Here is a 112,538-nt window from a genome sequence, read left to right on the forward strand (position 1 = left end):
CCCGTAGCTGCTCGCCGTCGAGCCGAAATAGATCGCCGCGAAGAGGGCGAGCCGCCGGTCGCGCAGGATCTCCCAGAGCGGCGGCTTCGCGGGCGCGCCGCGGCGGGTGTTGCGCGCCGCCTCGGACCGGAGCTGCCGCTCCAGCCAGTCCCGCTCGGCCGCCGGCAGCCACGCCGCCTCCCGCGGCCCGTCCGGCAGGAACCACAGGACCGCGACGGCCAGGACCACCGCCGGCAGGCCCTCGAGGATGAACAGCCACTGCCAGCCGGCGAGGCCGAACCCCGTCACGTTGAGCAGCGCGCCGGAGATCGGCGAGCCGAGGAAGGACGAGATCGGGATCGAGATCATGAAGATCCCGATGATCCGCGCCCGGTAGGCGGAGGGGAACCAGTAGGTGAGGTAGAGGATCACGCCGGGGAAGAAGCCGGCCTCGGCGAGCCCCAGCAGGAAGCGCAGGGCGATGAACGACCACGGCCCCTGCACCAGCGCCATGGCGGCGGAGATCAGGCCCCAGGTGGCCATGATCCGGGCGATCCACAGCCGCGCCCCGAAGCGCTCCAGCATCAGGTTGCTGGGGATCTCCATCAGGAAATAGCCGAGGAAGAAGATCCCGGCGCCCCAGCCGAACACGGTCGCCGACAGGCCGACATCGTGGTTCATCTGGATCGCCGCGAAGCCGACATTCACGCGGTCCAGGAAGGACACGAAGTAGGCGAGGATCAGGAACGGCACGAGCCGCCAGCCGATCCTGCGCATCGCCGAGCGTTCCAGGGCGGCGTCGTCCATGGCCTATCCTCGCGCGTGTCGTGGGCTCGGGCCGGGCCCCCGGGGTCCGGATCGATCCAGGTCACGGCTCCAGGTCACGGCTCCAGATCACGGCCGGGCCCGCACGGGGCTCGACGTCGCCGCGGGGGCCCCCGTGAGCGGCGGGCCGGGCGTCTCGTCTCGGGCTTCCTCGCGGGCCGGTCATCTCTGGTTGTGACCTGTGCCAACCTCAGCTTAACCCGCGGCCGCCGCGGCTGGGAAGCGCCATCGGGCTTCAACGGATCGGATCTGTCGAAGCCCGACGGCGTATGCGTCCGCCAGGCTGCCGGCCGCGATCGCCTGCAGGCGCGCGCGCCGGGCTGCCGCACCTGCGGGGCGCGAAGCGCCATCCGGCGGCCATCCAGGCCGCGCGACGCTCGGTGACGTCCCGCGATTCCGGGTTGCCGGCGCCGCTCGCCGGGACGGAGACACGGCGGGCGGCTCCCGACGCCGGGGCCTCGGTCTGGTTCGGAGCGACCGCCGTGCCGCAGGTCCGGGTCGGGACGGCGGTCCGCCGCCCGTCACCCCTTCTTCACGTTCCAGAACATCGGCACGCCGTCGAGCACGCCGGTCAGGGACGGCTTGTACGAGGTCTGGTTGAAATATTGCCCGAGGGGCAGGTAGGGCAGGTCGGTGAAGGCCTGGCGCTGAAGGGCGCCCGCGAGCTGCTTGCGCGCGGCGGTGTCCGGAGCATCCAGCCACTGGTCCCGCAACGCCTCGATCTTCTCGCTGGTGGGCCAGCCGATCGCGGCGCTCTGCCCGGTCCCGCGCAGGAAGGCGCTGACCGCCGGGTTGGCCTGGTCGAGCCCCGCCCAGAAAGTGCAGAAGGCGCTCCAGCCGCCCTGGGCGATCGGGTCCTTCTTGGCGCGCCGCTGCACCACCGAGCCCCAGTCCATGACCTGATAGTCGACGTTGAAGCCGGCGCGCGTGAGCATGTCGGCCGCCACGTCGGCGAGCGCCTTGAGGCTGGGGAAGTCCGAGGCGCCCATCAGCACCACCTTCTCGCCCTTGTAGCCCGCCGCCGCCAGCGCCGTCTTGGCCGCCTCGTAGTCGCGCTTGCTCGTGAGGACATCGAGGCCGACATCGCTCGCCATCGGCAGGCCGGGGCAGAAGAACCCGGTGGGCACGTGGATCAGCTTGGGATCGGTGCCGGTCACCGCCTGCATGAAGTCGGTCTGGTCGACGACCTTCAGCAGCACCTGCCGGATGGCCGGGTTGTCGAAGGGCGGCTGAAGCTGGTTCATCCGCAGGCAGCCGATCAGGCCGGTCGGGTCGGTGATCCGCGTCGTGAGCCCGCCCAGGGTCGGAACGAGATCGGCCGGCGGCTGCTCCCACCAATCCATCTCGCCGGTCTGCATGGCCGAGGCGGCGGTGGCTTGGTCGGGAATGACGTGCCACTCGACCCGGTCGACGAAGACGCGCTTCGGACCCGAGGTCCATTGCGGCTCGCCGCCCTCGCGGGGGACGTAGCCGGCAAAGCGCTCGTAGACCACCCGGGCGCCGACGACGCGCTCGTCCGCCTTGAAGCGGAAGGGGCCGCTGCCGACCATCTCGGTCACCTGCGTGAACGGGTCGGTCTTGGCGAGCCGCTCCGGCATGATGGCGCAGATCGAGGATCCGACCTTACCGAGGGCCTCCGGCAGGAGTGCGAAGGGCTTCTTCAGCCGGAACTGGATCGTCCGGTCGTCGGGGGCCGAGAGTTCGTCCGTGTAGGCCATGAGCGTCTGGCCCATGGCGTCGCGCTTGCCCCAGCGGGCGATGCTCGCCACGCAGTCGCGGGCGAGCACGGGGCTGCCGTCGTGGAAGGTGAGCCCGGGCCGCAGGGTCAGGCGCCAGAGCTTGTCGTCGTTCTCCACCGTGTGGCCCGCCACCATCTGCGGCTGGGCGGCATAGCGCGCATCGGTGCCGTAGAGCGTGTCGAACACGGCGAGCCCGTGATTGCGGGTCACGTAGGCGGTCGTCCAGATCGGATCGAGCACCGTCAGGTCGGCCTGCGGGATGAATTTGAGCGTCCGCGCGGCACTGCCCTGCGCCAAGGCCGGGGCCGCGAGAGCGGCGCCCGACAGGGCCATGAAGGATCGTCTGTTCAGCATGCCGACTCGCCCGAGCGTTGCAACCCGGCAAAGGTTAGCACGTGGCGGGCCAAGCGCGTGACGGGCGAAGCGGATCAGGGGCGAAGCGCGTCACGGGTGAAACGAAGCGCGTCGCTCCGCGAGATTCCGCACGAGGTCCAGGAGACGATGGCGAAGCTCGGGATCCTCGATCCGCCGGAAGGCGGACAGGAGAGCCTCCGCCTCGTCGGCGCGCCGTTCGGCACCGCCATCGTCCCGTTCGGCGGCGCGCGTGCCGTACAGGGTGGCTGCCGGAATCGCCAGGGCTTCGGCGATCCGCTGCAGGAGCCGCCCCGTCGCCGATTCGGGCGGACGGGCCCGGTGATCGAACGGGTTGTCCTCCGGCGCCGCATCCCCGAAGGATCCGCCCGGATCAGGTGCTTTGGGTCCCATCGGCGGTCAAGCTTCGGCACGCAGGCTGGCGGAAGCATTCATAATACAGAAGAATGCCGACACGCGAGTGCCCAGCAAGCAACAGTTGCATAATTGCGCTAAGAATCCCTTGAGGTTGTGACAGACATCCTAATAAGAGGTGATCGGGGACGAATACGAACACCGCCATGCCCAAGACTAAGCCGCACGCCGGTCGGAACCGTTCCAGGGCGTTCCCGATCGCGGGCGAGACCGCGGACATGATCGGACACTGGGACTGGGATGCCGCCACGGACCGCGTACGGGTCGATGCCTTCGCGGCTCGCCTCTTCACGGTCGATCCGGCCGAGGCCGAAGCGGGTCTCCCGCTGGCGTTCTACGACGGGATCACCCATCCCGACGACCGCGAACGGGTCATCGGCCTGATCCGCCGCAGCGCTGCGGAGGGGAGCCCGTACATCGCCGAGTACCGGGTGATCTCCATCGACGGCCGGACTCACTGGGTTCTGGCCCGCGGCCGCATCTTCGGCGACCATACGGGCCGGCCGGCCGGCGGTCGCGGAATCCTGGTGGACGTCACGCGGCTGCGCGCGAGCGAGGGCCTCTCCGATGAGGTCACGCCCGGTGCCGGGGAGACGCTGCTGGACCGGGCGGTCGAGCATGCCATCGCCGCGCAGGACGCGATCGTCGCCGCCGGGGATCCGGTGCTGAAGGCCCAGGCGGACGCGCTGCTGATGGCGCTGGGACGGCGGCTGGCACAGCGGCACATGGTGGAGCAGCGACGGCGCCTGAACTGACGTCGGCGATCGATCGCCGATCATCACGCGCGACGATCGGCCATGAGCAAGTTCTCGCCGAGGTGATGACTTTGTCGGCGACGATCCAGGGCGCCCTGCAGCGCTGCAAGGCGTCGCGTCCGGCACCGCCGCGGTGACGATCACGGACGGCAGCGTCCGGGTGCGGGCGCCGGCCGAACTCCGCGCCGGCGCAGGCCGCCCGATCCGGAAGGACCCTGGTCCTCGCCGCCGCAGCTCCCGCACGCGGGCCGGCCGGGTGGCGCCCCTCCTGCAGCAGCACGCAACACCTTCCTGAATGGCCCCGGTGAACACGACTTCCATTTCTCGGCTCACCGCTTGGATATGACGGCAGCCGATTTCAACTACAAAGAAATTTGATCAGTACGCGCCCGTCTTTCTGGACAACGGCCGAGATCAGGCTTAACCTGGATATGTTCGTGCCGCCGATGTGCGGGCTCGAATGCTTCCAAGGATCGTCTTACATGAAGCGCCGCAGCGCGCGACCGTTCATGGTCGAAGTCAAGCAGACCCGTCCGGCCCGCACATCGCTGACTGCCACTGAAGCGCGCTCCCGCCCGGACAAGACTCTATGGCCGGAACTGGCGCAGGCCGCGATGGAGCCGCCGGCATCCGTGCCTCAGGCGGCACCGGCCCAACGCCCGGAACGGAAGGCGCCGGAGACACCGGCTCGCCGGGTTCTGCCGAGCCTCGTCCCCATGTTCGAGATTCCGGACGAGCCGGTGGCCGAACCGGCGGACGAGGCCGTGCCGGCACCTCGGGTGCGGCGGCCGCGCCGTACCCGGGCTCCCGCGTCCGAGCAGGACATCGCCCCCCAGGTGCAGGCGGCACCGCCGCGTCCGGCCGCAGAGCCGCCCCTGCCCGTCGCGGAGGCGCCCCTCCTGGCGGCCGCGTCCGGTCAAGGTCCGTCGCCGCGATCGACGGCCGGGCGGCGAACGAAGGACCTGCGGCTCGGGGAACGCTGGAAGCGGCGCCTTCCGCCGGCCCTGCGCTGACCCAGGCTGCGCTGACCGGTCCTGGCGCCTTCGCCCGGATCCGTCAGGGACTGCACGGTCCGAAGGTCTCGAGCCATCCGCGCAGACAGGCTTCGCAAGCCGGTCCGGCGCCCTCGGCCGGCGGGCTCCATCCGGTCCAAAACCGGCTCGATCCGTCAGCCCCGGGAGCGGCACGCCGGGCGGCTCGTCCCGCGTCCCGGCAATCCGGCGCTTGGCGGCGTCCCATTGGAACGCCGCCTGTCCAACCCGATGGATCCGGCGGGGGCGCAGACGGTCAAGCCGCCTGCCGCTCCGGCACCAGTCCCGCGGCCAGGCGCGAGTTGCGGTAGCGCGCGTCGCCGGTGACCTCGCCCTCGACCCAGGGGGGCAGCACCACCGGCTGGTCCTCGCGCTCCAGCTCGATCTCGGCCAGGATCAGGCCCGAGAGCCCCCCGCCGAACACGTCGACGTCCCACGTCGCTCCGGCATGGACGACCCGGTAGCGGGTCTTCTCCAGCCGCCGGTCGGGCGGCACCGTGGCGAGGAGCGCCGCGCCGTCCTCGGGCGGGATGGCGAATTCGATCTCGTCCCGGCAGGCGCCCCGGCGCGGGCTCTTCCACGTGATGAGCGTGCGCGCCCCGGCGCGGCGGATCCGGATCGTGTTGGCGGCGTCGGTGAAGAGATAGCCCTGAACGAAGTGCGTCCCCTCCCGGCACAGTGCCAGAACCGACGGGTTCGCGATGAACTTGCGCTCGATCTCGACCGGCATACCGTGCCTCGTGGACATTTGACGCAGGAGCTTTCGCGGAGGAGCCGGCCCGAGACAAGCGGGCTGCCGGGGATGAGCACAGCGCTGCGGGCATGGCTCGGTGCCGATTCGCACGGGCTGAATTGGGATCGTATTAAACTTATGTAAAAGCGCGAGGAGTCTTGGCCTTGCAAAAGCAACATCAGAAACCCCGCCCCCCAACTTCCCCGAGGTCGGCGCTGAAGACGTCATCCAAGCGGCCGAACGTGAAGAAGCTGCTCCGGAAGGCGCATGTCAAACCGCTGAAGCCGCTCAAGCAGGTGGCGGCCCTGCCGTTCCGCGTCGACGCGGAGGGCCGGATCGAGATCCTGCTGATCACCTCGCGGGATACGGGCCGCTGGATCATTCCGAAGGGCTGGCCGATGTCCGGCCGGAAGGCCCATCAGGCGGCCGAACGGGAGGCCTTCGAGGAGGCGGGTCTCAAAGGGCAGATCGCGGCGAGCCCGGTCGGTCGGTACCACTATCAGAAGCGCTTCGATCACGGCCGGGCGTTCCCCTGCATGGTCCGCGTCTACCCGCTGCGGGTCGAAGCCCAGCATGCGCGCTGGCCGGAGCAGGATCAGCGCACGCTGCGATGGTTCCCCCCCGAAGAGGCGGCGCGCCTCGTCCACGAGGACGAACTCCAGGAGCTGCTGGCGGACTTCGCGGTGCGGCCGGTTGAAAGCCACGGTTGAAGGCCGCTGCGGCCCATCCGTCGCCGCGACCCGGGCGAGGCTATAGGGCAAAGAGGCTGCGCTGAAGGGGTGGGACAATCGCGCCGGAAACGCCCGCCCGCGGGTGCCGGGCCGTCCGCGACCGCAGCTTATGCAACTTCTGATTAGTATCCGCAGGTTACGGTTCCGGCCATCGCAGATGGGCGGGGCACCTCGATGTATCGCGCTTTCGCTTGCCTGACCGAGGAACACACCGCCTGGGTGGTGGCGCTGGCGGCCTGCATCTGCTGGATCTCCTGCGCGGTCGCCCTCAAGCTCGAGCAACGCGTCCAGGCCCACAGGCACGGGCCGATATGGCTCCTGGCCTCGGGCTTCTCGATCGGAGCCGGGATCTGGAGCACGCACTTCATCGGCATGCTCGGCTACGATCCCGGGGTGGTGCTCGGCTACGAGCCACGCACGACCCTGCTCTCCCTGCTGGTCGCCATCGCGGCCGCCACCGCGGCCTTCCTGCTCGCCCGGGCCACGCCGTCGCGCTGGGCGGGGGCCGGGGCCGGCCTGGTGCTGGGGATCGGCATCGCCGGCATGCATTTCCTCGGCATCGCCGGCGTGCGGCTGCCCGGGCATTTCACCTGGGACCCGGCCCTGGCCGTCACGGCGATCGCGGCGGGCTGCCTGCTCTCGGCGGTGGGGATGGCCATCCATGTCGGGCCCGCCGGCCCGCGGGCCCGGTTCGCGGCCGCGACCGTCCTGACCCTCGCTATCGCGGTCCTGCACTTCCTGGCCATGGCGGCCGCCCGGGTGGTGCCGGATCCCGCCCTGGCGATCCCGCAGCTCGGTCTCGCCCGCGGCGTGCTGGCCGGGGGCATCGCCGCCATGATGGCCGTGATCCTGGCCTTCGCGGCGCTGACGCTGATGCTGGACCACCTGCGCCGGATCAACGTCGCCCTGGCCCGACAGAGCCACATGCTGCGGGAGAAGACCCTGCTGCTCGACGCCACCCTCGACAGCATGGACCAGGGTCTGATCATGGTCGACGCGGGCGGTGCGGTGCGCGTGTGCAACGAGCGGGCGCTGGCGCTCCTCGATCTGCCCCGGGCGATGATGCAGGCGCAGCCGAGCTACCGGGCGGTGCTGCGCCATGAGGCAAGCCGCCGCGAGCGCCGACTCACGGACCGCTCCTCCCGGGCCTGGATCGAGCGCGGCGAGGCCGGGCAGACGCAGGTCCACGAGCGGGCGCGGCCGAACGGCCTCGTGCTGGAGATCCGCACCGTGCCGCTGGCGGATGGCGGCTTCGTCCGGACCTTCACCGACATCACGGAGCGGAAGGCCGCCGAGGCCGAAGTGGCCCGCCTGGCGCGCCACGACGTGCTCACCGGCCTTCCGAACCGGGCGCTCTTCCACGAGACCCTCGCGCGCAGCCTCGCCGACATCGCCCTGCGCGGGGGCGCCTGCGCGGTCCTCTACCTCGACCTCGACGGCTTCAAGAGCGTGAACGACAGCCTCGGCCACCAAGCGGGGGACGAACTCCTGCGCCGCGTGGCGGCCGGCCTGCGGCGCGCCGCGGGGGACGGGGCGGTGGCCCGGCTCGGAGGCGACGAGTTCGCCGTGCTCTCGGACGGGGGCGCGGCGGAGGCCGCCGCCCTGGCCGAGCGCCTCATCGCCCTGTTCGACAGCCCGTTCAGCGTGGCCGGGCACCGGGTCGGCGTCGGCCTGAGCATCGGCATCGCGCTGGCGCCCGAGCACGGAATGGATGCGGAGCCCCTCTACCGCCGCGCCGACCTCGCCCTCTACCGGGCGAAGGCCGAGGGCCGCGGCACGTACCGGATCTTCACCCCCGCCATGGACGAGGAGGCCGAGGAGCGGCGGATGCTCGAACGCGACCTGCGGCAGGCTCTCGACGACGATACCCTGAGCCTGCACTATCAGCCGCAGGTGGACGGCTACACGGGGGCGCTCGTCGGGTTCGAGGCGCTGCTGCGCTGGACGCACCCGGTCCGCGGCAGCGTGGCGCCGAGCGTCTTCGTGCCGCTCGCCGAGGAAACCGGCCTGATCGTGGTGCTCGGCGACTGGGTGCTGCGCGAGGCCTGCCGCGAGGCGGCGCAATGGGCGCAGCCCCTGAAGGTCGCCGTCAATCTCTCGCCGCGCCAGTTCCAGAAGCCCGATCTGCCCGAGTCCGTCCTGGCCATCCTGGCAGAGACCGGCCTGTCGCCGGACCGCCTGGAGCTGGAGGTCACCGAGAGCATCATCATCAACGACATGGCGCGGGCCGTGGGCATCCTCCGGCGCCTGAAGGGCTACGGCATCCGGATCAGCATGGACGATTTCGGAACCGGCTACGCGTCGCTCGCCACCCTCCAGGCCTTCCCGTTCGACAAGCTGAAGATCGACCGCTCCTTCGTGGCGCAGCTCGGGACCGGACCGCAGGCTGCCGTGATCGTGCGCGCCGTGCTCAGCCTCGGCCGCAGCCTCGGCATGGGCGTGGTCGCGGAGGGCGTCGAGACCCACGCGCAGATGAAGTTCCTCACGGAGGAGGCCTGCGGCGAGATGCAGGGCTACCTGTTCGGCAAGCCGCGCCCGATCGCCGACTACGCCGCGGCGGTCGGCGCACCCGCGGTGGCGGTCGGCGCACCCGCGGTGGCGGTCGGCGCACCCGCGGTGGCGGTCGCCGCCGGATCGGGCCTCGCCGCGGCCGGGTGAGGGCCGTCGCCGGCCTTACCCGATGGGGAACCCGCCGGATCCGTCCGACGTTGGGCCAGCAGATTGGATCACTTCTAAGGTCCACGCTCTCCGTTCCCCGCCAGGGCGGCCCCGGCCGCCGGCCTCACAGGAGCCTGACCATGAACGCCAAGTGCGAGACCTGCCGGTTCTTCGACGAGCACAAGGGCAACGGCGCCGTCGCCCAGAACGATGCCGGCCTGTGCCGCTTCAACCCGCCGGTCAGCCAGCCCGCGCCCGAGTCCAAGGGATTGTGGCCGATTGTCGGTGCCCAGGACTGGTGCGGCCACTACACCCCCGAGATGACGGCGGCCGAGTAGGAATTTTCGCAGGGCGCACGATGGGGCCGGCCTTCGGGTCGGCCCTTTCGTTTGGCGTCAACGTCCCCGGCCGCCGCCGGGCGCCACCCGCAGCGCCGCACCGCGGTCGGCGCGCATGCGTCTCGTGATCGATCGGGCCCGCGGCCCCCGACCGCGGGGCCCGCGATTTTCGGGTCGATGATCCCGTCGCCCCCTGACCATCGGGGACGTGGGCGCTACCTTGGAGCCAATCCAGGGTGTCGGTGTTTCCCCAGGTGTCCCGCCTTCGATGGGCCGACGCGCGTCGGCGGCGGCGCCGGCCCGGAGATCGAGACGCGCCGTCCCTGCCCTTGTGATCTGAACCGGAGAGAAACTTGATGGTGGGAGCTACCGCCGCCGCGCCCCAGGACCGGGGTGCCGGGACTTCACAAACCACCGCACGGACCGACGCGCCGGTCCTCGCCACCGTCACCTTCACGGTGAACGGCGAGCGGCGCACGCTGGACCTCGACACCCGCACCAGCCTGCTCGACGCGGCACGCGAGCACCTGCACCTGACCGGGTCCAAGAAGGGCTGCGACCATGGCCAGTGCGGCGCCTGCACGATGATCGTCGACGGGCGGCGCATCAATGCCTGCCTGACGCTCGCGATCATGCACCAGGGCGCCGAGATCACCACGATCGAGGGGCTCGGCCAGCCGGACCAGCTCCATCCGATGCAGGCGGCCTTCGTGAAGCACGACGGCTACCAGTGCGGCTACTGCACGCCGGGCCAGATCTGCTCGGGCGTGGCCGTCCTCGAGGAGATCAAGGCCGGCATCCCGAGCCACGTCACCGTCGACCTCGATGCCGCGCCCCGGGTCACCGAAGCCGAGATCCGCGAGCGCATGAGCGGCAACATCTGCCGCTGCGGCGCCTATTCCAACATCGTCGAGGCGATGACCGAAGTCGCCGGGGGGCAGGCATGAAGTCCTTCACCTACGAGCGCCCGAGCACGCCCGCTCAAGCCGCCGCCGCCGTCGCCGGGACGCCCGACGCCAAGTTCATCGCCGGCGGCACCAACCTCCTCGACCTGATGAAGCTGCAGATCGAGACCCCGCGCCACCTCGTGGACGTGAACGGCCTCGGCCTCGACACGGTGGAGCCGACCGCGGAGGGCGGCCTGCGCATCGGCGCCCTGGTACGCAACACCGACCTCGCGGCCCATCCGCGGGTGCGCAAGGATTACGGGGTCCTGAGCCGGGCGCTGCTGGCCGGCGCCTCGGGCCAGCTGCGCAACAAGGCGACCACCGCCGGCAACCTGCTCCAGCGGACCCGCTGCCCGTATTTCTACGACACGGCCCAGGACTGCAATAAGCGTCGGCCCGGCTCGGGCTGCTCGGCCCTCGACGGGGTCAACCGGCAGCTCGCGGTGATCGGCGGCAGCGACGCCTGCATCGCCACGCATCCGGGCGACATGGCGGTGGCCATGCGGGTGCTCGACGCCACCGTCGAGACGGTCGATGCCGCGGGCACGGAGCGCCGGATCCCGATCGCCGAGTTCCACCGCCTGCCCGGCGACGCCCCCGAACGGGATACGAACCTCGAGCCCCGCGAACTCATCACCGCGGTGACGCTGCCGAAGCCGGTGGCGGGCACGCATATCTACCGCAAGGTCCGCGACCGCGCCTCCTACGCCTACGCGCTGGTCTCGGTGGCCGCCATCCTCGGCAAGGACGGGACGGGTCACGTCGCCTTCGGCGGCGTCGCCGCCAAGCCCTGGCGGGACGCGGCGGCCGAGGCCGACCTGACGAAGGGCGCGAAGGCCGTGACCGACCGGGTCTTCGCCGACGCCAAGCCCACCCCCGAGAACGCCTACAAGCTGAAGCTCGCCGAGCGGACCCTCGGCGCCGCGCTCAACCAAGCGAGGGCCTGAGCCATGAAGTTCGACACCCCCGCCGGCCCGAACCCGATCGACCGGCTCAAGGTCGTGGGCCAGCCCACCGACCGGATCGACGGCAAGTACAAGACCACCGGCACCGCCCCCTACGCCTACGAGCGCCACGACGCGGCGCCCGAGGCCGCCTACGGCTACGTGCTCGGCTCGGCCATTGCCAAGGGCCGCGTCCGCAGCATCGACACCGCTTCGGCCCGGCAGGCCCCCGGCGTCATCGGTATCGTCACCACCCTCGACACGCCCCGGATCGAGCGCGGCGTGATGAACGTCGCCTACCTGTTCGGCGGCGACGTGATCCAGCACTACCACCAGGCGATCGCCGTGGTGGTGGCCGAAACCTTCGAGCAGGCCCGGGCGGCCTCCTTCCTGGTCGCGGTCGAGTACGCCCCGGAAGCCGGCGCCTTCGACCTCGCGGCGGCGGCGAAGACCGCCGAGCCGGTCCCGGCCGAGAGCGGCGAGGGCAGCGGCGGCGACGGCGAGGAGCGCGTCGGCGATTTCGAGGGGGCCTTCGCGCAGGCGCCCGTGACCCTCGACGCGGCCTACACGACCGCCGACGAGAGCCACGCCATGATGGAGCCGCACGCCACGACGGCGGCCTGGGACGGCGACCGGGTGACGCTCTGGACCGCCAACCAGATGATCGGTTGGGGCCACGGCAGCCTCGCCAAGATGCTCGGCCTGCCGAAGGACAAGGTCCGGCTCGACGCCCCCTATGTCGGCGGCGGCTTCGGCGGCAAGCTGTTCGTGCGCGCCGACGCGGTGCTGGCGGCGCTGGCCGCCAAGGCGACGGGGCGGCCCGTGAAGGTCGCGCTCACGCGCCCGCTCATCGCCAACAACACCACGCACCGGCCGGCCACGATCCAGCGGGTCCGGATCGGCGCCACGCAGGACGGCACCATCACGGCGATCGCGCATGAGAGCACTTCCGGCAACCTGCCGGACGGCGATCCCGAGACGGCGGTGAACCAGACCAAGTTCCTCTACGCGGGGAAGAACCGCCTCACCGCCATGAAGCTCGCCCACCTCGACCTGCCCGAGGGCAACGCCATGCGGGCGCCGGGCGAGGCCCCGGGCCTCGCCGTGCTCGAGGTCGCCATGGACGAGATGGCCGAGAAGCTCGGCCTCGACCCGGTGGAGTTCCGCATCCGCAACGACACGCAGGTCGTCCCGACCCAGCCGGACCTGCGCTTCTCCCACCGCGACCTCGTCGGCTGCCTCAAGCTCGGCGCCGAGAAGTTCGGATGGGCCAAGCGCAACCCGAAGCCCGGCCAGGTCCGGGACGGGCAATGGCTCGTCGGCCTCGGCATGGCGGCGGCGTTCCGCGACAACATGGTGATGAAGTCGGGCGCCCGGGTGCGGCTGGACGGCAACGGCACGGTCACGGTCGAGACCGACATGACCGATATCGGCACCGGCAGCTACACGATCATCGCCCAGACCGCCGCCGAGATGATGGGCGTGCCCCTCGACAAGGTGGCGGTGCGGCTCGGCGACTCGGACTTCCCGGTCTCCTCGGGCTCGGGCGGCCAGTTCGGCGCCAACTCGTCGACGGCGGGCGTCTATGCGGCCTGCGTGAAGCTGCGGGAGTCCGTGGCGCAGAAGCTCGGCTTCAACGCCACCGACGCGGTGTTCGAGGAGGGCGAGGTCCGCGCGGGCAACCGCGCGATCCCGCTCGCCCAGGCTGCCGCGGACGGGGAGCTGGTCGCGGAGGACACGATCGAGTTCGGCAAGGTCTCGAAAGAGCAGCAGGTCTCGACCTTCGGGGCGCATTTCGTCGAGGTCGCCGTGGACGTCTACACCGCCGAGGTCCGGGTCCGGCGGATGCTGGCGGTCTGCGCGGCCGGTCGCATCCTCAACCCGAAATCGGCCCGCAGCCAGGTGATCGGCGGGATGGTCATGGGCACCGGGGCGGCCCTGATGGAAGAGCTGGCCGTCGACACCAAGCGCGGCTTCTTCGCCAACCACGACCTCGCCGGATACGAGGTGCCGGTCCACGCCGACATCCCGCATCAGGAGGTGATCTTCCTCGACGAGGTCGACCCGCGGTCCTCGCCCATGAAGGCGAAGGGCGTGGGCGAGCTCGGGATCTCGGGGATCGCCGCCGCGGTGGCGAACGCGATCTACAACGCCACCGGCATCCGCGTGCGCGACTACCCGATCACCCTCGACAAGCTCCTCGACCGCATGCCGGACGCGGCCTGACCGGGGCCCGGGGACGTCCGGCGGACGTCCCCGGCTGGATCGACGCTGAGGAGGCCGGCCCGGCCCGCACCAGCACGGGCCGGCCGTCCGCGTCGCAGGCACGCGCGGTGAAGGCGTTCACCCCGTCCGCGTCGCGCTCGCGGGTGCCGTCAGGGTCCCGCGGGCGGGATCAGTACTTCCGGATGATCGGCTCCGGCGCCATCGGGACCGGATCTTCCCCGAACCGGTAGGTCAGGCCGGCATAGACCGAGAGCGGCTGCGCCAGCGTCGTGGTCCGGGGATCGTTGATCGACAGGTTGCCGGCGACCGCCCCCGTCTCGGCGAAGGTGCCGAAGGTGGCGTAGCGGTTGTTCGTCAGGTTGGTGATCAGCCCGAAGATCTCCAGGTTCTTGGTGACCTGATACTTCGTCGTCAGGTTCATCACGTAGTAGGCCGGCAACTTGCGGTTCAGGTTCGATTCGTCGCCGCGGAAATAGGACGACGAGAAAGCCGAGACGTTGAGGCCGAAGCGCCAGTTCGGGGTGATGTTGTACTCGAAGCCCGCCTTGATCTGGTGATCGGGGATGAGCGGGATCTTGTCGCCCGGCCGCACCCGGATGCCGCCGTTCGGGATCACGTCGCCGCCCACGGCACCGCCGGTCGCCCCCGTGCTGGCCAGGGGGTTGTTGGGCGACGAGAGGGTCGCGTTGAACTGGAAGGTCGCGTCGACCAGGGCGTAGTTGGCGTAGACCAGCAGGTCGGGGGTGACGGCGTATTCGGCGCCGACCTCGATGCCCTGGCGCCGGGTCGCCGGGACGTTGATGTAGTAGGCCCTGGCGGCATTGCCGGCGACGGCGACCTGATAGAGGTCGTTGCTCAGGTCGGTGCGGTAGACGCCGGCCTTGTAGGTCAGGGCGCCGCCCGACAGGAAGCTCGGGATCACCCCGCGGAAGCCGGCCTCGTAGGTCCGGCCGGTGACCTGCTTGAGCGGCGGATCGGCCACCAGCGAGTTGGGCAGCAGGCAGGGCTGGGTCGGGCTGGAGCAGGACAGCTCCAGCGGGGTCGGGGCACGGTTCGATTCCGAATAGCTGCCGTAGAGGTTGACCGCCGGGTCGAACTGGTAGGTCAGGCCCGCGAGCGGGTTGACCTTGGTGTATTCGTGCACGCCGGTCACGTCCGGCGAGAAGCCGGTCTGGTCGCGTGTCTGGATGCGGGCGTAGTTGAGGCGGAAGCCGCCGGTCAGCGACAGCCGGTCGGTGAGGTCCAGCGTGTCGGTGGCGTAGAGGCCGAGATACAGCGTCGAGCCGGTCACCGAGCTGGGCGCGAGGCCGATCGCCCCGAGGGTGCGGATGTCCGGCGTGCCGAGCCCCGGGATGGTGCCGTAATACGGGTTGTTCGGGTCGACGGTGATCGACAGGTTCGGATTGATCACGCCCAGCTGGCTGGACGACTTGAACGCGAAGGTTGAGGCGTCGACGCTGCCGCCGACCACGAAGGCGTTGTTCAGGCCGAAGATCCGGTCGCGGTTGGCCGCCTGCAGCGAGCCACCATACGACTCGGCCTCGGTCAGGGTCGTGTCGATCGTGCCGTAGGGGATGTTCCGCAGGAACGGGATCGTCCGGTTGTTCAGGCCCAGGATCGCGAACTGGTTGGCGTAGGCCCGGCGGGCCGCCACCTGGCTGGTAGGCGGCGCGTTCACGTTGAACGCGTCGTCCTGGTAGCAGAGCGAGCCCCGGAAGCTGCTGCGGCTGCTGCAATTCTCGAAGTTGCCCTGGTTGCCGTCGACGTAATTCTCGCTGAAGCGCCGGTAATAAGCGTTGCCGGCGAGATCCCAGGTCGGCGAGATGTCCACCCGGCCGGTCAGCTGGATCGTGCCGACCTGCGTCGTCTGGGTCTGCGGGTAGGTGAAGATCGCCCGCGGATCGCGGTGGGTGAAGTCCACCGGGGTCGCGGCGGCGGCGCCGTAGAAGCTGCGGGCGGCGAGCCCGATCAGGTGGAACTCCGAATCCTGGGAGCGGTAGCCGAGATCCGCGTAGAGGCGGCCGATCGTGCTCGGGCTCTGGTAGCGCCAGCCGCGGTCGTTCAAACCGTCGCCCGTGAAATAGAAGCTCCAGGGGCCGGAGACCTTGCCGTATTCGAGGTAGCCGGCGGTGCGCGCGTCCGAGCCGCCCCAGGCCGAGATCTCGGTGCCCTGCCAGGTGAAGCCGTTCTTCATCTGGATGTTGACCGCGCCGCCGATGGCGTTGAGGCCGAAGACCGGGTTGCCGGTGACGACGTCGATCCGCTGGATCGCCTGCGGGGGGATCAGGTCGAAATTGACGACGTCGCCGAAGGCTTCGTTGATGCGCACGCCGTTCTGATAGACGGCGAGCCCCTGCGGCACGCCCTGCACGGACGAGGCGGTGAAGCCGCGATAGCTGAGATCGACCCGGTTCGAATTGCCCTGCGAATCGTTGAGGTTCACGCCGGGCGTCTGCCGCGCCAGCGTGGCGATCACGTTGTCGGAGCCCCGGTCGATCTCGATCTGCCGCGCCGTGACGGTCTCGACGGTGCTGGGGATCTTGTTGAGCGGCTGCTCCGAGCCCCGCAGGCGCACCCCGCCGGCCGGAGCCGGCAGCGTCGGCGCGGTCTGGGCGAGGGTATCGAGGGTCTGGGCGCCGCTGGAATTGCCGCCGCCCGCACCCACCGGCGACGTCGAGACGACGCTGATCTCACCGAGGGTGACGGCTTGTTGAGCCTGCGCGACACCGGGCAACAGGGCCACGGACGCGATCAAGCTGCCACGTAGGGCGTGCATATCTTCCCCCAACCTGAATTCAAGGCTCGCGCCGCTTCCCGTCGGCTGCGTGAGCGTCACTGATCTCGGGTCGGGTTCGGGTCGCAATTCACGTTTTGTTTAATCCCTGCCCGTGCCGGGAAAGACCATCGAATGACGCACAGTGTTGCGCAGATATAACATCATCGAACGATCGTCCGGGATCTTCGGGCATATTTGGAAGTAACTTCCGGGAATATTACGCAATCGGGAAGTTCGGCGACGGGCCATCGGGATACCGGCCGGGACCGGCCCCCGTCGCCGCCTCCGGCTCACGGGGAGGCCAGCCGGACGGCCACCTCGTTCCTGCGCAGGAACGGGATCGCGAAGGGGGGATCGTATCCCATGATGAACGGCGCGCCCTCGGTTCTCCGTCCCGCCGCCGCCAGCACGTCGGCGAGGATGCGCGCCTGTGCGGCCCGCGCCTCCGGGGTGAGACGGCCGGAGAAGCGCAACGCCGCGATCCGTTCGGCCGGGATCTCGACCAGCCGGATCCCCGGCTCGGTCGGCGCGGGCGCCCCGGCCGCCGCCACCGCGCGCGGCAGGAAGAAGCGCATCGTGCCGGCCCCGTCCTGCTCCACCGGGACCGTCATGGCGATGCGCCGCCCGCCGGTCTCCACCGGCGCGGTCATGGCGATGCGGTCGCCCCCCCGGTTCGCACCGGTGATGTAGCGGAACAGCCGGCCGAAGGCCTCGCCGTCGCCCTGGCCGCGGGAATCGGTCTCGACCGCCAGGCGCGGCGCGTAGGACCGGATCTCGACCCCGCGGTCGAGACGCTCGACCACCGTGTAGGCGGGCTGCTCGTAGAGCGCCCGCACGCCGAAGATCCCGAGCACCGATTCCACGAGGGTGACGAGCACGTACAGGACCCTGTCCATGGCGGAAGCTCCGGATGCAGGCGCGGGCGTCGCCCCGCGTTCCCGGGAACATGGCGTCGGGGGCGCCTGCCGCCGACCATCTGCGGCGTCAGGCCTCCATCAGGCCGGGGATGGCGCTGCGCAGGCGGAAGAAGCCGCGGTTCGCGAGGGGCCAAGCCCGCGAATCCCAGGGGCGGCGGACCCGAAGGCAATCCCGCGGCAGCACCTCCGCCGAGGGGCCTGCCGGCGCCCAGGCCGTCACCACGGGCAGGTCGCCGGCCCAGCCGTCCTGCACGGGCATGGCCGGGCAGCCGAACTGCGCCTGCGCCCGGGTCAGGGCATCCGCCAGCGCCGCCGCGTCGGCCGCGCGGACCCGGTCGACCGCCCCCTCCGCGTGGGCGAGAAGGCCGCCGACGCGGACCACGCGGGCCGGTCCGAGGGGAAGGCTCTCGGGATGAAGGTCGTCGAGGTGCAGCAGCAGGGCGACCGCCCCGTCCGGCGGGGTGTCGGCCGGGGCGAGGGGCACCTCCCGCGGGGGCATGTCCTCCTCCAGCGGCGCGGCCCCCTCGTCGAGCCCGGCGGGATCGTGGCGGCCCTCCGTGTACTGCCGGATGTTGTCGCGCCGGGCGCGGTAGGGCTTGCCCCGGGTGTGGAGGCCCGCGACCCACCGCCACGACAGGGTGTTGCTGGCCGGATCGCCGTCGAGCAGGTGGCGCAGGAACAGATCGGCGCCCAGCTCCCAGGGCAGGCGCAGGGTGAAGATCCAGATCGAGGCGAACCACATGCGGGCATGGTTGTGCAGCCAGCCCTCCTCGGCGAGCTGGCCGGCCCAGGCGTCGAAGCCGTCGAGGCCCGTGCGCCCCGCGGCGGCCCGCTCGTAGGTCCGGCGCAGGCCGGGCTCGGCGGCAAGGCGCGTCCGTGCGGCCGCCAGACCCTCCCGATAGCCGGTCCAGGCGCCGGGATGGGTTTCGAGATGGCCCTTGAAGTAGGTCCGCCAGAACACCTCGGAGACGAAACGCTCCGCGCCCGGGATGCCGAAGGCGCTCTGCGCGGCCCGGGCGACCTCCTCCTCGGTGAGCAGCCGGCGGCGTAGGTAGGGCGACAGAACCGACGTCGTCGGCGTCGCACCGGGGCCGCGATCCGTGTTCCGGGACGCCGCGTAGGCGGCGCCGGGACCGGTCAGGAATGTCGCCAGGGCCTCGAGGCCGGCGGCGCGGGTCATGGGGCGCGAAGGGGGCATGACCCTGATCTAGGCCCCGTGCCGCGATTGGCAGCTGCGCGAAAGCGCGGATCCCCCATCTCGGCCCGGGCGTGGGTGTAGCCGGAGGCCGGCACCACCGGCAGGGCCAGACACCCCGCTCCGGTCGCAGCGCCGGCTGCCGGGGGCTGCCTTTCGCCGGCGCGGGCCGTCCGATGGCCACGGCCCGGGTCGAGGACGCCTCAGGCGCTCCTGTCGCGGCCCGAGATCAGGCGGAGCTGCGCCGGCGGGCGGGCCGCCAGGGCGGCGGCGACCTTGCCCTCGAGCTCGCCGACCCGGAACGGCTTCAGCACGATCGCGTCGCTGCCGACGGCCCCGGCCTTCGTCAGGGCGGTGGTGTCGGCAAAGCCGGTGACGAACAGCACCGGCAGCGTCGGCCAGCGCTTCCGGATCTCCAGAGCCGTCTCGGCTCCGTTCATGCCGGGCATGGCGAAATCCATCACGACGAGGTCGACGCCCGGATCCGCTTCGAGGGCCGCCAGGGCCTGGAGGCCGGAGGCCGCCTCGCGCACCGCGTAGCCGGCCTCGGTCAGGCGGGTCGTCGTCACCTCGCGCACCTCGGCGTCGTCGTCGACCACCAGGAGCCGGGGGCCGCTTCCGGGCGGATGCATCCGCGCGGCCTCGGCCGCGGCGGCATTGCGGGGTGCGTCCCCCTTCGCCTCCGCGGCCCGGGGCAGGTAGACCTTGATCGAGGTGCCCTCGCCGGCGACCGTGTCGATGCGGATGCCGCCGCCGGACTGCTTGACGAAGCCGTAGACCTGGGCGAGCCCGAGACCCGACCCCTTGCCGACCTCCTTGGTGGTGAAGAACGGCTCGAACACCCGGGCCAGCACGTCCGGCGTCATCCCGGTGCCGGTGTCGCTCACCGCCACCATGACGTAGGCGCCGGGCGCCGGCTGTTCGGGCCGCGTCGGCGCCCCGGTGACGCTGACATTGGCGGTCTCGATGGCGAGCCGGCCGCCCACCGCCATCGCGTCGCGGGCGTTGATGGCGAGGTTGAGGATCACGAGCTCGATCTGGGTGGCGTCGACCAGGGCCGGCCACAGATCGGGCTGGAGCGCGGTCTCGATGCGAACCGCGCCGCCGATCGAACTCTGCAGCAGGTCGCGCATCGAGGCGACCGTCTGGTTCAGGCTGACCGGGGTGGGTTCCAGGCGCTGGCGCCGGGAGAAGGCGAGGAGCTGTGCCGTGAGCCGGGCGGCGCGCTCGGCGGCCCCGCGCATCATGTCGAGGCGGCGCTTCGAGCGGGCGTCGGAGACGGCGCGCTCCAGGAACTCGATGTTGCCGGCGATCACCGTGAGCAGGTTGTTGAAGTCGTGCGCGACGCCGCTCGTGAGCTGCCCGACCGCGTCCAGGCGCTGGGCGAGCCGCAGGGCGTCCTCCGCCCGTTCGCGTTCGACGATCTGAGCCTGCAGAGCGTCGTTCGCCGCGGCGAGTTCCCGGGTGCGCTCGGCGATGCGCGCCTCCAGGGTCTCGTTGAGCGCCTGCAGGGCGGCCTCGGCTTCGCGCTTCTCGGCGCGCGCCCGCGCCTCGGCCAGCGCCCGGACGATGGTGCGCGGCATCCGGTCGAGGCGCTGCTTGACGACGTAGTCGGTGGCGCCGTTCTTCAGGGCCTCGACGGCCACGTCCTCGCCCAGCGTGCCCGAGCAGAAGATGAACGGGGTGTCCGGGCATTGCGCCCGGGCGATGCCGAGGGCGCTCACCCCGTCGAAGGTCGGCAGGACGTAGTCCGCCAGGATCAGATCGTACCGGCCGGGCACCGCCGCGCGGGCGAAGGCGTCGCGCGTCATCACCCGCTCGATCTCGACCGGATGCCCGAGCGTCTCCAGCTCGGCCTCGATCAGCTCGGCGTCGAGATCGCTGTCCTCCAGATGCAGGATGCGCAGCGGGCCCGCGGAACGTCCGATCACGCGTTCGATGGCCAGCCTCCCCGGTATGGCGGCGGCTCGTTGAGGAGGGCCCAGAACACCCCGATCTCCTTGATCGCGGCGAAGAACTCCTCGAAGCCCACGGGCTTCACCACGAAGGCGTTCACCCCGAGGTCGTAGGAGCGCACCAGGTCGGTCTCCTCGCGGGACGAGGTCAGCATGACCACGGGCGTCTTGCGGGTGACCGGGTCGCCCTTGATCTTGGCGAGCACCTCCAGGCCGTCGACCTTGGGAAGCTTCAGGTCGAGCAGGACCACGGCGGGATCCTGGGCCTGCCGCTTCTCGTGGGCGCCGCGGCAGTAGATGAAGTCGAGGGCCTCGGCGCCGTCGCGGCAGATGACGATCTCGTTGGCGAGCTGGCTCGATTCGAGGGCCGCGAGGGTCAGCTCGATGTCGTTCGGATTGTCCTCGACCAGGAGGATGGGTTTCAGTCCTGCCATCTCAGTGCGCCTCCTCCCGGATGGGCAGGGTGAAGTAGAATGTGGCGCCCCGGCCGAGCGTTCCCTCGGCCCAGGTCCGCCCGCCGTGGCGCTCGACGATGCGCCGGACGTTGGCGAGACCGATGCCGGTGCCCTCGAACTCCTCGACCCGGTGCAGGCGCTGGAAGACGCCGAACAGCTTGTCGACATAGGCCATGTCGAAGCCGGCGCCGTTGTCCCGGACGTAATAGACCGCCTCCCCGTCCCGGGGCGGCAGGCTGCCCACGGCGATCACCGCCTCCGCGGTGTCGCGGGTGTACTTCACGGCGTTCGACAGCAGGTTCTCGAGGACGAGCCGCAGCATCACCGGATCGGCATAGGCGCGGCCGAGCGGGGCGATCTCCCAGCGGATGGTCCGGTCGGGGGTGACGTCGCGCAGGACCTTGCGGCGGACTTCCTCGACCAGGGCGTTCATGTCGCCCCAGACCTTGTTCAGGGCGTGCCGGCCCATCTGCGAGAAGCTGAGGAGGCTGTCGACCAGGGTTCCGGCCGAGAAGGCCGCCTCGATGATCGTCTCCACGTAGTGCCGGCCCTTGTCGGACAGTTGGGCCCCCTCGCGGGTCTTGAGCAGGTTCGCGTAGCCGACGATGTGGCGGAAGGGCGCGCGCAGGTCGTGGCTGACCGAGTACGAGAAGGCCTCCAGCTCCTTGTTCGTGCGCTGCAGCTCCTCGCTCATGGCGGCGAGTTCCTCCGCCCGGCGCAGCACGATGCCGAGCACCGAGGCGCGCAGGTCCTTGGCGGCCTCCACCTCCGGGTCGGACCAGGGCAGGGAGCGGCCCTTCACGGTTTCCTTCCAGATCTCGAACGACTTGCGCGGGTGCAGCCGGTCCGGGCCGCCGTCCGGATCGGGCTCGACGGCCTTCACGGGATTGCCGCCCCACTTCACCGTCCGCACGACCTCGGGTCTGAACCAGAGGATGTAACTCGCGTATTTCTTCGAGACCGAGACCGCCAGGAGACCGCTCGCCCGCCCGGCGAAGGCCGCGGCCGCCGGAAACGCCTCCGACAGGGCTTCGGAGACGAAGACCTCCTCGGCCTCCTCGCGCGCGGACAGCCACCGGTACAGGCCACGGATCTCGCGCTCGGTCGGCGTGGCCCCGAGCAGCCGGCAGCGGTCCGCCGTCACCACCGCGGCGCCGGTCGCGTCCACCAGGGCCAGGACGTCGTCGGGATGGTTGAGCAGGCCGTCGACGAAGCTGTCCTCCTCGGCCATGAAGCCGAGGAGGCGCGCCTGCACGGCGCCCAGGGCCAGACGCCTCTCGGACTGGGCGCCGCGCTCGCGGGCCGAGAGCTGCAGCGCGAAGATCTGGGTGAGCACGTCGCAGGCGTTGCGCGCCTGGAGGGGCACGCGCTTGGGCGCGCGGTTGTGGCAGGAGATCAGGCCCCAGAGCGCGCCGTCGACGAGGATCGATACCGACATGGACGCCATCGTGCCCATGTTGCGCATGTACTCGACATGGACCGGCGAGACCGAGCGCAGCACCGACTGGCTGAGGTCCAGGGGCCGGCCGGACGGCGTGGTGGCCGGCCGGATCGGCACGGGGACGTAGCCGGCATCGGGGATGATGCGCAGGCGGTTCCGGCGGTAGAGTTCGCGCGCCTGGACGGGGATGTCGGAGGCCGGGAAGCGCAGGTCGAGGTAGGAGGGCAGGACGCCGTTCCCGGCCTCGGCCAGCACCGTCCCGTGCCAGTCGCGGTCGAACCGGTAGACCAGGGCGCGGTCGAGACCGGTGATCTGGCGGATATCCTCGGCGACGAACCGGCAGAGGTCCTCGACGGTTCTGGCGGTGTGCAGGCGTTCGACGAAGGCGCGCAGGCGCGGGGTGAGCAGGTCGACGCCGATGTCGGCGGCGGCCGCGTCGATCTCCTCCAGTTCCACCACCACAAGGTCATCGACCCGGTGGGCCGCCACCTCGTAGGCTTGGCGCCCGCTGCCGGTCTCCAGCGTGACGGTGCGAAGATAGAGGGCCCCGTCCTGGGTCTCCGCCGCCGCCAGATGGTGCCGGACGACGGCCGCAAGGTCGGGCAGAGCCGCGTCGAGGATGGTCCCGACCGCCGCCGCCGCTGGGGCGTTGGCGCTCGCCTGGACGATGGCGAGGGACCGGGCGTCGAGCCCGAGCAGGAATCCGTGCGGCTGGACGCTGCCGACGATATGGATGGGCTCGCGATCGCACGCAGTCACATCAAGACGCTGAGCCGCGCCGCTTCGTAGGTTCAAGCCGGGGTTCGCCTCCTCACCGGGTCGGCCGCAAAACTTAAAGCGTGTTAACAGCCGAACCGTGCCGCTCCTATAGGGCTAAAGGATTGGCACAGGCGGCTTAACCGTCCGCGCGGGAGGCCGGTGCCGGGTGGCCGAAGGGCACGGCGACCGGATCCGCCATGCGCGCGCGACGCCAGGTCGCACGACGGGGCCGGGCGGCGCGCCGGGAGCCTAGAGCGGAACCCAGGCGGCGAGGGCGATCAGGACCAGGGGCATCGCCACCAGGGCCAGCACGGTCTGCGCCGCCGTGATCCCCGCCATCAGGGGGGCGTCCCCGCCGAGCTGCCGGGCCAGGATGTAGGCGGAGGAGGCGGTGGGCAGGACCTGGAAGAGCAGGGCGGTGGTCAGCGCCGGGCCGTGCAGCCCGAGGCACAGGGCCGCCAGAACCGTCGCCGCCGGCATGGCGACGAACTTCATCGTCGAGGCGGCGAGCACGGGCCCCGCCCAGTGCCGGGCGGTGCCGAAGTCGAGCGCCGCGCCGACGCAGAGCAGGCCGAGGGGCAGCGACGCGGCCCCGAGGGCCCGCAGGGCCGGTTCCAGCCCCGGCGGAATACCGAGGCCGAGGCCCTGGACCAGGATTCCGCCGAGCGAGGACACCACCAGCGGGTTGGTGGCCAGTTGCCGGGCGATGCCGCGCGGCGTCAGCCGCACCGTGCCGTGCCGGGCGAAGACCAGCACGCAGAGGATGTTGACGGTGGGCACGATCGCCGCGTTGCAGATGGCCGCCAGCGCGATGCCCTGCGGCCCGAACAATCCGGCGGCCAGCGTCACCCCGACATAGTTGTTGAAGCGGACACTGCCCTGGAACACCGAGGTGAAGGCCGGTCCGTCGAGCCTCAGACACGGCCTCAGGACGATCACGAGGACCGCGACGGCGAGGGTCGACAGGATGAGCGTCAGCGCGAGGGCGCCGACCGGCACGGCCTCGATCCGCGCCGTCGCGAGGCCGTGGAAGAACAGGCTCGGCAGCAGCACGAAGTAGCCCAGCCGCTCGGCCTGCGGCCAGAAGCCCTCGGCCAGGAAACCACGCCGCCGCAGGGCCAGTCCCAGCGCGGTCAGGATCACGATCGGCAACAGGGCGAGCAGCACCGCGCCGGTCACGGGAGAGGGTCCAAGGCGGTGTCGCTTTCAGCTGCGCCGGTCAGGTGCGCCGCGGCGCTGGCGGGACGGCCATGCCGTCAGCCGCGCCCCAGCGTGTAGAATTCCGGGTTGGGCCGCAGGCCGGTCACGTTCGCCAGCCGGTTCGACAGGCCGAAGAAGGCCGCGATGGCGGCGATATCCCAGGCATCCGCGTCGTCGAAGCCGTGCGCCCCGAGCGTTTCGAACGCGGCCTCCCCCACGAGATGCGCGGACTGGCTGACCAGCATGGCGAAATCGAGCATCGCCTTCTGCCGATCGGTGAGGTCGGCCTTGCGGTAGTTGATCGCGACCTGATCGGCGATCAGCGGGTCCTTGGCGCGGATCCGGAGGATCGCACCGTGGGCGATCACGCAGTACTGGCACTGGTTCATGGCCGAGGTCGCCACGACGATCATCTCGCGCTCGGCCTTGGTCAGGTTGCCCGGCTTGTCCATGAGGGCGTCGTGATACGCGAAGAAGGCTCGGAATTCCTCCGGGCGATGGGCGAGCACCAGGAACACGTTCGGGACGAAGCCGGACTTTTCCTGCACCGCCTCGATCCGCGCGCGGATGTCGGCCGGCAGATCCTCCAGGCGGGGGATCGGGAAGCGGCCGATCGGGGCGTGTGCGGCTGACATGGGCGCGCTCCTCGCGGATCGAGCCGGCGCCCGAGGCCGCCGGCCGTCCTGCGCAGGCGATAGACCGAACGGTCTCCTCAGCGCAATCGATCGCGGCCGCGCGCACCGGACCGGCCGCTTCCGATCGAGACCGGGTGAAACGTGGGTCCCGGGATCGGTCTCGCAGGGATGCCGTCGTGCGACGATCGCGGGATGCTGTGCGGCGCTCCCGCTCGTCGGGGCTGCCGGCATGCGTCACCGCGAAGATCCGGCCGACGGCACGATCGCGCGACGCAGCCTTGACCGGGCGGCAGGAAGCGGCAGCCCGTGTCCCTCGATCATCGACAGCTCGTTGAGCGATGCCTTTCTGTTTTGGCAAATAGATTTGTGAACGAACCCGTCCGACAGATCATGGAGAACGATCTCCGGGAATCAATGTCCGGTGGTTTCGCCGCGTGCCCCTGTATCGCGCGCCCGGGTCGGGAGACGACATCCGCCAGGCCGGGCACACGGGTGCGCAGGCGACGCCGACGGCAGCGTTTTCACTCCGCCTCGACCCTGCGCGGGCCTTACGGTCGGCCTCAACTCTGCCCGAAAGCTTTCGTTCGGTCCGCCGACGATCCGGTGACCCGGGCTCCCGGCCCTGGCCCGTTCCGGGATATGGCGGCGCGCTGGAGGGAGGATGTTGTGCTGCGACGGAAGACGCCTCCGCCGAAGCGATCACGGCCGGCAGGCGGCGGATCGATGCCCGGTCCCGCCCGGGCTTCCGGTCAGGCCTCGCCGAGAGCGGCGTTCGCGGAGCGCCCCACCTTCCGGCCGCGGCGATGGCGGGCCGCGTGCCCCGTGCTGGCGCTCGGCTTCGGCCTGAGCGCGGGCGCGTCCGCCGCGCAGGCGGCTCCGGATTGCGCCGGGAGCCGGAGCCGGGTCGAGACGCTGATCTGTGCCGACCCCGCTCTGACGAGGCTGGACGACGAACTCAGGCGCCTGTTCGACAGGATCAGCGGGGAGACCCGGGGGATCGACGGAGAGACCGGCCGGGCGATCGACACATTCGGTGCGGACCACGCACGCTGGCGCACGCGGATCCGCGATGCCTGCCCGGATGCCGCCTGCCTGACGCGGGTCTATACCGCGCGGATCGCGCAGGTCCAGCGCGACTGGAGCGAAGCGCTGTCGGACACACCCGCGCTCCGGCACGTGGTCAATGCCCGTTTCGGCTTCTCCATCGACGTTCCCGCCGACCTCGTCGCGGAGCCGCCGCCCGACAACGGCGACGGGCAGGCCTTCCATTCGGCCGACGGCCATCTGCACCTGACGGTGTCGGGCCTGAACGACGGGCTCGACCAGGATCTCGACGCCGTCGTGGCCGCGGACCGGAAGACCTGCCTGCGGCAACCGCCCGAATACGGGGCGCGCAAGCCCGGCTGGATCGTGTTTTCCTGCACGACCGCCGACGGCATCCTGTACCGGAAGACCCTCCGGGCGGGCGGGCGCGGCGGCGCCTTCGTCACCCTGCGCATCCGCTATCCCGTGGCCGAGCGGGCGCGCCGGCAGGCGGCCGTCACCACGGCCGCGACCTCGCTGCGGCTGACGGAACCGGGCCGGGACAGCCGCTGACGGCGCCCCCGATCACCGCGAGAAGGTCGTGGCCGTCTGCGCGGTCGAGACCATCGTGTTGTAGTCGTTCACGATCCAGGTCACGTCGCGCCCGGCGCCGCGGCGGGCATCCCCCTTGGCCTTGGCGAGCTTGGCGTCGAATTCGCGCAGCTTGCCGAGCAATGCGCGCGGCCGGCTCTCGAACACGTGGAAGGCGTTCGGGTTGGCGGCGCTGTACCCGTCCAGGTCCTTCACGGCGACGGCGTAGCGCCCGAGCGCGGCCTCGAAGGCCGCCATGTCGACGACCGGCTTGGCGTCGGTGGGCAGCAGGTCCATGACCTTGCGCGCCTCGGTCATCACGTTCGCGACGTGCCAGCGCGCCTTGCGGCCCTCCCGCGCCTCGATGGCGGCGAGTTCCAGCGCGTCGCTCTTCTCCTTCTCGACCCGCAGCGCGGCGTCGACCTGGGCGCGCGCCGCCAGGAAGGCCGGCCCCGCGACGGCGAGCTTGGCGTGGAGCGCCTTGCCCTGCTCCATCTTGTCCGCGCGGTAATCCTGCCGCTCGTAATAGCCCTCCGCCTCGGTGATCGTCGGCGCGAGGGCCTGGTAGGCGGCGATGTAGCGCGTCATGGCGCCGTCGAGGTTCGGCATCGCGGGCGGCTGCGCCGTCGCGGCCTCCGCCTTCGCGATCTCGCCGCGGACATCGTAGAGCCCGTAGAGGCCGTAGATGATCCGCTCGCGGCCGGTCGGGCCGGTCTTCATGTTGACCCAGCTCTGATAGCGGCTGAGCGATTCCTGCGCCCGCAGGGTGCGGTTGAGGAGCCCGACATAGGCGTTGAGCTTGCGGATCGTCTCCTGCGCGGGATCGACATCGGGCTTGGACGCCTGACCCGCCGGGGCGGGGGCGGAGGTAGGGGCCTGTGCGCGAGCCGGGGCGGCGGCGAGCAGCGTCGTCAGAACCAGCCACGTGGTCGCTGTCAGGGTCCTCGTTCTCATGGGCGCGGGGGATCCTCCGGATTCGTTCAGCCCGTGTAGCCGGCGCCCGGCGTGAAGACCAGATGCGATAACCGGTGTCATCCGTCCAGTAGAGACCCTGTCACGGACAACGGCATTGCATTGCGCAAAATCGAAGATTGCATGATTGATCATGGATGTGGAGACGATGGTCTCGCCGGACGCGACCGATTCAGCCTTCGGACGCACAGCGCCGCTTGAACCGGGCGGCGCATGCGGATGTCAGGATTTGCGCCGGGGCGGGCCACGACAGGCCGGACGTTGCTCGATATACCGCGCGCGGACGGGCCATCGACGAACCCGGATCGGTGCGGTCCCGTCTCGTCCCGCGGAGGCGGATCGGATAGAGGATCGGACGATGCTCGACGGCCATCCCCGCATCCTGGCTGACCTGCGTGCCCGGCTGGCCGAGCCGCAGCGCGTCTATCACGGCCAGGCGCATATCGACGCGCTCCTGGAGGCGTTTCGCGCCCACCGCGCGACCGTCCGGAATCCCGACGCGGTGGAAGTGGCGATCTGGTTCCACGACGCCGTCTACCAGCCGGGCGCCCCGGACAACGAGCGCCGCAGCGCCGCGCTCCTGCGGGTGCTGCTGGAGGGCGCGGTCCCGGCACCCACGCTGGCGGCGGCCGAGACGATGATCCTGGCGACCGAGCGGCACGCCGTCCCGGACGGTCTCCCGGCCGCGCTCGCCGCGGACGTCGCGCTCTTCCTCGATCTGGACATGGCGATCCTCGGGGCGGCCCGAGCCGCCTATGACGGCTACGCCGCGGGCGTGGCGCGGGAATTCGTCCCGGTCGTGGGCGAGGCCGCCTACCGGCAGGGGCGCGCGGCCTTCCTGCGGGGGGCCCTCGCATCCGGCCGGCCGCTGTTCGTCACCGACCGGGCCCGGGCGGAGCTGGAGGGGCCGGCGCGGTCGAACATGCGGCGGGAACTCGCGGCGCTGGGCCGGTGACCGGCGACCCGGGCCGCGGTCACGGCGCGATGAGGTGCGGGACGAACCGGGCCCGGTCGGTGGTGATGAGGCCGTCCGACTCGCGCAGGCACAGGCCGGCGGGTCGATCGCCGACCATCCAGCTGCCGACCAGCGCGCGGCGGCCCTCGAAATCGGGCAACGCGGCCAGGGCCTGCCGCACGAAGCCTTCGCCGCCATAGGGACCCTCGTCGCGCGCCGCGACGGCGCCGTCGCGCACGATCAGCACGTTGGCGCCCTCGCGCCCGTAGAGGGGCTTCCTCACGAAGCTCCGGCCCAGCGCGGCCTTGGCCGGGTCCTCCTCGAAATAGGTCGGCAGCAGGTTGGGATGGCCCGGCGCCATCGCCCAGAGATGCGCCAGCATCCCCTTGTTGGAGAGCACCGCCTTCCAGGGCGGCTCCAGGAACCGGGTCGATGCCGTGCCGACCGCGCGGCCGAACGGGTCGGCGAACATCCATTCCCACGGGTAGAGCTTGAACAGGCAGCCGATCGGGGCACCGGCCGCGTCCACGAAGCGCCCGTCCTCGGCGAGCCCGATCGCCTCGACCGGCAGGAAGGGGGCGGCGCGGCCGGCCTGGAGCGCGCAATCCTGGAGATAGGCCAGCGTCCCGCGATCCTCCGGCGCGTCGGGGAAGCCCGCGAAAGCGACGCCCTCCGGGGGCGCCACGGCGGCGAAGCGCGCCACCAGCGCCTCGTGCAGGGTGTTGAACTGGTCGGCGCCGGCGGGAAGGCGTCCCCGGGCCAGCCCGTCCTCCAGCCACAGCCACTGGAAGACCGCGCTCTCGTAGAGGGCGGTGGGCGTGTCGGCGTTGTATTCGAGGAGCTTCGCCGGCCCGGTTCCCCCGTAGCTGAAGTCGAAGCGCCCATACAGGCTGGGGTCGCGCCGCTCCCAGCTCGCCCGGATCGCGTCCCAGGCATGCTCGGGGATCCGCAGCGCGGCGAGAATCGCTTCGTCGCGGACCGCCCGGTCCACGAAGGCGAGGCAGAGCTCGTGCAGCGCGGCGCTCGGCGCCTCGATGGCGTCCTCGATCTCGGCGAGGCTGAAGGCGTAGTAGGCGGTCTCATCCCAGTAGGGGGCGCCGTCGAACGTGTGGAAGGCGAAGCCGGCCCGCGCGGCGTGGAGCCGCCAGTCGGGCCGCTCCGGGATCGCCACCCGGCGCATCAGCCGCCTCCGAAACCGCCCGTGCGGCCGCCCGAGCCTCCGGAGAACGCCGTCGCCCGCCCGGTGCCGCCGAAGCCGCCGCGGCTGATCGTGCGCGGGGTCGTGCTCGTGGTGCGGGCGACCGAGGCGGGGACATGGACCCGCGAGACGCCGCCCGCATAGGCGACCCGGCCGCCCGTGCCGGTGCAGTAGCCGCCCCCATGTCCGGCCGTCCCCGCCTCCGCCGCGTCGCGCTCCTCTTCGGGGGCGTGCGGGTAGAGCGGCTGGACCGGCAGGTCCTGCGCGTCCGTCCGCCCCATCAGGAAGGCGGCCATCACCGGCAGGTAGCGGCCGCGCGCGGCCTCCGTGACCGGCCCGCCCGGCGTGCAGCCGCCGGTCCCGTGGTGGCGCTGGCAATCGGCCTCGGTCTCGTAGCGCGGCGCCGTCGCCGCGTAGGCCTCCTGCGCGGTCTTGTAGGCGGCGATGCAGGCCTCGGCGCTGCGCAGCTGCTGGGCGATGCAGGCGCCGAGCGTCCCGTAGACGAGCGCCTCCTCCTCCCGCTGGGACGGATCGAGGCCGCCGAGGGTCAGGGCGGCCGCGCCGGCGCCCGCGACCAGAACCAGCGACACGGCGGCCGAGCGCTTGGAGCGGCGGGCGGCGGCGAAACCGGTTTCGGGCGCGCCGACGGCTGCGGGGGCGGGGGCGGGGGCGGTCTCCGTCACCGGCCGCTCAATAGGTCATCGCGGCGGCGTTCACGACGCCGCCCGCCAGCGAGGCCGCGCCGAGGAGGAGCGCGGCGGCGGCGCGATCCTCCTCGATGCGCCGCGACAGGTCCGGCACCGCAAGGCGCACGAGCCAGTAGATCGCGATCTGGATCACGAGGGCGATCAGGCCCCAGATCAGGCAGTCGAGCAGGGACCGTGCGTTGTAGATCGCCACCGCCAGCGGCAGGGTGAAGCCGAGCAGGCTTCCGCCCAGCGCGATGGCCGCAGCCGTCACGTCCCGGCGGATCAGCGCGACCTCGTTATGCGCGGTGGCAAGGGTGTAGATCAGCAGGTAGAGGCCGATCAGTCCGGTCGCGGTGCCGAGATAGAGCAGGAAGTCCGGCAGTCCGGAGACCAGGGTCACGCAAGACCCGCCGTCTCACCGGCCCCGATCGTCGAAAGCACCGCAGCCGGACAGGTCTCCCGGTCGAATCGCATGACGAGCGAAGCGAATGTCGGGGCTGATTGTTGGACGCGGGATCGATTCACGCCCGCAAATCCACGCAATTTCCCGCGCGGTGTCAAGCTTGTCGCGGATTTCAGAAAGTTGGACTGACGGCAATACGCCGAGGTCCGGAAGGGCGCTACCAGACCAGCCGCTCGATCACCCCGTCCGGATGCACCGCCTGCCGGCCGAGCCACTCGGCCACGTCGCCCAGGCGGTGATGCGCGGCCGTGACGCCGAGTTCCTCCGCGTGGATGCCCCGGGCCACCAGCACGCTGGCGATGCCGAAGCCGCGGGCGCCCGCGATGTCGGTGCGGATCGCGTCGCCGATCGCCAGGACCCGCGCCGGATCCACCGGGGCCCCGGTGAGGGCCGCCCCCTTGGCGAGGGCCGCCTCGTAGACAGGGCGGTGCGGCTTGCCGGCATAGACCACGGGGCCGCCGATCTCCGCATAGGCCGCCGCGAGCAGGCCCGCGCAGGGGATCAGGCGGTTGCCGCTCTCCACGACGAGGTCGGGATTGGCGCAGATCATGGTCAGCCCGCGGGCGGCCAGACGCTCCAGCTCCGGCCGGTAATCGTCCGGGGTCTCGCTGCGGTCGTCGAACAGGCCGGTGCAGACGACGAGGTCGGCCTCCGATTCCGGGACGAGGCTGAGGTCGAGCCCCTGGAAGATGCCGAGGTCGCGCTCCGGTCCGAGATGCCGGATCCGGGCGCCCGGGCGCGCGGCGATCAGGTCGTGGGTGAGGTCGCCCGAGGTCAGGATCGCGTCGTAGGCCTCCCGCGGCACGCCGAACCGGTCGAGGATGCGGCCGACGCCGTCGCCGGGCCGGGGCGCGTTCGAGACGAGGACGACCCGGCGGGGCCGCGCCCCCGGAAGGCCACGGAAGCGGATCAGCGCCTCGCCGGCGGCCTCGTGGGCCTTCTGGCCGTCATGCAGCACGCCCCAGACGTCGCAGAGGATCAGGTCGTACCGGTCGGCGACCTCGGCGAGACCCTGGAGGGTCGGGATCGGCGCGGGGGTGGCGGTCGCGGTCATGGAAGGTCCTGGAAGGTCCTGGATTCAAAAGGTCCGGGACCTTTTGTGGGTGCAGGGCAAAGCCCTGCGATACAGCAGGGCCGCGCCCTGACAACCCGCCAGAGTGCGCGGACCTTGGGGAAACCCCTTACGGGCGCCGGGCCGGTCCCAGCCGGTGCTCGGCGAAGAAGTCGAGCATCGCCCGGGACGCGTCGGGCCCCTCGGGGTCCGTGTAGCTGCCGTCGGGGCGGCCCCCGGACCAGGCATGGCCGGCGCCGCGCACCCGCCAATCCTCGACCACGACCCGGCCCGCCTCGTCCCGGTAGCGGGTGCGGGTGAAGGGGTGGCCGCGGCCCTCGAAGGTCTCGGACCGGGCGATCAGACCGGCGACGTGCGCCTGGGCCAGAACCTGATCGGCGTTGCGCACGCTCACCGTGCCATCGTCCTCGCCGTGGAAGATGATCGTCGGCACGCGGGTGGCCGGGGCCGGGCTGCCGAAAGCCGTGGCGGTGCCGAGGCCCGGGGCGCCGACCTGCATGGCCATCAGCGCCGAGCCGAGATCCCGGGCGCAGCCGGCCGCGAGGCCGGAATGCACGCCGACGGCGGCGAAGAGGTCGGGATAGGCGCGGGCGATGTTCAGGGCAGCGGCGCCCCCCGCCGACAGGCCGGCGATGTAGACCCGGGCTCGGTCGATCGGGTGCTCCGCCATGATGGCGCGGGCGAGGCCCGCGATGATCGCCGGCTCGCCCGTGCCCCGGCCCTGGTCCCGGGGCTCGTACCAGTTCCAGCAGCGCTGGGCATGGGCCTGACGGCTCTGGGCCGGGTAGGCCACGAACACGCCGGCGCGCTCGGCGAGGGTGTTCATGCCGGTGCCGGCGGCGAAATCGTCCGGATTCTGCGTGCAGCCATGCAGCATCACGATCAGCGGCGCGGTCGCGTCCGGATGGCTCGGGATGAACAGCTTGTACTCGCGGGTGCCGGCGGGCTCGGCATGGGTCAGGGCGACGAAGCGGCCCCCGGTCCCGCCCCCCCGGTCGGCGGGCGGCGGAGCGGGGTGCCGCAGCGGGTTGCCCAGGCCCTTCAGCACCGGTGCAAGGCCGCGCACGAGCTGCCCCACCACCTCGCGCATCCGCGTCCCGGATTCCGCTGCGGGAATCTGCGGCACGGCCGACGGATCGGCGTGGTGCGGGGAAGCGTCTGTCGACGCGTGTTCAGCGGGTGCGGCCCTCTGGCCGGCAAGGCTGCGCTGGATCAGGGCGGTCGCCTCCTCGAGCCGGCCGAGGCCGGTCAGACGGGTGGCCTCGATCATGTCGGCGAAGGGCGACAGGCCGGTCTTGTCGTCGCGCTGTCCGTCGCGACTGCCGAAATTCTCGGTCATGCGTGCGCGCCTCACTGCCTCAATGTCTCTGTCACGGCCGGACCCGATGCGCCTGCGCCACCGCGCGGGCATCGCATGAGCCGACCCTCACCATCCTGCGAGATGATGTGTCGAGGATGTTTTGTGCATTGCAATAAACGCCCCTGTGCAATGCGACAACCGTCGGCGCCGCGCAGCAGGCTTAGGGATCAGACCGCCGGATCAGACGGGATCGTCCGCCCCGATATAGTCGGCCCAGATCGCGGCAGGACCGAGGCTCGCGCGGAAGCCGTCGTGGCGGGCGCGCTCCGCATCGGTAAGACGGCTCCGGTAGGGACGGGGCGCCACGGGGGCCACGGCCTGGGCGGAAGATCCGGCCACCGGGGCGGCTTGCTCCGCGTCCAAGAGCCCGAGGCTGGTCTGCTTGCCCCCGAGGAGCTCGACATAGACCTCGGCCAGGATCTGCGCGTCGAGGAGCGCCCCGTGCTTGGTGCGCCGGGTGTTGTCGATGCCGTAGCGGCTGCAGAGGGCGTCGAGGTTGTTGGCCGCGCCCGGATGCTTGCGCCGGGCCATCGGCAGGGTGTCGACCACGTCCTCCAGCCGGATCGGGGGCGGGGCGTTCGCGCCGAGCCGGGCGTATTCCATGTTGAGGAAGCCGACGTCGAAGGGCGCGTTGTGGATGACGAGGCGTCCGTCGGCCAGGAAGGCCAGCAGCTCGCCGACGATCTCCGCGAAGACCGGCTTGTCGGACAGGAACGCGTCGGACAGGCCGTGGACATTGAACGCCCCCTCGGAGACCGCCCGCTGCGGGTTGCAATAGCGGTGGAAGCTCCGGCCGGTGGGGATGTGGTTGAGGAGTTCCACCGCGCCGATCTCGATCAGCCGGTCGCCTCCCTTCGCCTCCGTGCCGGTGGTCTCGGTGTCGAGGACGATCTCGCGCAGCATGGGTCTCGCGACTCGCGGGGTGGGGGCGGACCCTAGCCGGATAAGGCGGAGGGGTTAAGCTCCCGTGCGCCTCAGCGGGACGTGTTGCGGTAGACGCAGACGGGTCCCCGGTCCTCGTAGCCGCCCGGACAGGCGGTGACGCAGGCGCCGGCCGCGAACTTCTTCGGCGGGGGGCAGCTGGCGGCGTACTGGGCCTGCGCGGGCATGGCCGCCAGCAGCACGAGAAGGGTCGCGGCCCCGAGGCCGCCGGACCGGACCGGATCCATCCCGCCGGAGTGCCGCGCCATCACGTCCATCCTGCCGTTCGTGTTCCCCCCGGAACGCAACCGCAGATATTCATCCGCGCGGGCGTGTCATCCGGTGCCGTGGTGCGGCTCCGCACGATGCGCCGTGAGGCGCTCGACGATCCGCGCCACCTCGGCCTCGGCGGCGGGAAAACCCCGGCTCGTGTCGATGACGAAATCCGCCCGGGCGCGCTTCTCGGCGTCGGGCATCTGCTTGGCCAGGATCGCCGCGAAGGCCGCCTCGGTCATGCCGGGGCGGGCGAGCACCCGGGCGCGCTGGATCTCGGGCGGGGCGCTCACCACCACGACCGCGTCGCAGCGGCCCGCGCCGCCGGTCTCGTAGAGGAGCGGGATGTCGAGGACGACCAGCGCCGCCGCCGCGTGCCGCGCCAGGAAGTCCGTGCTGGCCGCCCGGACCAGGGGATGGACGATGGCCTCCAGCGCCGCCATCCGGTCGGGCGCGTCGAGCACCGCGGCGCGCAGCCGCGTCCGGTCGACGCCGCCGTCGCCGTCGAGCACGCCGGGAAAGGCCGCGCCGATCGCCGCGGCGGCCGCGCCTCCGGGCCCGTAGAGGGCGTGGACCGCGGCGTCGGCGTCGTGAACCGGGACGCCGCGGTCGGCGAACATCCGGGCGGTGGCGGACTTGCCCATGCCGATCGAGCCGGTGAGCCCGAGGATGACGGGTCCGGATCCGGCCTTCGGGGTCATCCGGCGAGATCCGCCACGATCCGGTCGCGCAGCGCAGGGGTGACGGCGGGGCGCGGGCCGAACCACGCCTCGAAGCCCGGCACCGCCTGGTGCAGCAGCATGCCGAGCCCGTCCACGGCCGCGAGCCCCCGGCGGCGCGCCGCCGCGAGGAGCTCCGTCTCCAGGGGTGCGTAGACGATGTCGGCCACGGCCGCCTCCGCCGGCAGGGGCGACAGGTCGATGGCGAGGGGCGGCTGGCCCTTCATGCCGAGGGACGTGGTGTTGACCAGGAGGCCGGTCCCGGCGAGCGCCGCCGGCAGGTCGTCCCAGGCGAGCGCCGCGCCGATGCCCGGCGCGAGCGCCGCCACCGCCTCGGCCCGGGCCGCGGTGCGGTTGGCGACCCAGATGCGCCGCAGGCCCCGCTCGGCCAGCCCGACCACGATCGCCCGCGCGGCGCCGCCGGCGCCGAGCACCAGGGCGGTGCCGCCCGCCCGCGCCGGCCAGGCTGCGCCTAAGGTGTGGTCGAGATGGGCGCAGAAGCCCGGCGCGTCGGTGTTGTCGCCGCGGATCCGCCCGTCGGGCTCGACCACCAGGGTGTTCACCGCGCCGATCGCCTTGGCCCGCGGCGTCAGGGTGTCGGCCAGCGCGAAGGCCGCCTCCTTGTGGGGGATCGTGACGTTGCCGCCCCGGAAGCCCGAATCCGGCAGGGCGCGGATGAAGTCCGGAAACGCCGCCGGCGGCACGTCGAGCCGCTCGTAGGAGCCCGGGATCCCGTGCGCGGCGAGCCAGTAACCGTGGATCAGCGGCGAGCGCGAATGGGCGATCGGGTGGCCGACCACGAAGGCGCGGGGATTCGCGACGCTCATGCCGCGCAATCCTGCGCGAGGCGGCAGGCCGGGCCGCCGGCCTCCTCGATCTGCAAAGTCGCGTGGCCGATGCCGAACCGGGTGCGCAGGCCCTCGGCGGTCTCGTTGAGGAAGCCGTTGCCGGGGTGGCGGTGAGCCTGATGCCCCTCCGCCATCACGAGATGGACGGTCAGGGCGATGCTGGTGGTGCTCATGGGCCAGATATGCAGGTCGTGCAGGCCGGCAACGCCGGGCCGTCCGAGGAGGAAGCCGGTCACGGCATCGGGGGAGATCTGCGGCGGCACGGCGTCGAGGGACATCGCCACGCTGTCGCGCAGCAGGCCCCAGGTCGCCCAGACGACCAGAGCCGCGATGACGAGGCTGACCGCCGGGTCGAGCCAGGCGAAGCCGGTGAGCTGGATCACGAGGCCCGCGATCACGACCCCGGCCGAGACGGCGGCGTCGGCCGCCATGTGGAGGAACGCCCCGCGGACGTTGATGTCGCCCTTGGCGCCGCTGACGAAGAGCCACGCGGTGAGGCCGTTGACCAGGATTCCCACCGCGGCCACCACCATCACGGTCGTGCCCGCGACCGGCTCCGGATGGACCAGCCGGACCAGCGCCTCCCAGATCACCGCCCCCATGGCGATCAGCAGGACCACGGCGTTGAACAGGGCGGCCAGGATCGAGGAGCCGCGATAGCCGTAGGTGAAGCGCGCGGTGGCGCGGCGGCGCACCAGCAGGGCGGCGATCCAGGCCGCCGCGAGGCCCAGAACGTCCGAGAGGTTGTGGCCGGCATCGGCCACCAGGGACATGGAGTTGCTGAGATAGCCGTAGGCCGCCTCGATCACCACGAAGGCGGTGTTGAGGACGATGCCGATGGCGAAGGCCGTGCCGAAATCCTTCGGCACGTGCGCGTGGCCGCCGTGGCCGCCATGGGCATGGCCTCCGTGAAAATGGCCTCCGTGAGCGTGGCCGTCGTGGGAATGGCCGTCGTGGGAATGGTCATGCCCGGCCAAGGGGAGGCTCCCTCAAAAATCCAGAACCCCGGCCCCGCGCAGGCGGGCGAGGAGCGGCAGCAGCGGCAGGCCCAGCACGGTGCTGTGGTCGCCCACGACCGATTCGAACAGGTGGATCCCAGGCCCTTCGAGCTGGTAGCCGCCGACGCTCGACCGCACCCGCGCCTCGCCGGCACAGCCCACATAGGCCGCGATGGCCCTTTCATCGAGGGGGCGAAGGGTCAGCCGGGCGGTCTCCACGAAGGCGTCCTGCACCGCCCCGGCCAGGACCACGGCGGAATGCAGGGCGTGGGTGCGGCCGGACAGACGGGCGAGCTGGGCCCGGGCGGCCTGCGCATCGGCCGGCTTGTGGAACACGGTGCCGTCGAGATCGAGCACCTGATCGGCGCCGATGACGATCCGGCCGGGATGGCGCGCCGCCACCGATTCCGCCTTGGCGCGGGCGAGCACTAGGGCGAGGTCGGGCGGGGACAGGCCGGCGCACCTCGCTTCCAGGGCGCGCTCGTCGACATCCGGGGCGGCGGTCTCGACCGGCAGGGCGGCGCTCTCCAGGAGGAGGCGCCGGGTCGGGCTGGTCGAGGCGAGGAGGAGCGGATCCGGACCGGTCCAGGGCGAGCGGAGCATCGCGCCAGTGTCACGGATCCGGGGATCGGTGCAAGCCGGGGATCGCGCGGGCTGCGACGAGCCCCGCCGCCGGGATGGACCGGCCGGCGGGGCTGTCGCGGCGCCGATACGCAACCTGGCGCCCGAGGAGGACCTTGGCAGGGAGGGGTTAGGAGACAGTCAACGGCCGCATCGCGGAGCCGGTCGCTTCCGTGCCGCGGCGGGACAGAGGCACACCGGCCCTCCAACCCTCCCCCTCATCCTGAGGTGCCGTAGCGCAGCGGAGGCCTCGAAGGAGGCCTCCGGATGCCCTGCGATCCCTGGAGCCCTCCTCCGAGGCGGCTGCGCCGCACCCGAGGAGGAGGCGACGGGTTGGGATGCCCGTTGAACCGGCGCCTCAGGTGTTCATCGAGTCGAAGAAGTCGCTGTTGCTCTTGGTCTGGCGCAGCTTGTCGAGCAGGAACTCGATCGCGTCGGTGACGCCCATCGGGTTGAGGATGCGGCGCAGCACGTAGGTCTTCTTGAGCGAATCCGGCGGGACCAGCAGCTCCTCCTTGCGGGTGCCCGAGCGGGTGATGTCGATCGCCGGGAAGATGCGCTTGTCGGAGACCTTGCGGTCCAGGATGATCTCGGAGTTGCCGGTGCCCTTGAACTCCTCGAAGATCACCTCGTCCATGCGCGAGCCGGTGTCGATGAGCGCGGTGGCGATGATCGAGAGCGAGCCGCCCTCCTCGATGTTGCGGGCCGCGCCGAAGAAGCGCTTGGGCCGCTGCAGGGCGTTGGCGTCGACACCGCCGGTCAGCACCTTGCCGGAGGACGGCACCACGGTGTTGTAGGCGCGGCCGAGGCGGGTGATCGAGTCGAGCAGGATCACGACGTCGCGCCCGTGCTCCACGAGGCGCTTGGCCTTCTCGATCACCATCTCGGCGACCTGCACGTGGCGGGTGGCCGGCTCGTCGAAGGTCGAGGCGATGACCTCGCCCTTCACCGAGCGCTGCATGTCGGTGACCTCCTCGGGCCGCTCGTCGATGAGCAGCACGATCAGGTAGCACTCGGGGTGATTAAGGGTGATCGACTGCGCGATATTCTGCATCAGCACGGTCTTACCCGTGCGCGGCGGCGCCACGATCAGGGCGCGCTGGCCCTTGCCGATCGGCGCCACGATGTCGATGATCCGCGGGGAGAAATCCTTCTTGGTCGGGTTGTCCAGCTCGAGCTTGAACCGCTTGGTCGGGAAGAGCGGCGTCAGGTTGTCGAAGTGGACCTTGTGCTTGATCTTCTCCGGGTTCTCGAAGTTGATCGTGTTGACCTTGAGGAGCGCGAAGTAGCGCTCGCCGTCCTTGGGGCCGCGGATCGGGCCCTCGACGGTGTCGCCGGTGCGCAGGCCGAAGCGGCGGATCTGGGTCGGCGAGATGTAGATGTCGTCGGGGCCCGGCAGGTAGTTCGAGTCGGAGGAGCGCAGGAAGCCGAAGCCGTCCTGCAGCACCTCGACGGTGCCCGAGCCGATGATCTCGACCTCCTTGGCAGCGAGCTGCTTCAGGATGGCGAACATCAGCTCCTGCTTCCGCATGGTCGAGGCGTTCTCGACCTCGACCTCCTCGGCGAAGGCCGTCAGGTCGGTGGGCGTCTTCGACTTGAGGTCCTGGAGCTTGACCTCGCGGACGCCCTCGAGGGCGGCGGGCATGGTGGGCGCATCGGCCGGCTCCGCGGTCTCGATGTCGGCGAGGGCGTCGGGGTTTGGCGTCATGGGGTGTCTTGCAACCGACGGAAGAGGTGGGAGGGCCGGTTCAGTGCCAGGCACCCGGGGGATGGGCGCCGAAGAGCGGGCCGCGCTGCGGCGAGGGGCCCGGGGTCAGATTGGCGAAACCGATGAGGCAGGACCCTCGCGGCTCACGGGCGCGCTGCGGCGCAGACCTTGTGATGAGGGCGCAGTAGAGATAACGCCTTTTTCGCCCGCACTCAAGGGCCCGGCGCGGGATGCCGGCGCGGGGACCGCAAAGGCCCGGCCGCAAGGGCCTCGCCGGGACGCCGAGCCGGCGCTAGAGAGGCAAGTCCGCAGACGGGGTCATCGGAACCGGGCCGGCGCGCGGCCGTTCCCCGTCCCGGTGCTGCAGCGCAGCAGACCGTCCAACCAAGAGTCCCCCCTGACCGCCATGCGCGACGACGCTACCGGACGCACCCTCACCACGCGCGAGCCGCGCCGGATCCCCTGGCTCGACCTCGTCTTCGGCTTCGGCCCCATGGTGCCGATCGCCGTCGGGGCCGCGGTGGCGTGGTGGCTGAACGGCCAGCCCCTCGATTATCTGGTGGCGCTGTTCACCCTGCTCTATGCGGCCTCGATCCTGCTGTTCCTGGCCGGGGTGCGCCGAGGCGTCAGCTTCCGGACCGAGGGCGGCCCGCAGGTGTCGCAGCTCGTGACGATGCTGATCCTGTACGGTCTCGGGCTGGCCAGCCTGTTCACGGCGGTGATGGGCAAGGCCGTGCCGGCGCTGGCGATGCTGATCCTCGGCTACGCCGCCATCGGGATCCTCGACCCGATCGCGGCGCGCGCCGGCGAGGTGCCGCTGGCGCATGCCCGCCTGCGTCCGCTGCAGATGCCGATCGCCGTGGTGAGCCTCGCGGCCCTGCTCTGGCTCAAGCTGACGGCGCCGTACTGAGTCCCGCCAATCGAAGCCCCGCCAACCGAATTCCCCTTTCGCGCGGCATGCTTTAGAGCCCGGCCAAGGGTTCTCCGCCCGGCGGAGACGATTCAAGATCCGATGCCGGACCCGGGCTCCGGGTCCGCGAGAAGCGAACGCGCGCACATGTCCAAGGCCGACACCCCCAAGGCCGAGAAGGCCGAGACCTTGAAGCCCCGCCTGCCGCGCGGCTTCGTCGACCGGCGCGCCGGTGAGATCGCCGCGCAGGGGCGGATGCTGGAGACGATCCGCAAGAGCTTCGAGCTCTACGGCTTCGAGGCCCTGGAGACGCCCTTCGTCGAGTACACCGAGGCGCTCGGCAAGTTCCTGCCCGACCTCGACCGTCCGAACGCGGGCGTGTTCTCGTTCCAGGACGACGACGAGGCGTGGCTGTCGCTCCGCTACGACCTGACGGCGCCGCTCGCGCGCTTCGTCGCCGAGAACTACGACGCCCTGCCCAAGCCGTATCGCAGCTACCGGGCCGGCTACGTGTTCCGCAACGAGAAGCCGGGGCCGGGCCGTTTCCGCCAGTTCATGCAGTTCGACGCCGACATCGTGGGCGCCGGCAGCGTCGCGGCCGATGCCGAGACCTGCATGCTGATGGCCGACACGCTGAACCGCCTCGGGCTCGGCGGCCAGTACGTGGTCAAGGTCAACAACCGGAAGGTGCTCGACGGCGTCATGGAGGCGATCGGGCTCGCCGGTCCCGACAAGGCCGGCCAGCGCCTGACGGTCCTGCGGGCGATCGACAAGCTCGACCGGCTCGGCGTCGACGGGGTGCGCGATCTCCTCGGCGCCGGCCGCAAGGACGAGAGCGGCGACTTCACCAAGGGCGCGGGCCTCGACGCGGCGGCGATCGGCCGGATCCTCGCCTACGTGTCGTTCCAGGCCGATGCCGGGGACGGCGCCGACAAGATGGCGTTCTGGGAGAAGTTCTTCGCCGGCTGGCACGACGCGGTCGGCGAGTCCGAGACCGGCCGGGAGGGCATCGCCGAATTGCACGCGATCATGCGCCTCTGCGCCGCCGCCGGCTACGGTCACGACGTGATCCGCGCCGATCCGAGCGTGGTGCGCGGCCTCGAATACTATACCGGCCCGGTCTACGAGGCCGAGCTGACGTTTCCGGTGACCAACGAGGACGGCCAGACCGTCCGCTTCGGCTCGGTGGCGGGCGGCGGACGCTACGACGGGCTCGTCGGGCGGTTCCGGTCCGAGCCGGTCCCGGCCACCGGCTTCTCGATCGGCGTCTCGCGGCTGTTCTCGGCCCTGCAGCTCGTGGGCAGCCCCCTGCTCGCCGGCGCCGAGGCGCCCGGGCCGGTGGTGGTGCTGGTCCTCGACCGGGAGAACATGGCCGATTACCAGCGGCTGGTGGCGCTCCTGCGCGCCGACGGCATCCGGGCGGAGCTCTACCTCGGCGCCGCCGGCATGAAGGCGCAGATGAAATACGCCGACCGCCGGCGCGCACCCGTGGCGGTGATCCAGGGCTCGAACGAGCGTCTGGCCGGCGAGGTCCAGATCAAGGACCTGATCGCGGGTGCCCAGGCGGCCGAATCCATCGCCAGCAACGCCGAGTGGAAGGCGGCGCGGCCCGCGCAGATCTCGTGTCCGGAGGCCGATCTGGTGGCGCAGGTCCGCGCCGTGCTGGCCCGGCATTTCACGGCTTCGGAGACCTGAGGCGCGCAGGTCGAACGCGGCGGCTCCGGCGGCGTTATCCTCGGTCGGTTCCGTGGAGGGGTCGGGGGAGATGTCGGGATGCGCGCGAAGATCCTCATCCTGTCGGCCGGCCTGATCTGCGCCGGGACAGGCCCCGTCTGGGCCGCCCGGCCGGTCCTCGACCGGTTGCCGAGCGCCGTCGCCCAGGCCACCCCCGGGACCGGCAGCGCCCCCGTCCTGAGCGCCGGGATCGCCGGAGCGCCGGCCCTGACCGTGATCGCCCGCCGCAAGCCGGTCCGGCGCCCGCGCGGGGCGCGTCTCGGCGGCGGCCGGCCGCTCTGAGCGGCTGCTCCGAGCGGGTGAAGTCTGTGGCGCCGTAGCGCGTATCGGTCCGCGGTACGGGGACCTGCGCAGTCCTGCGCAGTCCTGCGCACCGCACCGCCCTGCGACGTGTCGCCAAGTCCGGCCACGGTTGCTACAGAGCGCCCGCGAGGATGGATCCGATGACACGACCGGAGGCAGGCGAGACGGGGGCGGGGGACGCGGCGCGCACGCGGCTGCTCGCGCATCTGGCGGCGGCGGGCTATCGGCCCGTGACGCCGCCGGTGCTGCAGCCGCTGGAGCCGTTCCTCGAATTGTCGGGCGAGGACATCCGCCGGCGGATCTTCGTCACGCAGGATGCGGGCGGCGCCGAGCTGTGCCTGCGGCCGGAATTCACGATTCCCGTCTGTCGCCTCCACCGGGCGGAGGCCGACGGGCAGGTGGCCGATTACAGCTATTGCGGTCCGGTCTTCCGCCTCGCCGCCGACGAGCCCGACGAGTTCTTCCAGGCCGGCATCGAGTCGATCGGGCGCACCGACACGCCGGCCGCCGACGCCGAGGTGCTGGGTCTCGCCCTCGAGGGCCTCGCCCTGTTCGGCCGGACCGATCCGGCGGTGCGGCTCGGCGACATGGGGCTGACCGTGGCGCTCCTCGACGGCCTCGCGGTCCCGCCCGCCGCCAAGCGCCGGACGCTCCGGGCGCTGGCCGCCGGGCGCTCGCTGGACGTGGTCACCAACGGCGCCGAGGGGACCCGCCCGGAGGATCCCCATGCGGGCCTGCTGGCGGCGATCCAGGGCCAGGACCCGCGGGGCGTGCGCGCCTTCGTGGAGGACGTGCTGGCGATCGCCGGGATCTCGGCGGTAGGCGGGCGCAGCGCCGGCGAGATCGCCGAGCGCTTCCTCGCCAAGGCCTCCGCGCAGGCCCATGGCGGGGCCGGGCTCAACGCCGAGAACCGCATCCTCCTCGACCGCTACCGGGCCATCGCCGGCCATCCGGATGCCGCCGCCCGCGACCTGCGGGCGCTGGTGGCCGACGCGGGCATCCGCCACGACGCCCTCGCGGCCGCCCTCGACCTGTTCGAGGAGCGCACCGGCTTCATCGCGGCCCGCGGGCTGCCGATCGAGCGGTTCCGCTTCCAGGGCGGCTTTGCCCGCAACCTCGACTATTATACCGGCTTCATCTTCGAGGTGACCGAAGGGCAGGGCCCGATCCTGGTCGGCGGCGGCCGTTACGACGGCCTGCTCGGCCATCTCGGCAGCCCGGCGCCCCTGCCCGCGGTGGGCTGCACCTTCTGGATCGCGCGCGTGGCGGGAGCCGGCCGATGAGTGCTTCGGACGCGACCGCCATGCCGCTGATCCTCGCCGTGCCATCCAAGGGCCGCCTGCAGGAGAACGCCAGCGCGTTCTTCGGCCGGGCCGGTCTGAAGCTCGCCCAGGGCGCCGGCGCCCGCGACTACCGGGGCAAGCTGCTCGGCGTCCCCGATGTCGAGGTGCGCTACCTCTCGGCCTCCGAGATCGCCGCGCAGCTCGCCTCGGGCGCCGCCCATCTCGGCGTCACCGGCGAGGACCTGATCCGCGAGACCCTGCCGGACGTGCGCGGCCAAGTGGAGCTGCTGACGCCGCTGGGCTTCGGCAACGCCACCGTGGTGGTCGCCGTACCCCAGGCCTGGATCGACGTGCGCGACATGTCCGACCTCGACGAGGTCGCCGCCGGCATGCGCACCCGCCACGGGCGGCGCCTGCGGGTCGCCACCAAATACGTGAACCTGACCCGCCGGTTCTTCGCCGAGAAGGGCGTCGCCGATTACCGGATCGTCGAGAGCCTCGGCGCCACCGAGGGGGCGCCGGCGGCGGGCTCGGCCGAGATCGTGGTCGACATCACCACGACGGGGGCGACACTCTCCGCCAACGCCCTGAAGGTGCTGGACGACGGCATCATCCTGCGCTCGGAGGCGAACCTCGTCGCCTCGCTGAAGGCGCCCTGGGGCGAGGGCCAGCGGGCGGCGCTCCGCACCGTGCTCGGCCGCATCGCCGCCGAGGAACGCGCCCGGACCACCCGGGAGGTGCGGGCCGCCCTGCCGGAGAGCGGCACCATCGACCTCGCCACCCTGGCGGGCCTGCACGAGGCCGAGCTGCCCTACGGCGCCCCGAAGGGCCCGGAGGGCGAGATCGTCCTGCGCTGCCCTGAGGGCGCGGTGTTCGACCTCGCCGGCGCCCTGGTCGAGGCGGGGGCGCGGGCCGTGACGGTGCGGCGGGTCGACTATGCCTTCGCGGCCGAGAACCCGCTGGCGGAGCGGCTGCTGGCGCGGCTCTGAGGAGGGCGGACCGTCGTGGTGGTGTCCTTGCGGAGCACCGCGACGGCTACGGGCCCTGCTTGGCGAATTCGGACAGCACCCCGCGCAGCACCTTGAGCCGCCCGTCGTAGGCGGCTGTCAGGCAGGCGACGTCGCCGCTGCAGGCGCGCCGCTCCGTCAGCCACGCCTCCTGATCGTCGCGCAGCTTGGCTTGGCCGCCCATGGGCAGCACGCTCTTCAGGATCTCGAACCGGGTCGCCATCTCGACGTCCCGGTCGTTGAGCGGGAGATGGGCACAGATCGCCTTCTCGTCCGGAGCCTCGGCCCTGTCGCACGGGAAGCTCGCGGCCCGGGCAGCCGGGGCGGCGATCGGAGCCGCGAGGGCGGTGAGGGCCAGGGCGAGGACGAGCGGCTTCGGCATGGCCAGGAAACGGCCCGGCGGCGGAAAGGCTCCGCGCAGCGCGGCAGCCGGGTGAATCGACCCGGGATCAGAAGCCCGGCTTGACGATCGCCAGGATGACGATGCCGATCATGAGAAGCGTCGGCACCTCGTTGAGCACCCGGTAGAACCGATGACCGCGGGTGTTCCGGTCGGCGGCGAAATCCTTGACCATCCGGGCGAGCCAGCCATGGATACCGGTCATCGCCAGCACCAGCGCGAACTTCGCCTGGAGCCAGGGGCTCGCATAGAAGCCGCTCATCCAGGCGAGCGCCACCCCGAACAGCCAGGTGGCGATCAGGGCCGGGTTCATGATCGCCTTGAGCAGGCGGCGCTCCATCACCTTGAAGGTCGCGCTCTGCGCCTCCGAACCCGGCGGCAGGCTCGCATGGTAGACGAACAGCCGCGGCAGGTAGAGCATGCCCGCCATCCAGGCGATCAGGCTGATGACGTGGCCGGCCTTGATCCAGTCGTACAGCACGGGCGCAGCCTCAACCCTGGCCGCGCAGCCGGGCGAGCATCCGCTCGACATGGGCCACCGGCGTCTGGGGCGTGATGCCGTGGCCGAGGTTGAAGATGTGCGGCCGGCCGGCGGTCGCCTCCAGGACGGCATCCACCGCCGCGTCGAGGGCCGCGCCGCCCTCGATCAGCGTCTCGGGATGGAGGTTGCCCTGCGTCACCGTGGTGGCCGGCACCGTCGCCCGCAGGGCCTTCAGGTCCACCCCCCAGTCGACGCCGACGGCATCGGCGCCGGTCTCCGGCACCACCTGGGCATGGCCGTCGAGGCCCGAGCCGCGGGCGAACACGATGATCTTGGCGCCCGGCACCCGGGCGCGGACGCCCGCCACCATCCGGGCGATCGGCTGCAGGGACCAGCGGGTGAGGGCGTCCGCCGCGGGCGCGCCCGGCAGGGCGCTCTCCGCCACGTCGCCGACGGGCTCGACGGTGCCGTCGGAGGTCGGCACGGCGAGGGGCAGCGTGCCGGCATGGGACTCGAAGATCTGCACGGCGTCGGCGCCGGCCTCGAGCTGGCGCACGAGGTAATCGGTCTGCACCGTGACGAGGCGGTCGATCAGCGCGTCCACCAGCGCCGTGTCGCCCTCGGCCAGCGCCCGCGCGGGGGCGAGGTCCGGGGTGCCGCGACCGCCGATCATGTAGCTCGCCACCGTCCAGGGGGCGCCGCAGAAGCCGAGCAGCGTGGTCTCGCCGGGCAGTTCCGCGCGCAGCCGCGTCACCGTCTCGAAGACCGGTGCGAGATGGGTCATCACCGCCGGGTCGCCGGCCTCGCGCAGCTTCGAAAAGGCCTCCCGGCCGTCGAGGGGATCGAGGCGCGGCCCCTCGCCCTCCACGAAGCGCACGTCCTGACCGAGCGCATGAGGCACGACCAGGATGTCCGAGAACAGGATCGCGGCATCGAAGCCGAACCGCCGGATCGGCTGGAGCGTCACCTCGACGGCGAAGTCCGGGCTGTAGCAGAGGTCGAGGAACGAGCCGGCCTCGGCCCGGGTCGCCCGGTATTCCGGCAGGTAGCGGCCGGCCTGCCGCATCATCCAGGCGGGGGGCGGCCCGATCGCCTCCCCGTCGAGGACGCGCAGCACCTTCCGCTCGGACTTGCGCTCCGTCCCCGTCATCGTCGTTCCCATCCCGTATCCGTCATCCCGCATGCCCGTCGGCGGGCCTCCTGTCGAGTCGAGGCGCGCCGATCCCCACACAGGCCCCTTCGAAAAGAAAAGAGAGAATCTAGGACTCTGTTTTTTCTCTTGGGGGGCCGAATCACGGGGGCACAAAAGCGTCCACAGGCGGTCCCCGGCGCCGCGCCGTTAACGAGGCTTTAAAGGATTTGCTCCATCTTGCGAGAACGACCAGATCCGACAGCGCCTTGGCAACGCCGAGTCGTGTGCGGACCCCGGACGCGTCCCGGATTCTCCCAGTGAGGTGGAATCCATGCGCCCCGATCGTCTGCCTGTGAACGGCGGAGTCGATAGCGCGCACCGGTATCGCCCTGGACCGGCCCGGCGGGGCATCCTATCCACATTCATCGACTCCCCTGGCGGCCGGCGGTGGACAACGTGGGCGCCGCGAATGGCGACCGCAGAGGCGATCGGAATGGGCCGCAGCTACTTCCACCTCCACCTCGTCTCCGACTCCACCGGCGAGACGCTGATCAATGTCGGGCGCGCGGCGGCCGCGCAGTACGAGGGCGTGTCGGCGATCGAGCACGTCTATCCGCTGGTGCGCTCGGCCGCGCAGCTCGACCGGGTGATCTCGGAGATCCGGGCGGCGCCGGGTCTCGTCCTCTACACCCTGGTGGGGGGCGACCTCGGCGAGCGGCTGGAGGAGGTCGCCCGGGAGACCGGCTCGCCCTGCCTGTCGGTGCTGCGGCCGGTCCACGACCTGCTGCGCGCCTATCTCGGCGCCGAGACCACGGCCCGGCCCGGCGCCCAGCACATGCTGAACGCCGAGTACTTCAAGCGCATCGACGCGATGAACTTCACCCTGGCCCACGACGACGGCAACCTGCCGGAGGATCTCGAGGACGCGGACGTCATCCTGCTCGGCGTCAGCCGGACCTCGAAGACGCCGACCTCGATCTACCTCGCCAATCGCGGCCTCAAGACCACCAACCTGCCGCTGGTGCCGGGCATGCCGCTGCCGCCGGCGATCGAGCGCGCCCGCAAGCCCCTGGTGGTCGGGCTGTTCGCCTCGCCGGAGCGGATCGTGCAGATCCGCCAGAACCGGCTCTCCAGCCTCAACGCCGACGAATCGTCCCTCTACGTCGACCGCTCGGCGGTGGCGGACGAGATCACCGCCTCCCGCCGGCTGTTCACCCGGAACCGCTGGCCGACCATCGACGTGACGCGCCGCTCCATCGAGGAGACCGCGGCGGCGATCGTCGACCTCTACCGCGACCACCGGCTGAAGTTCATCGCGGATTGAGAGGGGTTTCCGAAGGGCCAGCCCTTTGGCGGGGTCCGGGGGCGGAGACCCTGAACGACCCGGGCTCCGCCCCGGAGCCGCAAAAGCTCGCAGCCCTCTTGAAGCCGGGACGGCCTCAGCTGCCGCTCAGGACCGCCCGCACCAGGGTGAGGCCCGCCACCAGCCCGATCAGACCGGTCGCCACCGAGGCCCCAACGTAGAGGGCGGCGGCGGCGGTCTCGCCCCGGTGGTACAGGCTGATCGCGTCGAGGGAGAAGGTCGAGAAGGTGGTGAAGCCGCCGAGCACGCCCGTGGTCAGGAACAGCCGTGCCGGGTGACCCGCCGCGCCGCGCAGGGCGAAGCCCTCGGCGAGCACGCCCATCAGGAACGAGCCCAGCACGTTGATGATCAGCGTGGCCAGGGGGAAGCCGAGGCCCGGCAGCAGCCGGGCGACCGCCACGTTGATCCCGTGGCGGCACCCGCCCCCGAGCCCGGCTCCGACAACGACGATGAGGGTGTTGATCATGCCGGCCCTTCCTGTTCGGTCGGGCAGCCACGTCCTGTCGCGGCTTCGGCGCACGGCCCCACCGCGGACGGCTGAGGCGCGCCCGTGCGGTAGGAGCCATCAGCCCGGCCTCCGAGTCGGGCGGTTGTCGGGGCGCTCCATCCCCATCGGGACAGGCTTAGCGCAGGATGCCGGGAAGGGGAATCTGGTTTTCCGGCTCCCGCGCTGGTGGGTCGGCGGGCGCGGCGGGTTCACAGATCGGTTCGGATCGGCGCGGGTCCCCTCCCGTGCGGGAGAGCGGACCCGCGCCCTGTCATGAACCCACCGTGCTGGATCGATCGGCGAAGCCGCAAGGCTCAGCGAGCGTAGGCGAAGTGGCTGCGCTGCTCGATCTGGGCGGCATAGAAATCCTCGACCACCTCGCGGACCACCTCGGCCAGCTCGTCGCCCCGGTGCTCGTCGAGCTGGATGTCGCTGCCGACGGTCCGGCCGATGGCGCAGCTCGCAGCGCCCGGCACGAGGCGCTCGTTGTAGCGCTGGTTCAGGCCCGAGACCGAGATGTAGTTGCTGCCGCCGAGTTCCGGACCGTACTTGATCTTGATCTTCTGCTCGGTGTCGGTCCCGCGCAGCCGCGCGCAGAGGCTGATGAAGTTGTCCTGATCGATCTTGGCCTCGAGGCCGGTGATGCTGCCGTGGACGTTGTCCTCCTCGTTGAGCACCTCGGCCATGAGGTTCAGGACGCCGACCACCGGCTCCAGCGCCCGGGCGCCTTCCTCCAGGAGTTTCTTGCGGAAGTCGTTGCTGCGGGCATCCGCCTCCTGCAGCCGCGCGCGGAACCTGTCCTTGACCTCGTTGGCGCGTGCCATCGCGCTCCTCCCTGGTGGTTCATCCGATGCTTTGCCGCCCGGATGACCGAAACCTACGAGGCCAATTCAGATGACGCAAGATAGTGCAAAATATTGATGCCTGCCCAGAACTTGAGCCGTTGCACAGGAATAATACTTGCTCATGGACTGTGCAACGGCGGAGTCTCCGGGATCCGCGCCTATTTCAGGAGCTGCAGCAGGCTGCGTCCGGCCGGGGTCTTGAGTTCCTTGGCGTCGAGCGTGCCGTCTTTGTCGGGATCGGCCGCCTTGAAGCGCTGCTCGACCAGGGCGAGGTATTCCTTGCGGTCGAGGGTGCCGTCGTTGTCGGTGTCGGCGGCCTTCAGGTCCGTCTTGCTGACCCGGCCCTTCAGCTCCTTGGCGTCGACGGTCCCGTCCTTGTCGGTCTCGGCGGCGTCGAAGACCTTGCCGGCCGCGGCCTGGGCCTCGGCCAGATCGATCGTGCCGTCCTTGTCGGTGTCGACCATCTTCAGCGTGCGCTCGGTGCCGGAGGACCGGGCGAAGGCCGCCGACGGCAGCGCGGTGGGGACGACCAGGCCGAGGACGAGCATCGCGGCCAGCGCACATGCGGGTCTGTTCAGGATCGCGGGCATGAACGAAATCTCCGGTGGCGATCAGCGCCGGCAGCCCAAGCCGCCATGCGGCGCGCCGTTCCCGGAGGCGCGTTCACAAGCCGACGATCAGTCAGCGGGCCGGACCGTCGAGGGGGGCGAGCCGGTCCGGTTCCCGGGCCGCGGCGGCGACCGGTTCGGACCGGGACAGGGCGTTGGCCAATGCCCTCAGGTCCGGGACCGGCGCGCCCGAGGCGCCGAACACCGACCGGTCGAGAGCCGCGAAGGATGCGACAAGACCGGGCCGCGCCCGCCAGATGCGAGCCAGATCCGGCGCTTCCCGCATCGCCGTGTCCAGGACCGCGCGGAACCCGGCGGGATCTCCGGAACGGGCCGCCGCCTGCAGCGCGCGCCGGGTCGGGCGGGACAGGCGCAAGGAGGGCCGGCCCAGGCCGAAGCCGATCAGCGCCAAGCCCAGCCCGAAGGCGGCCAGCGCCGAGGCGGCGACCACGAGCGGCGAGGGGATTGCGGGGGGCGCCCGGTCGGTCTCCCGGTCGGGCAGGCCGCCGCCGATCTGCCGGGCCGGGATCTCGGTCTCGCGCATGGTGCGGGTGTTGGTGTCGAACCACGGGATCGCGATGGCGTCGAGGGGGATGATCTCCGGCACGCCGGGCTTCACGTCCCACTGGTAGGTGGCCCGCGCCACGGGGCCCGAGGGGGTCAGCAGGGTCTCGCGGGTGACGGGGCCCGCGAAGGTGATGATGCCGCGGGTGCGCATGACCGGCCGAGGCGGCAGGCCCTCCGCGACCATGCCCTGCGCCTCCAGGGTGACGATCCGGCGGGTGGTCTCGCCGACCTTGATGGTCTCGGGATCCGGGCTCCAGGAATCGGTGATCGCCACGTCCTTGGCCGGCAGCCACCAGGGCTCCTTGGCGTCGGGGCCGCCGCTGGGCTCGGTCCATTGTGCGACCGGGAAGGGGATCGGCTTCGAGCGCACCTCGACCACCCGCCGCTCGCCGACATCGTTGACGGTGAGCTTGTGGGTGAACGGCTCGATGGTGAACTGCCCGGCATGGTGCGGGAAGACCGCCACGGTGCGGTCGAACGCGATGGCGCTCTGGCCGTCGGGAAGCTTGGTCTTGCTCCAGTGATCCCGGCCGAGCTGCGTCCAGGAGAAGTTGGCGAGGGAGGGCTGCACCACCTCCTCGAGCAGGATCGGCTGCTTGTAAACCCCGTGGATCTTCAAGAGCACCATCTCGCGGGAGAAAGGCGCGCTGTTGCCGTTCAGTTCGGCGGTCACCGTCAGGGTGAGGTCGCCCGGCTCGATCTCCGCGCGGGCGGGGAGGGGAGCGAGGAGGGGGGCGAGGAGGAGGAGCGCGCGGGCGCGCCTCTCGAAGACCCCAGAAAAACTCACCACGGGTTGCTCCCGGCGGGAATCGCGGTGCCGGCCTCGACCCGGCGGGTCTGCTCGGCGCGCAGGCGCAGCTTGAGATAGCGGCCGGGATCGTCCGGCAGGGTCTGGAGCCAGAGCCGGTCCGGTCGGATCTCGTGGGCCTCGAAGCTCTTGGTCACCCGGCGGACCTCGCGCTCGGGCGCCTCGGCCACCATGGCGGAACCGCCCCCGGTCCGGCCCCGGCCCGCCGCGTCGCCGGCCGAGCCCCGGGCCTGGCCCTTGCCGGTGTCGATCGATTGCTGCTCGGCCTTGCCCCGGCGGGACACCTTGCTGTTGCCGGGCAGCGACGCGCTGGCGTTCGATTCCTTGTTGCCGGCGAGCCCCTCGCCGCTGGAGGCGGCGTTGATGTCGTTGTTCTGGTCCTGGTTGGCGGTGTTGTTGTAGCGGGCACCGTACTGGGCTGTGCCGTTGGCGATGCCGCCGCCGGGCCCGCGATCGATCACCTCGGCCCGCATCCGGGCGATCAGCGAGCGGTTGGCCTGGGCGTCGGCGTCGCGGGGGTTGAAGCGCAGGGCCTCGTCGTAGGCCGCCAGCGCGCCCTCGAGGTCGCCCGCCTTCGCGAGCGCGTTGCCGAGATTGTAGCTCGCGCGCCGCCCGCCGGTGCGGAACAGCGCGATCGCGTCCGCGTAGCGGCCGGCCTCGTAGAGCGCGGCGGCGCGCCAGGCCGGATCGACGAAGACGTCCGCGGCCAGCCCCGGCAGGCCGAGGCCCATCAGCAGGCGCCCGAAGCCGGTCCGGGGCTGCGAGACGGCGAGCAGCGCCAGGAGGCCGATCCCCGCCAGTGCCAGGCCGGCGATCCGGGCGCGGCGGCGCCAGCGCGGCGGCAGGCCGGCGCGGAGCGGGACGGCGAAGCCCGTGTCGGGGAGGGTGAGCCGCATCAGGCGCTCCTGCGGAACAGGACCAGGACCGGCAGGGCTGCCAGCAGCAGCAGCCAGCGCCCGAGATCCGCATAGGCCAGGACGCCGTAGCCGCCCGCCGCGAGGTGCTGACTGAGCCCGGCGCCGACCACGTCGAGCACCGGGCCGGGGGTCGCGATGTCGGCGACGGTGCCGCCGCCGGCCCGGACGAGGGCGTCGAGGGCGGCCCGGTCGGGCTTCGGTGCGCCGGGCGGCAGCGGCTTGTCGGCGGGGACGAACAGCGCCTGGAGCCGCCAGCCGTGCTCGGCGATGGCGCGGGCCTCGCGGGTGGCGGCCTCGCCGATGCCGTCGCCGTCGCTGATCAGCACCACGTCGGCCGCCACGACGTTGGCCTCCGCCAGGGTGCGGCGGGCCAGCGCCAGCCCGCGCTCGGGATGGGTGCCGCGGTCCGGCACCGTGTCGGCATCGAGGGCGAACAGGGTTGTGCCGAGGCTGTCGCGGTCGGTGGTGGGGGAGGCGGCGAGGTAGGCGTCGCCCGCGTAGACCACGAGGGCGACCGCCCGGGTGCCGGCGGCCTCGGCGACGGCGGCGGCGGCCTGCCGGACGCCCTGGAGGTTGCCGCCCTCCGTGACCGAGCGGGACAGGTCGACGACGATCACGGTCTCGTCGAGGTTGCGGAAGGTCCGCCCGTCCGCCCGCTCCACCGCGGGGCCGGTGAGCGCGAGGGCGATCAGCCCGGCCGCCAGGGCGGCGGCGAGGTTCGCCTGCCGCCGGCCGCCCAGCACCGCGCCGGTGCGGGCGAGATGGGCCATCAGCGCCGGATCCACCGCCCGGGCCCAGTCGCCCAACGGCGCCGAGCGCCACGCGGCGCGGAGCGCCAGCAGGACGACCACCGGGATCGCCAGGAACCACCAGGGGCGCAGCAGCGCGAAGGCGTCGAGGAAGCTCATCGGGCGGCGTCTCCCACCCGGATCCCCTCATCCCGAGGTGACCGCGCAGCGGGCCTCGAAGGAGGGCTCCAGGGATCGCGCGGCCGGCGGGAGGGCTCCTTCGAGGCCTCCGCTGCGCTCGGGCACCTCAGGATGAGGGCGTGTGCCGGACAGGCGGCGAACCGTGGACCCATCACGCCCCCCTCCGGCTGGCCAGCAGGGCGGCGGCGGCCAGCAGCGCCAGGGCGGCCGGCCAGGGCCAGAGGTCCCGGCGCAGGGGCAGGGGCGGAGCCAGGGCGCGGCCGCCCTCCAGCCGGTCGATGGCGTCGGCGACGCGGACCAGATCCTCGGTGGTGCGCACCCGGAACGCCTCGCCACCGCTCGCCTGCGCCATGTCGCGCAGGGTCTCGGTGTCGACCACGTCCTGCTCGCCATCGGCATCGGCCATGTCGCGGGGCCCCAGCGCGATGGTGTAGATCTTGATGCCCAGCGTCTTGGCGAGGTCCGCCACGTCCTTGGGGGCGGTCTGGCCGGCATTGTTGGCGCCGTCTGAGAGCAGGATCACGGCTTTCGCGGCCTTGGCGCCGGACTGCCTCCCGGAGGCGGCCTCGCCGTCCGCATCCCGCGGGTCCAGGCGGCGCAGGGCGAGGCCGAGGCCGTCGCCGATCCCGGTGGAGCGGCCGCTGATGCCGATCGTCGCCTCGTCGAGGGCGCGGGCGACCGCGGCGGTGTCGAAACTCAGGGCCGCCGCCACGTAGGCCTGGTCGGCGAAGATCACGAGGCCGATCCGGTCTCCGGCCCGGCGGCGGATGAAGTCGGTGCCGACGCGCTTGACCGCGGTGAGCCGGTTCACGGTCTCGCCGTCGAGGGCGAAGTCGCGCCGCTCCATCGAGCCCGACAGGTCCATGGCGATCATGATCTCGCGGCCCGAGGCCGGGAGCGCGGCCGCCGGCATGACGAGGCGCGGACCCGACAGGGCCGCCACCAGGGCGATCCAGAGCGTCCAGGTCAGCAGGGCCCGCCGCCGCCCCCGGGCCGCGAGGTCGGCGCCGGAGCGCGCCCCGCCCACCAGCGTGCCGGGCACGCGCAGGGCGCCGCTGCCGCCCTCGGGCTCGGCCGGGATCAGGCGGGCGGCCAGAAGGGGCAGGGGGAGGGCCAGGAGCGCCCAGGGCGCGGCGCAGTCGAAGGCCGACAGGAGGGCGCTGAGCCATGCGGGCAGGAACGCGCTCATGCCCGCAGCCGTCCGATCAGGCGGCCGAGTTCGGTGTCCAGGGCGTCGAGGTCGGGATCCTGCCGCCGGTACAGCCCGTCGGCGAGCACCCGGCCGGCGCCCCGGGTGAAGAAATCGGTCCTGAACAGCGCGTCCAGGCGGGCGGCCCAGTCGGCGCCCGTCGCCCGGGCCTCGGTCTCGCCGCCGAGGGTCCGGCCGAGACGGCGCAGGAGCCGGGCCTGGGCGACGAGGCGCGCCTCCGGATCGAGGTTCCGGCTCCGGGCGAGTTCGGCCAGCGCCGCCCGGCGGATGCCAACCCGCGCCCGGCCGCGCCCGTAGCGGACGAGCCCCACCAGCAGGGCGGCGAGGAAGCCCAGAGCCGCCGCGGCGACGACCTCGCCCTGCAGGGCGCCGGCGGCGCCGCCGGGCAGGTGCAGGCCCCGGAGCTGATCGAGGGACAGGGGAATCTCGGCGGGAGTGACGGGGTTCATCGGATCGGACCGCCGTGTCGGACCTCACAGCACCGCATCGAGGCGCTCCATGAGCGGCGCATAGGCCTCCGGGCCGGTCTCGACGTCGAGGCGCACGCCCGCGATGCCGCGCCGGGCATAGTCGGCGAGCCGGGCCTCGGCGGATTCGCCCGCCGGCCCGGCCGCCGTCGGCAGCGCGGTCCCGCGGCGGCCATCCGCGAGGGCGAAGGGGTAGTAGCCCGGCGGCCGGGCGCGCTCGAAGGCGTCGCTCACCAGGATCAGCCGGATGGCGATCCGCTCGGCGAGCAGCGTCAGGAGCTCGTCGAAGCCCGGGCCGGGATCGTCGAGGGCGCTGGCGATGACGAGGTGGCCGCCGGCCGGCAGCAGGCTGCGGGCGAGGGCGAGGGTCGCCTCGAGCGGCGGCTCCGCGTGGGCCCGCGAACCGGACTCGGTCCCGAGGGCGTCGGCATGGGCCTGGGCGAGGGCGCCGGTCACCGCGATCATGGCGCGCTCGCCGCCCGCCGGCCGCAGCACGGTCGGCGCGCCGGCCGAGGCCACCGCGAGGCCGACCCGGCCGCCATCGGCCGCGACCCGCCAGCCGAGCAGCGCCAGGGCCTCGGCGGCCGCCACCGAGCGCAGGGCCCGGCGGGTGCCGAACAGCATGGAGGGCCGGAAATCGGCGAGCAGCACCACGGCGCGGTCGCGCTCGTCGTGGTGGGTGCGGACATGCAGCTGCCCGGTGCGGGCCGTGGCGTTGCGGTCGATGAAGCGGCGGTCGTCGCCCTCGGACCAGAGGCGGACATCCTCCGGCTCGGAGCCGCGGCCGCGGCGCCGGGTGACGATGCCGCCGGGCAGCCCTGCCAGGGTCCGGGTGGCGGGCGCGGAACCCCGCCGGGCGAGGTGGCGCAGGCCCATCAGCGCCTCGCCCGAGAGGTGGATGCCCGCGGCGCTTCCCGTTCCTCCCCCCTTTGCGGGGGCCCCGGCCGTCAGGCCGGGTCGGGCGAGGGGAGCGACGCTTCCGGACGGGTCGCGACGGGCGCCATTTCCCGATCCGTCGCGCTGCCCCGCTCCCCCGCTGCCGCGCAGGGTCTCCTCCCCCGCAGAGGGGGGCGGGGAAGCACGTCCCGGAATCCGGAGCCCGAACACCGTCAGAGCGCCCGCACCCGCTGCACCAGTTCGCCGACGAGGCCGCGCGCCGTCTTGCCCTCGGCGGCCGCCCGCCAGGTCAGGCCGATGCGGTGGGACAGGGCGTCCCGGGCGAGGTCCGTGACGTCCTCGGGGATGACGTGGTCGCGGCCCCGCAGCCAGGCCCGGGCCTTGCCGGCCATCATCAGCGCCAGAGTGCCCCGCGGCGAGGCCGGGTGCTCGATCATGGCGCGCAGGTCCGGGGCCGCCGCATCCGTGCGGGTCGCCGCCACCAGCCGCACGAGATAGTCCTTGAGGGCCGGCGACACGTAGGTGGAGAGCGCCGCCTCCCGGGCCGCGCGCACATCCGCCAGCGACAACCGCATGGTCATGGCGTCGACGTGGTGGGTGATCTCGCCCTCCACGAGGTCGAGGATCGCCCGCTCCGTGGTCTCGTCGGGCATGTCGACCACGACGTGCAGCAGGAAGCGGTCGAGCTGCGCCTCCGGCAGCGGGAAGGTGCCGGCATGCTCGATCGGGTTCTGGGTCGCCACGACCATGAACGGATCGGACAGGCGGTGGGTGGTCCCTGAGACCGTCACCTGCCCCTCGGCCATGGATTCGAGGAGCGCCGACTGCACCTTCGGCGGCGCGCGGTTGACCTCGTCCACCAGCACGAGGGCGTGGAACAGGGGCCCCGGCAGGAACTCGAACGTGCCGCTGTCCTGGCGCCAGACGGTGGTGCCGGTGAGATCGGCCGGCATCAGGTCCGGGGTGCACTGGATGCGCGCGAAGGAGCCGTCGAGCCCGTCGGCGAGCCGCTTGACCGCGCGGGTCTTGGCCAGCCCCGGCGCGCCCTCGATCAGCAGGTGGCCGCCGGTGAGCAGCCCGATCAGCAGGCGCTCGACGAGGCCGGCGCTGCCGATCAGGCCGCGCTCCAGCCCCTCGCGGAGCGCCATGACGCGGCCGTGCAGGGCGTCGTCGGGAACGGTGTCGGGCCGACGCTCGGCGAGGACGCCGCTCATACGCGGACGCATCCTGTGCGGCAGGATCTTGCGCTGCGGGATCTTGCGCGGACCCCGTCCGCCGCTCGGGCCGTGTGCTGCATCCTGCACGTCTCCTCGACCGGGTCCCGAATTCTTAAGGGATCCTCAGGCTCTTGCCGGTGTGCCCGCTGCCCGGTGCGGCCGTCAATCCCGGTTCCGACGCCCTTTCGGATCCGGGCCGGGCCATGGTGTCACGGTTTCGTCACCTCCCCGCTTCCATGAGACCGCGGATGACCAGCTACGCCGCCTTCCCCGAAGAACTGAAATCCGCCATCGGCCTGCTCGTGGCCTTCGTGCTCGGCACGGTGATCGGGGCCGAACGCCAGTACCGGCAACGCACCGCGGGCCTGCGGACGGCGGTGCTGGTCGCGGTGGGAGCGAGCGCCTTCGTGGATCTCGGCATGCGGCTCACCGGCCCGGACGGGGGCGTCCGCACGGTGGCCTATGTGATCTCCGGCATCGGCTTCCTCGGCGCCGGCGTGATCATGAAGGAGGGCATGAACGTCCGCGGCCTCAACACGGCCGCGACCCTGTGGTGCTCGGCGGCCGTCGGGGCCTTCTGCGGTGCGGACCTGCCCCTGGAGGCCGTGTTCGTAATGGTGACGGTTCTAGCCTGCAACACCGCGCTCCGGCCGCTGGTGAATGCCATCAACCGCGCGCCGATTCGCGAATCCGCCACCGAGGCGACCTACGAGGTCCAGGTCACCACGGCGCCCGGCGAGGCCGGTCCGGCGCAGGATCTGCTGGTGGAGCGCCTGGAGGCGGCGAACTACCCGGTCGGCAGCGTCGAGGTGGAGGAGCGGGGCGAGACCGCGGTGGATGTGGTGGCGACCCTGACGGCCAGCGCCGTGAAGGCCGAGGAGCTCGATGCCGTCACGGCCGAACTGGCCCGCGCCCCGGGCATTCGTCACGCCACGTGGTCGGTCCAGACCGCCGACTGATCTGTTTTCGGCTCAAAGCTCGGTCCGTTCGACAGGAGCGGCGGCCGGTTCCGACCTTCCTCGGCCGTACAATGCGGGTTGAGTAGGCCCGGTAAGCAGACGTGCAAAAGCTGGTACGCCGAAGCCGGTCTTGCGGCGGGGACGCACTGGGTATCGTTCGGATGTTGCAACGCACCAGTCTGGTGATGTACGAGGGGCCATACGACAGGACCCGGTGAAAGCCCGGGTGGCTCTTCCGGCCGCCGATCCGCCGGACCACGCAATCGACGGCGACCGTGTCGCGGACCTCCAAGGAGGCCGACCTGCCGTATTGCGCCTCCCGCACGGGTTCGCGGACGTCGCGCGTGCGGGACGACGAAAGTCTCCCACCCATCATGAATCTCGTACACCTCCGGAGCGAATGGGCTCCGAACGTCACGCGTGAACTGCTGGCCGGCGCGGTGGTCGCCCTGGCCCTGATCCCCGAGGCCATCGCCTTCTCGATCATCGCCGGTGTCGATCCCAAGGTCGGCCTCTACGCCTCCTTCTGTATCGCCGTGGTCACCGCATTCGCCGGCGGCCGCCCGGCGATGATCTCCGCCGCCACCGGCGCCATGGCGCTCCTCATGGTCGGCCTCGTGAAGGACCACGGCGTCGGCTACCTGTTCGCCGCCACCATCCTCACCGGGCTCCTGCAGATCGTCGCCGGGGCCCTGCGCCTGGGCAACCTGATGCGGTTCGTCTCGCGGTCGGTGGTCACCGGTTTCGTCAACGCCTTGGCGATCCTGATCTTCCTGGCGCAGATGCCCGAGCTCCTCGGCCAAGGCACCACGGTCTACGTCATGACCGCCGTTGGCCTCGGCATCATCTACGGGCTGCCGTACCTGACCAAGGCCGTGCCATCACCGCTGGTGACCATCGTCCTGCTCACCGCCGTCTCGATGTACCTCGGCCTCGGCATCCACAGGGTCGGCGACATGGGGGCGCTCCCGAGCGAGCTGCCGTGGGTGGCCCTGCCACAGGTGCCGTTCACCCTCGACACGCTGTGGATCATCCTTCCGGTCTCACTGACCTTGACCATGGTCGGTTTGCTGGAGAGCTTGATGACCGCGGCCATCGTCGACGAGATGACCGACACGACTTCGAACAAGAACCGTGAATGCGCCGGCCAGGGCGTCGCCAACATCGCTTCCGGGTTCCTCGGCGGCATGGCCGGCTGCGCCATGATCGGGCAATCGGTCATCAACGTCTCCTCCGGCGGCCGCGGGCGCCTCTCGACCCTATTCTCCGGTGTGTTCCTGCTGTTCCTCATCGTGATGCTCGGGCCTTACGTGGCGCAGATCCCGATGGCGTCGCTCGTGGCCGTGATGATCATGGTCTCCATCAACACCTTCCAGTGGAAATCCCTGCGCACGCTGGTCACCCATCCGAAGGCGTCGAGCGTGGTCATGCTCGGCACTGTCGCTGTGGTGGTCGCCACTCACGACCTCGCCAAGGGCGTGCTGTTCGGCGTGGTCTTGAGTGGGTTGTTCTTCGCCCACAAGGTCACGAAGTTCTTCGCCGTCCGGTCTTCCCGTGGCGAGGGCGAGGTGCGGACCTACCGGATAACCGGGCAGATTTTCTTCGCCACGGCGGAAGCCTTCCACGCCGCCTTCGACTTCCGCGAGGAAGGGCTGACGGGCGTGGTGATCGACCTGCAGGCGGCACACTTCTGGGACATCTCGGCTATCAACGCTCTTGACCGGGTCGTCCTGAAGCTCCGCCACCATGGCATCACGGTCGACGTCGTCGGCATGAACGAGGCGACGGCAACCATGGTCGAGCGTATCGGCACTCACGATAAGCCCGGGGCGACGTTCGCCGTCGGCGGTCACTGATCCAACGGCAGGCCATCCTCGAATCGCGCTGGTGGTGCCGAGGATGGCCGATTCCCGGTAAACCCACTCAGAAGCAGTCAGGCTGCTTGCCATCCCCAGCGGTCATTTAGGGGCGACTGTCGACGGGACTGGAACTGGCCGAAAGCGGCCGGTCCGCTTCGGCGCAGGCCCGCCGGAAAGCGGATGGCCTCCTATCGACCCGACGTCGCCCGTGAGGCCGGATCGTGCCATCCCCGAAAGCGGACGAAGGCGCCCTCCTTCCGGCGGGGCCAGCGTGATGAGGATAGCTACAACCAGAAAGTAAAACGAGGTTGTATTAAATACAACGGACGTTCCTATCAGAATGTATCGATGCGTCGTGCTCTCTGGGCTCGCAAAGCGGGCGACATCCGGATGGCAGCCGCCCGCCCTCACGCCTCTCTCCGCCAGGAATCTCGGACCATGATCACCCGCGCCCTCGACGCACTGTGCCTCAGTGCCCTGGGTTCGACGGCCTTGGGATGGGCGGTGCGCACGGTCGTCATCGTGGCATCCCGGACTGTCGCGCCCCGCAGCGAGGCTGCCGGCGGCCGGCCCGGCCCGATGGCGCCGGCCCGGTAGGCAAGAGGATCGGTGAGCGGCGATGCGGCTCAGGCCGCCCGGGCGAGATCCCCTTCGATCGCGGCGAGCGCCCGCTCCAGCGCCGCGAAGCAGGCCGGATCGAACGCTGTGCCGACATCCGCCCGCATGATGCCGAGCGCCTTCTCAAGCGGCATGGCGGCCCGGTAGGGTCGGTCGGCGGTCAGCGCGTCGAACACGTCGGCGACCGAGACGATCCGGATCTCGGGTACGATCGCATCGCCCTTCAGCCCCCGTGGATAGCCCTTGCCGTCCAGCCGCTCGTGATGGCCGCCGCCGATACAGGCCATCTCGTGAAACACCGCCACGCGGGCCAGGATGGTCTCCGACAGGGCGGCATGATTGCGCATGTCCTGCCACTCGGCATCGTCCAGCTTGCCGTTCTTGTCGAGGATCGCGTTCGAGACCCCGAGTTTGCCAATGTCGTGCAGGAGCGCGGCCCGCTTGAGCCAGCGGCGGCGTTCCGCAGTAAAGCCGAGTTCGGCCGCGATCATATCGGCGTAGACCGCGACCCGCTCGGAGTGGCCGGAGGTGAAGGGGCTCTTGGCATCGATGATCTGGGCGAACGCGCGGGCGATGTCGTCGAGGTAGTCCTCGTCCACCGCGATCGGGCTGACCGGTGCCAGGGCGAACACCGCCGCCTCGACCTCATCCGAACCCAGAATCTCCCAGAAGCCGGGTTCGGCCGCGACCGCTTCGAAGCAGGCGACGACCTGCGGGTCGAACCATGTGCCAGAGCGCGCCCGCACCTCGGCGATCGCGGCCGAAGGGCCAGCTGCGGCGTGGAAGACGTCGACCACCTGCGCGAGCAGCGCCACACGGGCGTAGAGCGGGATCGCAGCGCCCGTGAGGCGGTCCGGCCGGCCGCTGCCATTCCAGTGCTCGTCCAGCGCGTGGATGGCGTCGCAGACGCTCGTCGAAAAGCGGAGCTGCCGGGCGATCGCGGCACCGCGCTGGCAGCGGGTCTGTATGAGCTCGTCGGCGATCGCTCCGCCGTTCTGCAAGATGTTGAGCACCGCGCGGAACCGTTCGGCCAAGCCTGCCTTCAGGCCCGTGTGAGCGAAGACAAATCCCAGCACCTTCGGCAAGCTGTCGCTCACCGTCTTGAAGTCACGTTTGAAGCTGAGGTCGTCGGATAGATAGAGCTCGCAGATTCGCGCGGCGTTGCTTGAGCAGCCGAGATCCTTCAGCATGATCGTATGGTAGAGTTCCCATAGCTGAAGGTCGGGCAGGCCCATCGCGCGGCCGATGTGGAAGCCGATCCATGTCGCACGAATGCAATGCCCTACGGGCTGGCCTTCCGTCAGATCCAGGGCATGGCTCAAGGCACCCAGGATTTCCGACAGGTGTACGGTCTGTGTCTCTGCGTCACCGCTCGCCACGATTCGCATTGGTATAGCCCAAACTCGTGCCTTATAGGCCGAATGACTATCTCCCAAAAATAATGAAACCGTTCATCGACGGTCGTTCCCGTGCGTTCTCATCTCAGCCGGGGACCGCCGCAAAACCACCCTGAGCGTTGGGGTGGACATCCCCCGACGGCAGCGCTGTGCCAAAGCGGCGGTGTTGCGACACCCCTGCAGGCGGCCTCCCAGGTGGGGTGAGCACCGGCGGGATCGATCCGGTCGAGTCGGTTTTCCAGGGTCACCGCTCGGATGCGAGTGGCACAGCCGTGTGTCGCACGATGCTGCGGCGTGATCCGGGACTGGCGTTCGTCGCGACACCTCCCCGATGCATGGGCGCGATGGAGATCTGCGCTGGTGCTCGTCACTGGGCATGCGGGATAGACTTGGCCGGTCACGACACGCGGCTCATCCCTCCGGCATGCGTGAAGCCGTTCGCGAAGCGGCAGAAGAGCGCCATGGCCGACGCGGAGGCGATCTGCGGCGCGGCGCCCGACGCTGCGGTTCGCACGGGGATCCCGACAAAGCTGGGGCGAGGTCGGCCGGCATGCTGTCGCGCCAGCCGCGCATGCGGGTCACCGTCGCCCTGGCGGACATGATGGCGCGGATCGTCTGGGCGTTGATGGCCCACGGGGCGCCTGCGGAACTCCGGCCACGGCGTAACCGCCATGCCGCGAGGCGGGAGGGATGCGGGGACGGTCGTCCATCGCCCCGCCGTCACGCCTTGTTCGCCGCGGGAAGTCCGAAGCAGCGGGCCAGCATCGGGTGCCGCTCGCGCACGGTCCATGCACCGGCAAAGCCGAAGCCCTTCACCGGCAAAGCCGAAGCCCTTGCGCAGCCCCAGCATGCCGTCCGAGCCGCAGATCATGCGCGGGCTCTGGGGATGGGGTGGCGGGGATGGAGCGGCAGGCTCGGCGGCTAGGCCCAACGACCCGTGAACCCGCGCGTTCGCGTGTGCGACACGCCCGCACCCGTCACGCCGGGTCAAACCCGCTCGACCCCACGCTGGGACCGACCGTCCCATAATCCTCCGGCCGCCGCTCTAAACGCAGCATTAACCTTGTTCAGTGATTTGCTGGATCCTTCAAAGCTTCGCGGGGTCCGTACCTGCCGCCGCGCAAGGATGGCAAATCATGCGGCTGATCGTCGGCACACTGATCGTCTTCGTCTGCGTGTTCGGCAGCTACGCGGCGATGGGTGCCCACTTGGCAGTCCTCTGGCAGCCGTTCGAGTTTGTCATCATCCTCGGTGCAGCCATCGGTGCCTTCGTCATCGGCAACACCGGGCCGGTGCTCAAGGCCGTGCCCGCCATGCTGGGCACCCTGATGAAGGGCCCCAAATACACGCAGAACTCCTATGTCGAACTACTGGGGATGCAGTATTCACTGTTCAAACTCGCGAAGCAGAAGGGTTCGATGGCGCTCGAGCCGCACATTGAAAACCCGGGCGAGTCGACGCTGTTCAACGCCTTTCCGACCTTTGCAGCGAATCATCACGCGGTCGAGTTTGTCTGCGACTACATGCGCATGGTGTCGCTGGGTGCCAACAACGTCCATGAGATCGACGCTCTCATGGATCAGGAACTGGAGACGCACCACCAGGAGCAGGAGCGGGTCGTGTCTGCCATGCAGGCGCTCGCCGACGGAACACCGGCGCTCGGCATCGTCGCCGCCGTGCTCGGCGTGATCAAGACGATGGGGGCGATCAAGGAGCCGCCGGAGGTGCTGGGGCATCTGATCGGCGGCGCGCTCGTCGGCACCTTCTTTGGCGTCTTCGTCGCCTACGGCTTCTTCGGGCCCATGGCGCAGTCGCTCAAGAGCCTCTTCGAGGCCGAATCCAAATACTACCTTTCCCTCAAGGCGGGTCTGCTCGCCCACATCGGCGGCCAGCCGCCGGTCATGGCGATAGAATTTGCCCGCAAGTCTCTGATGAGCGACGTCCGCCCGACCTTCAGCGAAGTGGAAGCGGCAACCGCCGCTCTGCCCGCCCAGATCTGACCCGCTATCCGGCAGGGATTCGATGACCACGATCATCATCAAGAAGGTCAAGAAGGCCGCACACGCCCATCACGGCGGGGCCTGGAAGATCGCCTATGCGGACTTCGTGACCGCCATGATGGCGTTCTTTCTGCTGATGTGGCTGATCAGCATGACGACGCAGGAGCAGAAGATCGGTTTGGCGGAATACTTCTCGCCGGCGGCCTTGAGCCCTGCAACCAGTGGCGCGGGCGGGATCCTGTACGGCACCGCCCTGGACACGTCAGGCAACAAGCCGTCCACGCCCCGCGACGCGGAGCGGGGTTCTGCCGAGCGGGAGGACAGAGTGCGCCCGACCAGTCCGGGCCGCACCAGCGATCTCGATGCCAGCCGCCCGGCCGCCAGCACGGAGGTGAACTACAGCGCCATAGCCAGCCTCCGGCAGGCGCTCCAGACGATGCCCGACATCGCCGAGCTGTCGAAGAACATCGTGATCGAGCAGACCAAGGAGGGCGTGAACGTGTCCCTCGTGGACCAGGACGGCCGCGCCATGTTCCGCGAAGGCTCTGTCGACCCCTACGAGCGCACCCGTCGCGTGCTGGAGGCGCTCGCGCCCGCCCTGCGCCGGCTGCCCAACAGCCTGTCGATAACCGGCCACACGGCCGCCGCACGCCCGGGCTCGGCGCGGACCGCCGAACCCTGGAATCTCACCGCCGGGCGCGCGCTCGCCGTGCGCGAGATCCTGTCGGGTGCCGGGGTTCCCAACGACCACTTCTCGTCCGTGGTGGGACGCGCCGACACCGAGCCGGTTTTCCCCGACAATCCCTACATCGCGCCGAACCGACGGGTGACGATCACTCTGCTCAATGCGAGCCCGCCGGTGCCCCCGAACCTGCTTCGTTGACGACGAGGCCCGCGCCGCCTCGGACGACAACGGCGAATCGCCGTCGAGGCCGCCCATCGGATCATCGTGGCGCATCACGCGCTTTGCGCAGGACCACAGGCTACGCCGTCGCTTCTGGCGCGCGTGCGGAGACGGAGCGGGCGGCCTACGAACAGGCCCGGCGTGTCTGCGCCGCGCGCCTTGCGTCAGCGCCCTCAGCGGAGCCACAGGATCCACCCCCAGGGGAGGGGGTCGGCCTGTCGGGATGGCTTTCGAGGCGCGGGAACGAATGGAGGTCGCGGTCCGGCCACGGGCCTCAAGCCGCACGGGGCGAGAGACCGTCGAGAAATCAACCCCAGAGACCTGAGCGGCGTCCGCTTCCCCCACCTCGATTCCCGAAAGCGGACCGGCGGCAAATCACCCAACCCAGCCGTTCAGAGGCGCTCGTCGATGGGACTGGAACTGGCCGATAGCTGCCAGTCCGCTTCGGAGAAAGTCGTTCGGAAAAGCGGCCATCCTGCTTACGACCCAATCCGGTCGGCGAATGCCTCGGAAAGACTGCTTCGAAGCGGACGTCCGAGCGTGAACGAGCCACGTGTCCGCCTGTCGAGCAGGAATGTGGCGTGGCATGTCACATCTTTGCGGGCCAGCTCGTCGTAGCTTCGAACGTCGATCTCCGGCGTTCCGAGCACTGGGATCCGTCATGAGTCAGAACAAGCGGCTGGTCTGGACTGAGGTGGCACCGCAGGGCGCAAGGGCGCTCTTCGGCATCCACCACTACATCACTACGGGCACCGACCTACCCCACGAACTGATCCACCTCGTCTTCTTGCGCGTGTCGCAGATCAATGGCTGCGCGCATTGCATCGACCTACATTCCCGTGATCTCCTCAAGACGATGCCGTTCGAGAAGGTCGCCCTGGTTCCAGTCTGGGCCGAGGTGCCCCACTTGTTCTCCGACCAATACCGAGCTGCGCTCGCGTGGGCGGAGGAAGTCACACTGGTTAGCGAGACGCACGCTTCCGACGAAGCCTATGCGGCCGCGAGCGCGGCTTTCACGGCAAAGGATCTCGTGGATCTCACGATCGCCATCGCGGCGATGAACGCATTCAATCGGCTCGGAGCGCCCTTCCGGCTTCCAGTCGTCGCGAAAGCCTGAGCCCCTTCCGAGCACGACCATGGCTGGGGCGACGGCAGCTTCCCGGGCTGCCAATCGATGAGCAGACCGGAAGCTTTCCACCCATCTGAGACGTGCAGGCAGACGCTTCGTGGTGGCAGATGCTGGCCGATAGCGGCTCGTCTGCTTCGGAGACGGAGTGCCGGAAAAACGGACGAGCTCCTATCGACCCAAGTTGGGCATACAAGCAGCCCTCGGTGTTCTCCGAAAGCCGCCATTAATTGCTACGCGCCCACTCTGGTTTACGGTCGGCGGTGGAGGTCTTATGCCGAGAGGCTGTGGGTGCTGAGATCGTTCGTCAGATCACTTTCGCTCGTTGGACGCGTCTTGTTCACCGGGGTGCTGTTCCTCGCCGCCTTCCTCTACGTTTTGGCACACACGGAATTAGATGAATTTTACCCAGGATCGCCAGTCGAGGCGGGCACTATACCCGTTGTAGCCTCTGAGACACGGAACTTTGATGGCGAACGCTTTGCCGCCAGTCGAACGCTTAAGCTCAGGACATTCCCCAGCAAGCCTATAATTTTTGGGTTTACGGAATTTATTAAAGAGCGACTTATAGAAGACGGTGTCAGGATCGTCTCACAGCGTGAAATTAGCGATCAGATCATTATTGTCGAAAAAAAGATTATGCAAAGTGGCCTTGGCAGTCCTCGACCAAACTTTCGCGTAAATCGTTCGATTGACCTTATGTATTGCCACGATCCGGTCGCAGATAATGTCGTTACTGGAGAAAAATGGCATCATATCAAATTCGAGTTTTATTTGAATGGCGATTGTGATCTAGCGCCACTTTTTGAGGAAATTTGGCGAACTATCCGAGAAACGAAGCCAGTTACTTTGACTACGACATGGGCATTTCGTCCAAATCGGATCATGATACTACAATGCAAAACGCGAGCGTGAGTTCAAGTTATAGGCAAGCCGAGAGTAATTTTCATCAAGCAGACGGTGCGGCAACGTCCGCTCTAAGGCTTTATCGCTCAAAAGCGGATGGGCTGAAAACCACCCCGAGCGGCTCTTGCAGATTGCGATCGCTCGCGAAGACGGCTGTCAAGCATAGGCGCCCGACCGGATTGCATGCAGCCCGATCGGGAACTCCGCCGGCACCGGTAGGCCGAGCGGCGACATGCGCCCATGCACTAGGCAGAGCATCGCGAGCGGCACGTCAAGGATGATCGGCATCGAGCCGTCGTAAGTGTCCCTGACGAGACAGAGGTGGTAACGCCGGTCACTCGGCTCCCCATGGGGATTGTCGATCAGGTCGGCGGTGGCCGCAGCCTCGAGCGCATCCTCTACGACCGCCCAAGAGAACAACGGATCAGCCGCAGCGATGGCCGCGGCGTTGAGCCGTGCCAGATCGGAAACGAAGCTGAACATGAGATCCGCACCCGCGCGGTCGCTCGCAAACCAGCGGGCGCGCGGCGGACCGACCTCGCCATCGCCCAGTACGGGGTCGAAGGGGCGGTGCGGGACCCAGCCGGCAAGCCACGCATCGATCCGTCGACCCTCCGCCAGCGCCGCTTCGTCGCCCTTCAGCACGGCCGCTCCGTCAAGCCCTTCTCGGGCGAGCCAAGAGACGAGGACGGCGATCCGGTTGGGGTTGCGGGCGAGAAACTGGGCTAGGTTCTCGGCGCGTTGCTCCGGCATCAGTCCCCTGGGATCACCGCGATGGAGCGGCGTGTCGGGCGGGTAGTCGCCAAGCCGAGCCGAGAGAAGGGCATAGGGTTCGCCGGGCGCATCCCCAGCTGTCATATTGGAATGCGCCGCGACGCCAGGGCCACGCTGTTCGGACGACCTACGGTTGCTGAGCCAATCGAAGATGCCGGGCATAGCTCCGATCTTACAACAGGCGCCCGACGAGACCACCAACCACCGCGCCGAAATCTGCGCTGCTGAATGCCCAGAAGCAGGTCCCTTGGGAGCTGGCACGGCGTCGGAAGCGGGCACGGCAGCGACGTCCGCTTTGATGCTTCTCCGTCCAAAAGCGGACCGTCGCAAAACCACCCCGAGCGGTGAGTCAGATTGCGACCCGACTCGGTCATCCATAGCGGGGGAGTCCGACCTCAAGACCGGACATCCGCCAGATGTCGCCTCAAGCATTGGAGCCACAGATCAGTCTCATCTGACATGATCGATCATGCGCTCACAACTCGACGCGATCCCCCCGGGCGCTTCGAGCGGAACGAGGTGGCCGATGCCGGGGATGGTCGTGATCGTCGCCTCCGACAGGTGCTCGGCAAGGATCGGCTTCAAAATGGCCGCCCGTTCGACTTGGTCGTGTTCCGCCAGGACGATCTCGACGGGCACCTCCAGCCCGGTCAGGGCCGCAGTGACGTCCACCGTCACGCCACGATCGGGCCAGTACCGCTTGGCCTCGGCGTCGCCGCTCAGCGTGTCTCGGATGATCTGCTCCCGAAGCGTGTCGTCGAGCGCCGAACCGCCCAGGACTTGAAGAGCCTTCAGCACGCCGTCCCGCGACTGGTAGGAAGCCAGCATGCCAGCCCTGACCGCTGGCGGAATTTGCATCGGGGTCGGCGGTGCCGGCGCGACCAGCACCAGGCCAGCCAGACCGATAGGCCGGCGGCCGGCTAGCAGTTGGGCTACCTTGCCGCCCATGGAATGGCCGACCACGATATAACACGCGATCCCAAGCGCCGCGACCGCATCGACGACATCGTCGGACAGCGCATCCAGATCAAAGCGGCCGTCAAAGGCGCGTGAGCCACCCCATCCGCGCTGGTTGATGACGACCTTCCGGACGGCGATGGGCAACTGCGAGACGACCGCGTCCCATGTGCGGGCCGAGCCGCCCCAATAATGCAGGAAGACGAGCGCCGGCTCGGTCCGTCCGGAATCGTCGATGAGGAGGTCCGCGCCTCGCGTGCGGATCGTTCGTGTCGCCATTGCTCCGCTCCATGCTCGATCACGAAGCGGAGGGTATTCGCTCAAGGTCCGCCCTATAATCCCGCCGGAACAGGGCACACTCCGAAGCGGCATTTCGCAATGGCACTGGATAGGCTCGTAGGGATGATGGTGCTTCGGCGCGCCATCGAGCTTGGCAGCATTGCAGCAGCGGGACGCGCGACAGGTCTCTCGGCGGAGATGGCCGGACAGCATCTCAAAGCGCTGGAGACGCGCCTCGCCGTCCGTTTGCTCAGCCGCACCACGCGCCGCCTTGCGCCGACGGATGCCGGACGGGCCTATTACGAACGCTGCGTCGCCGCGCTGGAAGAGATCGCGCTGGCCGAGGCCGAAGCGGGCGCGAGGCAAGCAGAGCCGAGTGGCCGGCTTCGCCTGACCGCACCTCTGGGGTTTGGAAACGCCCTTCTCGCGCCGGCGATTGCAGCGTTTCTCGCCCGGCATCCGCGCGTAGACGTCGAGATCGACCTGTCCGAGAACAAGACCGATCTGCTCGCCGGGAATTATGACCTTGCCATTCGGCTCGGCGAACTCGCCCCTTCGAGCCTCGTGTCACGCCGGCTCGCCAGTTTTCCTCTGATCCTCGCTGCTTCACCCGCCTATCTTGCCGCGTCCGGCATGCCCCAGCATCCCCGGGACCTCGCGCAGCACGAGGCGTTGATCTATGCGCAGACGGACGCGCCGATGACGTGGTGCTTCCGGTCTCGGGAAGGGCAGCGGGCGAACGCCGCGCTCCGCGGGCGCATCGTTGCGTCCGACGTCGAGTTCCTCGTCCGCCTTGCGCTGCTCGGCCGGGGCTTGCTGCTCGCGCCGAGTTTCCTGCTCGACGATCACCTGAAGACTGGAAGCTTGGTGGAAGTGATGCCGGGTTGGCATGAGCGCTCACTCCCGCTTCATCTCCTATGGCCGCATCGCGCATTGATCCCAGTGCCCACACGCGCCTTCATCGATTTCCTGGTTGGCTGGGCGGTATCAGAACTGAAAGGTTCTCGCGCATCACCCTCATGACAGTCGCCGGAAGCCTTTCAAAGCCCGCGCTTGGCCAAGATAACTGAGCCGACATCTGAGAGCACAGATCGGACGTCCGCTGTGGTCGCTCCCACACCGAGAGCGGACCGTCGCAAAACCACCCCAAGCAGCCATTCCGCTGGCGACCCAACTCGGTCGTTTGGAGCACCCTGGGCGCGCTCCAGAAGCAGTCATTCGCTGAGTGCCGCATGTGATTGGCTCAGCATGTGGCATGCCCATCGACCTTCATCACGTTTTTGTTCATGCCAGAGATGTGATGAAGCTGAGTAAGGCTGATTTTCGGCCTCCCGCACTTCGCAATGGGCTGTTCAGGGTGGCAAAACTGAACAATTACTGACCGCCCTGTTCACAAGGTATGCCCCGTTTGCCGCGCACCGTCCCCTGACGTCCTGCCGCCTTGGCCGGCCGGATAGGAGAGAGAACATGGCGTTTCGCATACTCACCGCGGCCGCCGCCGCAGGCTTTGCCCTCACGTTCACGGCGGGTTCGCCCGCCTTCGCGCATGGCCGTAGCCATGGCGGACATCACGGCGGCGCTCATCACCACGGCGGTCAACATGGCGGCGGACATCACGGTGGATGGCACCCGCATGGTGGACATCCCCATCACGCCGGAGGCAGCTCGCATGGGCACGGGGGATGGCGCGGCCGAACGGTCGTAATCAACCGGCCCTATCCCGTGTGGGGTGGATCCCGCACCGTGGTGGTCGATCGCCCCTACCCGGTCTACGGCCACCAGTATCCGATCTACCGCGCGGCCGTGCCAGCAAGTTATGGCCCGGGCTGCCGCATCTCTCGAAGCGTAGGCATCACTCCCTGGGGCTGGCATAAAATCGTGACGACGAAGACCTGCTTGGTCCCATGATAGGTCTTTTCACGGCCCATCACCGATTGCGTTGGATCAACCGTCAATGATGCGGCCATCGTCGGACAATACGCAATACACGCTACCTCTCTACTGAGGGATCGAAGAATTGCAGCGGACGAATTGTCGGCGAAAGCGTCAAAACGTATGAAGCCCTCCGATGGGCAATTCAGAGAAAAATTGACTTATGCCAGACGTACCGCACGACGCGGCGATCTAAGATGCTCAAGGAACCAAGGTGATGCTTACAAAAATATCGATCCGGCCTCCTACCGGGTGGTTTTCATCTGTCGCGCTGCTTGGTGCAATTACGCTATCGAGCTCAGTGACTGCGCATGCGCAGGCGATGCGCCACCCCGGCGCATTCGACTCAGCCTCACAGTTTGCCGGTATCGCTCAAGCCGTTCGACAGAACCGGCAGCCATGGGCGGCCTCGTTCGCGCGTCTGCGGACAAACTCTCACGACAGTCCCGGTTACCAGCCGCGTCCTGTAGAGGTACTGGTGCGCGGGACCGCCCCCAATCATCCCGCCGAGAACTACGCTACCCTATTCAACGACGCCGCCGCTGCCTATGCACTCGCGCTGGACTGGAGAATAACCGGCGACACACAGCGTGCGGCAAGGGCGGCTGCAATCCTCAACGCTTGGGCCGGCACACTGAAGGTCGTCACCGGGACATCGGATAAATATCTCGCCTCTGGTATCTACGGTTACCAACTCGCCGTCGCGGCTGAGACACTGCGCGACTTTCCTGGCTGGCAGCCCCGCGACCGTGAAGAATTTGCGCGCATGCTGCTCACGGTCTTCGCCCCAATGAACGACGATTTCCTCGCACACCATAATGGCGCGGCGATCGATCACTACTGGGCCAACTGGGATCTGGCAAACGTCGCTTCCTTGATGGCGATCGGCGTCTTCACGAACCGCCGTGATCTCTACGAGAATGGACGCGAATACTACCTGCATGGTCCAGGCAATGGCGCGATCCAGCACGCGGCATGGAAGACCTATCCCGGTGGCTTTGCGCAGTGGCAAGAGAGCGGGCGTGATCAGGGTCACTCGCTTCTCGGCATTGGCTTGGCGGGTACCATCTGCGAGATTGCGTGGCAGCAAGGCGACGATTTGTTCGGGGCCTACGACAACAGGTTGCTCGCAGCCGCCCGATATGTGGCTCGATACAACCTGGGCGGCGATGTCCCCTACACGCCCTACACGAACAGCGATGTTGCGCAGCCGGTCATCTCGAACAATGGCAGAGGTGAGATTCGCCCAATTTGGTCACTGCTCGTCGCACACTATGTGCAACTCAAGCATCTCGCTGCACCAGAGCTTGTTCAAGCTGCCGCTCAGGCCGGCCCGGATGGGGGAGGTGGCGACTATGGCCCCAATAGCGGCGGGTTCGACCAGCTCGGTTACGGCACCTTGACCTTCACAATGCCATAGACGTTCCGTGTAGAATTAAGCCCCTTCTGATTGATGGAGATTATACGATTTGGCCGCTCTGAATGCTTGCGATTTTTCAGGGCGGGCGTCTAGGTTGATCAGTCAGCGCAGCTGCGCAAGGTAAGCCAATGCCATCCATGAGGGCTGAAGCGTCCGCTTTGACGGTCTTTTGCTCAAATGCAGACTGTCGTAAAACCACCCAACCCAGTCGTTCAGTGGTGCCAGCCAAGTCGGCCGGAAGTGGCCGAAAGCTGCCGGTCCGCTTCGGAGAGGGGCCGCCGCAAAACCGGACGGCCTCCTATCGACCCAAGTCGGTCGCCGTCGATGGATTGGAGTATTCTCGGAAGCAGATCTAGGTCGCGTCTTTATCGAGTGTGGTTGTCTCCGCAGCACGCAAGTCGTGGCGCTGGTCTGAAGCGTAGGCATTGATGATCCCTGCCAGCAGACCGGGAAAGCGTGCCTCCACCTCGATCCAGCGGGAATGGTTGCGCACTTCGACGCCGTGACGTTCGCTGCGGATCAAACCGGCCTCGCGTAGAACCTTGAAGTGGTTGGACAGCGAGGATTTCGGGATGACCCGGTCCCCAACTGCCGAGACTGCCGAGCAGGCCTCGACACAGCCCGCCTGCATGATCTTGGCGAAGATAGCCGCGCGGCTCGGATCGGCGAGCGCGTGCAGGATCGCCTCCGGACGCACGTCCTCGATAGCGGGGTGAAACAGGGGTCTCATATTTCGTCCATATGGGGTCTTGAACGACGCTCCATTAGTTCCGAAGTTCCGAACTATGGGTCTAAGGCTGCCATTCCGGAGCCGGTCCCTGTCGGAGATAGCACACATGTCGAAGCTTGAGGGCAAGGTCGCCGTCGTGACCGGAGCATCCAAAGGCATCGGTGCGGGGATCGCCAAGGCGTTGGCCCAGGATGGCGCCGCTGTGGTGGTGAACTACGCGTCCAGCAGGGCCGGGGCTGACGCCGTCGTGGCGGCCATAACCTCGGCCGGCGGCAGGGCCATCGCGGTCCAGGGCGACGTGTCCAAAGCGTCCGAGGCGCAGGGTGTGATCGAGGCGGCGGTGCGGGAGTTCGGGCGGCTCGACGTGCTGGTCAACAACTCCGGCATCTACGAGTTCGCGGCGATCGAAGAGGTCACAGAGGAACACTATCGCCGCCAGTTCGACGTCAACGTGCTCGGCATTCTGCTGTCGACCCGGGCGGCCGTGAAGCATCTCGGCGAAGGCGCGAGCATCGTGAACATCTCTTCGGCGATCACGCACGTGCATACGCCGGCGGCGGCGGTCTACGCGGGCACGAAGGGCGCGGTGAACGCGATCTCGGGCGTCCTCGCCGATGAGTTGGCCCCGCGCAAGATACGCGTGAACGTGGTCAGCCCCGGCTACGTGGTGACCGAAGGGACGCACACGGCCGGCATCTCCGGCTCGGAGATGGAAGCCGGGATGGTCGCACAGACACCTCTCGGCCGCGCCGGCCACCCCGATGACATCGCGGGCGTCGTGACGTTCCTCGCGTCCGATGATGCGCGCTGGCTTACCGGCGAGAACATCACCGCCAGCGGCGGTATTCGCTGAAACACAACGACTAGACCTGCGCGCACGGGCCAGACAGGGGCTGAGCGCAGGAGCGCAACGCAGGACGAGCGTTGTCGAACTACGTCAACCCTTCGATAGCATCTGCTTTGCTGTCTCTCGCACCGGAAGCAGACCTGCGGCTTTCCACCCGACCCGGACATTCGTCCGGTCACGCGGATCACGTGCGAACCCCGGGCTCGGCCCGTTCGAGACCGAACCCCGGTCACGCAACCTCCGCGGCCGATCGAACCTTATCCGGCCGAGACCCGGAGACCGACCATGACCCAATCGCAGAAGCACGCGCTGATCGTCGGGGCCTCGCGGGGCCTGGGGCTCGGCCTCGTCGAGACATTCCTGGCCCGCGGCTGGCGCGTCACCGCCACCCAGCGCAGGCCGTCCCCCGCCCTCGCCGGCCTCGGCTCGGAGGCCCTGCGCGTCGAGACCGCCGACATCGACGACGATCCCGGCGTCACCGCCCTGCACGACCGGCTGGCCTCCGAGCGCTTCGACCTGATCTTCGTGGTGGCCGGTGTCGCCACCCTGGCGCACGACCCGGCGCACGCGGTGCCCCGGGATGTCGCCGCGCAGGTCTACCTCACCAACGCGATCAGTCCGATCCGCTTCGCCGAGGCCTTCCTGGATCGCCTCGTCCCTGGCGGCAGCATCGCGCTGATGAGTTCGATCCTCGGCAGCGTCGGCCTGAACGAGACCGGTGGCTGGGAGACCTACCGGGCCAGCAAGGCGGCGCTGAACACCCTGGCGCGCAGCTTCGAGATCCGGCACCGGGCGGAGAACGTCTCCGTGCTGATCCTGCATCCGGGCTGGGTGCGCACCGAGATGGGCGGGGCGGAGGCCGACATCGACGTGGCGACCAGCGTCACAGGCCTCGCCGACGTGATCGGGGCGCAGCTCGGCCGGCCGGGCGCCCACTACCTCGACTACCGGGGCGAGACGCTGGCGTGGTGACGCGATTGTCCTGACGGCCGCTCAGCGGCGCGGGTCGAGGGGTCGGCTGCGCCGCTCGATCACCACGGTCGGGCGGGTGCGGCGCTCGACCACCACGGTGCGGGGTGCCCGGCTCGGGCTCGCATGGGTCAGGATCCGCTCGGGGACGCGCTCCGGCTTGGCCTTCTTGGCCGCCAGGACGTGCGGGCGGACCTCGTCGGCCGGCAGGCCCATCAGGCCGGCGGCGATCTCGACCTGCTGCTCGACATCGTCGGCGAGGTCCTGCGCGGCGGCGACCGCCTCGTTCACCGTCGGCGGCTCGCGGCGGACGCGGATCGGCGGCAGGTCGGCGAAGCTCTTCTGTGTCTTCTTCACGGGGCGACTCGCGGTCTTCATAACCCTGAACATAGCGCCTTCCGCGCGGGTTGTGCAGTGCATCAAAAACGTGTGATGGGCGCCTTGGGCACATGTCTCGCGGATCCGGAACGGAGATGTGACGCGCCCCGGGGCATCCGACGCCTCATCGGCCGGGCATCCGAGCAATCCGGCGGCGGAATCCGGGCCGTCCAGGCCCCCGTACCGCTCGGCGCGGCATAGTGGCGCAGAGGAGCGTCCGGAAGCGTTGCTCCGGCGCGACCGCGCTGACCCGCCCATCAGCCCGGCAGGGTCGGATTCATGGTAGGATCTGCGCATGAGCGAACCCCTCGATCCCCGGCTGACTCCGGCCCGGCCGCATGTCGCCGATTTCCGCCTGCGGGACCGCGTCACGGCGGCGCGCTACGTCGCCGGTACGCCGCTGCGCGTGACCGCGCCGTCCGCGCCGCTGCGCCGCGAGCCCGATCCCGGCGCGGGGCTCGACACCGAGGCGCTCCTCGGCGACGCGGTCGATCTCTACGAAGCGGCCGAGGGCTTCGCCTTCGTGCAGCTCGCCCGCGACGGCTATGTCGGCTACCTGCCCGCCGACAGCCTGGGCCCGGCCGATCCGGAGCCGACGCACCGCGTCACGGCCCTGCGCACCTTCCTGTATCCCGAACCGGACCTGAAACGGCCGGTCCTCGGGCATCTCAGCCTCGGCGCCCGCCTCGTGGCGACCGGTGAGTCGGGCGCGTATCTGGAGACCCGGGGCGGCTATGTGTTCGCCCGGCATTGCGCCTCCGTGGAGAGCCGCGAACCGGATTACGTGGCCACGGCCATGCGGCTGGCCGGGACCCCCTATCTCTGGGGTGGGCGCACCAGTCTCGGGCTCGACTGCTCCGGTCTGGTGCAGCTCTGCCTGGACATGGCGGGGCTGCCCTGCCCCCGCGACGCCGACATGCAGGAGAGGGCCCTCGGGCAGGCATTGCCCCTCGACCTCGCGCACCTGCGCCGGGGCGATCTCGTGTTCTGGCGCGGCCATGTCGGGCTGATGCGCGATCCCGAGACGCTGATCCACGCCAACGGCCACCACATGGCGGTGGCGGCGGAGCCGCTGGCGGAGGCGGTCGCCCGCATCGAGGCGCACAGCTTCGGCGCCGTGACGGGCATCCGGCGGCTTTAGCCGGCTGTGCCGGCGCCCTGCGCATAGACGAGACGGGTGTCGCTCACGAAAACCGTCTGTCCCCCACCGCGGACGGCGCAGCGGCCCTGCGTGACGCTCTGCGAACGGCGCGGGTCCAATTCCCGCGGCAATCGTGCTACAGAGCGGCTCCGCTTCCCTCTTCCCGCCCGGTTCCTGGGCCAGTCCTGTTGACAGGACCGCCCCGCCCTCGCCACATCCCCCTCATGACCGTCGAAATCGCGACCACCGAGCCCGTTCCGGGCACCGCCGGCAAGCCGCCGCTGGAAATCCTGCTCTGCGCCCCCCGCGGCTTCTGCGCCGGCGTGGTGCGGGCCATCGATGTCGTGGAACGGGCTCTCGCCATCTACGGGCCGCCCGTCTACGTCCGTCACGAGATCGTGCACAACAAGTACGTGGTCGAGAGCCTGAAGCGGAAGGGTGCCGTGTTCGTCCGCGAACTCGACGAGGTGCCGGACGGCGGCGCCCCGGTGATCTTCTCCGCCCATGGCGTGGCGAAGACCGTGCCGGCCAACGCCGATTCGCGCGGGCTCACCACCATCGACGCCACTTGCCCGCTGGTGACCAAGGTCCACCGCGAGGCCGAGATCCATCACAAGCGCGGCCGCCACGTGCTGCTGGTCGGCCATTCCGGGCATCCGGAGGTGGTGGGGACCATGGGCCAGCTGCCCAAGGGCTCGATCACCCTGGTTGAGGATCTCGACCAGATCGCGGCTCTCACCCCCGACAATCCCGACAACCTCGCCTGGGTCACCCAGACGACCCTGTCGGTGGACGACACAAGGCACATCGTCGACGCCTTGAAGAAGAAGTTCCCGACCATCACCGGGCCGCACAAGGACGACATCTGCTACGCCACCACGAATCGCCAGGAGGCGGTGAAGCAGGTGGCCCCGCTGGTGGACGCCCTGATCGTCGTCGGCTCGTCGAACTCCTCGAACTCGCAGCGCCTGCGCGAGGTCGCCGAACGCGTCGGCTGCCCGATCACCCGTCTGGTGCTCCGCGCCGAGGAGATCGACTGGCCGGCCTTCGAGGGCATCCGCAAGCTCGGCCTGACCGCCGGCGCCTCGGCGCCCGAGGTGCTGGTGGAGGAGATCATCGACGCGTTCGCGGCCCGCTACGACGTGATCGTCGACACGGTCTCGACGGTGATCGAGGACATGGTCTTCCCGCTGCCGCGGGAGCTGCGCAGCGAGGCCGCCGAGTAGGCGGTCCAGGCCGACACGCGGGCCTGAGGCTCGGCATGCTCTATGCGGGGGCGCTTCGGCGCCCCTTGCCATGTTGACCTTCCGAAATCAGAGCGCGAACACGTGGCCGTCTACACCGAGGTATCCGACGCGGCGCTCGCCGACTTCCTGTCCGCTTACGCGATCGGCAGCCTGCTCTCCTTCAAGGGCATCGCCGAGGGGGTCGAGAACTCGAATTTCTTCCTGCACACCACCCAGGGCTCCTACATCCTGACCCTCTACGAGAAGCGGGTCCGGGAACAGGACCTGCCGTTCTTCATCGGGCTGATGGAGCACCTCTCGGCCCGCGGCCTCGCCTGCCCGCAGCCCGTGCGGGACCGGGCCGGCCAGGCCCTCGGACAGCTCTGCGGCCGCCCCGCCGCCATCGTGAGCTTCCTGGAGGGCGTCTCGGTCAAGACGCCGGGCGTCGAGCATTGCCGGGCGCTCGGCCGGGCGCTGGCCGAGCTGCATGCCGCCGGCCGGGATTTCCCGATGGTGCGGGAGAACAACCTCTCGGTCTCCGCGTGGCGGCCGCTCTTCGCGCAGGCCGAGGACCAAGCCGATTCGGTCGAGCCCGGTCTCGCGGCGCGCACCCGGTCCGACCTCGCCGTCCTCGAGGCACACTGGCCGCGGAATCTGCCAAGCGGCGTGATCCACGCGGACCTGTTCACCGACAACGTCTTCTTCATCGGCGATGCCCTGTCGGGCCTGATCGACTTCTACTTCGCCTGCACGGACGCTTTCGCGTATGACCTCGCGGTCTGCCTTAACGCGTGGTGCTTCGAGGCCGACGGCACCTTCCACCGGGACATGGCGGCCGGGCTGATCGCCGGCTACGAGGCGGTGCGGCCGCTCGAATCCGCCGAGGTCGCGGCCCTGCCGATCCTGTGCCGGGGCGCCGCGCTCCGCTTCATGCTCACCCGGCTGGTGGACTGGCTGAACGTGCCCCCGGGCGCCCTGGTGAAGCCGAAGGATCCGCGGGAATTCGATCGCCGGCTCACCTTCCACCGGCAGGCCCGGGACGCGTGGGATTACGGGCGGCCGCGCTGAGGGCCCGGTGAGCGCCGACGAGACCGGGCCGGGCGGCCAGGCCGCGGCCGAGCCGAAGCGCGTCACGATCTACACGGACGGCGCCTGCTCGGGGAATCCCGGGCCGGGCGGCTGGGGCGCGATCCTGATCTTCGGCGACACCCGGAAGGAGCTCTCGGGGGGCGAGGCCCACACCACCAACAACCGCATGGAGATCCTGGCGGCGATCGAGGCGCTGGAGGCCCTGAAGCGCCCCTGCCGCGTCGACCTGTTCACGGACTCCCAGTACCTGCGCCAGGGCATCACCAGCTGGATCCACGCCTGGAAGGCCCGGGGCTGGCGCACCGCCGACAAGAAGCCGGTGAAGAACGAGGATCTGTGGCGGCGGATCGACGCCGCCCGCGAGCGGCACGACGTGGCGTGGCACTGGGTGAAGGGCCATGCCGGCGACCCGCTCAACAACCGGGTCGACGCGCTCGCCGTCGCCGCGATGCTGCCGTTCAAGCGCCGCTGAAACCGGATCCGGGTTCAGCGCTCCGCGACCACGACCGCGCCCTCGTTTCCCGCTCGGCGGCCACGGCGGAGCGCCGTGCAGGACGCGCATGGCCGCGTCGGCCACATCGTACGCGATGACGGAACGACGGTGCACGACCGGCTCCCGCCCGCTGGGCAGACGGCCGGGTCGATCGAGCGCGGGACGATCCCTCCAGCAGGCCGCTCTTCACCAACCGCTCGTCGGGGGCGATGGCGGGAGCCGGGTTGTCGAACGCCGTCAGATCGTCGATGGCGTCGCGGTCCGGAAAGCGCCTGTCGACGGTGACGCGCCCCCCGTCCGAGGCAACCCTCTCGACGCCGGAAGGCTGTCGCATCCTCACGAATGGGGAAGGCTATCGTGCGGCCGCCCGGCGGAGAACCGATGAGGCGGCCCCCTCTCAGTCGGTCTCGCCGTCGAGACCCAGCCAGTGGCGGCCGTCGCGAGCCAGGAGTGCGTCGGCTTCCTTCGGGCCGGCACTGCCCGCCGGATAGAAGGTCACCTCTCCCTGCGGCCAGCCCTTGAGCAGCGGATCGACCGCCGCCCAGCCGGCCTCGATGTTGTCGGCGCGCTGGAACAGCGTCGCGTCGCCGGTCATGCAATCGTAGAGCAGCGTCTCGTAGCCGACATTCGGCCGGTCGGCGAAGAAGTCCTTGTAACGGAAGCCGGACCGGACCCGGCCGATCGCCATCTGCGGCCCCGGTACCTTGACGTTGAATTCGGTGCTGACCCCGTGATCGGGATCGATCTGGATCCGCATCACGGTGGGCGCGAGATCGGCGGTGGGCGTGTCCTCGAACATCTTGAACGGCGCCGGCTTGAACAGCACCGCGATCTCGGTGCGCCGCCCGGTCATGCGCTTGCCGGTGCGGACGTAGAACGGCACCCCGGCCCAGCGCCAGTTCTCGATGTTGAGCTTCAGGGCGATGTAGGTCTCGGTGACCGAGTCCTTCGCCACGTGCGGCTCGTCCCGGTAGGCGGGCACGTCGCGCCCCTCCGAGGTGCCGGCCGTGTACTGGCCGCGCACCGCATCCTCGGGCGGGATCGGCTTCACGGCCTCGGCGAGCTTGGCCTTCTCGGTGCGCACGGCCTCCGCGTCAAAGGAGTTCGGCGGCTCCATGGCGACCATGCAGAGGAGCTGGAACATGTGGTTCGGCACCATGTCGCGCAGCGCCCCGGTCGGCTCGTAGAAGCCGCCGCGCTCCTCGACGCCCACCGTCTCGGCCGCCGTGATCTGGATGCTGTCGATGTATTCCCGCCGCCAGACCGGCTCCAGCAGCCCGTTGGCGAAGCGGAACGCCATGATCGACTGCACGGTCTCCTTACCCAGGAAGTGGTCGATCCGGTAGAACTGGTTCTCGTCGCCCTGTTTGAGGATCCGGGCATTGAGCGCCCGGGCCGATTCGAGATCGGAGCCGAACGGCTTCTCGATCACCACGCGGCGGAAGCCGTCGCCCTCCTGCTTGAGCAGCCCGGCCTGACCGAGCCCGTCCACGATGGTCCCGAAGAAGCGGGCCGCCACCGCGCAGTAGAACACCGCGCTGCCGGTGACCCTCTGCTTCACGGCCGCGTAGGTCTCGGGCTTCTCGAAATCGCCCTTGAGGTAGTGGAGCCGGTCTCGGATGAAGCCCCAGCTCTTCGGGTCGATGTGGTCGGCGTGGAACTCCGAGGTCGGGTCCTTGCTGAACGCCTCCAGGGTCTGGGTGAGGTTGTCGCGCAGGGATTCGTCAGTGCCGTCGTTGTGGTCGATGCCGAGGATCGAGAAGCCTTCGGCCAGGAGCCCCGCGCCCGCGAGATTGTAGAGCGAGGGCATCAGCAGGCGCTTCGTCAGGTCGCCACCGGCCCCGAAGATCACCAGCGTACAGGGCGGTGCCGGCTGCGTGCCGCAGGCTGCCGTATCCTTGAGGGCTGTCGTCGGCTCGGCCATCCCTGACTCCCGTCTGGCTGCAGTGCGGCAAACCGGCCTGACAACCCGCTACGGCGAGGCCCGTTCCGGCGCCTATGGGGCTATGCTGCGCCGGGTCCAGGATCAAGGAACCCCGCATGCATACCCGGTTCCTCGAACCCTGAGCCCACAGCCACGTCTTCCGGGGTGACCGACACCGTCACGCCCTTCGACGCCGCCGGACCCTGGGCCGCTTTGCGACGTCGCGCCGATGCGGAGGGTTGCATCACCGGACGGCCTCGACCGGAAGCCGGCCGCCCGCGCCCGCAAATCCCTACTCGTCGGGGCGCACCGCCTGCCCGCCCCGGTCGATCGGCAGGCTCGGACCCTTCAGCTCGGAATCGCTCGGCAGCGAGCGCACGTCCCACCCGCCGCCGAGGGCGCGGATCAGCGTGACCGCCGCAGTGAAGCGGCTCAGCCGCACTTGTAGGGCGTTGACCTCGTTGTTCACGAGCAGGCTCTGCGCGGTCACCACCGTGGTGAAGTTCTGGGTGCCGGCCCGGTACTCGTTGAGGGTGATCTCCACGGCCTTGCGCGACAGGTCCACGGCGGTGTCCTGTGCCTTCTGCTGCTGGCCGAGGATACGCAGGGCCGCCATCTGGTTCTCGACCTCGGCGAAGGCGGCCAGCACCACCTGCCGGTAGCCGGCCACGGCAGAATCGTAGCCGGCCTCGGCCGAGCGCAGGGCCGCCGTGCGGGCGCCGCCGTCGAACAACACCTCGCTGCCGGAGGCCGCCACAGACCAGACCTGGTTGGCGGCCGAGAGCAGGCCGTTGCGGGTCGCCCCCGAGATGCCGCCCTGGGCCGAGATGGTCACGGTGGGGAAGAAGGCCGCCACCGCTACGCCGATGCGCTCGCTCTGCGCCTGGACGAGGCGCTCGGCCTGGGCCACGTCCGGGCGCCGTTCCAGGAGGTCGCCGGGGATGCCCACCGGCACGCCGGGTGGATTGCGCGGGATTCCGGCCACCGGGATCGACACCTCCGAGGGCGGGCGCCCGATCAGGGTGGCGATGGCGTTGACGTACTGCACGCGGGTCAGGCGCACCGCGATGGCCTGGGCCTCGATGGTCTGGACCTGGGTCTGCGCGGTGATCACGTCGGACCGGGCCGCGACGCCCGCGGCGTACTGGTTCTCGGTGATCGCCAAGGTCTTCTTGAAATTCTCGACGTTCTCCTCGAGCACCTTTTGGAGCGAATCCGCGTAGCGCACCGTCAGGTAGTCGGCGGCGATCTCCGCCTGGATGCTCAAGCGGGTCAGCGCGAGGGTGGCGGCGTCGGATTGCGCCAGGGCCGCCTCGCTCTCGATGGTCCGGCGCGTGCCGCCGAACAGGTCGAGCTCCCAGCTCGCCTGGCCGAGCAGCGCCACGTTGGTGCGTGTGGTGGTGCCGCTGCCGGTCCGGGTGATGCTCGGCGCGCCGATCACCGTCGGATACAGGGCGGCCTGCGCGGAGGCGACGAGGGCCCGGGCCTGCCGGTAATTCGCCACCGCCTGCCGGAGGGACTGGTTGTCGACGTCGACGAGGCGGATCAGCCGGTCGAGATTCGGATCCCGAAAGACCCGCCACCAGTCGCCGCGCTCCACGGCGTCGTTGGGCCGGGCCTCGCGCCAGCCGTTCTTGCGCGCCGCGACATAGGCCGGGCTGTCCTCGCGGACGCCGCCCTGCTTGTAGGCGAAGGGCGTCTCCACAGAGGGCCGGGTGTAGTCGGGGCCAACCACGCAGCCGGCGAGGAGCGGGGCGGCGAGGAGGAGGGATGCGAGGGTGCGGCGCCGGCGATTGGCAGCGGCAGGTTCGCGGCTCAACAATCCGACGGACGCAGGCGTCATGCCTACCCGCGCCCTCATGTCGAGGTGCCGGAGCGCAGCGGTGTCCTCGAAGGACGGCTCCAACCAGATGCGCGATCCCTGGAACCCTCCTTCGGGGCCCGCTGCTGCGGGCACCTCAGGATGAGGGCGTGGGTTGGACAGATGTTCACACCCGACCGGAGCCGCCGCTGTTTCACGTGAAACCTTAACCATCACTCTCCGGCCGGCAGCGCCGCTTCTCCGCCCCGTCCCGCGCGCCTGCGCCGGTTGAGCACCCTGTGCCGGAGGCGATCGAGGGTGAGGTAGACGACGGGGGTGGTGTAGAGGGTCAGGATCTGGCTCACAATCAACCCGCCGACGATGGCGATGCCGAGCGGGCGGCGCAGCTCCGCGCCCTCGCCGTTGGCCAGGATCAGCGGCACGGCGCCGAGCATGGCCGCCAGCGTCGTCATCATGATCGGCCGGAAGCGCAGGAGACAGGCCTCGCGGATCGCGTCCACGGGATTCGCGCCCCGGGTCCGCTCGGAATCGATCGCCACGTCGATCATCATGATCGCGTTCTTCTTCACGATGCCGATGAGCAGGAACACGGCGATCAGCGCGATGATGGTGAAGTCGGTGCCGGTCACCAGCAGCGCCAGCACGGCGCCGACGCCGGCCGAGGGCAGGGTGGAGAGGATCGTCAGCGGGTGCACGAAGCTCTCGTAGAGGATCCCCAGGACCGCGTAGACTGCCAGGATCGCCGCCAGGATCAGGAGCGGCTGGCGGGAGGCCGAGGCGACGTAGTTCTTGGCCGCGCCGGCATACTCGCCGTGGATCGTGGCCGGGAGCTGCAGGGAGGCCATGGCCCGGTCGATGGCGTCGGTGGCGTCCGACAGGCTCTTGCCCGGCGCGAGGTTGAACGAGATCGTCGTCGCCACGAACAGGCCCTGGTGGCTCACCTGCACGGGGGCGCTGCCGGGCTCGATCCGCGCGAAGGCCGAGAGCGGCACCATCGTCTCCTTGGCGGCCGAGACGGGCGCGCTCGACGAGGCCCCGCCCTTGCTCGCCGCGATGGCGTTGGAGGAGGCGTTGCGGGCCGAGTCGGACGCGATGGCGGCGGCGTTCGAGGCGGTGTCGGCCGTGCTGATGGCGGAGGCGGCGGCCGCCGCCACGACGGCGCCCGCGCTGCCCGAGCCGCCCACCGCCCCGGAGCCGGTGGCGGCGCCGGTCGCGGCACTCGCCGACGACCCGCTGCCCGGGCTGCTGGTGCCGGTCGCCGTGTTGATGTTGACGGTCCCGCCCGCCGCCACCGTGCCGGCGACCGCGTTGGTGGTGGCCGAGCCCGGCGCGTTGCCGCCCGAGGTCGAGACGTAGATCTGCTTGAGCGTCTCCGGCGTCTCCAGGTAGCGCGGCGCGATCTCCATCACGACGTGGTACTGGTTCAGCGGATTGTAGATCGTCGAGACCTGACGCTGGCCGAACGCGTCGTAGAGGGTGTTGTCGATCTTGATCGGCGTGATGCCGTAGCGGAACGCGGTCGCCCGGTCGATCACGACCCGGCTCTCCAGCCCGCCCTCCTGCTGGTCCGAGGTTACGTCCGCGAAGGTCGGATCCTTCTGCAGGGCCGCCACCAGCTTCGGGGCGGCGGCGAACAGCTCCGCGGCAGTGTCGCCTTGAAGGGTGTACTGGTACTGGGCGAAGCTCTGGCGCCCGCCCATCTGCAGGTCCTGGCGCGGGAAGACGTAGAGGCGCGCCCCCGCAACTTGCGCGAGCTTCGGCCGCAGCCGCGCCATGACCGCGGAGATCGGCGCCCGCTCGTTGAGCGGCTTCAGGCCGACGAAGACGTTGGCCGAGTTGGTGCCGCGGCCCCCCGTGAAGCCGACGACGCTTTCCACCGCCGGATCCGCGCCGACGATCGCGGTCGCCTGCTTGAGCTTCTTCTCCATGGACTGGAACGAGATGCGCTGGTCGGCCTGGATGCCGCCCATCATCTGCCCGGTATCCTGCTCGGGGAAGAAGCCCTTCGGGACGATGATGTAGAGGTAGACGTTGAGGCCGACTGTGGCGAGCAGGCTCAGCAGCACGAGCCGCGGATGGGCGAGCGCCACCGCGAGGGTCCGTTCGTAGGCGCCGAGCAGACGCGAGAAGCCGCCTTCCAGCATCCGGATCAGCCAGTTCGGCCGGCCGCCCGCCGGGGGTTCGCCGTTGGGGCCGTGCCCCTCGGCCCGGAGTAGCCGGGCGCACATCATCGGCGTCGTGGTGAGCGAGAGGACCAAAGAGATCAGGATCGACAGCGACAGGGTGACGGAGAATTCCTGGAAGATGCGCCCGACGAGGCCGCCCATCAGCAGGATCGGCAGGAACACCGCGATGAGCGACAGGCTCATCGAGATCACCGTGAAGCCGACCTCCCGGGCGCCGATCAGCGCCGCCTGGAGCCGGGGCTTGCCCTCTTCGATGTGCCGCTGGACGTTCTCCAGCACCACGATGGCGTCGTCGACCACGAAGCCGGTGCCGATGATCAGCGCGGTCAGCGACAGGATGTTGAGCGAGTAGCCGAGCAGGTACATCGCCGAGAAGGTGCCGATGATCGAGATCGGCACGGCGACCGCCGGGACCAGGGTCGCCCGCCAGGAGCGCAGGAAGGCGAAGACCACCAGGATGACGAGGCCGACCGCCACCAGCAGCGTCTCCTCGGTGGCCGAGAGCGAGGCGCGGATCGTGGCGCTGCGGTCGCCGGTGAGCTTGATGTCGATGCCGCCCGGCAGCGCCGCGGTGATCTGCGGCAGGGCCTCCTTCACGGCGTTGATGGTCTCGACCACGTTGGCGCCGGGCTGCTTGTAGACGAACAGCAGCACGCCGGGCTTGCCGTTGACGATGCCGAGGTTGCGCTTGTCCTCGACCCCGTCGAGCACCTCCCCCACGTCGGTGAGCTTCACCGCGGCGCCGTTGCGGTAGGCCACGATGATGTCGCGGTAATCGGCGGCCTTGCGGCCCTGGTCGTTGGCGTAGAGCTGGTAGCGGCGGTCGCCCGCATCGATCTCGCCCTTGGGCGAGTTGGCGTTGGCCGAGGCCAAAGCCGCCCGGATGCCTTCGAGGCCGATGCCGTAGTTGAACAGGGCCGTGGGATCGAGCTCGACCCGCACCGCCGGCAGGGACGAGCCGCCGATATCGACATTGCCGACACCGGGCAGCTGCGACAGCTTCTGCTGCACCACGGTGGCGGCGGAATCGTAGACCTGCCCGCGGGTGAGCGTCTCCGAGGTCATGCCGAGGATGATGATCGGCGTGTCGGCGGGGTTGAACTTCCGGTAGGTCGGGTTCTGCCGGAGCGAGGCCGGCAGGTCGGCGCGGGCCGCGTTGATGGCGGCCTGGACGTCGCGGGCCGCACCGTCGATGTCGCGGTTCAGGCCGAACAGCAGCACGATCCGGGTGGAGCCGAGGGCGTTCGTCGACGTCATCTCGTTGACGTCGGCGATGGCGCCGAGCCGCCGTTCGAGCGGCGCCGCCACGGTGGTGGCCATGGTCTCGGGCGAGGCGCCGGCCATCTGCGCCTGGACGAGGATGACCGGGAAGTCGATCTGCGGCAGCGGCGCCACCGGCAGCTTCAGGAAGGCGAACACGCCCGCCAGCAGCACGCCGATCGTGAGCAGCGTGGTCGCCACCGGCCGCCGGATGAACGGCTCGGAGATGTTCACGGGATGGGGCTCCCGTGGGGTGGGTGGCTGGCTGGCGCATCCTCACCGGAAGAGAAGCGACCGATGCCGCATCTCTCCCTCCCCCCTCTGCGGGGGAGGGTGGCCCCTGCGTCAGCAGGGGTCGGGAGAGGGGACCCGGGTTCTGGATAAGGCGAGGCCTTCATGACGGGCGCGGCCGCATTCTGCACCGTCGCTCCCCTCTCCCGACCCCCTTCGGGGGCCACCCTCCCCCGCAGAGGGGGGAGGGAAGAGCTACGTCCTGACCGCGCCGCGATAGCTGCACCGACCGCTTCCAGCACAGCGTACAGATTGCTGAGCACAACCTCGTTCGGGAAGCGCAGAACCGTGAAGCCCTGGCGCTTCAGCCAAGCATCGCGCTTCGCATCGCGGAGACGGCGTCCCTCCGTCTCATGCGGCTCGCCGTCCAGCTCGACGATCAGCCGTGCAGAGGCGCAGAGGAAGTCGGCGATGTAAGGCGGGATCGGAACCTGACGGCGGAATTTCAGGCCGTGAAAGTGCCTGCCGCGCACCTGCTGCCAGAAGGCATCCTCAGCCTGCGTGTAGGATTGCCGCTGCTCTCGGGCAAAGGCGCGCAGGCGTGGATCGGGCCTGCTGTAACGCAGGTCGTTCCGAGGTGACCCTGAGTCGGACCTGTCACACACCCTCCCGCCCCCCTGTGCGGGGGAGGGTGGCCCCCGAAGGACGTCGGGAGAGGGGAGCGACGCATCCGGAAAGGTCGCGACGGGTTCCATATCCTGAACTGTCGCGCTGCCCCTCTCCCGACCCCTGCTGACGCAGGGGCCACCCTCCCCCGCAGAGGGGGGAGGGGATGCCTTGGAAACGTCCCGCTTCGTCATGGCAGGACCTCACCACGCTCCAACCCGGGCCCCCGCCGCCCGGAAATCCGCCGCTCCAACCGGTCGAAGGCCAAGTAAATCACCGGCGTCGTGAACAGCGTCAGCACCTGGCTGACGATCAGGCCGCCCGCGATGCAGATGCCGAGCGGCTGGCGCAGCTCCGAGCCCACGCCGGTGCCCAGGATCAGCGGCACCGCGGCGAACAGAGCCGCCAGCGTCGTCATCAGGATCGGCCGGAAGCGCAGGAGGCAGGCCTGGAAGATCGCCTCCCGGGGCTCGAGCCCGTCCTCGCGCTCCGCCTGGAGCGCGAAGTCGATCATCATGATGGCGTTCTTCTTCACGATGCCGATCAGCAGGACGATGCCGATCACCGCGATGATGTCGAGCGACAGGCCGAACAGCATCAGGCCGAGCAGGGCCCCGATCCCCGCCGACGGCAGGGTCGACAGGATGGTGATCGGGTGGATGAAGCTCTCGTAGAGCACGCCGAGCACGATGTAGACGGTGACGATCGCCGCCAGCACGAGGAACAGCTCGTTGCCGAGCGCCGACTGGAAGGCGAAGACCGAGCCCTGCGGCACCACCCGGAACGAGGGCGGCAGGCCGATCTCGGCCTTGACCGTGTCGATCGCCTCGACCGCCTGACCGAGGGCGGCGCCCGGGGCGAGGTTGAACGACACGGTGGTGGCCGGGAACTGGCCGAGATGCGAGATCAGGAGCGGCGCCCGCCGCTCGCTGATCCGCGCCACCGCGGAGAGCGGCACCTGCCCGTTGGTCGCCGTGGAGGAGGGCAGGTAGATCGCGTCGAGGCTGCGCAGGGTCGTGTGCAGCTTCGGATCGGCCTCCAGGATCACCCGGTACTGGTTGGACTGGGTGAAGATCGTCGAGATGATGCGCTGGCCGAAGGCGTCGTAGAGGGCGTTGTCGATCGTGGCCGGGGTGATGCCGTAGCGGCCGGCGGTGGGCCGGTCGATGGTCACGTAGGCGGCGAGCCCCTGGCCCTGGTGGTCGCTCGCCACGTCCGCCACCACGGGCGACTTCGCCAGCGCCGCGGTGAAGCGCGGCACCCAGGTCTCGAAATCGTCGATGTTCGGGCTCTCGAGGATGACCTGGTACTGGGTCGCCGAGACCGCCGTGTCGATGGTCAGGTCCTGGACCGGCTGCATGTACAGCCGCATGCCCGGCTCGTTCGCGACCGCCGCCGAGATCCGCCGGATGATCGCGCTGGCCGAGGCCGTGCGCTCATCCCGGGGCTTCAGGTTGATCAGCATCCGGCCGGAATTGAGCGTGACGTTCTGGCCGTCGACCCCGATGAACGAGGACAGGCTGGCCACGTCCGGGTCCTTGAGGACGATCTCGGCCATGCGCTGCTGGCGCTCGGCCATGGCCGCGTAGGAGACGGACTGGTCCGCCTGGGTGATGCCCTGGATCACGCCCGTGTCCTGCACGGGGAAGAAGCCCTTGGGGATCACCACGAACAGGTAGACGGTGAGCCCCAGCGTGCCGAGCGCCACCAGCAGCGTCAGGCCCTGGTGGTCGAGGACCACCCGGAGGGAGCGTCCGTACGACGCGATGGTGGCGTCGATGGCGCGCCGGCCGAGACGGGAGAGCACGCCCTCCCGGCGGCGGGTCTCGGCCTCGGGCACGTGCTTCAGGAGCCGCGCGCACAGCATCGGCACCAGCGTCAGCGAGACCACCGCCGAGATGATGATGGTGGCCGCCAGCGTGATGGCGAATTCGTGGAACAGCCGCCCGACCACGTCGCCCATGAAGAGCAGCGGGATCAGCACCGCGATCAGCGAGACGGTGAGCGAGATGATGGTGAAGCCGATCTCGCGGGAGCCCTTGAGCGCCGCCTCCAGGGGCGAATCGCCGGCCTCGACGTGGCGGGCGATGTTCTCGATCACCACGATGGCGTCGTCGACCACGAAGCCGGTGGCGATGGTCAGCGCCATCAGCGACAGGTTGTCGAGGGAGAAGCCGTAGAGGTCCATCACCGACAGGGCGCCGATCAGCGACAGGGGCACGGACAGGCTCGGGATCAGGGTCGCCGACAGGCTGCGCAGGAACAGGAAGATCACCAGCACCACCAGGGCGATGGCGAGGCCCAGCTCGAACTGCACGTCCTCCACGGAGGCGCGGATCGTGGTGGTGCGGTCGGTCAGCGGCGCCACCGCCACGGCGGCCGGCAGGCTCGCCTGGAGCTGCGGCAGCAGCGCCTTGATCTTGTCGACGGTGGCGATGACGTTGGCGCCGGGCTGGCGCTGGATGTTGAGGATCACCGCCGGCGTCGCGTCGGCCCAGGCGCCGAGCTTGGTGTTCTCCGGCCCCTCGACCACGTCGGCGACCTCCGAGAGCATCACCGGGGCGCCGTTGCGGTAGGCGATGATCGCCGAATTGTAGGCCTTCGGGTCGCGGATCTGGTCGTTGGCGTTGATCGCGTAGGACTGCGTCGGCCCGTCGATCGTGCCCTTGGGCGTGTTGACGTTGAGGTTGGTGATCGTGGTGCGCAGGTCGTCGATGTTGAGCCCGTAGGCGGCGAGCGCCCGGGCGTTGAACCGCACCCGCACGGCCGGGCGCTGGCCGCCCGAGATGCTCACGAGGCCGACGCCCGCCACCTGGCTGATCTTCTGCGCGAGGCGCGATTCGGCGAGGTCGCGCACCTGGGTGAGTGGCAGGGTCTTCGACGTCAGCGCCAGGGTGAGGACCGGCGCGTCGGCCGGGTTGACCTTGGCGTAGATCGGTGGCGCCGGCAGGTCCGAGGGCAGCAGGTTGCCGGCGGCGTTGATCGCCGCCTGGACCTGCTGCTCGGCGATGTCGAGGGACAGGTCCAGGCTGAACTGCAGGGTGATGACCGAGGCCCCCGCGGAGGATTGCGAGGTCATCTGGTTGAGGTTGGCGAGCTGCCCGAACTGCCGCTCCAGGGGCGCCGTGACCGAGGAAGTCATCACCTCGGGGCTGGCGCCGGGATAGAAGGTCTGGATCTGGATCGTCGGGTAGTCGACGGCCGGCAGCGCCGAGACCGGCAGGTTCAGGTACGACACGCCGCCGACGATCAGGATCGCCAGCATCAGCAGCGTCGTCGCCACCGGGCGCAGGATGAAGAGGCGGGACGGGTTCATGGGCGCGACCCTTCCGCGCCGGACAGCCTGCGCTGCAGGGAGGCTTGAATCGGGGGGCACGGACGTCCCATCCGCGCCCTCATCCTAAGGTGCCGAAGCGCAGCGCAGGCCTCGAAGGAGCCCTCCAGCCGGGCGCGCGATCCCTGAAGCCCTCCTTCGAGGCGGCTTCGCCGCACCTCAGGATGAGGAGGAGACTGGGACTGACCTTCCGGAATCTCCCCGACTCCGCGGAAGGGGGAGGGGAGGCCGCGGGTCCCGCGCGCCAGACCCGTCCTCACTGCGCCTGACGGCGCCGGTGCCGACGACCGCCCTCCGCTGTCCCTTGGGCATCCGCCGCCGCGTCGGTCGGCGCGCCGGACTTCACCTCACCCTTGCCGTCGGGCTTGGCCTCCGCGGCCTTCCCGTCCCCTGCCGCCGCCTGTGCGCCCTCCGTGATCCGCACCGGGGCGCCGTCCTTCAGCCGGTCGGTGCCGTCGGTGACGACCCGATCCCCGGGCTTCAGGCCCGAGACCACCACGGTGTTGGTCCCGTCGGTCTCGCCGGTCTTGATCGGCCGGACCGTGACCTTGTTGTCCCCGTCCATCAGGTAGACGTAGGTGCCGGGCGTACCCTGGAGCAGGCTCGCATTCGGCACGAGCGCCGCGCCCCGCACCGTGTCGACGGTGAGCTTGGCGTTCACGAACTGGTTCGGGAACAGCTCCTCGTCGCCGTTGTCGAACAGCGCGCGCAGCTTCACCGTGCCGGTGGTCGTGTCGATCTGGTTGTCGACCGTGTCGAGCCGGCCGGCGGCGATCTCGTGGGCGTCGCCGCGGTCGTAGGCCCGCACGGTCAGCTTCGCGCCCGCCCGCACCTGCCGCATCACCCGCGCCACGTCGTCCTCCGGCAGGGTGAAGATCACCGAGATCGGGTGGAGCTGGGTCACCACCACGATCGCCGTGGAGGCGGCCGAGATGTAGTTGCCCTGGTCGACCTGACGCAGGCCGACCCGCCCGTCCACCGGCGACGTGATGTGCGTGTAGGCGATGTTGAGCTTCTGCTGGTCGACCAGCGCTTGATCGGCCGCGACCGTGCCCTCGTTCTGCTTCACCAGGGCGCCCTGGGTGTCGACGTTCTGCTTCGAGATCGAGTCCTGCCGGTTCAGGGTCTGGTAGCGCTGCAGGTCGAGCTTCGAGTTCTGCAGGAGCGCCTGATCGCGGGAGAGCTGGCCCTGGTACTGGGCGAGCAGCGCCTCGTAGGGCCGGGAATCGATCTGCGCGAGTTCGTCGCCGGCCTTCACGGTCTGGCCCTCGCGGAACTTCACCTGGGTGAGATAGCCGCTGATCTGCGACTTCACCGTCACGGTAGCCAGCGGCGTCACCGTGCCGAGGCCCTGGAGCACCACCGGCATGTCGCCGGTCGTGACCGCCGCGACGCCCACCGCCTGCGGCATGTCGGCGCCGCCGTGCCGGCCGCCGCGGCCGCCGCCCTTGTGCGCCGTCGCGGGCTCCGCGCCCTTGTCGGTGCGCGCCTCGTACCAGCGATGACCGATCGCCCCGGCGCCGGCGAGCAGCATCAGGATCACGAGCCAGCGGATCGGCCGGAAGCGCCGCGTCCGGACCTCCCGCGCGGGCGCCTCGCCGGGCTGGTAAGCCCGGGCCGTGTCGGTCCGGATCGGTGAACTCTCGTTCATGCCTGACTAGAGCACATGCCGGTCGCCTGCGCGACCGGCGGCACCCTATCCCTCGCTGTCGAAGCCCCCACTCCGCCTCCGGAACGCCGCGTCCCGAAGACCTGTCCTGAAGCCGCCCTGTCCCTCGGGAACCGACGGCTCCGATCCCGTGTGCGGGAGCATACGCCCATAAAGCTGTCCGGGCCCCGAACGGCTCCTTACCGCGGCGACATGTTCACCTGCGGGTTCACCTGCGAGGTCACCTGCGAGGTCACCTGTCGGTGCACTTACCGGTGCCCGGCCAATGCGCCGTCACTAGGGCGGCGACGTTTCAGTCGTGTTGCTGGGTCCCGCCGGCCGCATCCGGCGCCGCATAGGCCCGCAGCACCGCGCGGAAGGCGTCATCCACCGGGGTGACGGTCACGGCGCGGCGCAGGCCGATCCCGACGCCGCCGATCAGCAGCGCCAGGATCAGGCAGCCGAGGACCGTGCGTGAGGAAGGCCGCATCGTCGCATCCGGAAGACCCGCCCGACGATCGGAGCGGCCGCCTCCGGACATGCCGAAAGGGCCACCGACCCGCAAGTCGATGGCCCTTCTTGGGGACCGGAGCGGAACCCCGCTGACGGAGCGAGGGGGCGAAGCTCCGTCGGCGTGTGCGCCGCTCCGGCCGTGATCCGAACCTAAGATACGGGTGATGAATGTCAACATTCGTCAGCCGGTGCGTGCGCGTCGGAATCCGGGTCTGTGCGACCGCGCACATTCCGCAACGCGCGGCGCCCATGCTACAGGCCGGCGATGCCGACCCCCTCGATGCCCGGCGCCCACAGCCGCGCCCCATGACGCCCGCCTTCATCAACCCCGTCTTCGACGCCCTCCCCACGACGGTGTTCGAGACCATGTCCCGGCTCGCGCGGGTCCACGGCGCGATCAATCTCGGCCAGGGCTTCCCCGACGATCCCGGGCCGGAGGATGTCCGCGAGCGGGGCGCGCGGGCGCTCCGCGACGGCTGGAACCAGTATCCCCCGATGATGGGGCTGCCGGCCCTGCGGGAGGCGGTCGCCGCCCATTACGCGCGGCACCAGGGTCTCGTCCTCGACCCGGAGACCGAGGTGATGGTCACCTCCGGGGCCACGGAGGCGCTGGCCGGCGCGCTCCTGGCGCTGATCGAGCCCGGCGACGAGGTCGTGCTGTTCGCGCCCATGTACGACGCCTACCTGCCCCTCGTGCGGCGGGCGGGCGGCGTGCCGCGGATCGTGGCGCTGCAACCCCCGGCCTTCCGCCTCGACGAGGCCGCGCTGGCGGAAGCCTTCGGGGCGCGGACCCGCGTCGTGGTGCTGAACAATCCCCTCAACCCGAGCGCCACGCTGTTCGCCCCCGAGGATCTCGACCTGCTCGCCCGCTACTGCCAGCGGTTCGACGTGACCGCGCTCTGCGACGAGGTCTGGGAGCACGTGGTGTTCGACGGTGCGCGCCACCGGCCGCTGATGGCGCTGCCCGGGATGCGGGAGCGGACCGTCAAGATCGGCTCGGCGGGCAAGATCTTCTCGCTCACCGGCTGGAAGGTCGGCTTCGTGATGGCCGATGCCCGTCTGATGCGCGGGCTCGCCAAGGCGCACCAGTTCCTCACCTTCACCACGCCCCCGAACCTCCAGGAGGCGGTGGCCTACGGGCTGGGCAAGCCGGCCCCGTGGTTCGAGGCCATGCGCGCCGGCTATGCCCGGTCCCGCGACCGGCTCGCGGACGGCCTGCGCGGCCTCGGCTTCACCGTGCTGCCGGCCCGGGCCACGTGGTTCCTCAACATCGACGTCGCGAATCTCGGCTACGCCGACGACGCGGCATTCTGCGAGGCGCTCGTCACCCGGCACGGCGTCGCGGCGATCCCCGTGAGCGCCTTCTACCCGGACGCCGCCGTCCGCAACATCGTCCGGCTGTGTTTCGCCAAGGACGACGCCACCCTGGATGCGGCCCTCGACCGCATGAGCGGTCTTGCCGGGAGGGCGGCGTGACCCGCGGCGGCCCCGTCCTTGCGGGGATCCGACCGGGGGGCCACATCGTTGCGGACGATGACTTCCCGACGGATCCCGACCATGGACTTCACCCAGGCTGCCCAGGCCGGGCGTTTCGCCCGTGCCGAGACGTTCCCCGGGGGCGCGACGCCCTCCAACCCCGCCTTCCTGAAGGCGGATCTCGGCCGGGAGGCGAGCCTCGCCCGGCTGGAGACGCTGGCCCACCTGATGGACACGGCCTTCGTCATCCCGGGCATCAACCGGCGGGTCGGGTTCGACGCGCTGATCGGCCTCGTGCCGGTGATCGGCGACGTGGCCGGCATGGTGATCTCCTCCTTCATCGTCTACGAGGCGAAGCGCCTGGGCGCGCCGCGCTGGCTGCTGGCCCGGATGGGGATGAACGTCGCCTTCGACGGGCTGATCGGTGCGGTGCCGCTGGCGGGCGACCTGTTCGACGCCGCCTTCAAGGCCAACCGCCGCAATGTCCGTCTGCTGCGCCGCTGGATGGAGCGCAGCGGCGGTCTGCGTCCCACCGAGATCGAGGGCACCGCGACCCGGCTCGACGGCTGAGCCCCCTCAGCCGCTCCCCGTCCGGCCGGTCCTGGGGCTGCCCGGATCTCTGGGCAAGCCCCGGGGCAGCGGGATGGCGCGCGGCACGGGCCGGGAGACAGCACGGATGAACGAGGTCACGCGTCCCGGCGAGAGCGAGGTCGTGCCCGCGCCGATGCCCGGCGCCCAGCCGCTGGTCCTGCGGCCGGACGAGGGGGCACCGGTCCCGGTCGCCGCCGCGGGCCGGCGTACCCGCCTGTCGCCGCTCAACCGGCGCCGCCTCGACAATTTCCGCCGCAACCGGCTCGGCTACGGGTCGTTCCTGATTTTCGCGGTCCTGTTCGTCCTCAGCCTGTTCGCGGAATTCATCGCCAACGACCGCCCGATCCTGCTGTCCTACAAGGGCGAGTGGCTGGTCCCGGTGCTGGTCGATTATCCCGAGGAGAAGTTCGGCGGCTTCCTCGCGACGACCGATTACCGGTCCTCGGAGATCCGCAAGGAGATCGTGGCGAACGGCTGGGCGCTCTGGCCGCCGATCCCGTTCTCGTACGACACGATCAACGAGGATCTGCCGACGCCGTCGCCGTCGCCGCCCACCTGGATGCTCACCGACGCGCAATGCCGGCCCGTGGCCGAGAAGCTCGGCGGCACGGGCTGCGCGGACATTCCCTGGCACTGGCTCGGCACCGACAACACCACCCGGGACGTGCTCGCGCGGGTGATCTACGGCTTCCGAATCTCGGTGCTGTTCGGCCTGATCCTGGCCGCGGTCTCCTCGGTGATCGGCGTCGTCGCGGGGGCCGTGCAGGGTTATTTCGGCGGCTGGGTCGATCTCGCCTTCCAGCGCTTCATCGAGGTCTGGGGCGGCATCCCGACCCTCTACCTGATCATCATCATCTCGGCCTTCATTGCCCCGGGCTTCTTCGTCCTGCTCGGGATCATGCTGCTGTTCTCGTGGGTGGCGCTGGTCAGCGTCGTGCGCGCCGAGTTCCTGCGAGCCCGGAATTTTGAATACGTCCGGGCCGCGCGGGCGCTGGGCCTGTCGAACATCCGCATCATGACGGTTCATCTGCTGCCGAATGCCATGGTGGCGACCCTGACCTTCCTGCCGTTCATCCTGAACGGCTCGATCACCACCCTGACGTCCCTGGACTTCCTCGGCTTCGGCCTGCCGCCGGGCTCCCCCTCCCTCGGAGAGCTTCTCGCGCAGGGCAAGGACAATCTGACCGCGCCGTGGCTCGGATTGACCGGCTTCCTGGTCATCGCCGTGATGTTGAGCCTGCTCGTCTTCGCCGGCGAGGCTGTGCGCGATGCCTTCGATCCGCGTAAGACTTTCGTCTAACGTCGCGATCGGCGGGCGAAAATGACGCAGGCGCCCCGCCCGTCTTTCCACAACTGTACGAAGATCGAGCGTTGTCCCGGCATGACCGCAGGGCAATCGTGAGCGATCGTCTAGGTGCGCCCTCGGTCCGGGCGGTAAAGGTCTCTGCCGCCAGCGAAAACCCGGCTCCAGGATCCGGCTAGCATTCGTGGGACCGGCGGGGATAAAGCGCTTCAGAAGTGCGCCTCAAGTGCCATCAATGCAACCATACCCTGTAAGCCCAGCCGCGTGATCGAGGTTTAGACTTCTGCACGATCACAGATAATTGTATGAATCGCCTTGCATTTTCTGGACGCTGTCTTAACTCGCGAAAAGTGAGGATCCAACCAGGCTTTTGCGCCGAGGAAAGAGAGAATGTCAGAAGCTGCGCCGACATCGCAATTGGACTACATCGAACGGACCGTGGACGTCGTCGCGGCCTACGTTTCCAACAACTCGCTACCCTCGGCCGATTTGCCGGCCCTGATCGCGAGCATCCATGAGGCCCTGAACGCGATCGGATCCGGCCCGGTCGCCCCGGCGACCGAGAGCGTCGAGCGGCCGACGCCGGCTCAGATCCGCAAGTCGATCCGCCCTGACGGACTGGTCAGCTTCATCGACGGCAAGTCGTACAAGACGCTGAAGCGCCACCTGACCAAGCACGGGCTCGATCCGCAGAGCTATCGGGAGCGCTACGGCCTGCCGGCCGATTACCCGACCACCTCGGCGAACTACTCGGCCCAGCGCTCGGCTCTCGCGAAGAGCCTCGGTCTCGGCCAGCCGGGCCGGTCTCAGTCCGCCGACAAGGATGCGGAACCCGCTGACGAGGCGGTCTCCGCCCCCGCCCCGAGCCGGCGCAAGGCTTCGGCCGCCGCGACCAAGCCGCGTGCCGGCCGCAAGGTCGAGGCCGCCTGATCGCGGCGGCGGAAGCCGGACGGTCGTAGGCGCGCGATCGGAGACGGTCGCGTCCTCACCGTCCGCAGGTCCTGCAGGGCGCCCTGGCGCGCTGTGGGTTCAGGCCGGCTGCGGTCCGGCCAGACGGTCACGCGGCCGCCGATCAGGCCGCGAGCCGCCCATCCAGCGGAAAGACCTTGGCGGGGTTCAGCATCCAGTCCGGATCGAACACCGCCTTCACCCGCATCTGCTGCTCGAGATCGACCTGATCGTACTGGAAGCGCATCAGGTCGCGCTTCTCGATGCCGACGCCGTGCTCGCCGGTGAGGCAGCCGCCCACCTCGACGCAGAGCTTCAAGATCTCGTCGCCCGCGGCCTCGGCCTTCTGCAATTCGCCGGGCGTGTTGATGTCGAACAGGATCAGCGGATGCAGGTTGCCGTCGCCCGCGTGGAACACGTTGGCGACCCGCAGGCCCTTCCCGGCGCAGATCGCGCCGATCCGCTCCAGCACCGGACCGAGCTGGCCGGTGGGGATCGTGCCGTCCATGCAGATGTAGTCGGAGATCCGGCCGGTGGCCCCGAAGGCCGATTTCCGGCCCTTCCAGATCGCGGCCGATTCCGCCTCCGAGCGCGAGACCCGCACGCTGGTCGGGCGGAAATCCTTGGCGATCGTCTCGATCCGCGCCAGCATCGCGTCGCACTCGGCATCCGAGCCCTCGACCTCGATGATCAGCATCGCCTCGGCGTCGCGGGGGTAGCCGGCCTGGGCGAAATCCTCGGTGATGAGGATCGCCTCGCGATCCATGTACTCGATCGCCACCGGGATGATGCCGGCCGCGATGATCGCGGCCACGCAGTCGCCCGCATCCTCCACCTTCGAGAAGCCGACCAGCACCGGCCGCGCCCCTTCCGCCGCCCGCAGGATCCGCACGGTGGCCTCGGTGACGATGCCGAGCTGACCCTCCGAGCCGCAGACGAGGCCGAGCAGGTCGTAGCTGCCGCTGTCGAGGTGTTCGCCGCCGATCTCCACCACGGTGCCGTCGTTGAGCACCAGGGTGACGCCAAGCAGGTTGTTGGTGGTCACGCCGTATTTCAGGCAGTGGGCGCCGCCGGAATTCATCGCGATGTTGCCGGCGATCGTGCAGGCGAGCTGGCTCGACGGATCGGGGGCGTAGAAGAAGCCCTCGTGGGAGACCGCCCCCGAGATGGCGAGGTTGGTGATGCCGCTCTGCACCCGGGCGGTGCGATTGGCGAAGTCGAGGTCGAGGACCTTGGTCATCTTGCCGACGCCCAGGATGATCGCGTCGGCCTGCGCGATGGCGCCGCCCGCGAGCGAGGTGCCGGCGCCCCGGGGGACGACCCGCACGTTGTTGGCGTGGCAATAGGCCATCACGGCGGCCACTTCCGCGGTGGTGGAGGGCAGCACCACGGCGAGCGGCATCTGCCGGTAGGCGGTGAGCCCGTCGGTCTCGAAGGCCCGGCGCTCGTCCTCGCTGACCACCAGCGCCTCCGGCGCGACCAGGGGCGCGAGGCCGGCCAGGATCGCGTCGCGGCGGGCGAGGATCGCGGGATCGGGGTCGGGGAAGCGGATGGTCATGGGGCTTGTGCCCTCCTTGGGCCCGCGGCGCGGGGTGGCATGCGGGATGGCGTGCCGGCAGCATGGACCGCGGCGGCCGCGCCTTCAACCGGCGTGCGGCGCTGCGTCGTCCCCGCGTCACATTTCAACCACGACGGCTGCCTAGCGTCGCCGGACACGCTTCGCTGCGCCGATCCGCGAGCCCGGCCCTCGGTGCCGGATCCGGTCGACGGGTCCAGAACGGAAACGATGAACGCTCCCGCCTCCAGCGCCCTGCGCGACGATCGTTACGACGCGCCGTCGGCGCATCTCGCCACCACCCGTGACCTCGGGATCCGCAGCCTCCAGCTCGGCATCGCGGCCCTGCAGGAGGCGAGCGCGGCCTTCCAGGGCCGGCTCGGCGCGGCCTTCGAGGAGGCGGTGCAGACGATCCTGCAGAGCAAGGGCCGGGTCATCGTCAGCGGCATCGGCAAGAGCGGCCATGTCGGCCGTAAGATCGCCGCGACGCTGGCCTCCACCGGCACGCACGCCTTCTTCGTCCACCCCACCGAGGCGAGCCACGGCGACCTCGGGATGATCGCCCGGGACGACGTCATCATCGCCCTGTCGTGGTCGGGGGAGACCGCGGAGCTGTCCGACCTCGTCGGCTTCAGCCGCCGGTTCTCGATCCCCCTGGTCGCCATCACCCGCAACGGCGAGAGCACGCTGGGCAAGGCCGCCGACGTGCTGCTGGAACTGCCCCGGGTGCGGGAATCCTGCCCGCACGACCTCGCGCCGACCTCCTCCAGCCTGATCCAGCTGGCCCTGGGCGACGCCCTGGCGGTGGCGCTCCTGGAGCGGCGCGGCTTCACCTCGGCGCGCTTCCACACCCTGCATCCCGGCGGCACCCTGGCCGCCCGCCTCAAGACCGTGCAGCAGGTGATGCACGGCCCCCAGGACATGCCGCTGGTCCACGAGACCGCGCTGATGTCAGAGGTGCTGATCGAGATCGCGGCGCGGCGCTACGGCTGCGTCGGCGTCACGGACGCGGCCGGGCGCCTCGTCGGCATCGTCACGGACGGCGACCTGCGCCGCCACATGGGCCCCGCGATCCTCGACACGCCGGTCACGGACATCATGACCCGCGATCCGATCACCGTGGAGCCGCACAAGCTCGCCCAGACCGCGCTGGAACTGATGAACCGCCGGCTGATCACGGCGGTCTTCGCGGTCACGGATGGACGGCCCGTGGGCATCGTGCACGTCCACGATCTGCTGCGCGTCGGCATCGTCTGAGGCCGTTCGGAACCGGCGGGTCCGATCCTCGCCCCCGTCCTGAGGCCTCCGCCGCGCTGCGGCCCCTCGGGATGAGGACGGAGGGTCGGACGACCGGCGCCGCTCACAGCCGCGCCAGCAGCTCCGCCTTCTTGGTCGAGAATTCCGCATCGGTGAGCACGCCGCGCGCATGGAGCGCGGCCAGACGCTCGATGGTGGCGAGCACGTCGTCCGATGATGACCGATCCGGCGCAGGCGCTGCGGCGGGACCCTGGATCCCGGCCGCATCCACCGGATGCGGATCCGCCGGGTGAGTGCCCGCGGGGTAAGTGTCCGCGGGGTGAGTGTCTCCTGGGCGTGGATCCGCTTGGCGCGGCGCGGCGACCTCCGCCTCGATCCGGCGCAGGCGGTCGAGGGCGACGGCTCCGGCCGGCCCGGTGAAGCCGAGGCTTCCATCCGCCTGCGACACGCCGGTGATGCGGTGCTCACCGGTGTCGTAGAGAGCCACCCCCGCCCCCGATTCGACCGCGAGCCGCCGGCTGTCCGGGAAATAGGCGTAGCGCAGCCCGTTCTGCGCTCCGGTGCTCGCCGGGTTCCCGAGACCGGCCGGCCACCACTCGCCGCCGCCCCGGAGGGCCGCAGGGGCCGCATCCGAGAAGCCGCCCGCCGGGAGCGCCCCGGCCAGCTCGGTGCAGAGCGCACCGACCCGCGCCTTCAGCGCGTCGTCGAACATCCGGCCGACCATCACCATGCCGCCGGCGAACCACTGGCCCATGCCGCCGAGATCCGGATGGTCGAACTGCGCCATCGTGCCGTGGCCGCGCTCCAGCGCCTGCACGAGATGGCGCACCGCATCCAGGCTGACCCCGTGGCGCTCGGCCACGCTCTGCAGCCCCGAGGCGTGGTCCAGCGGTCCGTCGTCGAAGAAACCGTCGCGCGGGGCGCTGTCGGACGGGTTCATGAGCCAGCTCCCGATTCGTCGCAGGGCGGACCAGATCGGTGCAGGCCCGGCGATCCGCCATCCGGCGTGCCGGGCCTGCGGCGGTGAGCCCCAGGCCGGCCACGACGTTGCGCTGCGGACACAATCCCTGGTCGAAGGCACCGGTTCCGGCCGTCTCAGTCCGCGGCGGGCGGGAACGGACCCGCGATGGTGAAGTCGGTGATCGGCCGGCGGCCGTTCGGCGTCTCGCGGGGCCGCTGCTCCTCGGTGAGTTCGGTCTCGGGCGTCTTGCGGCCGACCGCGAAGGCGGCCTCGATCCGGTGGTTCTCGGGCAGGCGCAGGATCTCGGGGGCACGGACATGGTCGAAGCCGACCATGCCGTGGGCGTGCCAGCCCTGGTGGATCGCCTGGAGCTGGAAGGCCAGCGAGGCGGTGCCGGCGTCGAAGGAGTGGCTGTAGGAGGGCTTGAGCTCGTCGCCGACCTTCATGAGCCCGTTCGAGACCAGGAACAGGATCGCGCCGGTGCCGGATACCCATTTCTGGTTGCCGGGCACGAGCAGGCCGAGGAAGGTCTCCCAGTGGGCGTCGCCGCGGAGCGCGTAGAGGAAGCGCCAGGGCTGCGAGTTGTAGGCGGAGGGCGACCAGCGCGCCGCCTCGATCATCCGCATCAGCTCGGCTTCGGGCACGGCCTCGCCCGTGAAGGCGCGGGGCGAGTGCCGCTTCACGAAGACCGGATCGATGTCGTGGTCGGCGCGGCGGGGCGGGGGCAGGCTCAAGGGATTCGTCTCCGAAGGGCGGGGCGCCCGGGCGGCCGAGCTTGCCCGAAACGCCTGCCCGGAGGCAAACCCGATGCCGACCCGATGCCGACCCTAGGCCACGCTGCGCTCGATCTCCTCCTCGTCGCAGATCACGCCGGCATTGCCCTCGAACTCCGCCGCGAGGTCCACGGGGGCGTGGGTCGGCGCCGGCGAGACCCGGTCGCGGGCGAAGGTCGCCAGGAACAGGCGCATCACGTGGCGGACGCCCGCATCGTTGATGGTGCGCTGGTCCTCGTTGTAGTAGCGCCCGGCATTCACGTTGCTCGTGACGATGTCGTAGGCGGGGAAGTAGACCGCCCGCGGGTCGCCGCGGCCGACCACCTCGCCGGCCGCCACCCGCAGCACCGACTTGGAGTAGCTGTTCGACTCCATCACGTGCCGGTCCATGTAGGTGGCGATCATCGGCACCGGCGAGACCGTGAAGATCACCCGCGCCTTCGGGTTCACGCTCCAGAGCCGGTCGAGGAAGCCGTTGAGGTCGCCGAGCACCTCGCCCGCGCCGGCATTGACGCATTCGTAGAGGTCCGGATCGAAGGTCCCGCCCGCGACCCCGGGGGCGAGCGGCAGCGCCGCCCCGTCGGCTCGCCAGCGCCAGCCTTCCGTGAGGCCGAGTGTCAGCACGAACACGTCCAGGGTCTCGAACAGGCGGCGCACCTCGGCGAGATGCGCATCGCGCGCCGCGACCACCTCGGCCTCGCTGGCGAAGCCCGCCGGCTCGACCGTGGGGCGGAACGGGTCGACGTAGCGGCCGTCGTCCCGCAGCCACGCCTTCAGCTCCGGCTCGAACTTGCCGTAGGCCCGGTCGAACAGCTGCACGAACTGGCGTGTGTAGTAGAGGTTGCCGTAGCGCGCCGAGAACGTGCCGAACTGCCGGGCATTGGCCTCCTCGGCGCTCATGCCGGGGGGCGGCGGCTCGGTCAGGTAATAGTTGAAGCCGGCGCCGCGCACCGCCTCGGCCACCCGCTGCGCGAAGCAGGAGCCGCCGGTGGCGACCTTGTCGGTCGGCCCGATGACGAACGTGTCCTTCGGGTGCGGATTGACCGCGAAGGGCGGCACGTTGGTGACGACCTTGCGCCAGAATCGCTCGGCCGGTAGACCCGTATACGGATTCAACGCCATCTTCGAACCCTCTTCTTCACGACGGCGGCAGGCCCTCGGGGGCGCTGACCCGTCCGCTGACACCGGCACGCGACGTGGCCCTGAACGACCTGCCCCGGCGCGCCCGCAGCGCGTTCACCCTCGCGACACCCAGTTGGGCGCCCACCTGGGCGACACCATGGCGGAACCGCGCCCGCGCCGCCACGACCCGTGACGGGCCGAGCATCGCGGTGCTGGGCAATTGCCAGGCGCGGGGCATCGCCCGGGCCATGCGCCTGCTCGCGCCGAAGAGCCCGGTCCGCTACCTGCCCATGGGCTCGCTGAAGCGCGACCACGGCCATGTTGACGGCTTGATCCGGACCCTGCGCGCCCACGACCACGTCTTCTCGCAGGCCTTCCCGGCCGGGCTGATCCCGGGCGGCGACGTCGCCACTCTGCGCGCGGCCGACCCGCGGCTCAAGCTCTTCCCGTCGATCGTGTTCTCGGCCTTCCACCCGGACATGGTCTATGCCGGCCAGGCCTCGGACCTCGCCGCCCTGAAGCTCGCGCCGTCGCCGATGGGCCAGTACCACTCGGCGATCGTCCTCACCGCCCACCGGCTCGGCCTCGAGCCGCAGCGCACCGCCGGCCTGTTCCGCGAGGAGGTGTTCGCCCGCCTGGGCTATCTCGACCATTGGGATCCGGCGGTGCGCGAACTCGTCGGCGCGGCGGATGCCCTGGGCTTCGGGCTGGAGCGGGAGGTGACCCGCTGGGCGCGCCGCGGCGCCTTCATGCATCTGATGAACCATCCCAAGGTCCATGTCCTCGGCGACATCGCCCGGCGGCTGCTGCTGGAGAACGGGCTCACGCCCGAGCCCGTGGAGATCGAGGATTACCTCGGCGACGAGCTGGCACAGGACGTGGTCTGGCCGCTCTACCCGCCCATCGCCGAGCATTTCGGGCTGACCGGCTCATACCTGTTCAAGGCCAAGCCCCGGGGCGACGACTTCCCGGTGCTCTACGACCTCTCGGGCTTCATCGCGGCGAGTTTTGCCATCTACGACGCGACGTCCCCTGGGGATCTCGCCTGTCCCCGGGTGGACGCTTGGCTCGCCGCGCCGGAGATCGTCGCGCTGTTCCGGCGCGGTTGAGGCCGTCTCCGGCCGTGAAGGGCGTCCGACCGAAGGATGCGGACGGCCCGTGATCCGGGAGGCGGCGTCTCAGCCTGCCGTGCAGAGCTGGCTGTCGCAGTCGGTCGCGCCGAGGCCCTCGACCATCATCCGGACCAGCCGGTTGACCTCCTGCACCTGGAAGGGCTTGCGCAGGAACAGGCTGCCCGGCACGCCGCTGCGGCGGTTCGTGTCCGTCGAGGAGTAGACCACCGGACGGTCCGGATGGATCGCCCGGAAGGCATGGGCCACGGTCCAGCCGTCGATCAGCCCCGGCAGGTGGATGTCGGTGAACAGCCAGTCGATCGCATCGCCCCGGTCGCGCAGGACGGTCAGCGCCGCCTCGCCCGTCGAGGCCTCGATCACCCGGATGCCGTGCGTCTCGCACAGGCTCGCGATGATCTCGAGGAGCAGGTAGCTGTCCTCGACGATGAGGACGCACTGGGCGGGGCGCATGACGGAGGTCCGGTTTTCGGCCCGTCGATTAGGAAGCGTTAGGGTTGAGGATTCCTTAAGGTCCCGGCCGGAACCGTTACGGTGCGGAAGCCCCGCGCCTGTTGCCGCGCCGCAACCGACACGGCCGAAATGGCCCTTCGCCTCCGTCCGCCCCGCCGCCGCCGCATTCCGGGCGTGTCCCGGGTGCGTCAGCGCACGCCATCGCTCGGTGCGGACCGTCACCACGGCCGCCGCGCCGCGCGACGGAACCGTCGCTTAACCATCCCCGCCTACCAACGGCGCCAGGACTATGCGGACCCGCCTCGAAGACCCGCAGCCGGCCTTCGGCACCGCTCGAGGAGTTTTTCAGACCATGCCCCAGCGTTTCCGCGCCGCCGCCCTCGGCCTCGCCCTCGTCGCCGCCCTCGGCCTCGGCGCCTGCAGCAACGACAAGGACCTCGCCGACGCCTCCGCCTTCGGGGCCGGCGCCGCGACCCCGGGCAGCGCGCAGGACTTCGTCGTCAATATCGGCGATCGGGTCTTCTTCGAATCGGATTCCACCGACCTGACGCCCACCGCGACCGCCACCCTCGACAAGCAGGCCGCGTGGCTGCAGCGCTACCCGCGCTACACCTTCATCATCGAGGGCCATGCCGACGAGCGCGGCACCCGCGAGTACAACTTCTCCCTGGGCGCCCGCCGGGCCCAGGCGGTGAACGACTACCTCGCCACCCGCGGCATCGCGGGCAACCGCATGCGGACGGTGTCGTACGGCAAGGAGCGGCCGGTGGCGGTGTGCAACGACATCTCCTGCTGGTCGCAGAACCGCCGGGCGGTGATCGTCCTCGACCGCGGTGCCGGAGCGTAAGCCGTCGGGACGCGTTACCCGGAGGCGGCCCCGGCCGCCGCCGCGCCGCAGTTTTGCCGCGGTGCGGCGCATCTGTTAGGGCCTCGCGCCGCCACCGGATCGCACCCCCACCATGTCCGCCCGTCTTCGCACTCGCCTCGCGCTCACCACGATCCTGGGAGCCGTGCTCCTCGGCCACCCGGCCGTCGCGCAGGACGCCTCCGAACTGGTGGTGCGCCTCGGCCGCATCGAGAACCAGTCCCGGCTCATGGCCGGCCAGATCGAGACCCTCCAGTACGAGAACCGCCAGCTCAAGGAGCAGCTGCGCAAGTTCCAGGAGGACGTCGAGTTCCGCCTGAACGAGGGCAAGGGCGGCAAGCCCTCGGCCGCTCCCGCGCCGTCGGGCCCCGTCAACGGCGGGAATCCGGGCGCCGGACGCCCCGGCAAGCGCGGCGACGCCTTCGACCCGGCCCAGGCCCCCGGCGCCCCGGGCACCCCGATGCAGCTCGGCAGCACCCAGCCCTCGGCGCCGCTGCCGCCCCGGGAGGCCGTCGAGGCGGCCGAGGCTGCGCCCCGGCCGCAGCGCCTGCCGCAGGGTGCGATCAACGGGGAGGACGAGGACGCGGAGGCCGGCGCCCCCGGCTACGACGAGCCCGTGGACCTGCGGCCGCCGGCCCGGACCGGGGCGATCCCGGCGCGGCCCTCCGAGAGCGTCGCGGCAACCCGGACGGGCGATCCGGCCGCCGATTACGATGCCGCGGTCGAGCTGTACCGGGCCAAGCAGTACGAGCAGGCCGAGATGGGCCTGCGCCAGTTCATCCAGTCGCATCCCCGCGACAACCGCGTCGCCGGCGCGACCTACTGGCTCGGCGAGAGCTACCTCGCCCGCGGCCGCAACCGCGAGGCCGCCGAGCAGTTCCTGAAGGTCTCCACCGACTACGCCCGCTCCTCCCAGGCGCCCGATGCCATGCTGAAGCTCGGCGTCACGCTCAACGCGCTCGGCGCCCGCGAGCAGGCCTGCGCGACCCTGGCCGAGCTCGACCGGAAATTCCCCAATGCCGGCAGCGGCGTCCGTCAGGGCGTCGCCCGCGAACAGAAGCGCGCCCGCTGCGGCGCCTGAGCGACCCGGGCGACCCGGTCCTCGGCGCCCTCCGCCCCTGGCTCGATCCGGCCGCGCGCGGCGGGCGGGGTGTCCTCCTCGCCGTCTCGGGCGGCCCCGATTCGAGCGCCCTGCTGTATGCCGCCGCTGCCCTGCGCGACGCTGGCCCGGTCGCCGTGCAGGTCGCCACCGTGGATCACGGCCTGCGACCGGGCTCGAAAGCCGAGGCCGAGGGCGTCGGCCGTGCCGCCCGGGATCTGGGCCTGCCCCATGCACTCCTGACCTGGGCGGGTGCGAAGCCCGGCACCGGCCTGCAGGATGCGGCCCGCACCGCCCGCTACGCCCTGCTCGCCGCTCAGGCCGCGGCGATCGGCGCCGGTCTCGTGCTCACCGGACATACGCAGGATGACCAGGCCGAGACGGTGCTGATGCGGCTCGCGGCCGGCAGCGGCCTCGCGGGGCTTGCCGGCATGCGCGCGGAGCGGACCTTGGCCGCCGGCCTCAGCCTCGGGCGCCCGTTCCTGCATCTGCCGAAGGCGACCCTGGTGGCGTGGTGCGAGGAGCGCGGCATCGCGTATGTCCGCGATCCCGCCAATGGGAATCCGCGCTTCGCCCGCGGCCGCCTGCGCGAGGCTTGGCCGGTTCTGGAACGCGAGGGCCTGACCCCGGCGCGTCTCGCCCGGCTCGCCGAGCGCGCCGCCCGCGACGAGGCCGCGCTCCGGAGCGCGGCGGAGCAGGCCCTCGACAGGACGGGGCGGCCCGGACCGGGGGCGGGGACGGGTCTGCGCCTCGACGGAGCCGCCCTGGCGGTTCTGCCGGATGCCGTGGTCCTGCGCTGCCTCGATCTCGCCCTGACCCGGGCCGGCGCGGCACCGCGCCGCCTCGAACGCCTCGAGGCCCTGGTCCTCGAATCGCTCCTGCCGGCCCTGCGCCGCCGTGAACCGATCCGGCGCACCCTGGCGGGGTTTCTCGTCTCCGCCGATTCGGGGGGAGCCGTGAGCCTCGCCCCCGCTCCGCCGCGCCGAAGCAGGGGGGCAGGTGCTGCCCTCGCCGCAGGGGCTCCCGAATTACTTGGCAAGGGAGAGCCCCCCGCCTACATTGGTGACGTGTGCACGGATGGACCGGAACAGCCGCGTGGCATGTCCGTCCTGGGGGTCGCACGCGCCAAGGATTGATCGATGAACCCGAATTTTCGCAACTTTGCCTTGTGGGTCGTCATCTTCCTGCTGGTGCTGGCCCTGGTCACCCTGTTCCAGAACCCGGGGCACCGGGGCGGCGGCAGCGAGATCGCCTACAGCCAGCTCCTGAACGACGCCGATGCCGGCAAGATCCAGTCGGTGGTGATCTCCGGGCAGGACGTGTCCGGCACCTATGTCGGCGGCGGCAACTTCACGAGCTACGCGCCCAACGACCCGAGCCTGGTTTCCAAGCTCCAGGGCAAGGGCGTGCAGATCACCGCCCGTCCGCCGTCCGACAACACCCCCTGGTTCATCCAGCTTCTCGTGAGCTGGCTGCCGATCCTGGTCTTCATCGGCGCCTGGATCTTCCTGTCGCGCCAGATGCAGTCCGGCGCCGGTCGCGCCATGGGCTTCGGCAAGTCGAAGGCCAAGCTCCTGAACGAGGCCCACGGGCGCGTCAGCTTCGACGACGTCGCCGGCGTCGAGGAAGCCAAGGAAGACCTCCAGGAGATCGTCGAGTTCCTGCGCGACCCGCAGAAGTTCCAGCGGCTCGGCGGCCGGATCCCGCGCGGCGTGCTGCTCGTCGGCCCGCCCGGCACCGGTAAGACCCTGATCGCCCGGGCGGTCGCGGGCGAGGCCAACGTGCCGTTCTTCACGATCTCGGGCTCGGACTTCGTCGAGATGTTCGTGGGCGTCGGCGCCAGCCGCGTGCGCGACATGTTCGAGCAGGCCAAGAAGAACGCGCCCTGCATCATCTTCATCGACGAGATCGACGCGGTCGGCCGCCACCGCGGCGCCGGCCTCGGCGGCGGCAACGACGAGCGCGAGCAGACCCTCAACCAGCTCCTCGTGGAGATGGACGGCTTCGAGGCCAACGAGGGCGTGATCATCATCGCGGCGACCAACCGCCCCGACGTCCTCGACCCGGCCCTGCTGCGTCCCGGCCGCTTCGACCGCCAGATCATGGTGCCGAACCCGGACGTCACCGGCCGCGAGCGCATCCTGCGGGTCCACGTCCGCAAGGTGCCGCTGGCCCCCGACGTCGACCTGAAGACCATCGCGCGCGGCACCCCGGGCTTCTCGGGCGCCGACCTGATGAACCTCGTGAACGAGTCCGCGCTGCTGGCCGCCCGCCGCGGCAAGCGCATCGTGACGATGCACGAGTTCGAGGACGCCAAGGACAAGGTGATGATGGGCGCCGAGCGGCGCACCCTGGTGATGACCGAGGACGAGAAGCGGCTCACCGCCTACCACGAGGGCGGTCACGCCATCGTGGCGCTGAACGTCCCGGCCACCGACCCGGTGCACAAGGCGACGATCATCCCCCGCGGCCGGGCGCTCGGCATGGTCATGCAGCTGCCCGAGCGCGACAAGCTCTCCATGAGCTTCGAGCAGATGACCTCGCGGCTGGCGATCATGATGGGCGGCCGCATCGCCGAGGAGATGATCTTCGGGCGCGAGAAGGTGACCTCGGGCGCGCAGTCGGACATCGAGCAGGCGACGCGTCTCGCCAAGATGATGGTGACACGCTGGGGCTTCAGCCCCGAGCTCGGCACCGTCGCGTACGGCGACAACAACGACGAGGTCTTCCTCGGCATGTCGATGGGCCGGCAGCAATCGGTCTCCGAATCGACCGCCCAGAAGATCGACGCCGAGGTCCGCCGCCTCGTGGAGACCGGTCTGGAGGAGGCGCGCCGCATCCTGGCCGAGCACAAGGACGACCTGGAAGCCCTGGCGCAGGGTCTCCTCGAATACGAGACCCTCTCGGGCGAGGAGATCCGCAACCTGCTCAAGGGCCAGCCCCCGATCCGCGACGGCGGCGACGTGCCGCCGACCCCGGCCCGGGGCTCCTCGGTCCCCTCGGCGGGCCGCGGCCGGCCGAAGGAGAGCGACGGCGGCCTGGAGCCGCAGCCGCAGGCCTGAGGCACGGACAACAGCACGACCACCGGAAAGGGCGCCCCGCGGCGCCCTTTTTCGTGCCGGCGCCGGATGCGACGCGCGCACGGACCGCGTCGGCAGCCGCCTGTGACAATCCGGACGGCTCGTTTATGACTCGGCCGCGCCAACACGGCCGAAGCTTCGGTGCCGCCCACCCGGGGGTTGGGCCGGACTGGCCAAACGCTCACCCCGTCGCAGAAACGCTTCCATGCCGGTCTCGACCTATCTCGTCGTCGCCCTGGGCGCCGGCGTCGCCGGCTTCGTGCAGGGTCTGTCGGGCTTCGCCTTCGGCCTCGTGGCCCTGTCGTTCTGGGCCTGGGTGATCGATCCGAAGCTTGCCGCCATCCTCTCGGTGGCCGGGGGGCTCGCCGGCCAGATCGTCGCCGCCGTCTCGGTGCGGCGTGGCGTCGATCTCAAGAGCCTCGCGCCCTTCGTGCTCGGCGGCCTCGCCGGTATCCCACTCGGCGTCCTGCTGCTGCCCAGCCTCGACGCCGACCGGTTCAAGGCCCTGCTCGGCCTCCTGCTGATGGTCTGGTGCCCGGTGATGCTGTTCGCCCGGGACCTCCCGCGGGTCACGGCGGGCGGTCGGATCGCCGACGCCGCGGTCGGCCTTGCCGGCGGTGTCATGGGCGCCCTCGGCGGCTTCACGGGCGTGCTGCCGACCCTCTGGTGCACCCTGCGCCGCTACGAGCGCGACGTGCAGCGCACGATCGTCCAGAACTTCAACCTCGCGATGCTCGCGGTGACGATGATCACCTATCTCGCCTCGGGGATCATCACCCCGCCGGTCCTGCCGATGCTGGCCGTGGTCCTGCTGGCCATGCTGATCCCCACGCTCCTCGGGACCCGGGCCTATGGCGGCATCAGCGAAGTGGCGTTCCGCAGGCTCGTGCTGAGCCTGCTCACGCTCTCGGGCCTCACCCTCTTGGCGTCGGCGCTGCCCCGGCTCCTGTAAACGCCGCGCCGCCCCATTTAGAACGCCTTTGTCGGGAAGCAACCGATTCACCGTCGGGGAGCGTCCGGCTCCGGATTTCACCGAAATCTGCTAGGCTCTGCCCGGCCCGCCCTCGGGTCTCGGAGACGTCATGGTGCGCAAGTATTTCGGAACCGACGGCATCCGGGGCCGGGCCAACGGCGTGATCACGCCGGAGCTCGCCCTCAAGGTCGGGCAGGCCGCGGGCCTCGTGTTCCAGCGCGGCGACCACCGGCACCGGGTGGTGATCGGCAAGGACACCCGCCTCTCCGGCTACATGATCGAGACCGCGCTGGTGGCCGGCTTCACCTCGGTGGGCATGGACGTGCTGCTGCTCGGACCGGTGCCGACGCCGGCCGTGGCGATGCTGACCCGCTCCATGCGGGCCGATCTCGGCGTGATGATCTCGGCCTCGCACAACCCGTTCGAGGACAACGGCATCAAGCTGTTCGGGCCCGACGGGTTCAAGCTCAACGACGCGATCGAGCACGAGATCGAGGGGCTGATCGACGCCGACATGCACAAGCGCCTGTCCGGCTCCAACGATCTTGGCCGGGCCAAGCGCATCGAGAGCGTGCATGCCCGCTACATCGAGTTCGCCAAGCGGACCCTGCCGCGGCAGGTGACCCTGGACGGCCTGCGGGTGGTGGTCGACTGCGCCAACGGCGCGGCCTACCGGGTCGCCCCCGAGACCCTGTGGGAGCTCGGCGCCGAGGTCATCGCCATCGGCACCGAGCCGGACGGCTTCAACATCAACCGGGATGTCGGCTCGACCGCGCCCGCGGCGCTGATCGACAAGGTGCGCGAGCGCCGGGCCGATATCGGCATCGCGCTGGACGGCGATGCCGACCGGGTGCTGATCGTCGACGAGAAGGGGCATGTGGTCGACGGCGACCAGCTCATGGCGGTCGTGGCGCGCTCCTGGCAGGAGGACGAGCGCCTCACGCAGCCGGGTGTGGTCGCAACGATCATGTCGAATCTCGGCCTGGAGCGCTATCTCGGCGGCCTCGGTCTCACCCTGGCCCGCACGGCGGTGGGGGACCGCTACGTCCTCGAGCACATGCGCGCCCACGGCTACAATCTCGGGGGCGAGCAGTCCGGGCACATCATCATGTCGGACTACACGACCACGGGTGACGGCCTCGTGGCGGCCCTGCAACTGCTGAGCGTGGTGCAGCGGCAGAACCGGCCCGTGAGCGAGGTCTGCCACTGCTTCGACCCGCTGCCGCAGATCCTCAAGAACGTCCGCTACCGGAGCGGCGAGCCGCTCCGCCAGGACAGCGTGGTCAGCGCCATCGAGCACGCCCGCGAGCGGCTCGGCAATGCCGGCCGCCTGGTGATCCGCCCCTCGGGCACCGAGCCGGTGATCCGCGTCATGGCCGAGGGCGACGACCGCGGCCTCGTCAACGCGGTGGTCGACGAGGTGGTCGACGCCGTGACCCGCGCCGCGGCCTGACCGGTCAGGCCGCGGCGTAGGCGGCGCGCAACTCGGGCGGCGCGGTCACGCGCCACGCCCCCAGCAGCGCCGTCCGCAGGGTCTCCTCGTCGCAGAGATCGAGGTCGAGATTGGTCCAGCCGCGGCGTCCCCAGGCGCCGTCCAGGGGCGTGAACAGATCGGGCTCGGCCGCGCACAGGGCGGCCTGATCCGCGGGCGCGAGGCGCAGCACCACCCGGGCCTCCTCGACCCAGAGGGTCGCGAAGACCCGGCCGCCGACCCGGAAATCCGGGTTGCCGCTGTGCGCGCCCGTCACCGTCTCGGGCAGCATCGGGGCCAGGATGCGTACGTCCTCGGGACCCATGGGGATGTCAGCCGGTGCGGAGCCCGGGCAGCCGGGCGGCGATGGTCGGGGGGCGCATGGGTCCCATCCAAGACAGATGAACCGGACCAACCTGGGGATCCCCGGCGGCAGAGGCAAGCAAGTCGCGTCCGGATGACGGTTTCGACAGGCCGGCAACGGATGCGCAAGCCTAACATTTAACGTTAAGCCGGATTTAAGACGTTGCTTCCATCCTTCGCTGCGTACCCCGGGACCGCGCGCCGCGCGTCCGGCTCACGAGTCCAGTGAAGGAATCTCCATGGCCCGCTCCAAGCTGAACGCTTTGGTGCGTAGCCTGACGCTCGCGGCGAGCGTCGGCGCGCCCTGCCTCGCCGCGGCCGCGGATCTGCTGCTTCCGCCGCCGCCTCCGCCCCCGCCCCCGCCGATCGAGGTCGGCGGCGGCTGGTACCTGCGCGGCGACGTGGGCGCGAGCATCTACACCCGTCCGCGCTACAGCGACGCCTACGACTACACCGGCTATCCGGACGCCAACCGCGCCTTCGGCAACACGATCGGCGGCGGCGGCTTTGCCGGCGTCGGCGTCGGCTA

101 protein-coding genes, 2 pseudogenes, 1 riboswitch and 1 other annotated feature (2 of these 105 only partly in view) are annotated in these 112,538 nt (G+C 70.3%); of the genes and pseudogenes, 46 read left to right on the plus strand and 57 right to left on the minus strand.

Translation table 11 applies throughout. The annotated features are described in order from the left end of the window. The 3 genes from MCBMB27_RS18245 to MCBMB27_RS18255 form a co-directional block, all read right to left on the minus strand. A protein-coding gene (locus tag MCBMB27_RS18245; protein WP_075380995.1) for an MFS transporter crosses the window boundary here: on the minus strand, positions 1-786 show its 5' portion. It extends 525 nt beyond the left edge of the window; the window shows 786 of its 1,311 coding nt (coding positions 1-786); its start codon is at positions 784-786; its stop codon lies off the left edge, out of view. 539 nt (positions 787-1,325) lie between these two features. After that, entirely contained in the window at positions 1,326-2,897 is a 1,572-nt protein-coding gene (locus MCBMB27_RS18250) for an ABC transporter substrate-binding protein (RefSeq protein WP_043348046.1), read from the minus strand. Positions 2,898-2,987: 90 nt separating this feature from the next. Then, positions 2,988-3,308, minus strand: coding sequence for a hypothetical protein (locus MCBMB27_RS18255; protein ID WP_075380996.1), 321 nt, complete (start codon positions 3,306-3,308; stop codon positions 2,988-2,990). A gap of 239 nt (positions 3,309-3,547) precedes the next feature. On the opposite strand from MCBMB27_RS18255, the gene MCBMB27_RS18260 reads away from it, so the two are divergent. Beyond that, on the plus strand, positions 3,548-4,084 hold the full coding sequence (locus tag MCBMB27_RS18260; RefSeq protein ID WP_236952743.1) for a PAS domain-containing protein: 537 nt from the start codon (positions 3,548-3,550) through the stop codon (positions 4,082-4,084). A 482-nt stretch (positions 4,085-4,566) separates the two neighbouring features. Beyond that, positions 4,567-5,097 carry a hypothetical protein gene (locus MCBMB27_RS18265; RefSeq protein WP_075382019.1) on the plus strand — a complete coding sequence of 177 codons (531 nt, stop codon included), beginning with the start codon at positions 4,567-4,569 and terminating at the stop codon, positions 5,095-5,097. A gap of 274 nt (positions 5,098-5,371) precedes the next feature. Here MCBMB27_RS18265 and MCBMB27_RS18270 read toward each other — a convergent pair whose 3' ends face one another. Further along, on the minus strand, positions 5,372-5,845 hold the full coding sequence (locus MCBMB27_RS18270) for a CYTH domain-containing protein (protein WP_043348059.1): 474 nt from the start codon (positions 5,843-5,845) through the stop codon (positions 5,372-5,374). 245 nt (positions 5,846-6,090) lie between these two features. Between MCBMB27_RS18270 and MCBMB27_RS18275 the strand changes: the two genes are divergently transcribed. From MCBMB27_RS18275 to paoC, 6 genes are all read left to right on the plus strand, one after another. Next, entirely contained in the window at positions 6,091-6,558 is a 468-nt protein-coding gene (locus tag MCBMB27_RS18275) for an NUDIX hydrolase (RefSeq protein ID WP_051044698.1), read from the plus strand. Positions 6,559-6,753: 195 nt separating this feature from the next. After that, the gene (locus tag MCBMB27_RS18280) at positions 6,754-9,237 is read left to right on the plus strand and encodes a bifunctional diguanylate cyclase/phosphodiesterase (protein ID WP_075380998.1); all 2,484 of its coding nucleotides are present in this window, start codon (positions 6,754-6,756) and stop codon (positions 9,235-9,237) included. Positions 9,238-9,377: 140 nt separating this feature from the next. Continuing rightward, positions 9,378-9,575 carry a hypothetical protein gene (locus tag MCBMB27_RS18285; protein ID WP_043353828.1) on the plus strand — a complete coding sequence of 66 codons (198 nt, stop codon included), beginning with the start codon at positions 9,378-9,380 and terminating at the stop codon, positions 9,573-9,575. Positions 9,576-9,931: 356 nt separating this feature from the next. After that, positions 9,932-10,522 carry an aldehyde dehydrogenase iron-sulfur subunit PaoA gene (gene paoA, locus MCBMB27_RS18290; protein WP_043759553.1) on the plus strand — a complete coding sequence of 197 codons (591 nt, stop codon included), beginning with the start codon at positions 9,932-9,934 and terminating at the stop codon, positions 10,520-10,522. Beyond that, positions 10,519-11,469 carry an FAD binding domain-containing protein gene (locus tag MCBMB27_RS18295; RefSeq protein ID WP_075380999.1) on the plus strand — a complete coding sequence of 317 codons (951 nt, stop codon included), beginning with the start codon at positions 10,519-10,521 and terminating at the stop codon, positions 11,467-11,469. The genes paoA and MCBMB27_RS18295 overlap by 4 nt, the downstream gene beginning before the upstream one ends. Positions 11,470-11,472: 3 nt before the next feature. Continuing rightward, positions 11,473-13,692 carry an aldehyde oxidoreductase molybdenum-binding subunit PaoC gene (paoC, locus tag MCBMB27_RS18300; RefSeq protein WP_043759557.1) on the plus strand — a complete coding sequence of 740 codons (2,220 nt, stop codon included), beginning with the start codon at positions 11,473-11,475 and terminating at the stop codon, positions 13,690-13,692. A 169-nt stretch (positions 13,693-13,861) separates the two neighbouring features. On the opposite strand, the gene MCBMB27_RS18305 is transcribed toward paoC, so the two are convergent. The 8 genes from MCBMB27_RS18305 to MCBMB27_RS18340 all read right to left on the minus strand — a co-directional run bounded on the left by MCBMB27_RS18305 (position 13,862) and on the right by MCBMB27_RS18340 (position 25,025). Further along, positions 13,862-16,468, minus strand: coding sequence for a TonB-dependent receptor (locus tag MCBMB27_RS18305; RefSeq protein WP_043759558.1), 2,607 nt, complete (start codon positions 16,466-16,468; stop codon positions 13,862-13,864). 290 nt (positions 16,469-16,758) lie between these two features. Beyond that, entirely contained in the window at positions 16,759-17,364 is a 606-nt protein-coding gene (locus MCBMB27_RS18310; protein WP_075381000.1) for an SOUL family heme-binding protein, read from the minus strand. 88 nt (positions 17,365-17,452) lie between these two features. Further along, positions 17,453-18,583 carry an FAD-binding domain-containing protein gene (locus MCBMB27_RS18315; protein WP_083683610.1) on the minus strand — a complete coding sequence of 377 codons (1,131 nt, stop codon included), beginning with the start codon at positions 18,581-18,583 and terminating at the stop codon, positions 17,453-17,455. A 200-nt stretch (positions 18,584-18,783) separates the two neighbouring features. Further along, positions 18,784-20,511: a hybrid sensor histidine kinase/response regulator gene (locus tag MCBMB27_RS18320; protein WP_043759565.1), complete on the minus strand. Its 1,728-nt coding sequence runs from the start codon at positions 20,509-20,511 to the stop codon at positions 18,784-18,786. Further along, entirely contained in the window at positions 20,508-20,969 is a 462-nt protein-coding gene (locus MCBMB27_RS18325) for a response regulator (RefSeq protein WP_043353847.1), read from the minus strand. Before MCBMB27_RS18325 ends, MCBMB27_RS18320 begins: the two co-directional genes overlap by 4 nt. Position 20,970: 1 nt before the next feature. Then, positions 20,971-23,226, minus strand: a complete 2,256-nt coding sequence (locus MCBMB27_RS18330) for an ATP-binding protein (RefSeq protein ID WP_043353849.1) — start codon at positions 23,224-23,226, stop codon at positions 20,971-20,973. Between the two features lie 213 nt (positions 23,227-23,439). After that, the gene (locus tag MCBMB27_RS18335) at positions 23,440-24,369 is read right to left on the minus strand and encodes an AEC family transporter (RefSeq protein WP_043386138.1); all 930 of its coding nucleotides are present in this window, start codon (positions 24,367-24,369) and stop codon (positions 23,440-23,442) included. Positions 24,370-24,446: 77 nt separating this feature from the next. Further along, the gene (locus MCBMB27_RS18340; RefSeq protein ID WP_043759571.1) at positions 24,447-25,025 is read right to left on the minus strand and encodes a peroxidase-related enzyme; all 579 of its coding nucleotides are present in this window, start codon (positions 25,023-25,025) and stop codon (positions 24,447-24,449) included. Positions 25,026-25,748: 723 nt separating this feature from the next. Here MCBMB27_RS18340 and MCBMB27_RS29680 point away from each other — a divergent pair. Next, positions 25,749-26,621: a lysozyme inhibitor LprI family protein gene (locus tag MCBMB27_RS29680; RefSeq protein ID WP_159020347.1), complete on the plus strand. Its 873-nt coding sequence runs from the start codon at positions 25,749-25,751 to the stop codon at positions 26,619-26,621. 12 nt (positions 26,622-26,633) lie between these two features. On the opposite strand, the gene MCBMB27_RS18350 is transcribed toward MCBMB27_RS29680, so the two are convergent. Beyond that, positions 26,634-27,593: a YiiG family protein gene (locus tag MCBMB27_RS18350; protein ID WP_051044909.1), complete on the minus strand. Its 960-nt coding sequence runs from the start codon at positions 27,591-27,593 to the stop codon at positions 26,634-26,636. 376 nt (positions 27,594-27,969) lie between these two features. On the opposite strand from MCBMB27_RS18350, the gene MCBMB27_RS18355 reads away from it, so the two are divergent. Continuing rightward, positions 27,970-28,566, plus strand: a complete 597-nt coding sequence (locus MCBMB27_RS18355) for an HD domain-containing protein (RefSeq protein WP_043353854.1) — start codon at positions 27,970-27,972, stop codon at positions 28,564-28,566. A gap of 19 nt (positions 28,567-28,585) precedes the next feature. Here MCBMB27_RS18355 and MCBMB27_RS18360 read toward each other — a convergent pair whose 3' ends face one another. The 12 genes from MCBMB27_RS18360 to rho all read right to left on the minus strand — a co-directional run bounded on the left by MCBMB27_RS18360 (position 28,586) and on the right by rho (position 39,436). Next, positions 28,586-29,746, minus strand: coding sequence for a glutathionylspermidine synthase family protein (locus tag MCBMB27_RS18360; RefSeq protein ID WP_075381003.1), 1,161 nt, complete (start codon positions 29,744-29,746; stop codon positions 28,586-28,588). Then, positions 29,746-30,447, minus strand: a complete 702-nt coding sequence (locus tag MCBMB27_RS18365) for a DUF1190 domain-containing protein (protein WP_075381004.1) — start codon at positions 30,445-30,447, stop codon at positions 29,746-29,748. Before MCBMB27_RS18365 ends, MCBMB27_RS18360 begins: the two co-directional genes overlap by 1 nt. Before the next feature lie 7 nt (positions 30,448-30,454). Next, positions 30,455-30,853 carry a DUF350 domain-containing protein gene (locus MCBMB27_RS18370; RefSeq protein WP_043353858.1) on the minus strand — a complete coding sequence of 133 codons (399 nt, stop codon included), beginning with the start codon at positions 30,851-30,853 and terminating at the stop codon, positions 30,455-30,457. 220 nt (positions 30,854-31,073) lie between these two features. After that, the gene (locus tag MCBMB27_RS18375) at positions 31,074-31,970 is read right to left on the minus strand and encodes a TIGR01459 family HAD-type hydrolase (protein ID WP_043759579.1); all 897 of its coding nucleotides are present in this window, start codon (positions 31,968-31,970) and stop codon (positions 31,074-31,076) included. 127 nt (positions 31,971-32,097) lie between these two features. Next, entirely contained in the window at positions 32,098-33,327 is a 1,230-nt protein-coding gene (locus MCBMB27_RS18380) for an extracellular catalytic domain type 1 short-chain-length polyhydroxyalkanoate depolymerase (RefSeq protein ID WP_075381005.1), read from the minus strand. A gap of 201 nt (positions 33,328-33,528) precedes the next feature. After that, positions 33,529-34,251, minus strand: a complete 723-nt coding sequence (gene dnaQ, locus MCBMB27_RS18385) for a DNA polymerase III subunit epsilon (protein ID WP_075381006.1) — start codon at positions 34,249-34,251, stop codon at positions 33,529-33,531. 71 nt (positions 34,252-34,322) lie between these two features. Beyond that, positions 34,323-34,538, minus strand: coding sequence for a hypothetical protein (locus MCBMB27_RS18390; protein WP_043353881.1), 216 nt, complete (start codon positions 34,536-34,538; stop codon positions 34,323-34,325). A 66-nt stretch (positions 34,539-34,604) separates the two neighbouring features. Continuing rightward, the gene (coaE, locus tag MCBMB27_RS18395; RefSeq protein ID WP_075381007.1) at positions 34,605-35,243 is read right to left on the minus strand and encodes a dephospho-CoA kinase; all 639 of its coding nucleotides are present in this window, start codon (positions 35,241-35,243) and stop codon (positions 34,605-34,607) included. After that, complete coding sequence (locus MCBMB27_RS18400) at positions 35,240-36,088, minus strand: shikimate dehydrogenase (protein WP_043353865.1); 849 nt, start codon at positions 36,086-36,088, stop codon at positions 35,240-35,242. The genes coaE and MCBMB27_RS18400 overlap by 4 nt, the downstream gene beginning before the upstream one ends. After that, positions 36,085-37,086, minus strand: coding sequence for a cation diffusion facilitator family transporter (locus MCBMB27_RS18405; RefSeq protein ID WP_075381008.1), 1,002 nt, complete (start codon positions 37,084-37,086; stop codon positions 36,085-36,087). The genes MCBMB27_RS18400 and MCBMB27_RS18405 overlap by 4 nt, the downstream gene beginning before the upstream one ends. 12 nt (positions 37,087-37,098) lie before the next feature. After that, on the minus strand, positions 37,099-37,710 hold the full coding sequence (locus tag MCBMB27_RS18410) for a Maf family nucleotide pyrophosphatase (RefSeq protein WP_075381009.1): 612 nt from the start codon (positions 37,708-37,710) through the stop codon (positions 37,099-37,101). A gap of 376 nt (positions 37,711-38,086) precedes the next feature. Continuing rightward, positions 38,087-39,436 (minus strand): transcription termination factor Rho, encoded by a 1,350-nt coding sequence (gene rho, locus MCBMB27_RS18415; RefSeq protein ID WP_043386160.1) that lies wholly within the window; start codon positions 39,434-39,436, stop codon positions 38,087-38,089. A 406-nt stretch (positions 39,437-39,842) separates the two neighbouring features. On the opposite strand from rho, the gene MCBMB27_RS18420 reads away from it, so the two are divergent. The 5 genes from MCBMB27_RS18420 to hisG all read left to right on the plus strand — a co-directional run bounded on the left by MCBMB27_RS18420 (position 39,843) and on the right by hisG (position 44,655). Continuing rightward, the gene (locus MCBMB27_RS18420; RefSeq protein ID WP_043353871.1) at positions 39,843-40,346 is read left to right on the plus strand and encodes a DUF3429 domain-containing protein; all 504 of its coding nucleotides are present in this window, start codon (positions 39,843-39,845) and stop codon (positions 40,344-40,346) included. 147 nt (positions 40,347-40,493) lie between these two features. Then, complete coding sequence (gene hisS, locus MCBMB27_RS18425; RefSeq protein WP_075381010.1) at positions 40,494-42,041, plus strand: histidine--tRNA ligase; 1,548 nt, start codon at positions 40,494-40,496, stop codon at positions 42,039-42,041. A gap of 78 nt (positions 42,042-42,119) precedes the next feature. Further along, on the plus strand, positions 42,120-42,362 hold the full coding sequence (locus MCBMB27_RS18430; RefSeq protein WP_043353874.1) for a hypothetical protein: 243 nt from the start codon (positions 42,120-42,122) through the stop codon (positions 42,360-42,362). Positions 42,363-42,523: 161 nt separating this feature from the next. Beyond that, positions 42,524-43,666 carry an ATP phosphoribosyltransferase regulatory subunit gene (locus tag MCBMB27_RS18435; protein WP_043759589.1) on the plus strand — a complete coding sequence of 381 codons (1,143 nt, stop codon included), beginning with the start codon at positions 42,524-42,526 and terminating at the stop codon, positions 43,664-43,666. Beyond that, entirely contained in the window at positions 43,663-44,655 is a 993-nt protein-coding gene (gene hisG / locus MCBMB27_RS18440) for an ATP phosphoribosyltransferase (protein ID WP_043386169.1), read from the plus strand. Before MCBMB27_RS18435 ends, hisG begins: the two co-directional genes overlap by 4 nt. A 46-nt stretch (positions 44,656-44,701) precedes the next feature. Here the strand turns inward: hisG and MCBMB27_RS18445 are convergent, their stop codons facing one another. From MCBMB27_RS18445 to MCBMB27_RS18455, 3 genes are all read right to left on the minus strand, one after another. Further along, entirely contained in the window at positions 44,702-45,055 is a 354-nt protein-coding gene (locus tag MCBMB27_RS18445; RefSeq protein WP_075381011.1) for a lysozyme inhibitor LprI family protein, read from the minus strand. 67 nt (positions 45,056-45,122) lie between these two features. Then, positions 45,123-45,554, minus strand: coding sequence for a protoporphyrinogen oxidase HemJ (hemJ, locus tag MCBMB27_RS18450; RefSeq protein ID WP_043346260.1), 432 nt, complete (start codon positions 45,552-45,554; stop codon positions 45,123-45,125). A 10-nt stretch (positions 45,555-45,564) separates the two neighbouring features. Continuing rightward, entirely contained in the window at positions 45,565-46,716 is a 1,152-nt protein-coding gene (locus tag MCBMB27_RS18455; RefSeq protein WP_075381012.1) for a uroporphyrinogen decarboxylase, read from the minus strand. A gap of 463 nt (positions 46,717-47,179) precedes the next feature. Here MCBMB27_RS18455 and MCBMB27_RS18460 point away from each other — a divergent pair, with 463 nt between their 5' ends. Beyond that, the gene (locus MCBMB27_RS18460) at positions 47,180-48,010 is read left to right on the plus strand and encodes a pyruvate, water dikinase regulatory protein (RefSeq protein ID WP_043346269.1); all 831 of its coding nucleotides are present in this window, start codon (positions 47,180-47,182) and stop codon (positions 48,008-48,010) included. A gap of 115 nt (positions 48,011-48,125) precedes the next feature. On the opposite strand, the gene crcB is transcribed toward MCBMB27_RS18460, so the two are convergent. From crcB to MCBMB27_RS18510, 10 genes are all read right to left on the minus strand, one after another. Continuing rightward, positions 48,126-48,515: a fluoride efflux transporter CrcB gene (gene crcB, locus MCBMB27_RS18465; RefSeq protein WP_091955375.1), complete on the minus strand. Its 390-nt coding sequence runs from the start codon at positions 48,513-48,515 to the stop codon at positions 48,126-48,128. 83 nt (positions 48,516-48,598) lie between these two features. Beyond that, a riboswitch (Fluoride riboswitch) is annotated at positions 48,599-48,669 on the minus strand. A gap of 181 nt (positions 48,670-48,850) precedes the next feature. Further along, positions 48,851-49,360: a hypothetical protein gene (locus MCBMB27_RS18470; RefSeq protein WP_043346263.1), complete on the minus strand. Its 510-nt coding sequence runs from the start codon at positions 49,358-49,360 to the stop codon at positions 48,851-48,853. A gap of 179 nt (positions 49,361-49,539) precedes the next feature. Beyond that, entirely contained in the window at positions 49,540-49,971 is a 432-nt protein-coding gene (locus tag MCBMB27_RS18475) for an EF-hand domain-containing protein (RefSeq protein ID WP_043346265.1), read from the minus strand. Positions 49,972-50,062: 91 nt separating this feature from the next. Next, positions 50,063-51,346 (minus strand): BatD family protein, encoded by a 1,284-nt coding sequence (locus MCBMB27_RS18480; protein ID WP_075381013.1) that lies wholly within the window; start codon positions 51,344-51,346, stop codon positions 50,063-50,065. Then, on the minus strand, positions 51,340-52,260 hold the full coding sequence (locus tag MCBMB27_RS18485) for a tetratricopeptide repeat protein (protein ID WP_075381014.1): 921 nt from the start codon (positions 52,258-52,260) through the stop codon (positions 51,340-51,342). Before MCBMB27_RS18485 ends, MCBMB27_RS18480 begins: the two co-directional genes overlap by 7 nt. Continuing rightward, positions 52,260-53,189 (minus strand): vWA domain-containing protein, encoded by a 930-nt coding sequence (locus tag MCBMB27_RS18490; protein WP_075381015.1) that lies wholly within the window; start codon positions 53,187-53,189, stop codon positions 52,260-52,262. The genes MCBMB27_RS18485 and MCBMB27_RS18490 overlap by 1 nt, the downstream gene beginning before the upstream one ends. A gap of 172 nt (positions 53,190-53,361) precedes the next feature. Then, positions 53,362-54,399: a VWA domain-containing protein gene (locus MCBMB27_RS18495; protein ID WP_170861886.1), complete on the minus strand. Its 1,038-nt coding sequence runs from the start codon at positions 54,397-54,399 to the stop codon at positions 53,362-53,364. Next, positions 54,396-54,869, minus strand: coding sequence for a DUF4381 family protein (locus MCBMB27_RS18500; RefSeq protein ID WP_075381016.1), 474 nt, complete (start codon positions 54,867-54,869; stop codon positions 54,396-54,398). The genes MCBMB27_RS18495 and MCBMB27_RS18500 overlap by 4 nt, the downstream gene beginning before the upstream one ends. A gap of 24 nt (positions 54,870-54,893) precedes the next feature. Beyond that, positions 54,894-55,763, minus strand: coding sequence for a DUF58 domain-containing protein (locus MCBMB27_RS18505; RefSeq protein WP_043386180.1), 870 nt, complete (start codon positions 55,761-55,763; stop codon positions 54,894-54,896). 233 nt (positions 55,764-55,996) lie between these two features. Further along, the gene (locus tag MCBMB27_RS18510; protein ID WP_075381017.1) at positions 55,997-56,998 is read right to left on the minus strand and encodes an AAA family ATPase; all 1,002 of its coding nucleotides are present in this window, start codon (positions 56,996-56,998) and stop codon (positions 55,997-55,999) included. A gap of 251 nt (positions 56,999-57,249) precedes the next feature. Here MCBMB27_RS18510 and MCBMB27_RS18515 point away from each other — a divergent pair, with 251 nt between their 5' ends. From MCBMB27_RS18515 to MCBMB27_RS29685, 3 genes are all read left to right on the plus strand, one after another. Further along, on the plus strand, positions 57,250-57,960 hold the full coding sequence (locus MCBMB27_RS18515) for an MgtC/SapB family protein (protein ID WP_043759600.1): 711 nt from the start codon (positions 57,250-57,252) through the stop codon (positions 57,958-57,960). Positions 57,961-58,164: 204 nt separating this feature from the next. Continuing rightward, positions 58,165-58,220 (plus strand) — a sequence feature (sul1 is cis-regulatory element that is thought to sense ions involved in sulfur or methionine metabolism; They are found in Alphaproteobacteria). 114 nt (positions 58,221-58,334) lie between these two features. Then, a complete protein-coding gene (locus MCBMB27_RS18520) occupies positions 58,335-59,816 on the plus strand; it encodes a SulP family inorganic anion transporter (protein WP_075381018.1) in 1,482 nt (493 codons plus the stop codon). A gap of 441 nt (positions 59,817-60,257) precedes the next feature. Further along, entirely contained in the window at positions 60,258-60,416 is a 159-nt protein-coding gene (locus tag MCBMB27_RS29685; protein ID WP_158498469.1) for a hypothetical protein, read from the plus strand. 29 nt (positions 60,417-60,445) lie between these two features. On the opposite strand, the gene MCBMB27_RS18525 is transcribed toward MCBMB27_RS29685, so the two are convergent. Beyond that, on the minus strand, positions 60,446-61,825 hold the full coding sequence (locus MCBMB27_RS18525) for an HD-GYP domain-containing protein (RefSeq protein ID WP_075381019.1): 1,380 nt from the start codon (positions 61,823-61,825) through the stop codon (positions 60,446-60,448). 158 nt (positions 61,826-61,983) lie between these two features. Here MCBMB27_RS18525 and MCBMB27_RS30600 point away from each other — a divergent pair. Then, positions 61,984-62,346, plus strand: a pseudogene (locus MCBMB27_RS30600) (hypothetical protein); the annotation flags it as partial. A 208-nt stretch (positions 62,347-62,554) separates the two neighbouring features. Here MCBMB27_RS30600 and MCBMB27_RS29205 read toward each other — a convergent pair. Continuing rightward, positions 62,555-62,647: pseudogene (locus MCBMB27_RS29205) on the minus strand (IS6 family transposase); the annotation flags it as partial. A 323-nt stretch (positions 62,648-62,970) separates the two neighbouring features. Here MCBMB27_RS29205 and motA point away from each other — a divergent pair. The 4 genes from motA to MCBMB27_RS29690 all read left to right on the plus strand — a co-directional run bounded on the left by motA (position 62,971) and on the right by MCBMB27_RS29690 (position 66,779). Further along, the gene (gene motA / locus MCBMB27_RS18530; RefSeq protein ID WP_043346294.1) at positions 62,971-63,834 is read left to right on the plus strand and encodes a flagellar motor stator protein MotA; all 864 of its coding nucleotides are present in this window, start codon (positions 62,971-62,973) and stop codon (positions 63,832-63,834) included. Between the two features lie 22 nt (positions 63,835-63,856). After that, the gene (locus MCBMB27_RS18535) at positions 63,857-64,717 is read left to right on the plus strand and encodes a flagellar motor protein MotB (RefSeq protein WP_043346296.1); all 861 of its coding nucleotides are present in this window, start codon (positions 63,857-63,859) and stop codon (positions 64,715-64,717) included. A gap of 682 nt (positions 64,718-65,399) precedes the next feature. Beyond that, a complete protein-coding gene (locus tag MCBMB27_RS18540; RefSeq protein WP_043755481.1) occupies positions 65,400-65,855 on the plus strand; it encodes a carboxymuconolactone decarboxylase family protein in 456 nt (151 codons plus the stop codon). Between the two features lie 345 nt (positions 65,856-66,200). Then, on the plus strand, positions 66,201-66,779 hold the full coding sequence (locus MCBMB27_RS29690; RefSeq protein ID WP_139231607.1) for a hypothetical protein: 579 nt from the start codon (positions 66,201-66,203) through the stop codon (positions 66,777-66,779). A 147-nt stretch (positions 66,780-66,926) separates the two neighbouring features. Here the strand turns inward: MCBMB27_RS29690 and MCBMB27_RS18545 are convergent, their stop codons facing one another. Together MCBMB27_RS18545 and MCBMB27_RS18550 are read right to left on the minus strand one after the other, a co-directional pair. Beyond that, positions 66,927-67,706 carry a hypothetical protein gene (locus MCBMB27_RS18545; RefSeq protein WP_139231606.1) on the minus strand — a complete coding sequence of 260 codons (780 nt, stop codon included), beginning with the start codon at positions 67,704-67,706 and terminating at the stop codon, positions 66,927-66,929. A 288-nt stretch (positions 67,707-67,994) separates the two neighbouring features. Next, positions 67,995-68,780, minus strand: a complete 786-nt coding sequence (locus MCBMB27_RS18550; protein WP_075381021.1) for an alpha/beta fold hydrolase — start codon at positions 68,778-68,780, stop codon at positions 67,995-67,997. Positions 68,781-68,903: 123 nt separating this feature from the next. Here MCBMB27_RS18550 and MCBMB27_RS18555 point away from each other — a divergent pair, with 123 nt between their 5' ends. The 3 genes from MCBMB27_RS18555 to MCBMB27_RS18560 all read left to right on the plus strand — a co-directional run bounded on the left by MCBMB27_RS18555 (position 68,904) and on the right by MCBMB27_RS18560 (position 72,132). Further along, positions 68,904-69,803 carry a LysR family transcriptional regulator gene (locus MCBMB27_RS18555; RefSeq protein ID WP_075382021.1) on the plus strand — a complete coding sequence of 300 codons (900 nt, stop codon included), beginning with the start codon at positions 68,904-68,906 and terminating at the stop codon, positions 69,801-69,803. Between the two features lie 523 nt (positions 69,804-70,326). Next, the gene (locus MCBMB27_RS29695; protein ID WP_170861857.1) at positions 70,327-70,485 is read left to right on the plus strand and encodes a hypothetical protein; all 159 of its coding nucleotides are present in this window, start codon (positions 70,327-70,329) and stop codon (positions 70,483-70,485) included. A gap of 444 nt (positions 70,486-70,929) precedes the next feature. Further along, positions 70,930-72,132 carry an alginate lyase family protein gene (locus MCBMB27_RS18560; protein WP_075381022.1) on the plus strand — a complete coding sequence of 401 codons (1,203 nt, stop codon included), beginning with the start codon at positions 70,930-70,932 and terminating at the stop codon, positions 72,130-72,132. A 352-nt stretch (positions 72,133-72,484) separates the two neighbouring features. On the opposite strand, the gene MCBMB27_RS18565 is transcribed toward MCBMB27_RS18560, so the two are convergent. Continuing rightward, positions 72,485-72,862 (minus strand): ArsR/SmtB family transcription factor, encoded by a 378-nt coding sequence (locus tag MCBMB27_RS18565; RefSeq protein ID WP_075381023.1) that lies wholly within the window; start codon positions 72,860-72,862, stop codon positions 72,485-72,487. A gap of 106 nt (positions 72,863-72,968) precedes the next feature. Here MCBMB27_RS18565 and MCBMB27_RS18570 point away from each other — a divergent pair, with 106 nt between their 5' ends. After that, on the plus strand, positions 72,969-73,715 hold the full coding sequence (locus tag MCBMB27_RS18570; RefSeq protein WP_075381024.1) for a glucose 1-dehydrogenase: 747 nt from the start codon (positions 72,969-72,971) through the stop codon (positions 73,713-73,715). 279 nt (positions 73,716-73,994) lie between these two features. Continuing rightward, a complete protein-coding gene (locus MCBMB27_RS18575; RefSeq protein ID WP_043346306.1) occupies positions 73,995-74,681 on the plus strand; it encodes an SDR family oxidoreductase in 687 nt (228 codons plus the stop codon). Positions 74,682-74,702: 21 nt separating this feature from the next. Here the strand turns inward: MCBMB27_RS18575 and MCBMB27_RS18580 are convergent, their stop codons facing one another. Beyond that, on the minus strand, positions 74,703-75,035 hold the full coding sequence (locus MCBMB27_RS18580) for a hypothetical protein (RefSeq protein ID WP_236952744.1): 333 nt from the start codon (positions 75,033-75,035) through the stop codon (positions 74,703-74,705). A 316-nt stretch (positions 75,036-75,351) separates the two neighbouring features. Here MCBMB27_RS18580 and MCBMB27_RS18585 point away from each other — a divergent pair, with 316 nt between their 5' ends. From MCBMB27_RS18585 to rnhA, 4 genes are all read left to right on the plus strand, one after another. Next, on the plus strand, positions 75,352-76,197 hold the full coding sequence (locus MCBMB27_RS18585; RefSeq protein WP_075381025.1) for a C40 family peptidase: 846 nt from the start codon (positions 75,352-75,354) through the stop codon (positions 76,195-76,197). A gap of 224 nt (positions 76,198-76,421) precedes the next feature. Further along, a complete protein-coding gene (gene ispH, locus MCBMB27_RS18590) occupies positions 76,422-77,423 on the plus strand; it encodes a 4-hydroxy-3-methylbut-2-enyl diphosphate reductase (protein ID WP_043346311.1) in 1,002 nt (333 codons plus the stop codon). 102 nt (positions 77,424-77,525) lie between these two features. Further along, positions 77,526-78,491 (plus strand): homoserine kinase, encoded by a 966-nt coding sequence (gene thrB, locus MCBMB27_RS18595; protein ID WP_053611322.1) that lies wholly within the window; start codon positions 77,526-77,528, stop codon positions 78,489-78,491. A 7-nt stretch (positions 78,492-78,498) separates the two neighbouring features. Beyond that, positions 78,499-78,984 (plus strand): ribonuclease HI, encoded by a 486-nt coding sequence (gene rnhA / locus MCBMB27_RS18600; RefSeq protein ID WP_053611321.1) that lies wholly within the window; start codon positions 78,499-78,501, stop codon positions 78,982-78,984. A gap of 418 nt (positions 78,985-79,402) precedes the next feature. Here rnhA and zwf read toward each other — a convergent pair whose 3' ends face one another. The 7 genes from zwf to MCBMB27_RS18635 form a co-directional block, all read right to left on the minus strand. Next, positions 79,403-80,929 (minus strand): glucose-6-phosphate dehydrogenase, encoded by a 1,527-nt coding sequence (gene zwf, locus MCBMB27_RS18605; protein ID WP_075381026.1) that lies wholly within the window; start codon positions 80,927-80,929, stop codon positions 79,403-79,405. Between the two features lie 292 nt (positions 80,930-81,221). Beyond that, complete coding sequence (locus MCBMB27_RS18610) at positions 81,222-82,748, minus strand: efflux transporter outer membrane subunit (RefSeq protein WP_075381027.1); 1,527 nt, start codon at positions 82,746-82,748, stop codon at positions 81,222-81,224. A 215-nt stretch (positions 82,749-82,963) separates the two neighbouring features. Then, positions 82,964-86,431, minus strand: a complete 3,468-nt coding sequence (locus MCBMB27_RS18615; protein WP_075381028.1) for an efflux RND transporter permease subunit — start codon at positions 86,429-86,431, stop codon at positions 82,964-82,966. After that, positions 86,428-87,288 carry an endonuclease domain-containing protein gene (locus tag MCBMB27_RS18620; RefSeq protein ID WP_335632437.1) on the minus strand — a complete coding sequence of 287 codons (861 nt, stop codon included), beginning with the start codon at positions 87,286-87,288 and terminating at the stop codon, positions 86,428-86,430. Before MCBMB27_RS18620 ends, MCBMB27_RS18615 begins: the two co-directional genes overlap by 4 nt. Continuing rightward, positions 87,285-90,410, minus strand: coding sequence for an MdtB/MuxB family multidrug efflux RND transporter permease subunit (locus tag MCBMB27_RS18625; RefSeq protein ID WP_043759610.1), 3,126 nt, complete (start codon positions 90,408-90,410; stop codon positions 87,285-87,287). Before MCBMB27_RS18625 ends, MCBMB27_RS18620 begins: the two co-directional genes overlap by 4 nt. Positions 90,411-90,684: 274 nt before the next feature. Next, positions 90,685-92,079 carry an MdtA/MuxA family multidrug efflux RND transporter periplasmic adaptor subunit gene (locus MCBMB27_RS18630; RefSeq protein WP_075381030.1) on the minus strand — a complete coding sequence of 465 codons (1,395 nt, stop codon included), beginning with the start codon at positions 92,077-92,079 and terminating at the stop codon, positions 90,685-90,687. Between the two features lie 310 nt (positions 92,080-92,389). After that, positions 92,390-92,566, minus strand: coding sequence for a hypothetical protein (locus MCBMB27_RS18635; protein WP_236952745.1), 177 nt, complete (start codon positions 92,564-92,566; stop codon positions 92,390-92,392). Positions 92,567-92,895: 329 nt separating this feature from the next. Here MCBMB27_RS18635 and MCBMB27_RS18640 point away from each other — a divergent pair, with 329 nt between their 5' ends. The 4 genes from MCBMB27_RS18640 to MCBMB27_RS18655 all read left to right on the plus strand — a co-directional run bounded on the left by MCBMB27_RS18640 (position 92,896) and on the right by MCBMB27_RS18655 (position 96,889). After that, positions 92,896-94,065 (plus strand): aminotransferase, encoded by a 1,170-nt coding sequence (locus MCBMB27_RS18640; protein WP_170861859.1) that lies wholly within the window; start codon positions 92,896-92,898, stop codon positions 94,063-94,065. 81 nt (positions 94,066-94,146) lie between these two features. Continuing rightward, the gene (locus tag MCBMB27_RS18645) at positions 94,147-94,635 is read left to right on the plus strand and encodes a DUF4112 domain-containing protein (protein WP_043346332.1); all 489 of its coding nucleotides are present in this window, start codon (positions 94,147-94,149) and stop codon (positions 94,633-94,635) included. Positions 94,636-94,741: 106 nt separating this feature from the next. Next, positions 94,742-95,956 carry an ABC transporter permease gene (locus MCBMB27_RS18650; RefSeq protein ID WP_043384821.1) on the plus strand — a complete coding sequence of 405 codons (1,215 nt, stop codon included), beginning with the start codon at positions 94,742-94,744 and terminating at the stop codon, positions 95,954-95,956. Positions 95,957-96,349: 393 nt separating this feature from the next. After that, entirely contained in the window at positions 96,350-96,889 is a 540-nt protein-coding gene (locus MCBMB27_RS18655; protein WP_043346338.1) for a Ros/MucR family transcriptional regulator, read from the plus strand. 142 nt (positions 96,890-97,031) lie between these two features. Here the strand turns inward: MCBMB27_RS18655 and MCBMB27_RS18660 are convergent, their stop codons facing one another. Further along, the gene (locus MCBMB27_RS18660; RefSeq protein ID WP_043384819.1) at positions 97,032-98,465 is read right to left on the minus strand and encodes an FAD-linked oxidase C-terminal domain-containing protein; all 1,434 of its coding nucleotides are present in this window, start codon (positions 98,463-98,465) and stop codon (positions 97,032-97,034) included. 228 nt (positions 98,466-98,693) lie between these two features. On the opposite strand from MCBMB27_RS18660, the gene MCBMB27_RS18665 reads away from it, so the two are divergent. After that, positions 98,694-99,719 carry a KpsF/GutQ family sugar-phosphate isomerase gene (locus MCBMB27_RS18665; protein WP_043346349.1) on the plus strand — a complete coding sequence of 342 codons (1,026 nt, stop codon included), beginning with the start codon at positions 98,694-98,696 and terminating at the stop codon, positions 99,717-99,719. 103 nt (positions 99,720-99,822) lie between these two features. Here the strand turns inward: MCBMB27_RS18665 and MCBMB27_RS18670 are convergent, their stop codons facing one another. The 3 genes from MCBMB27_RS18670 to MCBMB27_RS18680 form a co-directional block, all read right to left on the minus strand. Then, the gene (locus MCBMB27_RS18670; protein ID WP_078947378.1) at positions 99,823-100,659 is read right to left on the minus strand and encodes an SHOCT domain-containing protein; all 837 of its coding nucleotides are present in this window, start codon (positions 100,657-100,659) and stop codon (positions 99,823-99,825) included. Positions 100,660-100,814: 155 nt separating this feature from the next. Further along, positions 100,815-101,414 carry a nitroreductase family protein gene (locus MCBMB27_RS18675; protein ID WP_075381031.1) on the minus strand — a complete coding sequence of 200 codons (600 nt, stop codon included), beginning with the start codon at positions 101,412-101,414 and terminating at the stop codon, positions 100,815-100,817. Between the two features lie 93 nt (positions 101,415-101,507). Then, positions 101,508-102,575 carry a GSCFA domain-containing protein gene (locus tag MCBMB27_RS18680; protein ID WP_043346353.1) on the minus strand — a complete coding sequence of 356 codons (1,068 nt, stop codon included), beginning with the start codon at positions 102,573-102,575 and terminating at the stop codon, positions 101,508-101,510. A gap of 74 nt (positions 102,576-102,649) precedes the next feature. On the opposite strand from MCBMB27_RS18680, the gene MCBMB27_RS18685 reads away from it, so the two are divergent. Continuing rightward, positions 102,650-103,684: a WcbI family polysaccharide biosynthesis putative acetyltransferase gene (locus MCBMB27_RS18685; RefSeq protein WP_043384815.1), complete on the plus strand. Its 1,035-nt coding sequence runs from the start codon at positions 102,650-102,652 to the stop codon at positions 103,682-103,684. A 69-nt stretch (positions 103,685-103,753) separates the two neighbouring features. Here MCBMB27_RS18685 and MCBMB27_RS18690 read toward each other — a convergent pair whose 3' ends face one another. Then, positions 103,754-104,158 (minus strand): response regulator, encoded by a 405-nt coding sequence (locus MCBMB27_RS18690; protein WP_043346357.1) that lies wholly within the window; start codon positions 104,156-104,158, stop codon positions 103,754-103,756. A gap of 352 nt (positions 104,159-104,510) precedes the next feature. Between MCBMB27_RS18690 and pal the strand changes: the two genes are divergently transcribed. The 6 genes from pal to glmM all read left to right on the plus strand — a co-directional run bounded on the left by pal (position 104,511) and on the right by glmM (position 111,628). Continuing rightward, positions 104,511-105,005: a peptidoglycan-associated lipoprotein Pal gene (gene pal, locus MCBMB27_RS18695; protein ID WP_043346359.1), complete on the plus strand. Its 495-nt coding sequence runs from the start codon at positions 104,511-104,513 to the stop codon at positions 105,003-105,005. Positions 105,006-105,117: 112 nt separating this feature from the next. Further along, entirely contained in the window at positions 105,118-106,104 is a 987-nt protein-coding gene (gene ybgF / locus MCBMB27_RS18700; RefSeq protein WP_043346361.1) for a tol-pal system protein YbgF, read from the plus strand. Continuing rightward, positions 106,092-107,258 (plus strand): tRNA lysidine(34) synthetase TilS, encoded by a 1,167-nt coding sequence (gene tilS, locus MCBMB27_RS18705; RefSeq protein WP_403091484.1) that lies wholly within the window; start codon positions 106,092-106,094, stop codon positions 107,256-107,258. The genes ybgF and tilS overlap by 13 nt, the downstream gene beginning before the upstream one ends. Before the next feature lie 3 nt (positions 107,259-107,261). Continuing rightward, complete coding sequence (ftsH, locus tag MCBMB27_RS18710; RefSeq protein ID WP_012321255.1) at positions 107,262-109,184, plus strand: ATP-dependent zinc metalloprotease FtsH; 1,923 nt, start codon at positions 107,262-107,264, stop codon at positions 109,182-109,184. Positions 109,185-109,407: 223 nt separating this feature from the next. Beyond that, positions 109,408-110,154: a sulfite exporter TauE/SafE family protein gene (locus MCBMB27_RS18715; RefSeq protein ID WP_043346365.1), complete on the plus strand. Its 747-nt coding sequence runs from the start codon at positions 109,408-109,410 to the stop codon at positions 110,152-110,154. A 133-nt stretch (positions 110,155-110,287) separates the two neighbouring features. Continuing rightward, positions 110,288-111,628, plus strand: coding sequence for a phosphoglucosamine mutase (glmM, locus tag MCBMB27_RS18720; protein WP_043384857.1), 1,341 nt, complete (start codon positions 110,288-110,290; stop codon positions 111,626-111,628). 4 nt (positions 111,629-111,632) lie between these two features. Here glmM and MCBMB27_RS18725 read toward each other — a convergent pair whose 3' ends face one another. Further along, positions 111,633-111,971: an MmcQ/YjbR family DNA-binding protein gene (locus MCBMB27_RS18725; RefSeq protein ID WP_043346378.1), complete on the minus strand. Its 339-nt coding sequence runs from the start codon at positions 111,969-111,971 to the stop codon at positions 111,633-111,635. Between the two features lie 277 nt (positions 111,972-112,248). Between MCBMB27_RS18725 and MCBMB27_RS18730 the strand changes: the two genes are divergently transcribed. Beyond that, positions 112,249-112,538, plus strand: partial view of an outer membrane protein gene (locus MCBMB27_RS18730; protein WP_043346381.1) — the 5' portion only. 685 nt of this gene lie beyond the right edge of the window; 290 of the gene's 975 nt are visible here — the first part of the coding sequence; it begins with the start codon at positions 112,249-112,251; the stop codon falls past the right edge of the window.

The sequence above is a fragment of the Methylobacterium phyllosphaerae genome (assembly GCF_001936175.1).
In the GTDB taxonomy this organism is placed as follows: domain Bacteria; phylum Pseudomonadota; class Alphaproteobacteria; order Rhizobiales; family Beijerinckiaceae; genus Methylobacterium; species Methylobacterium fujisawaense.

Bases quoted from the DNA above. Each gene is read 5' to 3' on its own strand.
- MCBMB27_RS18250 (WP_043348046.1), bottom strand. From the start codon at position 2,897: ATGCTGAACAGACGATCCTTCATGGCCCTGTCGGGCGCCGCTCTCGCG.
- MCBMB27_RS18255 (WP_075380996.1), bottom strand. From the start codon at position 3,308: ATGGGACCCAAAGCACCTGATCCGGGCGGATCCTTCGGGGATGCGGCG.
- MCBMB27_RS18260 (WP_236952743.1), top strand. From the start codon at position 3,548: ATGATCGGACACTGGGACTGGGATGCCGCCACGGACCGCGTACGGGTC.
- MCBMB27_RS18265 (WP_075382019.1), top strand. From the start codon at position 4,567: ATGAAGCGCCGCAGCGCGCGACCGTTCATGGTCGAAGTCAAGCAGACC.
- MCBMB27_RS18270 (WP_043348059.1), bottom strand. From the start codon at position 5,845: ATGCCGGTCGAGATCGAGCGCAAGTTCATCGCGAACCCGTCGGTTCTG.
- MCBMB27_RS18280 (WP_075380998.1), top strand. From the start codon at position 6,754: ATGTATCGCGCTTTCGCTTGCCTGACCGAGGAACACACCGCCTGGGTG.
- MCBMB27_RS18285 (WP_043353828.1), top strand. From the start codon at position 9,378: ATGAACGCCAAGTGCGAGACCTGCCGGTTCTTCGACGAGCACAAGGGC.
- paoA (WP_043759553.1), top strand. From the start codon at position 9,932: ATGGTGGGAGCTACCGCCGCCGCGCCCCAGGACCGGGGTGCCGGGACT.
- MCBMB27_RS18295 (WP_075380999.1), top strand. From the start codon at position 10,519: ATGAAGTCCTTCACCTACGAGCGCCCGAGCACGCCCGCTCAAGCCGCC.
- paoC (WP_043759557.1), top strand. From the start codon at position 11,473: ATGAAGTTCGACACCCCCGCCGGCCCGAACCCGATCGACCGGCTCAAG.
- MCBMB27_RS18305 (WP_043759558.1), bottom strand. From the start codon at position 16,468: ATGCACGCCCTACGTGGCAGCTTGATCGCGTCCGTGGCCCTGTTGCCC.
- MCBMB27_RS18310 (WP_075381000.1), bottom strand. From the start codon at position 17,364: ATGGACAGGGTCCTGTACGTGCTCGTCACCCTCGTGGAATCGGTGCTC.
- MCBMB27_RS18315 (WP_083683610.1), bottom strand. From the start codon at position 18,583: ATGCCCCCTTCGCGCCCCATGACCCGCGCCGCCGGCCTCGAGGCCCTG.
- MCBMB27_RS18325 (WP_043353847.1), bottom strand. From the start codon at position 20,969: ATGGCAGGACTGAAACCCATCCTCCTGGTCGAGGACAATCCGAACGAC.
- MCBMB27_RS18340 (WP_043759571.1), bottom strand. From the start codon at position 25,025: ATGTCAGCCGCACACGCCCCGATCGGCCGCTTCCCGATCCCCCGCCTG.
- MCBMB27_RS29680 (WP_159020347.1), top strand. From the start codon at position 25,749: ATGCCCGGTCCCGCCCGGGCTTCCGGTCAGGCCTCGCCGAGAGCGGCG.
- MCBMB27_RS18350 (WP_051044909.1), bottom strand. From the start codon at position 27,593: ATGAGAACGAGGACCCTGACAGCGACCACGTGGCTGGTTCTGACGACG.
- MCBMB27_RS18355 (WP_043353854.1), top strand. From the start codon at position 27,970: ATGCTCGACGGCCATCCCCGCATCCTGGCTGACCTGCGTGCCCGGCTG.
- MCBMB27_RS18360 (WP_075381003.1), bottom strand. From the start codon at position 29,746: ATGCGCCGGGTGGCGATCCCGGAGCGGCCCGACTGGCGGCTCCACGCC.
- MCBMB27_RS18375 (WP_043759579.1), bottom strand. From the start codon at position 31,970: ATGACCGCGACCGCCACCCCCGCGCCGATCCCGACCCTCCAGGGTCTC.
- MCBMB27_RS18380 (WP_075381005.1), bottom strand. From the start codon at position 33,327: ATGACCGAGAATTTCGGCAGTCGCGACGGACAGCGCGACGACAAGACC.
- dnaQ (WP_075381006.1), bottom strand. From the start codon at position 34,251: ATGCTGCGCGAGATCGTCCTCGACACCGAGACCACCGGCACGGAGGCG.
- MCBMB27_RS18390 (WP_043353881.1), bottom strand. From the start codon at position 34,538: ATGGCGCGGCACTCCGGCGGGATGGATCCGGTCCGGTCCGGCGGCCTC.
- coaE (WP_075381007.1), bottom strand. From the start codon at position 35,243: ATGACCCCGAAGGCCGGATCCGGACCCGTCATCCTCGGGCTCACCGGC.
- MCBMB27_RS18400 (WP_043353865.1), bottom strand. From the start codon at position 36,088: ATGAGCGTCGCGAATCCCCGCGCCTTCGTGGTCGGCCACCCGATCGCC.
- MCBMB27_RS18410 (WP_075381009.1), bottom strand. From the start codon at position 37,710: ATGCTCCGCTCGCCCTGGACCGGTCCGGATCCGCTCCTCCTCGCCTCG.
- rho (WP_043386160.1), bottom strand. From the start codon at position 39,436: ATGACGCCAAACCCCGACGCCCTCGCCGACATCGAGACCGCGGAGCCG.
- MCBMB27_RS18420 (WP_043353871.1), top strand. From the start codon at position 39,843: ATGCGCGACGACGCTACCGGACGCACCCTCACCACGCGCGAGCCGCGC.
- hisS (WP_075381010.1), top strand. From the start codon at position 40,494: ATGTCCAAGGCCGACACCCCCAAGGCCGAGAAGGCCGAGACCTTGAAG.
- MCBMB27_RS18430 (WP_043353874.1), top strand. From the start codon at position 42,120: ATGCGCGCGAAGATCCTCATCCTGTCGGCCGGCCTGATCTGCGCCGGG.
- MCBMB27_RS18435 (WP_043759589.1), top strand. From the start codon at position 42,524: ATGACACGACCGGAGGCAGGCGAGACGGGGGCGGGGGACGCGGCGCGC.
- hisG (WP_043386169.1), top strand. From the start codon at position 43,663: ATGAGTGCTTCGGACGCGACCGCCATGCCGCTGATCCTCGCCGTGCCA.
- MCBMB27_RS18445 (WP_075381011.1), bottom strand. From the start codon at position 45,055: ATGCCGAAGCCGCTCGTCCTCGCCCTGGCCCTCACCGCCCTCGCGGCT.
- MCBMB27_RS18455 (WP_075381012.1), bottom strand. From the start codon at position 46,716: ATGGGAACGACGATGACGGGGACGGAGCGCAAGTCCGAGCGGAAGGTG.
- MCBMB27_RS18460 (WP_043346269.1), top strand. From the start codon at position 47,180: ATGGGCCGCAGCTACTTCCACCTCCACCTCGTCTCCGACTCCACCGGC.
- crcB (WP_091955375.1), bottom strand. From the start codon at position 48,515: ATGATCAACACCCTCATCGTCGTTGTCGGAGCCGGGCTCGGGGGCGGG.
- MCBMB27_RS18470 (WP_043346263.1), bottom strand. From the start codon at position 49,360: ATGGCACGCGCCAACGAGGTCAAGGACAGGTTCCGCGCGCGGCTGCAG.
- MCBMB27_RS18475 (WP_043346265.1), bottom strand. From the start codon at position 49,971: ATGCCCGCGATCCTGAACAGACCCGCATGTGCGCTGGCCGCGATGCTC.
- MCBMB27_RS18485 (WP_075381014.1), bottom strand. From the start codon at position 52,260: ATGCGGCTCACCCTCCCCGACACGGGCTTCGCCGTCCCGCTCCGCGCC.
- MCBMB27_RS18490 (WP_075381015.1), bottom strand. From the start codon at position 53,189: ATGAGCTTCCTCGACGCCTTCGCGCTGCTGCGCCCCTGGTGGTTCCTG.
- MCBMB27_RS18495 (WP_170861886.1), bottom strand. From the start codon at position 54,399: ATGAGCGCGTTCCTGCCCGCATGGCTCAGCGCCCTCCTGTCGGCCTTC.
- MCBMB27_RS18500 (WP_075381016.1), bottom strand. From the start codon at position 54,869: ATGAACCCCGTCACTCCCGCCGAGATTCCCCTGTCCCTCGATCAGCTC.
- MCBMB27_RS18505 (WP_043386180.1), bottom strand. From the start codon at position 55,763: ATGGGCCTGCGCCACCTCGCCCGGCGGGGTTCCGCGCCCGCCACCCGG.
- MCBMB27_RS18510 (WP_075381017.1), bottom strand. From the start codon at position 56,998: ATGAGCGGCGTCCTCGCCGAGCGTCGGCCCGACACCGTTCCCGACGAC.
- MCBMB27_RS18515 (WP_043759600.1), top strand. From the start codon at position 57,250: ATGACCAGCTACGCCGCCTTCCCCGAAGAACTGAAATCCGCCATCGGC.
- MCBMB27_RS18520 (WP_075381018.1), top strand. From the start codon at position 58,335: ATGAATCTCGTACACCTCCGGAGCGAATGGGCTCCGAACGTCACGCGT.
- MCBMB27_RS29685 (WP_158498469.1), top strand. From the start codon at position 60,258: ATGATCACCCGCGCCCTCGACGCACTGTGCCTCAGTGCCCTGGGTTCG.
- MCBMB27_RS18525 (WP_075381019.1), bottom strand. From the start codon at position 61,825: ATGCGAATCGTGGCGAGCGGTGACGCAGAGACACAGACCGTACACCTG.
- motA (WP_043346294.1), top strand. From the start codon at position 62,971: ATGCGGCTGATCGTCGGCACACTGATCGTCTTCGTCTGCGTGTTCGGC.
- MCBMB27_RS18535 (WP_043346296.1), top strand. From the start codon at position 63,857: ATGACCACGATCATCATCAAGAAGGTCAAGAAGGCCGCACACGCCCAT.
- MCBMB27_RS18540 (WP_043755481.1), top strand. From the start codon at position 65,400: ATGAGTCAGAACAAGCGGCTGGTCTGGACTGAGGTGGCACCGCAGGGC.
- MCBMB27_RS18545 (WP_139231606.1), bottom strand. From the start codon at position 67,706: ATGCCCGGCATCTTCGATTGGCTCAGCAACCGTAGGTCGTCCGAACAG.
- MCBMB27_RS18550 (WP_075381021.1), bottom strand. From the start codon at position 68,780: ATGGCGACACGAACGATCCGCACGCGAGGCGCGGACCTCCTCATCGAC.
- MCBMB27_RS18555 (WP_075382021.1), top strand. From the start codon at position 68,904: ATGATGGTGCTTCGGCGCGCCATCGAGCTTGGCAGCATTGCAGCAGCG.
- MCBMB27_RS29695 (WP_170861857.1), top strand. From the start codon at position 70,327: ATGGCCGTAGCCATGGCGGACATCACGGCGGCGCTCATCACCACGGCG.
- MCBMB27_RS18560 (WP_075381022.1), top strand. From the start codon at position 70,930: ATGCTTACAAAAATATCGATCCGGCCTCCTACCGGGTGGTTTTCATCT.
- MCBMB27_RS18565 (WP_075381023.1), bottom strand. From the start codon at position 72,862: ATGAGACCCCTGTTTCACCCCGCTATCGAGGACGTGCGTCCGGAGGCG.
- MCBMB27_RS18570 (WP_075381024.1), top strand. From the start codon at position 72,969: ATGTCGAAGCTTGAGGGCAAGGTCGCCGTCGTGACCGGAGCATCCAAA.
- MCBMB27_RS18575 (WP_043346306.1), top strand. From the start codon at position 73,995: ATGACCCAATCGCAGAAGCACGCGCTGATCGTCGGGGCCTCGCGGGGC.
- MCBMB27_RS18585 (WP_075381025.1), top strand. From the start codon at position 75,352: ATGAGCGAACCCCTCGATCCCCGGCTGACTCCGGCCCGGCCGCATGTC.
- ispH (WP_043346311.1), top strand. From the start codon at position 76,422: ATGACCGTCGAAATCGCGACCACCGAGCCCGTTCCGGGCACCGCCGGC.
- zwf (WP_075381026.1), bottom strand. From the start codon at position 80,929: ATGGCCGAGCCGACGACAGCCCTCAAGGATACGGCAGCCTGCGGCACG.
- MCBMB27_RS18620 (WP_335632437.1), bottom strand. From the start codon at position 87,288: ATGACGAAGCGGGACGTTTCCAAGGCATCCCCTCCCCCCTCTGCGGGG.
- MCBMB27_RS18625 (WP_043759610.1), bottom strand. From the start codon at position 90,410: ATGAACCCGTCCCGCCTCTTCATCCTGCGCCCGGTGGCGACGACGCTG.
- MCBMB27_RS18630 (WP_075381030.1), bottom strand. From the start codon at position 92,079: ATGAACGAGAGTTCACCGATCCGGACCGACACGGCCCGGGCTTACCAG.
- MCBMB27_RS18635 (WP_236952745.1), bottom strand. From the start codon at position 92,566: ATGCGGCCTTCCTCACGCACGGTCCTCGGCTGCCTGATCCTGGCGCTG.
- MCBMB27_RS18640 (WP_170861859.1), top strand. From the start codon at position 92,896: ATGACGCCCGCCTTCATCAACCCCGTCTTCGACGCCCTCCCCACGACG.
- MCBMB27_RS18645 (WP_043346332.1), top strand. From the start codon at position 94,147: ATGGACTTCACCCAGGCTGCCCAGGCCGGGCGTTTCGCCCGTGCCGAG.
- MCBMB27_RS18650 (WP_043384821.1), top strand. From the start codon at position 94,742: ATGAACGAGGTCACGCGTCCCGGCGAGAGCGAGGTCGTGCCCGCGCCG.
- MCBMB27_RS18655 (WP_043346338.1), top strand. From the start codon at position 96,350: ATGTCAGAAGCTGCGCCGACATCGCAATTGGACTACATCGAACGGACC.
- MCBMB27_RS18660 (WP_043384819.1), bottom strand. From the start codon at position 98,465: ATGACCATCCGCTTCCCCGACCCCGATCCCGCGATCCTCGCCCGCCGC.
- MCBMB27_RS18665 (WP_043346349.1), top strand. From the start codon at position 98,694: ATGAACGCTCCCGCCTCCAGCGCCCTGCGCGACGATCGTTACGACGCG.
- MCBMB27_RS18670 (WP_078947378.1), bottom strand. From the start codon at position 100,659: ATGAACCCGTCCGACAGCGCCCCGCGCGACGGTTTCTTCGACGACGGA.
- MCBMB27_RS18680 (WP_043346353.1), bottom strand. From the start codon at position 102,575: ATGGCGTTGAATCCGTATACGGGTCTACCGGCCGAGCGATTCTGGCGC.
- MCBMB27_RS18690 (WP_043346357.1), bottom strand. From the start codon at position 104,158: ATGCGCCCCGCCCAGTGCGTCCTCATCGTCGAGGACAGCTACCTGCTC.
- pal (WP_043346359.1), top strand. From the start codon at position 104,511: ATGCCCCAGCGTTTCCGCGCCGCCGCCCTCGGCCTCGCCCTCGTCGCC.
- ybgF (WP_043346361.1), top strand. From the start codon at position 105,118: ATGTCCGCCCGTCTTCGCACTCGCCTCGCGCTCACCACGATCCTGGGA.
- ftsH (WP_012321255.1), top strand. From the start codon at position 107,262: ATGAACCCGAATTTTCGCAACTTTGCCTTGTGGGTCGTCATCTTCCTG.
- MCBMB27_RS18715 (WP_043346365.1), top strand. From the start codon at position 109,408: ATGCCGGTCTCGACCTATCTCGTCGTCGCCCTGGGCGCCGGCGTCGCC.
- MCBMB27_RS18725 (WP_043346378.1), bottom strand. From the start codon at position 111,971: ATGGGTCCCGAGGACGTACGCATCCTGGCCCCGATGCTGCCCGAGACG.